This window comes from Arthrobacter sp. NPDC058288 (assembly GCF_042880995.1).
Classification (GTDB): Bacteria; Actinomycetota; Actinomycetes; order Actinomycetales; family Micrococcaceae; genus Arthrobacter.
In genome coordinates, this window is record NZ_JBHVYH010000002.1 from 395408 (window position 1) to 477044 (window position 81637).

The following is an 81637-nucleotide window of genomic DNA, read 5'->3' on the forward strand; positions in this document are numbered from 1 at the left end:
CGCCCCGCCCGCGACGGTTGAACGTGTGCACCGGGCGGCCCAGCGACGCACTGAGTTTCTGGGCAAAGCGCGTGTAGTCCGCGGCGGTGACCATTGAAGCCTGAACGACGACGACGCCGGAGCCCGCCGAGGCCAGCTCGGCTCCCGTGGTGTAGAGCTCCAGCGTTCCGCCGTCGGGTGTTTTGATGTTCTCGCGCGTCATGTTCCGAGCCTACCCGGGGCGGCAGGAACAGCACAGCAGCAGGGGCCGCCGCGAACGTGCGTCAGCCCTTGTAATACGCCGAGATGTCCTCAACCAGTTCCTTGACCGCCGCGGGAATGGAGGCGTGGACGCACTTGGGTGAAACCTGGAGGGCGCTCCCGGGCACGGCACGGTGCAGCAGTTCCGCCGTCACCTTGTAGTACCGGGGACTCTTGGCGCCCACCATGAACCTGGTGTTCGACGGGAGGACGGAGAAATCCCGGGCGTGGTCGGCTTCGTCAAACACCGCCTTGAGTTCGCCCACGCCGCTGGGCATGAGCTCCTTGAAGAGCCGGTTCACCTTGGTCCGCGACACCAGCGCCATCAGCCCGGCGAGGACGGGTTCCGGAATCCTGGCCATCGCCGTGCCGGGCTGCATGCCTTTCTTGAGCTTGGCGAGGGCATGGGGGACGTTTCCGTCATTGACTGAGCGTTCGAAACTGTCCAGCCAGGACGTATCCACACTGCCGTCGATGTTTACTGCAGCGTCATAGACCGCAAGCTTGTCCGGCTGGTGTGCGGTGCCGACGAACTCCTGCACCGCGTTGAGCGCCACGGAACCGCCCAGGCTGTGCCCGAAAAGGTTGCGGGCGCCGGTGGCATCCATGATGGTCCTGACATCGGCGATCTCGGTGGACATGGAGTAGTCCGCCGGCTGCGGCGTGGACTCGCCGCGGCCGCGCCGGTCGTAGACGTCCACTGCCCAGCCCTCGCCGAGGCCCTTGGACAGTGCCTCGGAAAACGGCCTGTAGATCAGGGCCGTGAGGAAGGCCCCGCCGATCACCACAACCCGGCGCTGACCGGGGGCATCCACGGTTCCGTAGCTGTACAAAGCCAGCCGGCCGCCGTCGCCCGTGGCGATGGCCTGCTGCTTCACTGTTGCCTCAGGTTCGCGGGTTCCCTTCACGGGCCCATCCTAAACGGTTGGCCAGGGGATTACCGGCAGTCCGGATGCGCTGGAACCTCAGGCTGGCGTCGTCGGCCAGGAAGCGCGCGGTGGTCAGGGCCAGGCGGTGCCCGGGCCGCAGCGGCCCTTCGTGCAGTTGTCCGGGGACGAGCGCGAAGTCGATCGACGGGACTGCCGCGGCGAGCTGGCGGCCGGTCTCGGCGAAGTACGCCGGGCTCCAGCCGCCGCTGAGCATCAGGGTGGGTGTGGCGACGCCGGCGAAGTCGGCAAGTTCGGCATCGGCGTCCAGCACGGCCCGCATTTCAGCGACCGCGGTGGGCAGCAGCTGCCGCATTTCGGCGCCAAGGCGGGTCCGGGCGGACAGGATGCTGAGCATCCGCAGCGCGCCGAGCGGAAGTTTGGAAACCGGGCCGGCGGTCTCCAGGCCCTGGACCAGGTGCGCCCATGCGTGGTCCAGCTGTCCCGCAGCCATGGAGTGTTCGAGTTCCGGCCGCCACCGCCGGCTCAGGCTGCCGGACAGGGAAACCGCGGCGTCATAGGTCACGAGCCGACGGAGGGACTCGGTCCGGGCCGCCTGCAGGGCCACGAAACCTCCGAAGCTGTGGGCCACCACATCCGTGGAGCCGGTTGCCCGCATGACGTCACGGAGGTCGCTGATTTCCGTAGCCACCGAATAGTCTTCGCGCTGGCCGGAGGAACCGCCGCGGCCACGGCGGTTATAGGTATGCACCGGCCGCCCCAGCAGGCGCGCAATCTTCATCGCAAACGGCCGGTACAGTGCATCGGTCACCAGCGTCCCGTGAATAACGACGACGCCGGGTTGCCCGCCGCTGTTCCCTGCGGGCAGTATCTGTCCGGCAGCGGGACCGAAAGAGTGCAGCTCAAGGTGGCCGTCGCCGTCGTCCGTGCCAATCGTCCGAGTTTCCACAGCCCCGAGTCTATTCCCCTCCCCGCAGCGTCCTTCCGCTAGGAGTTTTTGTCCAGATAATGGGGGATAAGTGTCACTTTGGAGCCATTATCTGGACAAAAACTCCCGGGTGGGCCGGATCATGGGCGGCCGGAAAACATGCCGGAGAACTCCCGGTAAACTTAGGGATTGTGACTTCCCAAAACACCCCCTCCCCGACCAATGCCGCCGAACCGGCGGACGCCAGCGAGCAGATGCGCATCCGCATGGAGAAGCGCGCCAAGCTGATTGAACGCGGCGTCGAGGCCTATCCGGTGGGTGTTGAACGCACGCATTCCCTGAGCGAGATCCGGGAGAAGTACGCGCACCTCGAGGCCGACGAGACCACCGGGGACGTTGTGGGCGTCACCGGCCGCATCGTGTTCATCCGGAACACCGGCAAGCTCTGCTTCGCCACGCTCCAGGAAGGCGGCACGGACGGCAAGGGCACCCGCCTGCAGGCTATGCTGAGCCTGGCCAACGTGGGCGAAGAGTCCCTGGCCGAATGGAAGTCCCTGGTGGACCTGGGCGACCACGTGTACATCAAGGGTGAGGTCATCTCCTCCCGCCGCGGCGAACTGTCCGTGATGGCCGATTCCTGGGCCATGGCGTCGAAGGCCCTGCGCCCGCTGCCGGTGCTGCACGCCGGCCTGAACGAGGAAACCCGCGTCCGCCAGCGCTACGTGGACCTGATGGTCCGCGATGAAGCCCGCGAGATGGTCTACACCCGTGCCGCGATCACCCGTTCGATCCGGGAAAGCCTGCACCGACGCAACTACGTCGAGGTGGAAACCCCGATGCTCCAGCTGGTCCACGGCGGTGCCCTGGCGCGCCCGTTCGAGACCCACATGAACGCTTTCGACCAGAAGATGACCCTGCGCATCGCCACCGAGCTGTACCTCAAGCGCGCTGTGGTGGGCGGCATCGACCGCGTGTACGACATGGGCCGGGTGTTCCGCAACGAAGGCGTGGACTCCACCCACAGCCCGGAATTCACCACGTTGGAATGCTACGAGGCCTGGGCCGACCAGTTCGTCATGGCGGACCGCATCAAGGAGATCATCCTCGACGCCGCCGACGCCGCCGGCGTGGGCCGCACCATCCAGACCGAAGCCGGGGAGATCAACCTCGACGGCGAATGGACCTGGCTGGCCGTCTACCCCGGACTTTCCGACGCCGTGGGCCAGGAGATCACGCCGGACACCACCGTGGAGGAACTGCGGGCCGTGGCGGCCAAGCACGACGTCAAGGTGGATCCGAAGTGGGATGCCGAAAAGCTGGCCGTTGAGCTCTTCGGCGAAATCGTGGAGCCCACGCTGCTGAACCCCACTTTCGTGTACGACTACCCGCCCTCCGCGCAGCCGCTGGCCCGCCAGCACCGTGACGACGACCGCCTGATCGAGGCCTGGGACCTGATCATCGGCGGCATGGAGCGCGGCACGGCTTTCTCCGAGCTGATCGACCCCGTAATCCAGCGGGAACGCCTCACCGAACAGTCAATGCATGCAGCTGCCGGAGACGTCGAGGCCATGCAGCTGGATGAAGATTTCCTCCGGGCGCTGGAGTACGGCGCCCCGCCCATGGGCGGCATCGGCCTGGGCATTGACCGCCTGGTGATGCTGTTCACCGGGGCCGGCATCCGCGAGACCATCCTCTTCCCGCTCCTGAAGCCCGAAGGACACTGACCATGGAGTACGTCGCAGTCCTCCTGCCGTCCCTGGTGGTCGGTTTGCTGTTCTGGTTCGCCATGAAGTCGATCTTCAATGCCGACAAATCGGAGCGCCAGGCTGAAGCACGCGCCCAGGCTGAGGCTGATGCCGGGGCGGCCGAATCCAGGCCCGGATCGAATGGCGCGCCAAATACCGGAACGAATGCTTCCAACGGCAACGGAACAAACTAATACTCCCTGCATATTCCTGCCCACCATTCACAGGAACCTTTTGCCGCTTTGACGCGTTGCCATAAACCGAGGGATACTTTTTACAGATACATCCTGCTTTTCTGCATACCCGTCCTTTCCACAAGAGAGAATTTATATGGCACAGAAAGTAAAAATCATCCTTGTCGATGATCTGGATGGGGGAACCGCGGACGAAACTGTCCGATTTGGCCTTGACGGCGTCAGTTACGAAATTGACCTGTCGGCTGCCAATGCTGCGGAACTCCGCTCCTCAGTGGAGCGGTTTGTTTCAAGCGCACGTAAGACGTCCACCGGCCGCGCCACCCGCACCAAGGTCTCAGGCGGCCGTAATCAGGACTCTGCACAGATTCGTCAGTGGGCCAGGGAGAATGGCTATGCGGTTAACAGCCGCGGCCGCATCCAGGCCGAAATTCAGGAAGCCTACCAGAAGGCAAATTCCTAGCACTGCCGCAGTTTTGCGTGGAAAAGCAATGCCCCTGCCAATCGGCGGGGGCATTGCCATTTGAATACGCCGCCCTGCAGCGTCGGGCGGCCGGGGTAAAGCGGCGGCGGTTATTCCGCCGTTATTGCGGCGGGAAACCACCCGCGGACAAGTTCCGGGCCGGTGCAGCGCAATTGGTGACCGTCCGGCGGGCAGGATTCCTGGCCCGTAACAAAGCCAATACGCACCGGGCGCGTGTGGTCCGGCACCCCCTCCGGCAGGCGCCGGCAACCCTTGAAGCCCCGCCCGGGTTTCCCCTGTGGCGAACACGCTCCACAAGTCCGGGTCTGCCACGTAGCATCAAAGTACGTCGTAGCTAGGAGTGTGGCGAAATGTTTGAGCGATTTACGGACCGTGCCCGTCGCGTAGTTGTGCTTGCCCAAGAAGAGGCACGCATGCTGAACCACAATTACATCGGTACCGAACACATCCTCTTGGGTCTGATCCATGAGGGTGAGGGCGTTGCCGCCAAAGCTCTGGAGTCCTTGAGCATTTCGCTCGACGGCGTACGCGAGCAGGTGCAGGAGATCATCGGCCAGGGCCAGCAGGCCCCGTCCGGCCATATCCCCTTCACTCCGCGCGCCAAGAAGGTGCTGGAGCTCTCGCTCCGCGAAGCCCTGCAGCTGGGCCACAATTACATCGGCACGGAGCACATCCTGCTGGGGCTCATCCGCGAGGGTGAAGGCGTGGCCGCCCAGGTGCTCGTGAAGCTCGGTGCGGACCTCAACCGCGTCCGCCAGCAGGTGATCCAGCTGCTCTCGGGTTACCAGGGCAAGGAGACCACCGGCGCAGGCGTCGGTGCCGGCCAGCCGGAAGGTACTCCTGCCGGTTCCGTGGTCCTGGACCAGTTCGGCCGCAACCTGACCCAGGCTGCGCGCGAGAACAAGCTGGACCCGGTCATTGGACGCGAACAGGAAATGGAACGCGTCATGCAGGTCCTTTCCCGCCGCACCAAGAACAACCCCGTGCTGATCGGCGAACCCGGCGTCGGCAAGACGGCCGTCGTCGAAGGACTCGCCCAGGCGATCGTTCGCGGGGACGTCCCGGAGACCATTAAGGACAAGCAGCTATACACGCTGGACCTTGGGTCCCTGGTGGCAGGCTCCCGCTACCGCGGTGACTTCGAAGAGCGACTGAAGAAGGTCCTCAAGGAGATCCGCACCCGCGGAGACATCATCCTGTTCATCGACGAAATCCACACCCTGGTGGGTGCGGGTGCCGCCGAAGGTGCCATCGATGCGGCGTCCATCCTGAAGCCCATGCTGGCCCGCGGTGAGCTCCAGACCATCGGTGCCACCACGCTGGACGAATACCGCAAGCACATCGAGAAGGACGCAGCCCTTGAGCGCCGCTTCCAGCCGATCCAGGTCAAGGAACCTTCGGTTGCGCACGCGATCGAGATCCTCAAGGGCCTGCGCGACCGCTACGAGGCGCACCACCGCGTGACCATCACCGACGGCGCCCTCGCCTCGGCGGCGAACCTGTCCGAACGCTACATCTCGGACCGCTTCCTTCCGGACAAGGCGATTGACCTCATCGATGAAGCCGGCGCACGCCTGCGTATCCGCCGCATGACCGCTCCGCCGGAGCTGAAGGCCATGGACGAGCGCATCGCCGAGCTCAAGATGGAGAAGGAATCCGCAATTGACGCGCAGGACTTCGAAGGCGCCGCCTCGCTGCGCGACAAGGAGCAGAAGCTCATTGCCGAGCGGGCAGAGAAGGAACGCCACTGGAAGACCGGAGGAATGGACGACATCTCCGAGGTGGATGAAGATCTCATCGCCGAGGTGCTGGCAAACTCCACCGGCATTCCGGTCTTCAAGCTGACCGAGGAAGAGTCCTCGCGCCTGCTGAAGATGGAAGACGAACTGCACAAGCGCGTCGTTGGCCAGAACGAGGCCATCAAGGCCCTGTCCCAGGCCATCCGCCGTACCCGTGCAGGCCTCAAGGACCCGAAGCGTCCGGGCGGCTCGTTCATCTTCGCCGGCCCCACGGGTGTCGGCAAGACCGAGCTCGCCAAGGCCCTCGCGGAGTTCCTGTTCGGTGAAGAGGATGCCCTCATCACGCTGGACATGTCCGAGTACTCCGAGAAGCACACGGTGTCGCGCCTCTTCGGTGCACCTCCGGGCTACGTCGGCTACGAAGAAGGCGGGCAGCTGACCGAAAAGGTCCGCCGCCGTCCGTTCTCCGTGGTGCTGTTCGACGAAGTGGAGAAGGCCCACGCGGACCTCTTCAACTCGCTGCTGCAGATCCTGGAAGACGGCCGCCTGACCGACTCCCAGGGCCGCGTGGTGGACTTCAAGAACACCGTGATCATCATGACCACCAACCTCGGTACGCGGGACATCTCCAAGAGCGTTGCCACCGGCTTCCAGTCCGGCACGGACACGCAGACCGGCTACAACCGGATGCGCGCCCGGGTCACCGAGGAGCTCAAGCAGCACTTCCGTCCCGAGTTCCTGAACCGTGTTGACGACGTTGTGGTGTTCCCGCAGCTGACCCAGGACGAGATCATCGAGATCGTGGACCTGTTCGTGAGCCGCTTGGAGAAGCGCCTCAAGGACAAGGACATGGGCATCGAGCTCACCAAGGCGGCCAAGGTCCTCCTGGCCACCCGCGGCTACGACCCCGCCATGGGTGCCCGGCCGCTGCGCCGTACCATCCAGCGTGAGATCGAGGACCAGCTGTCCGAGAAGATCCTCTTCGGAGAGATCCACTCGGGCGACATCGTGGTGGTGGACGTGGACGGCGAAGGCGACGACGCCAAGTTCACCTTCGAAGGAAACGCCAAGCCGCGAATCCCCGAAATCGCCCCGAGCGTCTAGAGCATTATCGCTAAGGCCCGTCTGCTCCGAATGGAGTGGGCGGGCCTTTGCGTTGCCCTGGCGCCCGTCCCCGGAGCGCCCCGGCGGTCCGCGCACGTCCTGTGCTTCGCCGCCGTCCGCCGTGGGGGGGTGGGTGGGTTCTGAGAGCATTGTTTCACTAGTAGTGAACGTGCTGTGATCCGGCCCACAGTCGGTGTTGAATCTCTTCATGGCTTCTGAGGACTCAGCGATCCTGAGCGAACAACCGGCGACCCCTTTCCACGATATTGACCACTACCTCGCCATACCCCGGGTGAGCGGGCTGGCGCTGAGTCCGGACGGGCAGCGCCTGGTGACCACTGTCTCCACGCTGAACGGCAAGGGCACTGAATATGTCACTGCCCTGTGGGAACTGGACCCGGCGGGAGGGAAGCATGCCCGCCGGATCACCCGCAGTGCCAAGGGAGAGGCCGGCGCCGCCTTCGCCGCCACGGGGGATCTCTACTTCACGTCGGCCCGCCCCGATCCCGATAGCCCTGATGACGACCCCGTCAGCGCCCTCTGGCAACTGCCGGCGGACAGCGGTGAAGCCCGGGTGGTCCTGTCGCGCGCCGGCGGGATCAGCCAGGTGCTCACTGCGGGGGATTCGGACGCCACCTTCGTCACGGCGTCCGTGTTGGCGGGTTCCGCCGACGAGGAAGCGGACGAGGCGCGCCGGAAGAGCCGCAAGGACAACAAGGTGTCCGCGATTCTTCACAGCGGCTACCCGGTGCGGTACTGGGATGCGGACCTGGGGCCGGACCAGCCGCGTATCTTCGCCGTTGAGCCCGGGGAGGACAAGGATCCCGGCAAGCCGGCGACGGTTGACGCGACGGCACCCCTGAAGCTCCGGAACCTCACTCCGGAGGCGGCAGGCATGCTGCGCAACGCGGATTCGGTGGTCAGCCCCGACGGCAGGACGATCTACACCAGCTTCGACAAGCCCCTGGCCAAGGCGGACTCACGTTCCGTTCTGGTGGCAATCGACGTGGCCACCGCAACACACAAGGTCCTGCTGGACCGCGAAGGCATGAGCTACTTTGCAGGGCCGGTGAGCCCCGACAACCGTACCCTCGTGGTGCTGAGCGAGTCAGACACCACTCCCCGACAGGCACCGCAGGTCAAGCTCCATCTGCTGGACGTCCGTGCGCCGGGGGAACCGGAAGCAAACCTGCGGCCGCTGGCCCATGGGTGGGACCGCTGGGCCATCAAAGCTGCGTGGTTGCCGGACGGCTCTGCCCTCCTGGTAACGGCCGACGACGACGGCGCCTGCCCGGTCTTCCGGATCACTCCCGCCGGGGCCGGGGCCGGGGCGGGGGCAGGCAACGAGGAAGTCACCCGGGTGACCCGCGACGCGGCGGCCTATTCCGACGTCGTCGTATCACCGGACGGGTCGAGCGCCTACGCACTGCGGAGCTCGTACGAATTTCCGCCCGAGGCGGTACGGATTGACCTCGCCAGCGGTCAGGTCACCAGGCTCCAGGCTCCCGCCGAGCGCCCGCGCATCCGGGGATCGCTGGAGCGCGTAGAGGCCGCTGCCTCCGATGGGGCCCGGATTCCGGCCTACCTTGCCCTGCCCGAGGGCGCCTCCGCGCAGAACCCGGCGCCGCTGCTGCTCTGGATCCACGGCGGACCCCTGGGTTCGTGGAACGCATGGACGTGGCGCTGGAACCCGTGGCTGTTGGTGGCCAAAGGCTACGCCGTCCTCTTGCCGGATCCCGCACTGTCCACCGGCTACGGCCAGTCCTTCGTGCAGCGGGGCTGGGGCGAATGGGGCAAGGCGCCCTTTACGGACCTCATGAAGATCACGGACGCCGTGGTGGAACGTCCGGACATTGATGAGGCGCGTACGGCTGCCATGGGCGGCTCCTTCGGCGGATACATGGCCAACTGGGTGGCGGGGCAGACCGACCGTTTCAGCGCGATCGTCACCCATGCCAGCCTGTGGGCCCTGGACCAGTTCGGTCCCACCACCGACGCGTCGCAGTACTGGCTGAAGGAAATGACGGCCGAGATGGCGCTCGCGAATTCGCCCCATCTGTACGTCGAGAAGATCAGCACCCCCATGCTGGTAATCCACGGCGACAAGGACTACCGCGTGCCCATCAGCGAGGGGCTGCGGCTCTGGTACGAACTGCTGTCCAAATCGCAGCTGGCAGCCGACGACAACGGCCGGACGCCGCACCGTTTCCTCTACTACCCGGACGAGAACCACTGGATCCTGCAGCCGCAGCATGCCAAGGTCTGGTACGGGGTCGTAGGGCACTTCCTGGCGAGGAACGTGCTGGACCAGGACGCGCCTTTGCCCGCTGAACTGGGGCTCTAGCCGGCTCCGGCTCGTAAGATGGGGCTGTGACTGAGACCTTCCGCATCCGCCCTGCCCGCACTAGCGATGTAGCTGCCATCAAGCGCCTTGTGGCTCCGCTGGCGGACAAGAGGATCCTCATGGCCAAGGAGACGGTGGCGTATTACGAAAGCCTGCAGGAGTTCAGGATCGCGGAGTCGGCCGACGGCGAGGTGATCGGCTGCGGTGCCCTGCACGTCATGTGGGAGGACCTGGCCGAGGTACGAACCCTGGCGGCCTCCGATGCCTGGCGTGGCAAGGGTGTGGGACACGTCCTCGTGGAAAGCCTCCTGGAGGAAGCGAAAGCGCTGGGTGTCTCGCGCGTTTTCTGCCTGACCTTCGAAGTGGACTTCTTCAAGAAGCACGGCTTCGATGTGATGGCGGACCAGACGGCGGTGGACCCTGTGGTCTATTCCGAGTTGCTGCGCTCGCATGACGAAGGTGTGGCTGAGTTCCTGGACCTCGCGCGCGTCAAACCCAACACCCTGGGCAATACGCGCATGATCAGGTTCCTTTAGGCCTTCTCCCGTCTTGCGGATTATGTCTGACTTCTAGCCCTTCCCATATATCGAATCGATGTATAAAATTAATCACGGTTGCTTGGTAGTACCCGAATCCCGAAACCACTTCAAAGGACAGAAATGCGCGAATACGCCATTTTTCCGGATTTTTCGGCGTTCCAAATGGATCTTCCTGCGGATCCGGCCCGGAATGATCCTCCGGGCCGGCGCCGTGAGGCATCGGTATTCCATATCGGCGCCGCCGCGTGGCCGGATCTTCTCCCGGGCTCCTGGGGAAGCCGCTGAGCCCGGCAGGGGATCCAAGAACGGGAAAGGAAAGGGACAGTCAATTGGGGGCTGTCCCTTTCGTTTTGCCCTTTTAGACCGGGCATTCGCCGGACGGTTCGACAGGGCGCTACCGTTGCCCCGGCCGCGGTAGTAGGGTCAAGACAAAGCCGCCAGGTCACTCGAGGGAGCACTCCAATGAAGAAGCTGATCAACGATCCCCGCGCTGTCGTAGACGAATCCGTGGAAGGCTTCGGCCTTGCGCATGCGGACATCGTGACCGTGAGCGCCGAGCCCAAATTCATTACCCGCAAGGACGCCCCCGTGGCCGGGAAGGTGGGCTTGGTCAGCGGCGGCGGCAGCGGCCATGAACCGCTTCACGGCGGGTTCGTCGGGCTGGGAATGCTCGACGCCGCGGTGCCGGGTGCGGTCTTCACCTCGCCCACGCCCGATCAGATCATTCCCGCGACGCTGGCCGTAAACTCGGGTGCCGGCGTCGTCCACATCGTCAAGAACTACACCGGCGACGTCCTGAATTTCGAGACGGCCGCCGAAATGGCGGAAGCCGAAGGCGTGCAGGTCCGGACCGTCCTGGTCAACGATGACGTCGCCGTGGAAGACTCCCTCTACACGGCAGGGCGGCGCGGCGTGGGCGGAACCGTCCTGGTGGAGAAGATCGCCGGTGCGGCCGCCGAACGCGGGGATGACCTGGATGCTGTCGCCGCCATCGGGGACCGCGTCAACCAAAACGTCCGCAGCATGGGCGTCGCGCTGTCCGCCTGCACCGTCCCGCACGCAGGGGTGCCCAGCTTTGACCTGGAAGAGAATGAAATCGAAATCGGCATCGGGATCCACGGGGAGCCCGGGCGGCACCGGATCCCGATGGAAAACGCCGACGGCATTACCGACCGCCTCCTGGAACCCATCCTGTCTGATCTGGGTATTGCTTCGGGCGACAAGGTGCTCCTGTTCGTGAACGGAATGGGCGGGACGCCGCAAAGCGAGCTCTACATCGTGTACCGCCGAGCAGCGCAGGTGCTCGCGGAGAAAGGCGTCACGGTGGAGCGCTCGCTGGTGGGCAACTACATCACCTCGCTGGAAATGCAGGGCTGCTCCATCACCGTGCTTCGGCTCGACGAGGAACTGACCGGCCTCTGGGACGCCCCGGTCCACACCGCAGCGCTGCGCTGGGGCATCTGACCGTGGGGCTGGACGTTGACTGGGCCGTGAGGTGGCTGACCCTTTCCGCGCAGGCGATGGCAGACCACCGGGTGGAACTGATTGAGCTGGACCGTGCCATCGGGGATTCCGATCACGGCGAAAACATGGACCGCGGCTTCAAGGCCGTGATGGAGAAACTCGCCGAAGCGCCGCCAGCCACCCCGGGAGCTGCCCTGAAGCTCACCGCCATGGCACTGATGTCCAAAGTGGGCGGAGCGGCGGGGCCCCTCTACGGCACGGCCTTCCTGCGTGCCTCCACTTCGCTGGGTGACACGGCGGACATCGATCCCGCGGCGCTCGCCGCTGCCATCCAGGCCGCCCGCGACGGCGTTGTGGCCAGGGGCAAGGCTGAATCCGGCGACAAGACTATGGTGGATGCCTGGACGCCCGCCGTCGACGCCGCAGCAGCGCAGGCCGCTGCGGGGGACGGGGACGTCCTCAAGGTCCTCTTGGCAGCCGCGGAAGCCGCCGAGGCGGGTGCCGTCGCCACCGATCCGCTCATCGCCCGCAAAGGGCGCGCCAGCTACCTGGGCGAACGCAGCGCCGGCCACCGCGATCCCGGCGCAGTTTCCACCGCACTCATCCTGCGCGCCGCGGCCGGGGCGGCCGAATGACGGTCAGCCTCGTGGTGGTGTCCCATAGCGAAAAGATCGCCGACGGCGCTGCGGAGCTTGCCGCGCAGATGGCACCCGACGTCGTGATCCTCCCGGCGGGCGGTACCGACGACGGCCGGATCGGCACCAGCCTCGAAAAGGTCATGGCCGCCCTGGACCAGGCGGCCGGCGAAGACGGCATCGTGGTGCTCACGGATCTCGGATCCGCCGTGATGACGGCCGAATCTGCGGTCGAGTTCCTGCCGGATTCGGACACTGTCCTGCTGGCCGATGCTCCCCTGGTCGAGGGACTGGTGGCGGCAGCCGTTGCGGCACAGTCGGGAGCGGACGCCACCGGAGTGAAGCAGGCTGCCGAAGCTGTCCGCCGCGCGCCGGCGCCTGAGGCGCCTGCCGAGGCGGAGACGCTGGGCCCGCCCGAAGCCACGGGAGATTTCGAGCTGGTCAACCAGGCCGGCATGCATGCCCGGCCGGCAGCGAAGATCGCCGGGGGACTTGCGGGCCTGGATGCGGAAGTGACGGTCAACGGCATGGACGGCGCTTCCATGACCGGCCTGATGACCCTGGGCGCAGGCAAGGGATCCGTCCTCCACGTCGAAGCCTGGGGTCCGGACGCGGCCAGGGCCGTGAAGTACGTCGGTGGCCTGGTGGAAGCGGGGTTCGGGGAGCCCTGAGGACACCGGCGGCGGGAGGCCCGGTCGCGCCGGTAAGCCCGCCGTCAGCCGGCCTGCCGGAGGCCGTCGGCGTCCAGCAGCACGGTGGCTGTGATGAACTTCCCGCAGCGTTCTCCATACGGGTACTCCGCCCTGGGAATGAAGCTCAGGGTCCGCTCAGGCAACGGCATGCCCGCCGTTGAGCTGCCGGTGGCTGTGGCGTCAATGCGCGATTCGGTCAGCACATCCATCATCAGCATGCCCGTGAGGGTGCCGTCAGGCGAGGACGTTGCGGAACACGTGCCGTCCGGTCCGGCCGAGGGCTCGCAGCCCTGGTCCACGGCGGTGCTGCCTGGCATCAGTTCGAGGTCGGCTTCCCGGCATGTGCCGTCCTGGCAGGCCTTCAGGTGGATGGCCTTGACCGTGGGCACATAGCTGGCCGCCACCGTCAGCGCCACCACCGGCGCCTGCGCGATTGCCGGGCACGGCATTGCCTCGGGCAGGCAAGCGGACGGGATCAGCGACGTCGTGACAGCTACGAAAAATACGCCCAGGCTGCGCATGCTTCAGCGTAGATCTGTCCGGCCTGCTCCGCCAGAGGCTGCCGGGCGGATGGGCGGCAACGCCGGACGCTAGCTGACCGGAAAGAGGCCGATGAACAGGAAAGAGGCCACGGCGAAGGCGGCGAAGAAGGCGATCATGCAGCCCATGCCGGCCTTCTCCTTGGACGCCTGGTGGATGGACTGGTTCGGATCCGCCGGGTTGTAGGCCACCTCCACGGTTGAACCGGGCGCAGGCTCGGTGCGGAACGGGACGTCCGATTCCCCGAAGTACAGCGTTCCGCGCGGGTCGGCGAAGCGGTAGGTGGGGCGGTAGAGGCGGTGGCGCGACCCGGAGGAGCCCACGGCGCTGGACCATCCGGCATTGCTGCCGGTCACGGTCGCCTGCACCCTTGGCCACTGTTCGGCGAGCTTCTCCAGGCGCTTGCCTTTACGCACCGCCACGGTGATCGACACGGCTGCCGCGACGACGAACAAGGCCCAGACGATGTACAGCACGGTTTTCACGGTTCTCCCTTTCGCGTCAGCAAGCAGTATGCCACTGCATGCCTCGCTTCACCTTCCGGACGGCCTTCAGGCGGGCAGCTGCAGGCCGGCCGGATGCAGCTCCGCCAGCCCGTCGCTGACGAGCCCCGCGAGGGCGCGTTCCAGCTGCTCGGGTGCGGAATTGAGCCGGTGCAGCGCTGCCAGCGGGACGCCGATGCCCTCGGCTTCGAAGCGAAGGTCCGCGGCGGGCTGATGGAACATTTCCGGAGCCACCGGCGCGTCCGCCAGCCGGAGGACGGCCATCACGGCTCCCCGGACCTGCCGGTCGGTGCCGTGCCAGGACTGGCCTTTCGGGGTGTACGTCGGCGGCGGCTCACCCGCCGCCAGCCACGCGCACGCTCCGCGCACCGGGCACTCACCGCACTTCGGCGCCCTCGCGGTGCAGACCAGCGCGCCCAGCTCCATGACCGCCGCGTTCCAGCGGACTGAGAGTCCGACGTCGGCCGGCAGCAGCTCGGCGGCCAAACGCATTTCCGCCGCTGTCAGCGACTGCGAGGGCAGCGCAGTGCCGGAAAAAAGCCGCGCGTGGACGCGGCGGATGTTGGTGTCCACTACGGTTTCGCGGCGGCCGAAGGCGAAGGCGGCGACGGCGGCGGCCGTGTAGCTGCCCACCCCGGGGAGAGTCAGCAGCTCGTCGTACGTTCCCGGCACCTCACCGTCGTGCTTCTCCACAATGGCCGCGGCTGCCGCATGCAGGCGCAGGGCCCGCCGCGGATAGCCCAGCCTGCCCCAGTGCCGGACAGCCTCGCCGGAGGGCTCTGCGGCCAGGTGCGCCGGCGAGGGCCAGCGGCGGAGCCAGTCTTCCCAGACAGGGAGCACCCGGACAACGGGCGTCTGCTGGAGCATGATCTCGCTCACCAGGACACCCCAGGGGGAGCACTCGGACTCGCGCCACGGCAGGTCCCTGGCGGTGGCTCCGAACCAGGCATCGAGGGCTTCGTGGAGGGCGGCAAGCGGCGGAAGTGCCGGGCGACTCGCCGGGGGCGGGGCAGTGGGTACGGCTAAGGCTTTGATGCAAATACTGTAGTGGATACTGGCCGGCCGTCCGCCTCCCGGCGTGGTGGTGCCCCATTGCGCCCGGGGTTCTCTAGCCTAGAAGGATGGTCAGGCAAGGCACTTCAGGAAAGAACGGTTCGAAACCGAAGGGCACACCCGGCCGGCAGGCGGGACGGCCCCCGCTGAAGGCCGTCTACCGCCGTCGCAGGCTGTTCGTTGGCCTTGTGCTGCTTCTCGTTGCCTCGGTGGCGCTGGGGGGCTTCGCAGCCGTATCCGGGGCCATGCGATCCTCCGAGCAGGCCTCTTCCACTGACCGGAACGGATCGGACGGGCAGGCCGCCGCGAAGGCTGAAGCCACGCCTTCCGCGTCCGCCACGCCCAGCACTCCGGCGACGCCCACGTGTGACCAGACCCTGGTCACAATCGCTGCTTCCACCGATAAGGCTGCCTATGCAGCGGGTGAAACCCCCCTGCTCAGCTTGAAAGTCACCAATGGCGGGAAAGTGGCCTGCGAGGTGAACCTGGGCACGTCCCAGATGGAATACACCGTCACCAGCGGCTCTGACCGCATCTTCTCCTCGGTTGACTGCCAGGTAGACAGCGGGGACCTCGTGAAGACCATCGCTCCGGGCCAGAGCGAGACGGCCAACTTCCCGTGGCAGCGCAACCGCAGCGTTCCCGGCTGCGGCGCTGTGTCCGCGAAGCCCGGCGCAGGCGGGGCGTACTACATGTTCGTCGCACGGCTGGGCACCAAATCCAGCTCCAAGGCTGTCTTCCAGCTGCTCTAACACCCACTCTCGAGTCTGCAGCGGCGCACGTGGCCCTGGCGCGGCATTCCTCACGAAGCGGAGAATGCAATTTTTTGTCATCAAATAGGACAAGGGACGTCCCATCTCCGATAGACTGAAGTCAGTCCTGCTTCCGCGGCAGGTCGGACTCCGAGGAGGCAGCCGTGACAATGGCCCCGCAAGAAGTGTCATCCGCCCGCTTCAGCGCTCAGCTGCGCTCCCACGCCCTGCAGACGCGGATCATGGAGCTCATCCTGGAGCAGGGGCTCGATGTAGGCGATGCGCTCCCGACTGAAGGTGAACTGTCCGCGATCCTGGGTGTGGGTCGCAACACGATCAGGGAGTCGCTGAAAGTGCTGCAGGCGCTCGGCGTCATCGAGATCCGCCACGGTTTTGGCACGTTCGTGGCTCCCAATAACTTCCACGCCTTGGCGGACGGACTTGCCTTCCGGGGGAAGCTCTCCCTGCGGCACCGGGGCGATGAGGCGATGGAACTCGTCGACGTGCGTCAAGCCCTGGAATCCGGCCTGATCGGATCGGCCATGGACCTGATGACCACGGCACAGCGGGACGATCTACGCGGCGCCCTGGCTGCCATGGAGGAGGCGGCGGCGAAGGGTGAACCGCTCGCCAGCCACGATGCCGAGTTCCACCGCCGGCTGTTCGCGCCGCTCCGCAACGAACTCCTGATGAATCTGATGGACGTCTTCTGGAAGGTCTACCGCCAGATCCACCGGGAGCTCGGTCCTGGACCCGTTGACCTGGTCAAGCAGGTGCGGGACCACGCGGACATCTACGACGCCGTGGCGGCGGGCGACAAGGCGCTCGCCTCCGAACGCCTCCAGCGCCACTTCGACGGTATCCGCGGAAAACTCAGGACAGTCGCAGCCCGTTAGTGCCGCCATCGGTACCCCGACCACCATCAGGCCTGCCCCGCAGGCCTCACCAGTAAGGAAAAGAGCCCGCCAGCATGGAATTCTTCACAGTTCAGGACGCCGCGGCCGCCGGCGCAGTCGGCGCGGGTTTCCTGGCCGCCGTGATCCGGAGCAATCCTGAGGCCGTGCTGGGAGTGGCCACGGGCGGATCGCCATTGCCGGTCTACCGGTCCCTGGCCGGATACGGGCTGGAGATGTCACGGATCCGGTGCTTCGCCCTGGATGAGTACGTCGGCCTGCCGGCGGGCCACCCGGAAAGCTACGCCGAAGTTGTCCGCCGCGAAGTCACCGGACGGCTCGGGCTGGACCCGGCCAACGTTTTCGTCCCGGACGGCAGCGCAGAGGATCCCGAACTGGCGGCCAGCGAATACGAAGCGGCTATCGCGGCCTGCGGCGGGATCGACATCCAGTTGCTGGGCATCGGCCACAACGGCCATCTGGCCTTCAACGAACCCGGATCCGCGCTCGACTCCCGCACCCGGGTAGAAGTCCTTGCAGATCGAACGCGGCAGGCGAATGCGCGCTACTTCGACTCGCCCCGGGACGTGCCGGAGCGGTGCATCACGCAGGGCCTCGGCACCATCCTTGAGGCCCGGCAACTCCTGCTGGTGGTGCACGGGGCGGACAAAGCGGACATCCTGCATCGGGCCCTGACCGGGCCGGTATCTGCGGACTGTCCGGCTTCCGTCCTGCAGCGCCATCCCCACGTGACGGTGATTGCGGATGAGGGTGCGGCTGCCCTGATGGGAGGCGTAACGACGCCCGTGACCGCAGCTCCGTTACCTGTGGGGGCCGGTGCAGTCGGAACCGGCGCTGTTGGAACCCGCGCTGCCGGCTAGGGGCAGGCTGCGGCCGGACCGAGCAGTGTCCCGGACCGTAGCACCGTGAGCAGACTGAACTCCGCGTCCACGGCCAGCAGGTCGGCACGCATGCCCGGCCGGACGCTCCCCACTTCATGGCCCATTCCCAGGATCCCGGCCGGTACGCAGCTCGCGGAGGCGGCGGCGTCGGCAGCCGATACCCCGGCGGCGACGGTCCGGCGCACCACATCAAGCATGGTCGCCGTGCCGCCGGCAAGCGCTCCATTGCTTTGCAGGGTGGCGACGGAGTCCCGGACCGAAACGGACGCCGGGCCCAGGGCGTAGTCCCCGTCCGGGAGGCCGGTTGCGGCCATCGAGTCGGTGACCAGCACAACGTTTTCCGCTCCCACAAGTTCGAACACCATGCGCACTGTCTCAGGCGACAGGTGGACGCCGTCGGCGATGAGTTCGACGGCGGCGGTTCCGGCGCGCGCCAGGCGCAGGCAGGCCGACGCCGGTCCCGGATTCCGGTGGTGGAGCGGCGGCATGCCGTTGAAGAGATGTGTCACGGTGGGCCGCGTGCCGGCCCAGGAGCCGGGAGCGGCCGCCAGGGATTCCGCAGCGTGTTCGAGGGAGGATGCCGCGGTGCTTGGGTCCGCATCGGTGTGGCCAAGTGACGGTGTGACGCCATGCTGCGCTAGCAGGCTAACCAGGTCCTTGGCACCGGGCAGTTCCGGGGCGTAGGTCATGCTTTTCAGCGAACCGCCGGCTACCTCCAGCATTTCGGCCGTCAGGGCCAGGTCGGGGTGCCGAAGCCAGTCGGGATTCTGCGCACCGCACCGGGCCGTGGACAGGAACGGACCCTCGGCATGGATGCCGGCGATAAGGCCCTCGCCGGCAAGCACGCGAAGGGACCTGATCGCTTTGAGCAGGTCGTCACGGGAGGCTGTCACGAGACTGGCCAGAAGAGTGGTGGTGCCGTTGCGGTGCAGGAAGTCCACTGCCGTGCGGCAAGCCTCCTCGTCACCGCCCGGGAAGTCTCCGCCAGCCGCCCCGTGGCAGTGCAGGTCCACCAGTCCCGGGAGAATGAAGCCCCCGGCGGGCAACTCCAGCTCCACTGCCCCGGGGTAGTCCGCGGCGTCGAAGGAGCTGCGGGGTCCGGCAAACCCAATCCGGTCACCGACGACGGCCACCACGTGATCCGGCAGGGCGTTCCCGTCGGAGAGCACCGTGCCAGCCATGACATAGCTCAGGCTTTCGGTGGGCTGCCGGGAAGTTGAGGGGAACAGGTCTGCCGGAGTCAAGTGTGCCGCTTTCGGTGCAGGGGAGGATCAGGAACGCAGGGCGTCGGAGAACCATCCGGTGATGGTGGCCGGATGGGTGATGGCTGTCCCGACGACGACGGCGAACGCGCCGGCGTCGAGCGCCTGGCGGGCCTGGGCCGGCGTGTGGATCCGGCCTTCCGCAATCAGCGGCCTGCCGAGCCCGGCGGCGGCGATCTGCTCCAGCAGGGCAACGTCCGGGCCAGCCGTCTTGGGGCGTTCGCCCGTGTAACCGGCCAGGGTGGTGCCCACCAGGTCGGCCCCTGCATCCGCGGCCGCCAGGGCGTCGTCCAGCGAACCGCAGTCGGCCATCACCAGGGCATGGGATTCGGCACGGATACCGGCGATCGTCTGCGCGAGGGAGAGCCCGTCCGGGCGCTCGCGGCGGGTGCCGTCCAGGGCCACCACATGCGCACCGGCGTTGGCCACGGCCAGCGCGTGCCGGAGCGTAGGGGTGATGAACACTCCGTCGTGGCCGTCCTTCCAGAGCCCGATGACGGGAACCTCGACGGCGGCGCGGGTGAACTGGACATCCGCCAGGCCCTGGACGCGGACTGCGGCAGCGCCGCCTGCAACGGCTGATGCCGCAATCTGGCCGGTGGTGCGGGGATCCCGCATGGGCTCCCCCGGGTAGGCCTGGCAGGAGACGACAAGCTGTGAACGAAGAGCGGCAAGGCCCTGTGGCGTGAGGATCAAAGTGTCTCCAGGAGGTCTTCAACGGAGCCGGACGGGGTGAGGAGGAGGCTGGCGGCGCCGATCACCGCTGCAGTGTTGCCCAGGGCGGCCGGGCGCACCGGCAGCCCTGCAAGCGGGGCCAGTAGTTCAGCCCGGAGGGCGGCTTCCATCGGCTTCCACCAGGGTTCGCCGGCGTCGGCCAGGCCGCCGGAAACTACCACGAGTTCAGGATCCAGGACATTGGCAAGGCCGCCCACCGCCTGCCCGGCAGCGACGGCGGCGTCCCTGACCGCTGTGGTGGCGGCAGCATCGCCGTCGTGCGCCAAAGCGAAAACCGCACGGGTGTCCGGGACGTCGGGGGACCCGCCGAGGCGTACATAGGCCTCGCGGATCGCTGGCCCGGACGCGATCGCCTCGACATGGCCGGCCCTTCCGCAGACGCACGGCAGGGCGCGGCCGCGGCTGTACGCGAAAGGGGACGCAAGGTGGCCCACATGGCCGGCCACGTAGCGGTGACCCAGGACCGGACTGCCGGCCAGGACGAAGCTGCCGCCGACCCCTGTGCCGAAGGCCACCAGCAACGAACTGGCGGTTTCGGCTGCCGCCCCGGTCCAGGACTCGCCAAGCGCGTGCGCGTGGACATCGTTAACAGCACGAACCGACTCCGGGGTGAGGCGAAGCCGGCTGGCGAGCCCCGCCGCCAGCTCAGTCCCGGCCCAGCCCAGGATGGCATCCGTTGCGGACACCACCACACCGCGCCCGGCATCAATCACACCGGCCGAACCAACGCCCACTCCGGCCACGTCGAGGCCCTGTGCGCGGGCCTGCGACATCAACCCGGAGACCAGCGCCGCCGTAGCATCCAGGATCGCCTCGCCGCCGTCGCGGCTTAGCGTCGGAATGGTCTCCGAAAACAGCACCTCTCCAGCCGCCGAAACGACCCCGGCAGCAGTCTTGGTGCCACCCAGGTCAACGCCGATTGCGTACATCTTTCTCTTCCTAACAGGGGATCTCGACAGGCTCGATCACGGTTTAGCTCCGCTGACGCGCCCCGGCCATGACTAACTAGACCAGGCCGTTGCGCTCGAGAACGGTGCGGATCGTGGCGGCTTCGTCGTCGTTCAGGGACAGCATGGGCTGGCTCATGGTGTTGGATTCAATGACGCCCATGAGCTGCAGGGCGGTCTTGAAGGCGCCCAGGCCTGCGGCTCCGCCGGAGACCCGGCCGTTGGGGGCGTAGACGATTTCGAAGACGTCGGCCAGGCGGTCCTGTTCGCGGGCGGCGCCGGCCCAGTCGCCGGCCTGGGCGGCGTCGAAGAGGCGTCGGTAGCCGGCGGGGTCAACGTTGCCGAGGCCCGGGACAACGCCCTGGGCGCCGCCGAGGAGGGCGCCGTCAACTACGACTTCGTGGCCGGTGAAGATGTCGAAGTCCGGGATGTCCTTGGCCGCAAGGAGCAGTTGGCGGAACGAGACGTCGTCGCCGGAGGAGTCCTTGACGCCGGCGATCACGCCGTCGCGGCCCAGGCGGATCAGAAGGTCCGTCGGCAGCTTGAAGTGGGTGCGGACCGGGACGTCGTAGGCGAAGACCGGCTTGTCGACGGCTGCGTGGATGCTGCGGAAGTGCGTTTCGGTTTCCGCGGCGTTGCCGATGGCGTAGTACATGGACGTGACCACGATCGCGTCGGCGCCGAGGTCGATGACCTTCCGGGCTTCTTCGATCACGCGGTTGGTGGTCTGCTCGTTGGCGCCCACGATCAGCGGCACCGCGCCGGCGTTGGCCTCTGCGATGGTGGAGACTACGAGTTCACGCTCCGCGTTGGTCATGTAGGGGACTTCGCCGGAGGAACCGAGGACGAAAAGGCCGGACACGCCGCCGTCGATCAGGTGCTTGGTGACGTTCTTCAGCGACGAGGTGTCGATGCTGCCGTCGGTGTGGCGAGGGGTGATGACCGGGGGGATAACGCCCTGGAACTGACTGGACACAGAATTCTCCGTTGTTTGGAACTGATAAAGGGAAAAGCTAGATGTGGAGCAGGCTTGGCGCCGCGCCCAGGAGCTTCTTGGTGTAATCGTTGCTCGGATTGTCGAAGACCTGTGCGGCTGTGCCTTGTTCGACGATCTTGCCGAAGTACATGACGCAGATGCGGTCCGAGACGTAGCGGACGGTCTGGATGTCGTGCGAGATGAATACCATGCCGAGGTTCAGGCGGGTCTTCAGGTCGGACAGCAGGTTCAGCACCTGTGCGCGGACGGAGACGTCGAGGGCTGATGTCGGCTCGTCCGCCACGATGATGTCCGGATCCAGTGCCAGGGCGCGGGCGATCGCCACACGCTGGCGCTGGCCGCCGGACACCTGGGACGGCGTGACTTCTGCGGCTGACTGCGGCAGTCCTACCAGCGCCAGGAGTTCCTTGACCGTGGCAGCGCGGGTGGCCGCGGTGCCTATGCCGTGGATCTGCAGGGGGTCGGTCAGGATGTCCTGGATGGTCATGCGCGGGTTCAAGGCGGTTGCCGGGTCCTGGAAGACCACGGAAACGGAGCGGCCGAATTCCTTGCGCATGGCTGCGTTGCGCTTGATGGCGGGCTTGCCGTGGAAGAGGACCTGGCCCGACGTCGGCTGCTGGAGCCCCACGAGTACCGAAGCCAGCGTTGATTTGCCGCAGCCGGACTCACCCACGATGCCGACGGTTTCGCCCCGGCTGATGGTGAAGTCCACGCCGTCGACTGCCTTGACGATGTTCGGGCGGAACAGCCCGCCGGTCCGCGCATGGTGGTAGACCTTCAGGTCCTTGAGTTCGATGACCGGCTTGCCGGTTGATTCACTCATTTCGCGTCCTCCTTCAGGTGGCTCGCCCAGTAGTGGTCAGCGTCGTCGCCCTGGGCGGATCGAACGGCTGTGCGCACCAATCGCTGGTTGGGGTCGGCGTCGGCACGCAGTGAGCGCGCCGCGAAGCGGTCGCCCGGGGCAAAGTCGCGCGGGGACGGCACGGTGCCGGGGATCTGGTGCAGGCGGACGGCGTCGGCCTCAATGGACAGGACGGCGCCGAGCAACCCCCGGGTGTACTCGTGCTTCGGGTTTTGCAGGAGCTCGGAGGCCTGGGCGGATTCCACCACCTGGCCGGCGTACATGACCGTGATGCGGTGCGCCAGGGATGCCACCAGGGCGAGGTCGTGACTGACGAAAACCATGGCGAAGCCGAGCTGTTCGCGCAGTTCGTTGAGCAGGTCCACAACCTGCTTCTGGACGGTGACGTCCAGGGCAGTGGTGGGCTCGTCGGCAACAACGATCTTCGGTGAACGGGAGAGTGCCATGGCGATCAGCACGCGCTGGCGCTGGCCGCCGGAGAGCTCGTGCGGGTAGCTGGCCAGCGTGCGGACGGGATCCAGCTTGACCATCTCGAGCAACTCAGTGGGGGTCTTGCGTCCCCCTCGGCGGGTCAGCTGCTCCATCTGGTCCTTGATTTTCATGGACGGATTCAGGGAGCTGAGGGCGTCCTGGTAGACCATGGCGATCTGTTCGCCGCGCAGGCCCTCATAGGCCTTGGGACTGCCGTGCCTGGTATCGGCGTCGAGGAGTTCCTTGCCGTCGAACGTGATGGATCCGGTGATCTGCGCCGTCTTGGGCAGGAGCCCCATGACGGCCAGCGAGGTGATCGACTTGCCGCAGCCCGACTCACCAACGAGGCCCATGGTTTCTCCTTCGCGAACCGTGAAGGAGACGTTGTCCACGATCGCCGTGTCGCCGAAGCGGCCCGGGAAACGGATGGACAGGTTCTTGACCTCCAGGACGTTGCGGGAGCCGGCCGGGACCTGGGGGAGGCGGTCGGTGCGTTTGGCTTCGATGGCTGCCAGCAGTTCCAGTTCCCTGTCCAGCAGGACGTGCGGGCTGGCGGCGGCTACCTTCACATCAGTCAGCAGGGCTGACTTGTTGTAGTGCTCCTCGGTGAGGGCGTCACGGGTAGCCGCGCGAACGCCGTCGAGCTCGTGTTCTTCCACCACGGACGGCTGGGCGACGGACGTGGCAACCTCAGCGCCTACAGCGGCGCCGGCAAGCGATGAAGCAGTTCCGTCGTCGTCCTTCACCACGGGAGCCCTGCGCAGCTTCGGGTTCACCATCGCGTCGGTGAGGCCTTCGGCCAGGATGTTCAGGGCCAGGACGGTCAGCAGGATGGTGAGGCCGGCGAAGGTGGTGGCCCACCAGCCGCCGGAGAGGACCAGGTTGCGGCCGTAGGAGATCACGTTGCCCCAGGACGGAGCGGGATCCTGCACGCCGGCACCGAGGAAGGACAGCGAGGCCTCGAGGATGATGGCATCCGCCACCATGACCGTGGCGAACACGAGGACGGGGGCTGCGGTGTTCCGGACGATGTGCTTGAGCAGGATGTAGAACCGGCCTGCGCCGATCACCCGCTCGGCGCGGACGTAATCTTCGCCGTACTGCGACAGCACGTTGGCACGCACCACGCGGGCCAGCTGCGGGGTATAGATGACCGCAATCGCCACGATGATGGTGGGTACCGAGTTGCCGAAGGCTGCCAGCAGGACCGCGGCCAGGGCGATACCGGGGAACGCCATGAGGATGTCCATCAGGCGCATGATCAGTTCATTGACAGCTTTGCTGGACGTGGCGGCCAGGGATCCCAGCAGAGCGCCCGCCGCTACCGCCAGGGCCACGGCGCCGAGGCCGATCAGCAGCGAGGACTGCGAGCCGTACAGCAGGCGGGAGAAGATGTCCCGGCCCAGCCGGTCGGTGCCGAAGAGGTGTTCACCGCCTGGTGCGGTGGCGGGGATGAAGGTTTCGAGCGGGTCGTGCGGGGCGAGCACCGGAGCCAGGATGGCGGCGGCGATGATGGCCACCAGGAACACGAGCGCAAAGCGGGAGCTCCACGGCAGGGCCTTGAAGCGGATCCCGGGGGCACTGAGCCGTTCAGCGAGTTTGCTTCGCATGGGTCAGACCGTCCTGATTCGGGGGTTGATGAGCAGGTAGAGAAGGTCGACGGCAATGTTCACCAGGACAAAGGTGACCGAGATGGTCAGCACTACGCCCTGCACCAGGTTGACGTCGAGGTTGGTGATGCCGTTGAGGATCAGCTGGCCCATGCCGGGGAGGGCGAAGATCATTTCAATCACGACGGCGCCGCCCAGCAGGTAGCCGATCCTGAGTCCCAGCACGGTCACCGGGGTGACCAGGGCGTTCCGCAGCACGTTCCGGGACACCACTTCGCGGTACGGGACGCCGTTGCCGATCGCCGTGCGGACATAGTCCCGGTCCAGCTCCTCCACCATGGAGGTGCGGACCACGCGGATGAGGGACGCCGAGACCGGAATGCCGAGGGCCAGGGCCGGCAGGGCCATCGAGTTGAGCCAGCCGCCAAAGCCGGATTCCGGCGTCGCGATGCCGCCCGAGGGGAACATCGGGCTGGAGCCGAGGGCGAACCACTGGATCAGCAGGATGCCAAGCCAGAACGACGGCGTGGCGACCGCCGCGATTGAGAACACCCGCACCAGCTGGTCCTGCCACTTATCCCGGTAAAGAGCCCCGACGATCCCGAAGGCCAACGACAGCACGACGGCGATGAGCACGCCAAACAGCGTCAACTGAAGGGTCAGTGGGAAGGCCGAACCGATCATGGTGGCCACCGACTTCGCCGGGGGAGTGGTGACTCCCAGGTCAAAGCGGAGCAGCTTGGCGAGGAAGCCCAGGTACTGCAGGAACAACGGGTCGTTCAGGCCGTTGTCCTGCCGGTACTGTTCCTTGGCTTCCTCGCTGGCGCCCTCACCGAGGGCGCTGCTGGCCTGGTCGCCGGGTGCGGCCTGCAGGACCAGGAACACCAGCAAGGTGATGCCCAGAATCATCAGGGGCAGTGCTGCGAGCCTTCGGCCGAGCAGACGCAATATCGTGACCAATGTATTCTCCGGTTGATCTGGGGTGGCTTTGGCCTAGGCCGTGCGGCCGACGCCGACGAACGAGACGCCGGTGGTGGGCAACGGCTTGAAGCCGCTGAGTTTGTTGGAATCCCACGCGCTGGGGAGCTGGCGGTGGAAGATCGGGTACAGCGGCACTTCCTCGGAAACCAGGTCGACGATTTCGCCGGTCAGCTTCTTGGCCTCGTCCCCGGCGGACTGGCCGGCTTTGGCCATCAGATCCACAAGCTGCGCGCGTTCCGGCGTGGCGGCCCAGTTGGCGCGGCCCTTCATCCAGGTGTCCCCGGCGTAGAACCAGCTCAGCAGCAGGTCGGCGTCGTTTCCGAAGACCGAGGGGTCGCCCGGAGCCGCAACCACGCTGTAGTCGCCCTTGCCCACCCGGTCTGCGTACAAGGCGCCGGACTGCAGGTTCTTGAGTGTGACCTTCACCCCGGGGATCTTGTTCCAGGACTCGAGCATCAGCGGGGCGACATCCTTGACCCAGGCGGTGTCAGTGGTCAGCAGTTCGAACTCCAGGCTGGTGACGCCGGCTTCCTTGAGCAGGTCCGCGGCTTTGGTGGCGTCGTAGGAGTAGACGTTCTTCGCTTTGACGTAGTCCGGGTGTCCTTCCTGGAAGTAGGAACTGGCTGCCTTGGCGTTGCCGAACAGGGCCTTCTTGATGATGGAGTCCTTGTCCAGGCCATAGTGCAGGGCCTGGCGGACGCGCTTGTCGCTGAACGGGCCCTTGGTGCAGTTGAACATCAGGAACAGCATGCCGAAGGACTGGACGGATTCCACGCTGGCCTTGGCCTTGAGGCCGTCCACGTCCAGGTAGGGGACGTCTTCGATTGCCTGCACGCGGCCGGACTGCATGGCGGTGACGCGCGCTGCGGCGTCGGAGAGCAGCAGCCAGGTCATGCCCTTTGCCAGGGCGGGCATGGGGCCGTTGTAGTCAGGGTTGGCTTCGAAGACGATCTTGTCGTCCTTGACTGCCGAGATGAGTTTGTACGGGCCGGTGCCCACCGGCTTGGCGTCGAACGCCTTGAGCTGTTCCGAGCCCAGCGGGAAGTTGGCCAGGGCCTTGGGGACAACCTTGACCACGGAGATCCGCGGGCCGAAGCCGGGGAAGGCGTACTTGAGGGTGAACTCGACCGTGGCCGCATCAACGGCCTTGACTTCCTTGATGAAGGGGATGAATTGCGAGAACAGGGACTTGTTTGCCGGATCCATCACGCGGGTGAACGAGAAGACGACGTCGTCTGCCGTGACCGGGGTGCCGTCGTGGAACTTGGCGCCCTGGCGAAGGGACACCCGGTAGGTGGTGGGGCTGACCATCTTCGGGTCCTCGGCGGCGAGTGCGTTATACGGCTCGCGGGTGGCCGGGTGCAGTTCCACGAGGCCTTCGTAGACGTGCAGGTTGGCGGCAAGGGGCGTGGCGCCTGAGGAGGACAACGGATCGAACCCGGTGGACAGGGCGTAGGAGATGCCGGCCTCGATGATGAGGTCCTTGTTGACCGGTGCCGTGTTTCCGGAGGCACCTGCCGTGGTGGCTGCAGGCCCGCCGCAGGCAGCCAGGGAGCTGGCAAAAGCAGCCGCGACGCCCGCTGCCCCGGTCAATTTCAGGAAACTCCGGCGGCTGGCGGAATTGACCAGCTGACGGTTCTTGATCGTCTTATCCATGAGGTGCCTCACCGTTCAGATTAGTTATCGGATGTAGGACGTCCGATGCTCGTAAGAAAAACTGTAAGGGTGGTCACATGCTCCCGTCAAGTGTGAGCCGGGTCGCTTTGGCGCGCGGTTCCGGGCATTTACTCTGGAGATATGACATCCCACCTCTTTTCTTCAGTCGCCGGTATTCCGTTGGCGCGCCCCGACACTGAGCACGTACTGGCGGAACGTGGAAGGGGCGGCTACCGGCAGTACAGGACTCCAGCGATGGCTGTGACGGCCCGCGGCACCCTGCTCGCCGCCTACGACGGACGACCCAACCTTGATGATCTTCCCAGCCCGATAGATCTTCTGCTACGGCGCAGTGGTGACAGCGGGCGCTCCTGGCAGGCCCAGCAAGTGGTGCGCACCGGCGTCGGGCTGGAGGGCTACGGGGATCCAAGCCTGCTGGTGGACGCCGAAACGGGCCGGATCTTCATGTTCCACGCGGCAGGCACCCGGGCGGGCTTCTTCGAAGCCGCCGAAGGGGCCGGCCCCGACGGCAATGTCCAGCACTGCGACGTCAGCTATTCCGACGACGACGGGCTGACCTGGCGGCACCGCTGCCTCACGGCCCAGCTCAAGCTCGGTACCGGCCGGGGCCGCGGGATTTCCGGCATCTTCGCCGCGGCCGGGCAGGGCATCCAAATCCATGCGGGCCCGTTCGCCGGGAGACTCGTCCAGCAGTACGTGGTCCTGGTGCAGGGGACCATTTTGGCGGCGTCCGCCTACAGTGACGACCACGGCGAAACCTGGACGCTGGGGGAGTTCATCGGCCACTCGTCGTCCGGCGGCAAGGCAGCCGCGCCGACAGGCGGCGGGACGGCGCCCAATGAAAACAAGGTTGTCTGCCTCAGCGACGGCAGGCTCCTGCTGCACAGCCGTGCCACTCCCCGCCGGCTATCAGCGATCTCCGGCGACGGCGGGCACAGCTGGAGTCCGCTGACCGCCATTGCGGACCTCCCCGATCCCGGCGACAACGGCTCCGTGGCCCGTTTTGACGGGCTGCCGCTCCCCCCAGGCCACGCCACCGCAGAAACGGACGCGTGGTTGCTGGCAACCAACAACCACGACACCGCGTTGCGCCGCAACACCGTGCTCAGCCTCTCCCGGGACAATGGAGCAAGTTGGCCGGCGAAGCTCGCCATTTGCCCGGGCAGCTCGGCGTATTCAACGGCGGCCAGGCTGCCTGACGGGAACATCGGGGTCCTCTACGAGCGCCAGGCTACCGGGAAGTTGTGTTCTGCTCCATTCCGGTAACCCAGCTCACGGATGCCGCAGCGCCCCGTCAGGGCACCCGCCCTGCCACCCGTGAGGACTCCGGTGCGCCTGCCGGACCGGCCTCCGGCCAGGCGGCGTCCGGGATGGTGTTCGACATGGAACTGCGCTCCATCACGCCCGGCCGTCCCGAGGTCTGGCAAAACGCCGGCGAATTCCATGTGATGGCCGCCGAAGCGGGCGAGTGGGACGTCCACACGTGGAAGGAGATAGGCCAGGGGTACTCGCCGGAGTCAGCCCAGGTGATCGGAACGCGCGAGGCGCAGGACCTGAACTACGGGCCGGTCACTGCCGGCTACAAGGCGGGGGACATCCTTGCCTTCACCGGGCGGGCGCGCAACAGTGGCCGGGAGGTGCTGGCCGGCGTGCGGCTGACGGGTCCGGGGGCGGAAGAGTTCGGCCCGGCAGATCTGCAGCCCGGCGAGGAATCGCTCTACTTCACCCCTGTCTGCACCGTGACGGCGCAGGACGTGGAGCGCGGTTCGCTGGAGGTCAGGTACGGGGTGGAGTGGACGGCGGGGGGCGTGAATTGGCGGCTTGAGCGCCGCTTCACGTTCAACATGGCCGAGGGCAGCGTGCACGTCGGTCCGGTGTAAGCCGCGAGCTGGCGGGTGGCGGCGTCTAGAGGAACCGGTCCAGCAGGCTCGCCTCGGCCATCCGGCTCAGCCCTTCCCGAACCGTGCGGGCGCGCTGGTCGCCGATGCCGTCCACGGTCATGAGGTCATCGATCGTGGCCGCCATCAGGTACTGGAGGCCGCCGAAGTGGTCAACCAGCCTGTCCGCCACGGCCTTGGGTACCGCCTTCAGGCCGGACAGGAGACGGTAACCGCGCGGCTGCACCACCGCGTCGAGCGTCTCCACGCCGCCCGCGAAGCCGATAATGCCGGCAATCCTGCTCAGGTCGATCAGCTCGGTGGGGCCCAGGCCCAGCAGGGCACTTACGGCGCCCTCGATGTCCTCCGGGGACGCGTTGGGGCCGGCGTAATCGCGGATGATCACATCGCTGCCGGGTCCCCGGCCCACCGTGAGTTCATCCAGCTGCAGCGAAAGCAGCCGTCCGTCCTCGCCCAGCTCAAGGACGTACTGGGAGATTTCCTCGGAGATCCGACGCACCATTTCCTGGCGCTGCAGCGTCACGGCGACGTCCCGGACTGTCACCATGGCTTCGATTTCCAGTGCGGAAAGGGAGCTGGTGACCTGGTCCAGGCGGGAGCGGTAGCGTTCCAGGGTGGCCAGCGCCTGGTTGGCGCGGGCGAGGACCTTCTCGGAGCCTTCCAGGACGTGCCGCAGGCCGTTCACGTAGAGGGCGATGATCTGCATGGACTGGCTGACTGAGATCACCGGGACGCCGGTCTGGATGGCGACGCGCTCGGCCGTCCGGTGCCTGGTGCCGGATTCCTGGGTTTCGATGCTTGAATCCGGAACCAGCTGCACAGCGGCCCGGAGGATGTTGCCGGCGTCCTTGTCGCAAATGATGGCGCCGTCCATTTTGGCGAGTTCGCGAAGCCTGGTGGGGGAGAAGTCGATCCCGATATCGAATCCGCCGGAACAGATGGACTCAATGGTGCGGTCCGAGCCCAGAACGATCAATGCGCCGGTGCGCCCGCGGAGGATGCGTTCCAGGCCATCGCGCAGAGCGGTGCCTGGAGCCACTCTGCCCAGAGTCGCCTTAAGCGAATCTTCAGGGCTCCGAGCCATAGGTTTTCCCTTCAAAGGTGCAAGCCGCTGCCTGCAAGTATGCCGGTTTTACGATTCCGCCGGCAGGATCAAAAGTACTCATTTCCCCACTGGCTCCATACTAGGGGCAAAGAAGCGCATTAACCGCACGGACAAGCCTCAAAGTGGCCCGTTTGGACTGGTGCTGCCGGTGCTCCGGAAGACCCTTGGCGGCGGCGGCGGGAGACGGCAGTTGGGGCGCCCACCGGCGGCTCCTGCCGCCCTGCGATAAACTGGAAACCTTGGCTGCACAGTTCACGCCTGCCGGCCCCCGCGTTAAAATCGCGTTCACCCCACGTTCGCATCCATTACCAGCCCCCATGTCGCAGCGAAAGTAGCACCGTGTCTCAAGAAGTCCTTAGCCCCGCCCGAGTCCAGGAGATTCACAAGCAGGCGGCCCGGCGTCGGACTTTCGCGGTCATTTCCCACCCTGACGCCGGCAAGTCCACGCTTACCGAAGCGCTGGCCCTGCACGCGAAGGTGATCGGTACCGCCGGCGCATCCAGCGGCAAGGCCAACCGCAAGGAAACGGTCTCGGACTGGATGCAGATGGAAAAGGACCGCGGCATTTCCATTAGTTCCGCGGCCCTGCAGTTCGCCTACCGTGACACCGTGATCAACCTGCTGGACACCCCCGGCCACGCAGACTTCTCCGAGGACACCTATCGCGTCCTGGCCGCCGTCGACTGCGCTGTCATGCTGGTTGACGCAGCCAAAGGCCTGGAAACCCAGACCATGAAGCTCTTCGAGGTCTGCAAGCAGCGCAACCTGCCCATCATCACGGTGATCAACAAGTGGGACCGCCCCGGCCTGGATGCGCTGGCCCTCATGGACGAAATCACCGAGCGCACCGGACTCCAGCCCATGCCGCTGACCTGGGCCGTGGGCATCTCGGGCGACTTCCGCGGCGTGTGGGACCTCCGCAACGACCGCTTCGCCCGGTTCCAGCGCAACAATGCCGGCGCCAACATCGCGCTCACCGAGTACTTCACCCCCGAAGAGGCCGCCGTCAACCAGGGCGACGACTGGTCCAACGCCGTGGACGAAGCCGGACTGGTCATCGAATCCAACCTGGAGTTCGACGTCGACGCCTTCCACGCAGGCAAGGCAACCCCCATTCTGTTCAGCTCCGCCGCGCTCAACTTCGGTGTCAAGGAAATCCTCGACGCCCTGGTGGACTTCGCCCCGCCGGCGGCGCCGCGGCCCGACGTCGCCGGCGAACCCCGTGCAGTGGATGCCCCGTTCGCGGGCTTCGTCTTCAAGGTCCAGGCCGGCATGAACAAGGCCCACCGCGACCACGTCGCCTTCATCCGCGTATGCTCCGGCGTGTTCGAGCGCGGCATGGTGGTCACCCAGACCCGCACCGGGAAGTCCTTCGCCACCAAGTACGCCCAGCAGGTATTCGGTCGTGAGCGTGAGGTCATTGACGAAGCGTTCCCCGGCGACGTCGTGGGCCTGGTCAACGCCTCATCCCTCCGGGTGGGCGACAGCCTGTTCCTGGACGAACCTGTGGAGTTCCCGGCGATCCCGCTGTTCGCGCCGGAGCACTTCCAGGTGGCACGCTCCAAGGACCCCAGCCGCTTCAAGCAGTTCCGCCGCGGCATCGAGCAGCTCGAGCACGAGGGCGTCATCCAGGTGCTCCGCTCCGACATCCGCGGCGACCAGGCGCCGGTGCTCGCCGCCGTCGGCCCCATGCAGTTCGAGGTAGTGGAGGACCGCATGGCGCACGACTTCAGCGCGCCGATGCGCCTGGAGCGGCTCCCGTACTCGATGGCAAGGATTTCGACGGCGGACGCCATGCCCGCGCTGGCCAACGTCCCGGGCGCCGAGGTGCTGCTGCGCTCCGACGGCGAATACCTGGCCCTGTTCAACGACATTTGGGCGCTGCGCCGGATCGAGAAGAACCACCCGGACCTGACCCTGGTGCCGATCGGTACACACAATCCCGCCAAATAGCGGGCCCTCCGTCAGTTCCGCGACTGTCGCCGGGATATCATAAGCATACTTATCAAATAAACAGCTGAGAGGCCGATCATGGCTGCAAGCATGGAACCCGGCTACCTCCTCAGCGGCCGATACCGGATTGAGGCCCTGATTGGCCGCGGGAGCCAGTCCGGCGTCTACCGGGCCTTCGATGAACTCCTGCAGCGCGAAGTCGCGGTCAAACTCTTCCGCGACGACCCCGGGAACCTGGACCACGTGCGCCGCCAGGGCGAGGAAGTCCGCATCCTGGCAGGAATGAGCCACCACGCGCTGGTCACCTTGCTGGATGCGGGAGCGGACCTCAGCGATCCCCGGCACCGCCGCACGTACCTGGTCATGGAACTGGTGCGCGGCCCGGACCTGCGCGCACGCGCGGCCCAGGGCCCCATCAACGCCGCGCATCTGGCGCTGATCGGCCACGACCTTGCGGACGGACTCGCGTACATCCACCACCACGGCATCGTCCACCGCGACGTCAAGCCCGCCAACATACTCCTGGTGGACTACAACAACGATGACCGCCGGCCACGCGCCAAGCTGAGCGATTTCGGCGTGGCCATGATCCTCGGGGACGGGCAGCGCACCGGCCCCGGGGAAAGCTCCGGCACCCCGCAGTACCTCAGCCCGGAACAGGCCGCCAGCGAGCGGGTGGGGCCGCCCAGCGATGTGTACTCCCTGGGGCTGGTCCTGCTCGAGGGACTGACCGGCAGTCCGGTGTACCCCGGCGCGCCGATCGCCTCAGCCATGGCGCGGCTCCTGCGGGATCCGCACATCCCCGATGTCGTGGCACCCAAATGGGCTGCGCTGCTCAGTTCCATGCTGTCCCGTGAGCCTTCGGCCCGGCCAAGTGCCCGGGACGTTTCCCTAGCCCTCCGGCAGGAAGTCATCAGCGCCGCCGGGCGCCACCGGAGCATCAGTCCGGCTCCGTCCACGGTGCCGGCGGAAGCATCGCCGTCGTACGATTCCGCCGCGAACGAAGAGGCGCGGATGCGCGCCGTCGAACGCTACCGGATCCTGGACACGCCCCCGGACGGCACGTTCGACCGGATCGTAGGCCTCGCGGCGCGGATGTTCTCCGTGCCCGTGGCCATCGTCAGCGTGGTGGACCACGACCGGATCTGGTTCAAAGCCCATCACGGGACCGAGGTGGGCGAGATCGGGCGGGACCCCGGGCTATGTGCTTCCGCCATTCTGCAGGACGAGGTCTGGGTGGTCCCGGACGCCGTCACGGACCCGCGCACCCTGGCGAACCCGCTCGTCGCGGGCGAGTTCGGACTGCAGTTCTATGCCGGAGTGCCGCTGCGCACCCCCGACGGCTACAACCTCGGGACGATCTGCATCCTGGACCGCCAGCCGCGGGAGTTCACTGCCGAGGATTCCCGCGCCCTGGAGGACCTGGCCGCCATCGTGATGAACGACCTCGAGCTGCGGCTGCAAAGCCGCAGCGCAATGGCGGCCGGCAGATGAGCGGCCGCCTAGCGCCGCCCCGCATGCAGGGCCAGTTCCAGCTCGAACCGGGCCCGCGGGTCTTCCAGCGCATCGCCGAAGAGTTCCCGCAGCTGGGCCGCCCGGTAACCCACTGTCTGCGGATGGATGCCGAGCTCGGCCGCCACCGGAGCCCGCTGGCCCCAGTGCCGCAGCCAGGAGAGGAGGGTCTCCGCCAGCCTTTCGCGCTGCGCCGGACGCAGGCCCTCCAGCGGCGCAAGCCTCCGCTCCGCCAGCTCCGCGATGGCCGAGGGCTCGGAGCCGAGCACGATCTGGGCCAGGTGGTCATCCGCCCAGATGGGCGGATCCTCGGGGTCTTCCCGCGGCGGCAGCACCGAGGCCGCCAGCACGGCAAGCCGCAGCGAATCGGGCACCTTCTCCCAGCTGCCGGCCGGCCCGACGGACGCGGACCTGCCCTTCAGCGCCTTCTCCAGCGCCGCCCGGGCGGCCTCGGACTTCCGGGCCGGGACAAGCGCCACAGCATCCGTTTCGCGCTCCACCACCAGTGTTCCCGGCCCCAGCTGCAACCGCAGCCCTGCGGACCGGTCCAGCGGGAGCGTGACCACCACGAGCCTTGCAGGCAGCGACCAGTCGGCCATGGATGCCGCCTGCCGCAGGGCCGCCTCGTCCGCCTGGCCCATCAGCAGCAGTTCCAGCAGTTCGGTCCTGCGCCGGTCCACGGCCCCGGCCCGCTCGGATTGTTCAAAGGCGTAGGCCTCGGCGCTCACGGCGGACAGCTCGTCGATGTACGCCAGGATCGATTCGCCCAGGTCCACCACGACGCTTTGCCCCAGGTCCTTCTCCATCGAGATGCGCGACATCTCCCGGAACGTCACGCGGGCACCCATGCGGTAGGCGCTCAGCAGTGCATCCATGCTCCGGCCCTGGCGGAATTCGCCGCTGCCAAGCCCCGCCACCAGCTGCCGGCTTTCCTCCGACAGTGCGGGGAGCCTGGTGCCGGGCAGCTGCAGGAACCGCTCCAGTGCCGCAGCCACCCCGCGCCGCAGACCGCGCCCGAAGCGGCCCTCAATAGGCCTGGCATAGGCAGGAACCAGTTGCGGGACGGCGTCGATGATGGCCTCCACAATGCCGGGCATCTTGGGGCGCAGCAGGTCGCTGACTTCCCGGGGCAGGGCGAGCCACGGCGGCTCGTACGCGGGGGCGGCGGGACTCTTCGAGGCCGGAGGGTTCATGAGAGACTTCCATAAGTTGTTTCGGGGGAACAGTTTAGAACGTTCGATCGTATGCCTTGGGAGAAGAAATATGCCTCGATCCAACATAAGGTTAATAACATGATCCGGCTCCGTAAGCTGGCGCGCGCCGCATCTGTACTGACCACCCCGCTAGCTCCAGAAGACATTCTGTCGCTCTTCAATCCTGTGTTCTCCGCCCGCCAGTTGCGCGGCGTGGTCACCAGGGTGGTCGCCGAGACGGCCGATTCCGCCACCATTTTCTTCCGTCCAGGCCGCGGCTGGAAGGCCCATCAGGCCGGCCAGTGGGCCCGCATCGGCGTCGAACTCGACGGCGTGCGGCACTGGCGTTCCTATTCCCTGAGCGCTCCCGCCGGCCAGGATCCCGCTATCACGGTGACCGACGTCGGCGCCGTTTCCGGTGTTTTGGTGCGCAACACCCGTCCGGGCGACGTCCTGTTCCTGGCACCGCCGCAGGGTGACTTTGTCCTCCCCGAGCACCCCCGGCCGCTGCTGATGCTTACCGCCGGCAGCGGCATCACCCCCGTGATGTCCATGGTGCGAACGCTGGTGCCGCACCGCCCGGATTCCGACGTCGTGCTGGTCCATTCAGCCCGGACCCCTGAGGACAGCATCTTCCGGGAAGAACTGTCCGAGCTTGCCGATCAGTTCCCCAATTTCAAGGTCATCCACTGGTTTACCGGCGAACGCGGCCGGGTGGACTTCTCCTCTGCCGCCGTGCTGGACGAACTCTGCCCCGACTGGCGCCACCGCGCGGCCTACGCGTGCGGCCCCGAAGGCTTCCTGGACGACGCCGAGGCGCTGTGGTCAGCCGAAGCTGCCGCCGCGGCGGCTGAAGCTTCCGACACTGGCGGAGGGTCCCACCAGCCGGAGGGACCGTTTGCGGCCGACCCGATCAACCTCATCATCGAACGCTTTACCACCAGCCTGGCGGCGGGTGCGGGGCACGACGGCGGACTGGTCACCTTTGAGGCCTCCGACCGCGAGGTTGAGGCGGACGGGAGCACTCCGCTGCTGGACGTCGGCGAAGACGCCGGCGTGCTGATGCCCAGCGGCTGCCGGATGGGCATCTGCCACAGCTGCCTCATCCCCCTGCGGGCCGGGCATGTCCGCGACCTCCGCACCGGCGAAGTCCACGGCGAGCCGGGCCAACTAATCCAGACGTGTGTATCGGCAGCCGCCGGACCCGTTAACCTCGAGATCTGAGGAGCACCACCGCATGGCAATAGTTACCAACCACGAACCCGAGACCACGGAAGACGCCGTTGTGCCGTCTGCAAAGACGCGGCGCGGTGCGCTGGCCACTTCCGGCAGCCCGTTGATCCGTCCGCCGGCCGCAGCGCACCTCTCAGACGAGCAGGTGGCCGAGCTGGGCCGCGAACTTGATGCCATCAAGGACGACATTCTGGCCAAGCGCGGCGCCTCAGACGCCGCGTACATCCGCCGCATGATCAAGATCCAGCGCGGACTGGAAATTTCCGGCCGTGCGACTCTCCTGGTGAGCCGGAACAAGGGCGCCTGGATTGCCGGCACCACCCTGCTGAGCCTTGCCAAGATCCTGGAAAACATGGAGATCGGGCACAACGTGCTGCACGGCCAGTGGGACTGGATGCGGGACCCGGACATCCACTCCACCACCTGGGAATGGGACTTTGTCACCCCGGCACGCGCGTGGCAGCACACGCACAATGACCTGCACCACCGCTGGACCAACGTGGTGGGCAAGGACAACGACGTCGGGTACAACCTCCTGCGCATGGACCCCCAGCAGGAGTGGAAGCCGTTCAACCTCGGCAACCCGCTCTACAACGCCATCCTGGCCCCGGTCTTCGAATGGGGTATTGCGATCTACGACCTTGAGCTCCAGGACTTCAAGGAAGGCAACAAGTCCAAGGAAGCGCTGGTCAAGGACCTCAAGGCCCTCGGGGTCAAGGCGCTCAAGCAGTTCACCAAGGATTACGCCGCGACCCCGGCCGTCGCCATGCTGACCGGCTCCGGCAAGCAGGCGCTCTACGGCACGCTGACCGCCAATGCGGTACGCAACGTCTGGGCCCACGCGGTGATCTTCTGCGGTCACTTCCCCGAGGGGACGGACACCTTCACCGAGGAAATGGTGGAGGGCGAGACCCGCGGGGACTGGTACGTGCGGCAGATGATCGGCTCCGCCAACATCTCCGGTTCCAAGTTCATGCACCTCATGACCGGCAACCTGTCACACCAGATCGAGCACCACCTCTTCCCGGACATTCCGTCCAACCGCTACGCCGAGGTGGCGCCGAAGGTGCAGGAGATCTGCAAGCGCTATGGCCTGCCGTACACCACCGGCCCGATCTGGAAGCAGGTCGGCTCCACGTGGGCCAAGGTGTTCAAGCTGGCACTGCCGCCCAAGAAGGCCTAACCACCGACGTCCGGTTTGAATGAAGGGCGCCTGCCATGTGCGGCAGGCGCCCTTCTTCATGTCCGCGGCTTTTCCGCCGCACCGATGATGTGGGCGATCCGCGGATTGCCGGGGAGGGCTGAAAACCCGAAGCGCTCCATGTTCTGGAGCGTGAGGCCGGCGGCCGCTATCCTGCCGGCGGTGTCCCGGTTCGGATGGCATCCCCCGGCCATGCGGCTCCACAGCGGGGTAAGCAGGTCCTCGGCAGCAGCCAGCACACGGTGTGCGGAGCGGACATGCTCGTAGAACAGCAGCAGGCCGCCTGGCCGGAGAACCCGAAGCGTCTCTGCCAGGACGGCGGATTGGTCGGCCACGCTGCACAGGACGAGGCAGGAGACCACCACGTCCACGGATTCATCAGCCACGGGCAGCGATTCCGCTGTACCGTCGTGGACCGTGACGGGAACCGGCGCCCGGCTTGCCTCCGCCAGGGCCAGGGCCCGGAGCGTCGGATCCGGTTCGAGCGCCAGCACACTGGTCACGGCTGCAGGGTAGAAGGGGAAGGTGGCACCGTAGCCCGCCCCGATTTCGACGACGGTGCCGTGCGCTGCCTCGACGAGCCGCCGCCGGTGCTCCGCTGCCCCGCGCGCGTCCATGCGCGGACCCACGCGGGCGAAATATTCCCCGAAGGACGCATTCCTCCGGTTGGTTTCCGGCATCCGGACCTCCTTGGGCCGGCGCATCTGCGCCGGCTTCCCACTAACGGACTTCGATGACGCCCATCATTCCGAGGTCCTCATGGTCAAGGATATGGCAGTGGTAGACGGACCGGCCGGTGAAATCCTTGAAAGCCACCCGGACCTTCACCCGGCCTTGCGCGGGAACATTGACCACGTCCCGCCACTCCGGCCGGTCCACCGCGCGGCCGCCCTCCTCAATGACCTGCATCGGCCAGACGTGCAGGTGGAAAGGGTGGTCCATGGGGCTGGGATTGGTCAGGGTCCATTCCTCCACGCTTCCTGCCGCCACCGCGGTGTCCGTCCTCGCCGCACTGAACTCCCTGCCGTTGATGGTGAAGCCCATCATGGCGCCGCCCATGCCCATGCCTGCACCGGAGGAGAGCGTGAGCTGCCGTCGCGCCGCCATCACGGCCGTGCGCAGGTCGTCCGGGTCCCTGCCTGCCGGCAGCGGCGGCAGGGGCGACGGGGGAGGTGCGGCGCTTCCGGCCACGCGCAACGTCGCCAGTGCCGCGCCCGCCGCAGCCGGCCGGTCCGAAGGCCTGGGGCCGGGTCCTTGGCCCATCATGCCGGCCATGCTGCCCCGGTCGTAATACGCGGCTCGGAGGACGGAGTTTCCTGCGGCCGTGGTGACCAGCACGTCTGCCCGATTGCCGGGTGCCAGGAAGAGTTCCTCCGCGTTTTCCGGTGTCCGGAACCGGCCCGAGTCCATCCCCAGCAGCTGGAGCTGCTGGCCGTCGAGCCGTAGCGACAGATAGCGGGCCACGCAGGCGTTGATGATGCGCCAGCGCTCGCGCCTGCCCGGCATCGCGCTGAATTCGGGGCTGCTCTGGCCATTGACCAGGAGCAGTTCGCCCTCCCTACCCAGCATCCGTTCCATCTGCGACACCCGGACGACGTTCCCGCCGCCGTCCAGCGTGGTGTCGGATATGACCAGGATTCGTTCGGTGCTGACCGGAAGGGGTTCCGGATCCTCGACGATGATCGCCCCAAAGAGGCCGGCGAAAACCTGGTCGGCCACCATGCCGTGGTGGTGCGGGTGGTACCAGTACACTCCCGGAGGGTGGTTCGGCGGGAGCCTGTACTCATAGTCGTGGGCGGCACCCGGATTGACCACCACAAAAACGTTGTCCCCGGAACCCTCGGGGGAGACGTGCAGTCCGTGGACATGCAGGTTGGTTGGCTGCTCCAGGCTGTTGACCAGCCGGACGCCCAGGACATCGCCCTGCCTTAGGCGGAGCGTTGGCCCGGGGGTCCCGCCGTTGTAGCCCAGGGTTCGGGCCTGCTGCCCGGCCAGCTCAATAGGGGCGGCGGCAGCTTCGAGCCGCACCTCCAGCCGGCCGCCGGTGCTGCGCAACTCGGAAGGCTGGGAAAGTTCTGCTCCCGTTACCGGGGCAGTCCGGGGCGATGACCGGGACGCCAGCGACCACCACAGCCCCGCTCCGCCGGCCGCCGTGGCAGCCGCTCCGAGTCCGCCCAGGAGCAGCGCGCCGCGCCGGCTCATCGGGCGTGTCCCGGGGCGGTAAACCACAGGCTCGCGGCGTGCTTCCGGGCCGGGTTGCCGGTCCGGTTGCCGCCCGGCAGAGTGTTGGGGACCCGGCTGCGGACCCGGGGGAGGCGTGCTGGCGGGAGGCACTAGTGCTCCTCGCCGAGTATCCTGACCTGCTCGCGGTACTGCTCAGCGGTCAGTTCCCCTTTCGCGAACCGTTCGTCCAGGATTTGCCGGGCCCTGCTGCGCCCCTGCCCGGGACCGCCGGCCCCGGGCCACGGACCTCCCGCTCCCGGTTGCCCCGGCGGATTGAATCCGCTTCCCGTGAACCCGCCGCGGCCGCCACCGGAGAACAGCCGCACGGCGACCAGCACCAGCAGGGCTATGCCCACCAGCATCAGCAATCCCCACAGCCACATCCAGCCCATATCCGGACCGTAACCCCACATCATGGCAGCTCCCTTCGTGGCTTGCACTTTCTATGCCAAGAGTGCGCCCGGTTCGGGGGCTCCACTAGGGCCCTAAGTCGCTTGTGCAGTCCTCTCTTCAGCGGGAGCCTGTAACCATAGCCGCGCCCCCTGCCGGGGGCCACCTACGCCGAGGAGCAGGCCATGCCGCCAGCCGCGTACCCGTCCCGCTTCGCGGGGAAGACGGTCATTGTGACGGGAGCAGGCTCCGGGATCGGACTGGCCACTGCCACCCGCCTGGCACATGAAGGCGCCAGGGTCATCGCCACGGACGTTGTGGAGCAGCGGCTGGCGGACCTTGCCGCGGGTTTGCCGGATTTCGACGTCGTGACGGTTTCCGGAGACGTAGCCGAACCGGAGACCACCGCCGCGATTGTGGCTGCGGCCAACGGCCGGGTGGACTGCCTGGCGAACGTCGCAGGGATCATGGACGCCTTCCTGCCGCCTGCCGAGGTGGACGACGCCACCTGGGACAGGGTGTTCAGCGTGAACCTGACCGGCCCCATGCGCCTCACCCGTGCGGTCCTGCCGCTGATGCTGGCGGCCGGGACGGGCACCATCGTGAATGTGGCGTCCGAGGCGTCACTCCGGGCGTCCGCTTCCGGTGCCGCCTACACGTCGTCCAAGCATGCGCTGGTGGGCTTCACCAAGAGCGTGGCGTTCTTCTACGGACCCCAGGGGATCCGGGCGAACGCCGTGGCACCGGGGGCCGTTGCCACCAACATCGAAGCTCCCTGGAAGTCGGACTTCGCGGCCGGCCGGATCGGACCCATCCTCCAGGCCACCGTGGGTTCGGTGGCCCAGCCTGACCAGCTCGCAGCTGCCATCACCTGGCTGCTCAGCGAGGATTCAGCCAACGTGAACGGCGCGATCCTGCCCAGCGACGGAGGCTGGTCCACCATCTGACAATCAGCTGATGAGCAGGCTCAGGGCTTCGGCCAGGTGCCCCACTTCGCGGACCGAGAAACCGGCCGGAACTGGTCCCGGGCCGTTGGGGCTTGCCGGGACCACGGCGTGGGTGAAGCCCAGCCGGTGGGCCTCCTGGATGCGTTGGTTGATGCCCGGAACGGGACGGACTTCCCCGGCCAGTCCCACTTCGCCGAAGGCAATCAGCCGGATGGGAAGCGGCTTTTTGGCCTTGGCCGAGGCCACGGCCAGAGCCACGGCAAGGTCGGTTGCCGGCTCGCTGAGCTTCACGCCGCCCACCGTCGCCACGTAGGAATCATCCTTGTGCAGCAGGCAGCCGGCCCGCTGCTGGAGCACTGCAAGCAGCATGGCCACCCGGGAGCTGTCCAGGCCGCTGGTGGCACGGCGGGGCTGCGAACTGGCGCTTTCGGCCAGGAGCGACTGCACCTCTGCCAGCAGCGGCCGCCGGCCTTCCAGGGTTACTGTGATGCACGTGCCGGACACGGGCTCTTTGGTCCGGGAGACGAACAGGCCGCTGGGATCGGCAAGGCCCACGATGCCGTCCTCATTGAGGTCGAAGCAGCCGACGTCGTCAGTGGGCCCGTACCGGTTTTTCACGGCCCGCAGCAGCCGGAGCCGCGAGTGGCGCTCGCCCTCGAACTGGCAGACCACGTCCACCAGGTGCTCCAGGAGGCGGGGTCCGGCGATGGAGCCGTCCTTGGTCACGTGCCCTACCAGGAGCGTGGTCATGTTGCGGCGCTTGGCCGCGGCAATCAAGGACGCGGCCACCTCACGCACCTGGGATACGCCGCCGGCGCTGCCTTCGACGTCGGCACTGCTGAGCGTCTGGACGGAGTCCACCACCAGCAGCCGCGGTTCCAGCTTCTCCACCTGCCCGAGGGCCTGCCCGAGGTCCGTTTCAGCCGAAAGGTACAGGGACTCCGCAACGGCATCGATCCGGTCCGCCCGCAGCTTGACCTGGGCAGCTGATTCCTCACCCGTGATGTAGAGGACGTCCTGCGCCGTGCGGGCGAACTTGGCGGCAACATCCAGGAGCAGCGTGGACTTGCCGACGCCGGGTTCTCCGGCCAGGAGGATGACCGCACCCGGAACGAGCCCGCCGCCCAGCACGCGGTCCAGTTCATCCACCCCGGTGGGGAGGAACGCCGCGGTGGTGGCATCGACGTCGGCGATCCGGCGGGCGGGCTCCAATACGGTGGTGGCCGCCGTCGTGCGCGCAACGGCGGCGCCGGTTTCCTCAACGGTGCCCCACGCCTGGCACTCGCCGCAGCGTCCCACCCACTTGACGGTGGTCCAGCCGCACTCGGCGCATTTGTAAGCCGGGGCTTTGGACGCCCGGGAAGTCTTTGTTGCCATTGCTCCACACTATCCGGGGGCAGCGACACTACTTGTGATCGAGCGCGCCCTGGTTGCTTTCGACGAGCTCCACCACCCGGCCCGCGCTAAAGCGGCGGGAGGATGTCCCGGGCCTCTTTGGAATCCATTCCGCTGGCTTCGAGCAGGTCCACCATCAGCGGACGGAACAGCATGACCACCGTTTCGCCCTCGAGGCGCTGGACTTCCAGGAGCCTCGGGTGCAGGCGCAGTGCGATCCCGCTCAGGTCCTGACGGGCCGTCCGGAGGTGGGCCCGCCGCGCGCCGTCGTGTGTTTCTGCAAGGCCCAAAGACAGTTCGTCGATGGCGGCTGCGGTCTCCTGCAGCACTTCGGCGATGTTGTCGGTGGCTTCGTCGGACAAGGCGGCATGGTTGATGGCGCTGGTCAGGCGGCGGGCAAAAACGCGGCTGTTCCGGAGCGCAAGGTCGATGAAGTCCAGCGACTGCTCGAGCCGGTCCAGCTCATCGCGGTGCCTGCGGTACGCCGGTGCGAGCGTGGCCACCTCGCCGGAAGCGCGCAGGGAATGGCGCATCGCGTCCACCAGGGGCTGGCAGTTCCGGCCGCGGATCAGGGCATGCCATGCCTGGGTGGAGTCGCTTCCAAGTAGGGCCTGGGCGCATTCGCGCAGCACCTCGGCCAGTTCGTGCAGCAGCTTCTGCACGTCCTTGCGCGGTTCCCGCCGGGGATCCTTGGGGACGAGGATGGTGACCAGCAGCGCGAACAGCCCGCCCACTATCGCATCAATGCTGCGGGTGAACGGGCCGCCGGCAGGCGCCGGCAGCAGCACCACCAGGAGCGACTGCAGCCCCAGCTGCGTGGTGAAGATGTTGCCGCTGTCCAGGAAACGCGCCAGCAGTATGGAGGTGAGGAGCACGACGGCGGCCACCCAGATGTCGCCGCCCAGCCAGTGCAGGAGCAGGTCGCCCACCGCAATGCCGATGGTGCACCCCAGGCCCACCTCCACCACCCGGCGCAGCCGGGGCTCCCGCGAGAAGCCCAGCGCGATCAGCGACGACGTCGCCGCGAACAGGGGACCCGAATGCCCCAATACGTATTCGGCGAAGGCATACGCACCCACTGCGCACCCGGTCATCTGGACAGCGGGGATCAGCGAGTTGCGGCTCCGGACCAGGCCGGTGCGGATGCGGCCGCGCAGGAAACGCCCGCTTGCTGAAAGTCCTGCTGGGATGGCCATGCGTTCCAGTCTATTCACTGGCGTTGCACTACGGCCCGTGATGTGATGTGCGCAATGGTGACGCTGCACATGTAAGCCGATGTCCCGCCGTCGTTAACCCTCCGTTCACCTTGGTCCCCACATCCCGTTACCTGAGGCCCATACCTTCAATAAAGGTACAAAAAGTACGCAACTTCTTATGTTCGGACGTCTCCGGTCCGCTACGCATCAGAAATCCCTGGAAGGGGTACATCTAGTGAAGGCACTCCGCTTCGGCCGCCACGCGGCTATCGCTGTCATCGCAGCCGGCGCACTCGCGCTCACCGCCTGTGGCTCAGACAACGCCACGAACACTGCACAGTCCGGTGCACCCTCCGCCACGGGAGCCAAGGTCACCGGCACCCTCACCGGCATCGGTTCCTCCGCCCAGGGCGCGGCCATGGACGTATGGAAGACCAACTTCGCGTCCGCCAACCAGGGCGCCTCCGTGCAGTACTCCCCGGATGGATCCGGCGCTGGACGCAAGGCCATCATTGACGGTTCGGCCCAGTTCGCCGGTTCCGACGCCTACCTCAAGGACGAGGAGCTCGCCAGCTCCAAGGAAAAGTGCGGCCCCGAGGGCGCCATCAACATTCCGGTCTACATCTCCCCGATCGCCATCGCCTTCAACATTCCGGATGTCAAGGAACTGAAGCTGGACGCCGCCACCGTGGCCAAGATCTTCCGCGGCGAAATCGCCAACTGGAACGATCCCGCCATCGCCGCAATGAACCCGGATGCCAAGCTGCCGGACCTCAAGGTCACGCCGGTCAACCGCTCCGATGACTCCGGCACCACCAGCAACTTCACCGATTACCTGGCCGCCGCAGCTCCGGAGGTCTGGACCGACAAGGCTGCCGGCGTCTGGCCCGCATCCCTGAAGGGCGAGAACGCCAAGGGCACCTCCGGTGTGGTCAAGACCGTCACCGACACCCCGGGTGCCGTAACCTACGCCGATGACTCGGCCGTCAGCGGCAAGCTTGGCATCGCCCAGGTCAAGGTCGGCGATACCTTCACCAAGATCTCCGCCGAGGCTGCTGCCAAGGCTGTGGACGCCGGCAAGCCGGTGGCAGGCCGTTCCGCCAACGACCTGTCCATCAAGCTGGACCGCAAGACCACCATCGAAGGCGCCTACCCGGTTGTCCTGGTCTCCTTCCACGTGGTGTGCTCCACCTACGCCACCCAGGAAACCGTTGACCTGGTGAAGGCCTTCGAAAACTACGTGGTCTCCGATGCCGGCCAGCAGGCGGCAGCTGACGCTGCGAAGTCCGCTCCCCTCTCCAAGGACCTCCAGGAGAAGGCTGCCAAGGCCATCGAATCCATCAAGGTCAAGTCCTAGGGGATTCACTGCACAGCAAGGCATAGTGGAAACACGAGCCTGAGCCAGGTTCCCTGTCCCGTGCGGGTCGGTCACTGACCGCCGCGCGGGGCAGGGAACCTAGGTGTTTGTCCGAAGTACAGCCAGTTTCACCGCTGCTTGCCGGTTCAGCCCGGACCAGGCAGTCGGTTCTATTCGAACCCAGAGGATCGTTTGTGACCACCACCTCCCTGACACAGTCCCGGGGCGCAGGACGCGCCGGAGACAAGGTCTTTTCCGGAGCCGCCCTGGCCGCAGGATGCCTCATCCTCGCCGTGCTCTTCGGCGTGGCCCTCTTCCTGGTAGTGCAGGCGATCCCTGCCCTGGTGGCTTCACCGGACAAGATCCAAGGCGGCGAAGGCTTCTTCGCCTACATCTGGCCCATCGTCATCGGCACCGTGATCGCAGCCGTCATTGCCCTGGTCATTGCCACCCCGGTGGCCATCGGAGTTGCGCTCTTCATCTCGCACTTCGCCCCGCGGGGCCTCGCCTCCGGCCTGGGCTACGTGATCGACCTCCTGGCCGCCATCCCGTCGGTGGTCTACGGCGCCTGGGGCGCCGCGTTCCTGGCCAGGGAAATCTCCCCGGCCTATGACTGGCTGGCCAACAACATGGGCTGGCTGCCCATTTTCCAGGGCCCTGCGTCCGCCACCGGCAAGACCATCCTCACCGCCGGCATCGTGCTGGCCGTAATGGTCCTTCCCATCATCACCTCCCTGAGCCGCGAGATCTTCCTGCAGACCCCCAAGCTGCACGAGGAAGCCGCCCTGGCCCTGGGTGCCACCCGCTGGGAAATGATCAAGATGGCGGTTCTTCCGTTCGGCCGCCCCGGAATCGTCAGCGCCGTGATGCTGGGCCTGGGCAGGGCACTCGGCGAGACCATGGCCGTGGCACTGGTGCTGTCCTCCGGCGCCCTTACCGCCAGCCTGATCCAGTCGGGCAACCAGACCATCGCCGCCGAAATCGCCTTGAACTTCCCCGAGGCCAGCGGCCTCAAGGTGAGCACGCTGATCGCGGCAGGCCTGGTCCTGTTCGTCATTACGCTGGGCGTCAACATGATTGCCCGCTGGATCATCAGCCGGCACAAAGAATTCTCGGGAGCCAACTAAATGACCTCCACCCTCACCCCTGTCCGCAAGCGCTCCGCACTCACCAAGGGGCAGCTGCCCAAATTCGCGCCGTACGTCGTCCTGGCAATTGCGCTGGTGGTCGGCGCTGCCATCCTGGCCGTGATCGGCTTCAACGCGTTCGGCTGGGGCATCGTCTCCGCCATCCTGTTCACTGCCGGCCTGGTGGGCTGGAGCGCAGCCGTCGAAGGGGGACGCAAGGCCAAGGACAAACTGGCCACGTGCCTGGTGGTCGGCTCCTTCCTGGTGGCCCTGCTGCCGCTGATCTCGGTGATCTGGACCGTCCTGGTCAACGGGCTCCCCGGCCTCCTGGATCCGGGCTTCCTCACCACCTCCATGAACGGCGTCACCGGCGCCTTCGACAACAAGAGCGTGGAGGAGGGTGCTCCTGTTGTGGGCGGCATCTACCACGCCCTTCTGGGCACCATCCAGATCACCCTGCTGGCCACGGTCATCTCCGTTCCGGTGGGGCTGCTGACCGCGATCTACCTCGTGGAGTACGGCGAGGACCGCCCGCTGGCCCGGGCCATCACGTTCTTCGTGGACGTCATGACGGGCATCCCGTCGATCGTCGCGGGCCTCTTCGCCGCCGCGTTCTTCTTCGCCGTCGTGGGGCCCGGCACCAAAACGGGAGCCGTTGCCGCCGTCGCGCTTTCCGTCCTGATGATCCCGGTGGTGGTGCGCTCCAGCGAGGAAATGCTCAAGATCGTCCCCAACGAACTCCGTGAAGCCGCCTACGCACTGGGCGTCCGCAAGTGGCGCACGATCCTCAAGGTGGTCATTCCGACGGCGATCTCCGGCATCGCGTCCGGCGTCACCCTGGCGATTGCCCGAGTGATCGGCGAAACCGCCCCGATCCTGGTCACCGCCGGCTTCGCCACCTCCATCAACAACAACGTGTTCGGCGGCTGGATGGCCTCGCTGCCTACCTTCATCTACACGCAGATCCTGAACCCCACCTCGCCGTCCAACCCGGATCCGTCCTCGCAGCGGGCATGGGGTGCCGCGCTGGTGCTCATCATCCTGGTCATGCTGCTTAACCTCGGCGCACGGCTCATTGCCAGGATCTTCGCACCCAAGACCGGCCGCTAGTTCCGCCGGTAAAATTCAATTCGTATCCAGCAAGTGAAGGAATACCATGTCTAAGCGCATCGACGTCAAGGATTTGAACGTCTACTACGGCAAGTTCCTGGCCGTTGAGGACGTCAACATCAACATCGAAGCCAAGTCCGTCACGGCATTCATCGGCCCGTCCGGCTGCGGCAAGTCCACGTTCCTGCGGACGCTGAACCGCATGCACGAAGTGATTCCGGGCGCCCGGGTTGAAGGCGAAGTGCTGCTGGACGGGGACAACCTCTACGGCCCCGGCGTGGACCCGGTGACTGTCCGTTCGCAGATCGGCATGGTGTTCCAGCGGCCCAACCCGTTCCCCACCATGTCCATCCGGGACAACGTCCTGGCCGGGGTGAAGCTGAACAACCAGAAGATCTCCAAGGGCGAGGCCGATGCCCTGGTGGAGCGCTCCCTACAGGGCGCCAACCTGTGGAACGAAGTGAAGGACCGCCTGGCCAAGCCCGGATCCGGACTCTCCGGCGGCCAGCAGCAGCGCCTGTGCATTGCCCGCGCCATCGCCGTGGAGCCGCAGGTCATCCTGATGGACGAGCCCTGCTCCGCACTGGACCCCATTTCCACCCTGGCCATTGAGGACCTCATCAACGACCTCAAGGACCAGTACACGGTGGTTATCGTCACGCACAACATGCAGCAGGCCGCGCGCGTCTCGGACCGGACCGCGTTCTTCAACATCGCGGGAACCGGCAAGCCGGGCAAGCTCATTGAAGTGGGAGACACCCACACCATCTTCAGCAACCCCACCCAGAAGGCCACCGAAGACTACGTCTCCGGCCGCTTCGGATAAAGCCTGTCGAAACCTAAAGCTCCGTCAGGGGTGAGAGGGAAAGCTCCAGCACGAAGGCGGCAGCTGCCGTCAGCACGGGTGTGAGGACCCAGAACGCCAGGATCCGGAGCACCAGCCTGCGGTTGGTCACCGGGAAACCCTGGTTACTCCCGGCACCCAGCACGGCCGCCGTCACCGTGTGCGTGGTGGAAATGGGCCACTGCAGTCCGATGGCCCCGAGCAGCAGGATCACGGAGCTGTAGAGCTGGGCCACGAAGCCCCGGAGCGGATCGATCCGGGTGAGCTTGTAGCCGATGGTGTAGGAAATGCGCCAGCCTCCGGCCAGTGTTCCGGCCGCCAGCATCGCCGCGGTGAGCAGCGGCACCCAGCCGGGGATGCCGGCGCCGTCGGACAGCCCCGCGGCGAAGAGCGCCAGGAGCAGCACCGCCCCGGTCCGTTGTCCGTCCTGGAGGCCGTGGCCGAAGGCCACCGCTCCGGCAGCAATGGCCTGGGCGCGGCGCGACCGGCTGTTGACTACGCTGGGCGGCGTGTAGCGGGCCGCCCACGTGGCCGGCCACACCAACAGGTATGCGCCCACAAACGCGATAACGGGGGACAACAGGAGGGGCAGCACCACCTGGAACAAGAGAGAGTTGTTCACCCCGTCCACGGCATTGCCGCCCACCAGCACGCTGGCCAGGCCTGCGCCGGCCAGCCCGCCCACCAGGGCGTGCGTGGACGAGGAGGGAATGCCGCGCCACCAGGTGTAAATGCCCCAGGCTACGGCGCTGAGCAGGCCGGCAATGAGGATGGTCAGGCCGTTTTCCCCCGGCGGCAGCGAGATCCAGGTTCTGCTCACCTGCAGCGCCAGGAGCCCGCTCAGCCCGGCGCCGACGAAGTTGAAGAGGGCGGCAAGCAGGACGGCCACAGTCGGGGTCAGGGCCCTGGTGCGCACGGCCAGGGCCACGGACGTTGACGCGTCCCTGAAACCGTTCAGGAAGGCGAATGCGGCGGCAAACACCACCACCACCACGAAGAAGAACAAGGTCACGTCAGGATTCCTTGACGATGATGCTGCCTACCTGGGTGGCGATCCGCCGCATGTCCTTGGTGACTTCCACCAGCTGGTTGGCAATATCCCGGTTCCGGGCGTATTGGGCCCATTTCATGTCCTTGATCATGTCCGCAACCCACACCCGGTGGGTCCGTTCCGCCCGCTTGGCCAGGCGGAGGATCTCAATCCAGTAGTCCTCGAGGTCGTCCAGGTTGTTCAGCTGCCGCATGGCGTCCACGGTGAGCTCGGCCTGCCGGCTGATGATCTCTAGCTGGTCTGCGGCGCGCTTGGGGAGGCGTTCGAGCTTGTACAGGGCCACCAGTTCCGCCGCGGCGTCCAGCTTCTCCATGGCCTCGTTGAGGTAGCGGGAGAGGGCGTACATGTCCTCGCGGGGGAGCGGATTCACGAAGCTGGTGCGCATGTGGGTCAACAGTGCGAAGTGCAGCTCCGCGGATTTGGCCTCGTGATCATGCATGTCTTCTACCAGGCGGTTGTGCTCGGTGGCCGGTACGCCGAGGATTTCGGCGAGCGTCGCGGTGGCAAGGACGATCTGGCGGGCCATCTGCGAGAGCAGGTGCAGCCCTGCGGGCTCCTGCGGAAAGAGGCGGAGCTTCACCTTCGGGTTCCGGCGAAGGCAGGGAGCGGCAGGGAATGTGGCCCTCGGGCCATGTGACTTGACGTTGACCCGCACATGGGGATTACTTTACCGGCAGATCCACGCGGGCATAAAAGTGGTGCCGAACCGGATACGCCTCTCGGCGGTAGGCCGCTCTAGGCGGCTAAATGTTGAAGCCCGGGGGTTTCGCGGTTCGGCACCGGTTTCAGTTTTCTACTTTGGCTGAACCAAGTCAACATTGACAGCCGGGCTCCTCCGTGCGTAACAGTGGCGGACTTGTTGAGCAGGCCCAGGCGAAGATGCCGCGCGGTGCGCCTCAGTCCAGTTCGCCCAGCCGCCAGGCGTTTGCAGCGTGCTCCAGGTCCTCGGCGGTCTTCACCAGGAGGTGGGAATTGCGGGTCAGCTTGCTGGCGTGGCTCTCGTTGCTGTGCTCGGCGCCGTCGGCCAGGGTGGCCTGGCCCAGGGCGACCACCCTGCAGAACGCGGCGGAGCGTTCCAGCGCGACGTCGAACTCGCCGTCGAACGCTCCGGAAAGGATGGCGTCCGCCATCGTCTTCATTTCGTCCGCTCCCGGCGGTTCGGCAGCGCCGGCCACCACGTTGGAAACCTGTGCCGTGTCCTTGCCGGCCTTGAAGTACACGGAGATCCGTTCGGGGTCCTGGATGGTGGCGGCCCGCAGCGCGTAGAGCCGCCAGAGTGCTCCGGGCAGCGACCTGGCCGGGCTTTCCGCCCACATTTCGGCGATGGCTTCCAGGCCCTGCTCGTCCGCAAGCTTGACGAGGCGTTTGGTTACCTTGGGATCGTCGCTGTCGCGGCCATGGCGCACCAGCGCCTGGGCGGCAAGGTGCGCAGCCTCGGAGACCCGGGCAGGGTCTGCGCCGCCCGCGAAGGGCTCAAAGTCGACGGGCGCAAAAGGCTTGGGCTTGTGGTGCCGGTTTGCACCGCCGTAGGGCTTGGATCCAGCTTGCTCGCTCATGCCCCCACGCTACTCCTGTGCTGTTCTGTTATCGAGCTTGCCTCCGGTCTGCTTAAGGAGTATTGGGGCACGCCCGGGCGTCACTGTTGATGTTTGGGGTGCCGCCGTTAACGAACGACGGCGCCGCGCGCCGTTGTGTCAAAGCTGCCCCTGGCGTGGGGTACAGTATTTAACGTCCAGAAATGGACTGGGCTGATAGTTCGTTGAGGTGCGCATCCGCGCATATTTACGGCCGTCAGCTGGGGCCTTTAGCTCAGTTGGTAGAGCATCGGACTTTTAATCCGTGGGTCGTGGGTTCGATCCCCACAGGGCCCACTCTTTTAGCGAAGAGTGGAAAACCTTCGGCTTCCTGGCGACAGGAGGCCGAAGGTTTTTTTGTTGCCCCGGGGCTGGCCGCCCCTTATTTGTATCGACCATTGTCGATATGCTGGCCGGGTGAAGTTTCTAGAGAACGCACCCCGCTTCCTGTTTTTCACCGGCAAGGGCGGTGTGGGCAAGACTTCCGTGGCGTGTGCAACAGCGCTCACCCTGGCCAGGGCAGGCCGGAAGGTCTTGCTGGTCAGCACCGACCCCGCGTCCAATGTCGGACAGGTCTTCGGTGTGACCGTTGGGAACACCGTGACTGCCATCCAGGATGTGCCGGGTCTCTTTGCGCTGGAGATCGACCCTGAGCAAGCGGTGGAAGCCTACCGGGAACGAATCATCGCCCCCGTCCGCGGACTGCTGCCGGAAAGTGAACTGGCCGGCATCGCGGAGAGCCTCTCAGGTTCGTGCACCACGGAAATCGCCTCCTTCGACGAATTCACCAACCTGCTCGCCGGCGAGGGCTCCTTCGGGGATTATGACCACATCGTCTTCGACACCGCCCCGACGGGCCACACGATCCGACTGTTGCAGCTGCCCGGTTCGTGGACCGATTTCCTGGCAACCGGCAAGGGGGACCCGTCGTGCCTGGGCCCGCTGTCGGGGCTCGAGAAGCACAAGCGTGTGTACGCCGAGGCAGTCCAGGTCCTCACCGACCCGGCGAGGACGCGGCTTGTGCTGGTCAGCCGTGCGCAGGCGTCGTCGCTGGTCGAGATCGAGCGGACCTTTCTGGAGCTCAATCAGATCGGAATCGGCAGCGGTTATGTCGTGATCAACGGCGTCCTGCCGGAAGCGGCCGGCGAGGAGGAATTGGCGCATGCCCTGCGGGCACGGGAGGCCGCGGCCATCGAGGCCATTCCCCGGGCAGTCGCCGGTCTTCCCCGCGATGTCCTGGACCTGAAGCCGGGCAATATGGTCGGCATTCCGGCGCTGGAGACGCTGTTTGCGGCAACTTCCGGAGCCGGCGTGACGGGTTCCGGCGCCGGTGACGCAGCGCTGGTCCCGGAGGTCGAGGACGCCCCACTTGCTGCGCTGGTGGACGAAATAGAGCCGGACGGCCACGGCCTCGTGATGTGCATGGGCAAGGGCGGTGTGGGGAAGACCACGGTGGCGGCCGCCATCGCGGTGGCCCTGGCCAGGCGGGGTCATGCGGTCCACCTCACCACCACCGATCCCGCAGCCCACCTCACCGAAACACTCCATGGCTCCATCCCGGGCCTAAAGGTCTCCCGCATCGATCCGGAAGCGGCCATCCAGGAATATCGAGGCCATGTGATGGAGACCAAGGGCCGGAGCCTGGACGATGACGGGCGCGCGGCCCTCGCTGAGGACCTGATGTCTCCGTGCACGGACGAGGTGGCTGTGTTCCGGCAGTTCTCCAGGGTGGTGCAGGAATCCCGCCGGAACTTCGTGGTGATAGATACGGCGCCGACCGGCCACACGCTGCTGCTCTTGGACGCTACCGGTTCGTACCACCGGGAGGTCGCCCGCCAGGTCGGCGAGACCATGGGATTCGTGACGCCCCTCATGCGGCTGCAGGACCCGGCGCAGACGAAGGTTGTGCTCGTAACATTGGCCGAAACGACACCTGTGCTGGAGGCCGAGGGGCTGCAGGACGACCTGGAAAGGGCAGGGATTCGCCCGTGGGCCTGGGTGATCAACAACTCCATCGCCGCCGCGCACCCGCAGACGCCGTTCCTGCGGGCCCGCGCCGCGAACGAGATCGAACAGATCACGAAGGTGCACACCCTCACGGACCGCGTGGCGCTCATTCCGTTGCTTCCCGAAGAGCCCATCGGCGAGGAGAAGTTGTCTGCCTTGACCGCCCTAAGCTCCCTGCCTGCCTGAGGTGGGGCCCACCGGCTTCCACGGACTACTTTTCAGCCGCCGGACTCTGGCTCACAGGGACGCCAGGAGGCCGGCCGTCTGCTCCATGGCGCCGGGAACGAGGGAGTAGTAGGCCCACGTGCCGCGCTTCTCCCGGTGCAGCAGGCCGGCGTCGACCAGGATCTTAAGGTGATGGGACACAGTGGGCTGCCCCAGGTCCAGTGGCTCAGTGAGATCGCAGACGCAGGCCTCCCCGGACCCGCCACTCTTGACGATGGAAAGCAGCCGCAATCTATTGGGATCGGACAGGGCCTTGAACACGAGGGCCTTGCGCCGGGCATCCTCAGCGCTGAGGACAGGCTGACCGGACGGCGCGCAGCAGGCATCGTCGAGGGCCGACTCAACAGTTTGCGGAGAATTCATGCGTCTATTATGCACACAGATTGACATTCATCGATATAGTTGGGAATACTTCGATATCGACAGACATCAATCTTTCGTAGAGCAGCACAAACGCAGCACAGGAGTCCCGTGAGAACCCAGACCATCCCGTCGCCCACTCGTGGAGGCGAGGCCGTCGTCGTTGGCAAACTCTCCACCCTGGACCGGTTCCTGCCGGTATGGATTATCGCCGCCATGGTCCTGGGCCTGCTCCTGGGCAGCTTCATTCCGGGCCTCAACACCGCACTTGAAGCAGTCAAGATCGGTGAAGTTTCGCTGCCGATCGCCATCGGGCTGCTGGTGATGATGTACCCGGTGCTGGCGAAAGTGCGCTATGACCAGGCCCGCCGGGTCGTCGCGGACCGCAAACTCATGATCACTTCGCTGGTTCTCAACTGGGTCCTCGCCCCGGCGTTCATGTTTGCCCTGGCCTGGATCTTCATCCCGGACCTGCCGGAATACCGGACCGGCCTGATCATCGTGGGCCTGGCCCGTTGCATCGCCATGGTGATGATCTGGAACGACCTCGCCTGCGGCGATCGGGAGGCGGCCGCGGTGCTGGTAGCCATCAATTCGGTGTTCCAGGTCATCGCATTCGGTGCGCTGGGCTGGTTCTACCTGCAGCTGCTGCCGGGCTGGCTGGGCCTGCCCACCACGAGCGCGGACTTCTCCTTCTGGGCCATCACCGCGTCGGTGCTGATCTTCCTTGGAATCCCCCTGCTGGCCGGCTTCCTTACCCGCACGATCGGCGAAAAGGCGAAGGGCCGGGAGTGGTACGAAGGAACGCTCCTGCCGAAGCTCGGACCGTGGGCGCTGTATGGCCTTCTGTTCACCATCACGCTGCTCTTCGCCCTGCAGGGCGGGACCATCACTTCCCGCCCGCTCGACGTCGTCCGGATCGCCGTGCCCCTGCTGGTCTACTTCATGGCGGTCTTCGGCGCCGGCATGCTGATCGGAAAGTGGCTGGACCTGGGCTACGCCAAAACCACCACCCTGGCGTTCACCGCGGCGGGCAACAACTTCGAGCTGGCCATCGCGGTGGCGATCGGAACTTTCGGGGTGACCTCCGGGCAGGCGCTGGCCGGCGTCGTCGGCCCCTTGATTGAGGTCCCCGTCCTTGTTGCACTGGTTTATGCAGCCCTCTGGGCCCGCAAGCGCTACTTCACGCGCGGCCCCCTTTCCGTCTAACCCCACACACTCCAGGAGAACCCATGAGCACCGAAGCCGCCAAGAAGCCCTCCGTCCTGTTCGTCTGCGTCCACAACGCAGGCCGCTCCCAGATGGCCGCCGCGTTCCTCACCACCCTGTCCAAGGGCGCCATCGAGGTCCGCTCCGCCGGTTCCCAGCCTGCTGACAAGGTCAACCCGGCCGCCGTCGAGGCCATGGCAGAACTCGGCATCGACATGTCCGCCGAGATTCCCAAGGTCCTCACCACGGAGGCCGTGAAGGAATCGGACGTGGTGATCACCATGGGCTGCGGCGACACCTGCCCGATCTTCCCCGGCAAGCGCTATGAAGACTGGGAACTCGAAGATCCCGCCGGACAGGGCGTGGCTGCCGTCCGCCCCATCCGGGACGACATCAAGGCCCGCATCGAGGACCTCATCGCCTCCCTTACTCCCGCCGCCAAGTAACCGCCCGAACCTAGGAGACCTTCCGTGAACACCGAAGTGAGCACCCAACAGCTGATCATCATCGGATCCGGCCCGGCCGGCTACACAGCGGCCATCTACGCCGCCCGCGCAGGCCTGAAGCCCCTGGTCCTGGCCGGCTCGGTAACCGCCGGCGGCGCCCTGATGAACACCACCGAAGTGGAGAACTTCCCGGGTTTCCCCGCGGGCATCCAGGGCCCCGAACTGATGGACGGGCTCCAGGAGCAGGCGCAGCGGTTCGGCGCGCAGGTAGTGTTCGACGACGTCACCGAAGTGACGCTGGCCGGACACCTCAAGCGCGTGGTCACCGGCGCCGGAGCAATCCACGAGGCTCCCGCCGTCATCCTGGCGACCGGCTCTGCCTACAAGGAGCTCGGCCTGCCCGAGGAGAAGAAGCTCAGCGGCCACGGTGTCTCCTGGTGCGCCACCTGCGACGGCTTCTTCTTCCGTGACCAGGACATCATTGTCGTTGGCGGCGGCGACTCCGCCATGGAGGAAGCCACCTTCCTCACCCGCTTCGCGCGGACCGTCACCGTGGTGGTCCGCAAGGGCGAGCTCCGCGCCTCCCGCATCATGGCGCAGCGCGCCAAGGACAACCCGAAGATCAGTTTCGCCTGGAACTCCGCCGTCACCGCCATCCACGGTGATCCGAAAGTCACCGGTGTCACACTGACCGACACGCGGAACGGAGAAACCCGCGAACATGCCGCAACGGGCATATTCGTGGCGATCGGACACGTCCCGCGCACCGAACTTGTCGAAGGCCAGGTTGACCTGGACGCCGAGGGCTACATCAAGGTTGACTCGCCCACCACCGTCACCAACCTGACCGGGGTGTTCGCCTGCGGGGACGCCGTGGACCACCGCTACCGCCAGGCGATCACCGCCGCTGGCACCGGGTGCGCCGCCGCCCTCGACGCCGAACGCTATCTGGCCGCCCTGGATGACGCGGACAGCATCGCCACCGCCCTGGTCGAAGAACCAACCCACGCCTGAATTAGCCCCTGCGGATGAACCAGAGGACACCATGGCAGTAGCCACACCCCTTCCCGTAGCTGTTATCGGAGCCGGGCCCATCGGCCTCGCCGCGGCAGCACACCTGATCGAGCGCGGCCTGGAGCCGCTGATCCTCGAGGCCGGCGCGACCCCTGCCGCCGCCATCGAGCAGTGGCGCCACATCCGGCTCTTCTCACCGTGGCAGTACAACACCGACGCTGCAGCCGTCCGCCTGCTCAACGGAACCGGCTGGGAATCACCGGAGCCGACGGCGCTGCCCACCGGCGGCGAACTCATCGACCAGTACCTCACCCCGCTGGCTTCCCTGCCCGCGATCGCGTCCCGCCTGCACACCGGCGCCCGCGTTGTGGCCGTGACCCGGCAGGGCATGGATAAAACCCACAGCCGCAACCGGAACATCACACCCTTCGTGGTCCGGGTGGAACACGCCGACGGGGAAGTCCGCGACTACCAGGCATCCGGTGTCATCGATGCCTCCGGCACCTGGTCCACCCGCAACCCGCTCGGCACCTCCGGCCTGCCGGCCCCCGGCGAGGCTGAGGCGGCTGCCCGCATCTCGTCTCCGCTGCCGGACGTCCTGGGCCGCGACCGCGAAACGTTCGAGGGCCGCACAGCCGTCGTCATCGGCGCCGGCCACTCCGCCGCCAACACCCTGCTCAACCTCTCCGAACTCGCGGCCCAGGCGTCCGGCACGAAAATCGCGTGGGCCATCCGCGGCTCCTCCGCCTCCAAGGTCTACGGCGGCGGCGACGCTGACGGCCTCGCCGCCCGCGGCCGGCTCGGCAGCCGGCTCCGAAGCCTCGTCGAGTCCGGCGCCGTGGAACTTCACACGGGGTTCGGGATCGCATCCCTCGCAGCAGCCGGCGCCGTCACCCTGACCTCCACGGACGGCCGCACCCTCGAGGGCGACGTCGTGGTGCCCGCTACCGGCTTCCGCCCCGATCTGGGCATGCTCCGGGAACTCCGGCTGGAACTCGACCCCGGTGTGGAAGCCCCGCGTGAGCTCGGCCCGCTGATCGACCCCGAATTTCATTCCTGCGGCACGGTGGAACCCCACGGCGCCAGGATGCTGGCCCACCCGGAGCAGGACTTCTACATCGTCGGCATGAAGTCCTACGGCCGTGCCCCGACCTTCCTGCTCGCCACCGGCTACGAGCAGGTACGCTCCGTCGCCGCGGCTTTGGCAGGGGACCGGAAGGCGGCAGACACCGTCCAGCTCGAGCTGCCCGAAACCGGCGTGTGCTCCTCCGATATCGGCACCAGCTGCGACATCCCCGTGGCCCGGCCCGCAGGTTTTGTGGCCGAAACCTCCGGCGGCTGCTGCGGAACGCCCGAGCCGGTCCTCATCGGATTCCCCACGGGCCTGGCCCACGGCCGCTCCGGCGCGAACTGACCGGTTCCCCTGCTTTCACCAACCAACCACACCGGAGTGCCGGCATGACGGGCCACCCTGAACGCCGCTGGGCGGTCTCGTCGGCGCCGTCCGCGGCACGCGCTACTTAGCCGTGAGCGTCCACGACCGCTTGGAGAGGCCGAACCAGAAGCCGTCGATAGCCGTTTTGGCGGCGAGATCGCCGGACTCATAGGCGGCACCGAGGGCTACGTAGAGGGGTGCCCAGTGTTCGCTGCGGGGATGCGCCTCCCGGGCGGCCGGGGCCTTGTGCAGGAAGTCCAGGATGGAGTCGACGTCGCCGGCCGCCATGGTTTCCTCTGCCCAGTGGTCGAATTCGCTCGACACGGAGGGCGGCGTGGTGTCCGGACCCCCGGCGGGATTGAACCAGCGCAGGTTGTGCGTGGTGAAGCCTGAGCCAACAATGAGCGTGCCGCGGTCACGCAGCGGCGCCAGCGTCTTGCCCAGGTTGAACAGGCCCTGCGGGTCCAGGGTGGGCATGGACATCTGGAGGACCGGGATGTCGGCTTCCGGGTACATCTCCACCAGCGGCACGTAGGCGCCGTGGTCAAGCCCGCGTTCTTCGTCGCGTTCCACGTGGTGCCCGTGGGTGGAAACAAGCTTCTCTACTTCATTGGCGAGGTCCGCCGCCTGTGGTGCGTCGTAGCTGACGTCGTAGTACTTCTGCGGAAATCCCCAGAAGTCGTAGACGAGTCCGGGGTTCCGCGTGGTGGCGCTGAGGGTCACCGGCGCGTTTTCCCAGTGGGCGGACACCATCAGGATGTCCTTGGGCTTGCCGAAGGCACCGGACCAGGCGCTGAGCTCGCTGGTCCAGCGAGCGTCGTCGGCAAGGGGAGGAGCGCCGTGGCTCAGGAAGAGTACGGGCGGGCGGTCAAGTGTCTGCGTCATGAATCCATTCTAGGAGTTTTTACTTGAATCTTCAACTATTAGTTCGGGTGCGTTCGTAGATGCCCTGCAGGCTCGCGCACAATAGCTTCATGGCCTACAGCAGCGAGCGGCGCCTTCCGCGACTTGAAGATGTAGCGGAACGTGCCGGCGTCTCGCACCAAACGGTATCCCGCGTCATCAACAACCACCCCAACGTGAGCAAGGCAACCAGGGAGCGCGTTGAGGCGGCCATTGCCGAACTGGGATACCGGCGCAACACCGCGGCGCGCAGCCTCGTGACGCGGCGTTCGCACACCATCGGCGTCCTGGCCAGCGAGTTGTCCCAGTACGGCCCAGCCAACACGCTGCTCGGCGTGGAGCAGGCTGCCCGCGATGCCGGCTACTTCGTGAGCATCGCGGCCATCCGCGAGGTCAGCGCGGAATCGATCGCCGATGCCGCACGCCATTTTATGGACCAGGGTGTGGACGGCATCGTGGCCCTGGTTCCGCACGCCGGAACCCTGCAGGCCTTGGAGCAGCTGAACCTGGACGTACCCGTTGTGGTGGTGGGTTCCAGCGGTGAAGGCCGGTTCAGTGGCGCCATGGTGGACCAGAAGATGGGTGCGCGGCTCGCCGTCGCGCATTTGATCGACCAGGGCCACCAGCGAATCGGACACATATCCGGGCCGCAGGACTGGATCGACGGCTCGGAGCGGACCGAAGGCTGGCGAGAGGCGCTGGCGCAGGCGGGACTGGCTGACGACCTCCTCGTCGAGGGGGACTGGAGCGCGGGCAGTGGCTATGGCATCGGCCAGAAGCTTGCCGTCGAGCGAACCGCCACCGCGGTATTCGTGGGCAATGACCAGATGGCACTGGGGGTCCTGCGCGCCTTCAGTGAAGCGGGCGTGCGGGTACCCCGGGACGTCTCCGTGGTGGGGTTCGACGACCAGCCGGAAGCCGGCTATTTCACCCCGCCGCTCACCACTGTCCGCCAGGATTTCGAGGAGCTTGGCCGCCGCTGCATGGACATGATGCTGGCGCTGCTGGAAGACGGCGCGGCGTCGGGCACAACCGTTGTGGAACCCACGATGGTGGTGCGTGCAAGCACGGCCCCGCCGGTCGCTAATCCCGGCTAACAGCCCTTCCCGACGGCAGGCCGGGCGCTGTGTCCCGGCCTGCCGCAAAACCTCGGAAGAAATTTCCATGCATCTGCATCCAGATTCGATGCTGCGCCGGTAGTTAGGGGTGTAAGCACAATTGCCCGCCAGCCGGGCCGATGAAGGAGAAGGACATGCGCAGAAGCGTTTTCACAGCCGGCGCCGGAGCAGCGGCAATCGCGGCAGCACTCGCCCTGGCGGGCCCGGCCCAGGCGGCCGAAGGGGATGCCCAGCTTGCAGTGCTGCACGGCGTTCCCGGGCTCACCGTGGATGTCTGGGTCAATGGCGACCGAACCCTTGACGATTTCGCTCCCGGGACCCTCGCCGGGCCACTCTCGCTGCCGGCGGGTGCCTACGAACTCGCCATCACGGCCGCGGATGCCGCGGATGCGTCAGCTCCTGTCATCGGTCCGGTCACCGTGACGCTCGCCGCGAGCGGGAACTACACCGCCGTAGCCAACCTCGACGCCGCAGGCAAGCCGACCGCAAACTTCTTCACCAACGATGTCTCGCAGATCGCGACAGGCAAGGGCAAGCTGACCGTCCGGCATGCCGCCGCGGCGCCCGCGGTAGATGTCCTGGCCGGCGGTGCGGCCGTCGTGTCCAACCTGGCCAACCCCGCCGAACAGACTCTCAGCCTGGACCCCGCAACCATTTCCGCGGCAGTAGCGGCGACCGGCACCACCGCGCCGGTGATCGGCCCTGCTGATGTCACCGTCTCCGAAGGCACGCACACAATTGTCTACGCCTGGGGCAGCCTGGCGGAGAACAATCTCCAACTGGCCGTGCAGACCATCGAGGGCCTGCATTCCGCCCCGGGTGCGGTGCCGGGAGCCCGTGACGGCTCGTCCGGAGCCTCAGCGGCTGGACCGGCCGTGGTCACGGTCGGATTCGGCGCCGCAGCCGTGGCGCTCCTCCTCGGAGGCGTGGGTGTGGCCCGCGCCGTGGCCGCCCGCCGGCGGAGGTAGCCAGGGAAGGCGCGGCATGACGCCAGGCACGACGACGGCGGCGGAGCCCCGCCGTCGTCCCTCCTTTCGGCTCAAGGCTGCGGCTGTGACCGCCGCGGCGCTGCTCCTCACGGCGTGCGCTCCTTCCGCGCCAGTCCCGCAATCCTCGCCGGCAAAGACGGGCGAAAGTGCTTTGCCGGCGGCGGCTTCGCCCCCTCCTGCCGCAGCGCCGGAAGCCACGCAGAACCCTGCCCAGAAGCGGAACCCTGCTCAGAATCAGGACTCCATTCAGCAGCGGCCGGCCACCCTGCCGGCAGTTGCCGCCGCGGTGCCGGTTCCGATTTCACTCTCTGTGGCCGGAACGTCCATCAATATGACAGTGGTGCCGGTGGGGGTCTCGCCAGACCGGGCCATGGAGATACCCGAAGCCTTCGACCGGGCCGGGTGGTACAGGTTCGGTCCTGCTCCCGGAGCGGCTGCCGGAACAGCCGTGATTGCCGGGCACGTGGACACAACCTCGGAACAGGCCCCCTTTTCGCAGTTGAAGACGCTGCAGGCCGGAACTGCAGTCCTGGTGGGGCGCCAGGGCGCGCCCGCGCTGAATTACCGGGTGGTCAGCGTGGAACTGATGGCCAAAGACAGCTTTGATGGAGCAACCCTGTTCCGTCGTTCCGGTCCGCACGAACTCAAAGTGGTCACCTGCGGCGGCAGGTGGCTGCAGGAACGAATGGACTACAGCGACAACGTGATCGTCACCGCGGTCCTTGAGTGAGCGGTGCTCCGGCCCCCGGTTCCGCGCTGGCTGGGACCAATGCCCTTACTTCTGTTGACTTTCAGGTTGTTAGCGCTAACAATTAAGGCAACCGCAGAGCGGCGGAGACTATTGGAGGAATTGATGGACGTCACAGCAGACGGTTCAGACAGCTACGTGATCGGCGTCGACTACGGCACGCTGTCCGGGCGGGCCGTGGTGGTCCGGGTCCGGGACGGCAAGGAACTGGGCACCGGTGTGTTCGACTACCCCCACGCTGTGGTTACCGGCTCCCTTCCGGCGGACCTGGCGGGCGACGGCGCCGTGCGGCTTCCCGGTGAATGGGCCCTGCAGGTGCCCAATGATTACCGTGACGTGCTACGCCGTGCGGTGCCCGCTGCCATTGCCGACGCCGGGATCGACCCCGCCGACGTGGTGGGCATCGCCACCGACTTCACGGCCTGCACCATGGTCCCGGTCAAGGCCGACGGCACACCGCTGAACGAACTTCCCGGTTTCGCCAACCGGCCGCACGCCTACGTCAAGCTGTGGCGCCACCATGCCGCCCAGCCGCAGGCGGACCGGATCAACGCCCTGGCCGCCGGGCGCGGTGAAGCCTGGCTGCCGCGCTACGGCGGGCTCATCTCCTCCGAGTGGGAGTTCGCCAAGGGCCTGCAGCTGCTGGAGGAAGACCCCGAAGCCTATGCCGCCATGGACCACTGGGTGGAAGCGGCCGACTGGATCGTCTGGCAGCTCTGCGGCAATTACGTCCGCAACGCCTGCACCGCCGGCTACAAGGGCATTTACCAGGACGGGCATTATCCGTCGGAGGATTTCCTGGCCGCCCTGAATCCGGATTTCAAAGACTTTGTCAGTTCCAAGCTGGAGCACGCCATCGGCCGGCTGGGGGACGCTGCCGGCTATCTGACGGCCGAGGCCGCGGCCTGGACCGGGCTGCCAGAGGGCATTGCAGTGGCAGTGGGCAACGTGGACGCCCACGTCACGGCACCGGCGGCGAAGGCCGTGGAGCCCGGGCAGCTGGTGGCCATCATGGGCACCTCCACCTGCCACGTGATGAACGGTGCCGAGCTGCGGGAAGTCCCGGGCATGTGCGGCGTGGTGGACGGCGGAATAGTCGACGGGCTGTGGGGCTACGAAGCGGGCCAGAGCGGGGTGGGGGACATCTTCGGCTGGTTCACCGCGAACGGGGTCCCGCCCGAATACCACCAGGCTGCCGCCGAGCAGGGGATGGGAATCCACGATTACCTCACGGACCTGGCCTCCCGCCAGGCCATCGGCGAACACGGGCTGATAGCCCTGGACTGGCATTCCGGCAACCGCTCCGTGCTGGTTGACCATGAACTGTCCGGCGTGGTGGTGGGCCAGACCCTCGCCACCCGCCCCGAAGACAGCTACCGGGCCTTGTTGGAAGCCACGGCCTTCGGCACACGCACCATCGTGGACGCCTTCCGCGACTCGGGAGTGCCTGTCAAAGAGTTCATCGTGGCCGGCGGCCTGCTGAAGAACAAGCTGCTCATGCAGATCTATGCGGACGTTACGGGCCTGCCGCTGTCCACCATCGGCTCCGCCCAGGGGCCCGCACTGGGATCGGCCATCCACGCCGCCGCGGCGGCGGGTGCATACCCGGACATCCGCGCCGCTGCCGCCGCCATGGGCTCAGAGCCCGGCGGTATCTATATTCCGATTCCGGAAAATGTTGCCGCCTACGAGGAACTCTTCCGGGAGTACCGCACGCTGCACGACTACTTCGGCCGCGGCACGAACAGTGTGATGCACCGGCTCAAGGCCATCCAGCGCGCGGCCAGGCCGTCGTTGGCGGCCCCCGCTGACGGGACCGCCGCCGATGCGACATCCGGTGAACCGGCCGCAGCGGAGGTGTCCGCATGAGCGACCTCCTGGATACCATTGCGCAGGTCCGCCGCGAGGTGTGCGAACTGCACGCCGAACTCACCCGCTACGAACTGGTGGTGTGGACGGCAGGCAACGTCTCCGCCCGCGTTCCCGGCCATAACTTAATGGTCATCAAGCCGTCCGGAGTCGCCTATGCGGACCTCACTCCCGCAAGCATGGTTGTCACCGACCTTTACGGCACCCCGGCGGACGGGGAGTGGGGCAATCCGCCGTTCTCGCCGTCGTCGGACACGGCTGCGCATGCATACGTCTACCGGCATATGCCGGACGTGGGCGGGGTGGTGCACACGCACTCCACCTACGCCACGGCGTGGGCGGCCCGTGGCGAAGCTATCCCGTGCGTGCTGACCATGATGAGCGACGAGTTCGGCGGTAGCATCCCGGTGGGCCCGTTCGCGCTGATCGGCGACGACTCGATCGGCCAGGGGATTGTGAAAACCTTGCGGAACTCCACATCCCCGGCCGTCCTGATGCAGAACCACGGGCCCTTCACCATCGGCAAGGACGCCAGAGCCGCGGTGAAGGCCGCCGTGATGTGCGAGGAAGTGGCGCGCACGGTCCACATCTCCCGTCAGCTGGGCGAACCGCTGCCCATCGACCAGGGCAGCATCGAATCCCTCTACGCCCGATACCAGAACGTCTACGGCCAGTAGCGCCGCAGCCCGCCCGTTTCTTCAGGAGAACCCCTATGAGCAACGCCAACAACACGTCCGCCAACAGAACTTCGCTCAGCCAGTACGAGGTCTGGTTCCTCACCGGCAGCCAGCACTTGTACGGCGAGGACGTCCTCAAGCAGGTGGCGGCGCAGTCGCAGGAGATCGCCGCCGCGCTGAACGAATCCTCCGATGTCCCGGTCAAGGTGGTCTGGAAGCCGGTCCTCACCGATTCGGAGGCGATCCGCCGCACCGCGCTGGAAGCCAACTCCAACGACTCCGTGATCGGCGTGACCGCCTGGATGCACACATTCAGCCCGGCCAAGATGTGGATCCAGGGCCTTGACCTGCTGCGGAAGCCGCTCCTGCACCTGCACACCCAGGCCAACGTTGAGCTGCCCTGGGCGGACATCGACTTCGACTTCATGAACCTCAACCAGGCCGCCCACGGGGACCGCGAGTTCGGCTACATCCAGTCCCGCCTGGGCATTCCCCGCAAGACCGTGGTGGGCCACGTGTCCAACCCGGAAGTGACCCGGCAGGTGGGTGTCTGGCAGCGTGCTTCGGCCGGCTGGGCTGCCGTCCGCACCCTTAAACTGACCCGCTTCGGCGACAACATGCGCAACGTGGCCGTCACCGAAGGTGACAAGACCGAAGCCGAGCTGCGCTTCGGCGTCTCCGTGAACACGTGGTCCGTGAACGAGCTCGCCGACGCCGTGCACGGCGCCGCGGAGTCCGACGTCGACGCGCTGGTCGCTGAGTATGGGCGCCTTTACGACGTGGTCCCGGAACTGAAGGCCGGGGGAGCGCGGCACGAATCGCTGCGCTACAGCGCGCGGATCGAGCTGGGCCTGCGCAGTTTCCTCGAGGCCAACGGCTCCGCCGCGTTCACCACCTCCTTTGAGGACCTGGGCGAACTGCGCCAGCTGCCCGGCATGGCCGTGCAGCGGCTGATGGCGGACGGCTACGGCTTCGGCGCCGAGGGCGACTGGAAGACAGCCATCCTGGTCCGCGCCGCAAAGGTGATGGGCGCGGGCCTGCCCGGCGGCGCTTCGCTCATGGAGGACTACACCTACCACCTGACTCCCGGCTCGGAGAAGATCCTGGGCGCGCACATGCTGGAGGTCTGCCCGTCGCTGACAGCGACGAAACCGCGCGTCGAGATCCACCCGCTGGGCATCGGCGGCAAGGAGGACCCCGTCCGGATGGTCTTCGACACCGACGCCGGGCCCGGGGTCGTGGTGGCGCTCTCCGACATGCGCGACCGCTTCCGCCTAGTGGCGAACGCCGTCGACGTCGTGGACCTGGACGAGCCCTTGCCTAACCTGCCGGTGGCACGGGCGCTCTGGTCCCCGAAGCCCGACTTCGCCACCTCCGCCGCGGCCTGGCTCACTGCCGGCGCGGCGCACCACACGGTGCTGTCCACCGCCGTGGGCATGGACGTGTTCGAGGACTTCGCGGAGATTGCGAAGACCGAGCTCCTCACCATCGACGAAGGCACCACCATCAGGCAGTTCAAGAAGGAACTGAACTGGAACGCTGCCTACTACAAGCTGGCTGGCGGCCTCTAAGGCCTCCAGCCCTGCCCCTTCCGCTGCCCGTTCAGCCCTCCGAGGCGGGGCGGGCAGAGAGGGTGACTTTGGCTTCCTTGGATTCCCCGCCCCGCCGGTAACCGACGTTCACGGTCTGGTCCGGGTTCTTGCCGCGTAGTTCGGCGAGCAGGTCCTCGGGTGAAGCCAGTTCCTTGCCGTCCAGGGAGACGAGCACGTCCCCGGGCCGGATGCCTGCACGGTCCGCAGGTCCGCCGTTGACCACCGAGAGCACCAGGGCGCCGCGGGTATTTTCGAGTCCCAGTTGGTCTGCGATCTGCGAAGTGATCCCGCCCGGGCGGAGTCCGATGAACGCGTGGTCCGCGGTGCCGTCTTCGCGCAGCTGTTCGGCCACCCTTACGGCGGTAGCTGCCGGAATTGCGAATCCCAAAGCCACCGCCCCGGACTGCGGCGGAATATACGCTTCGCTGATGCCGATCACCTCGCTCCGGGAATTGACGACGGCGCCGCCGGAGTTCCCCGGGCTGATGGCTGCATCGGTCTGGATCAGGTCCACCAGCGACTGGCTGCTGGCGGCCGAGCCCGGGATCTCTCGGTGCAGGCCGGAGATGATCCCCGCCGTCGCCGTGTTTTCGAAACCCAGCGGCGAGCCGATCACGATTGCCAGTTCCCCCACCCGGGGCAGCTCGGACTGGAACTTCGCTGCGGGAAGCCCGGTACGCTTCGCCTCCACGAGGGCCAAGTCCGTAATGGCATCCGTGGCCTTGACGGTGCCGGCAACCCGCTGGCCGTCGGCAAAGGCGATCTCCACGTCGGTGTTGCCCCGCACCACATGCTCGTTGGTGAGGATCAGTCCCTCTGCCGCGAAGACTACGCCGCTGCCCAGTCCGCCCTTGGTGAGCACTGTGACGACGGATGGCTGGACGTTCTCCACGATGGACGGGATGTCCGCGGCATCCTGCTGGGTGCCCGGCCGGGTGGCAAGGGCTGTCCCGGAGGAGCTCGGAACGGTGGTTCCAGCAGTTGTGGAAGAGGCAGGGGCCGGGCGCTGGTCTGCCCCCGTGCATCCGGTAATGCCGGAGCCAAGGAGTGCCAGCACAGTCAGGGGCACGACCGCCCGGACGACCGCCCGGACGGCGGTCCCGGCCCTCGATGAGATCATCGGACTCCCTTTCCTTGGTCTGGCTTTCAGAGGCCTGCTCCCGCAGGTCCGGGCCCTTAAAAAGTAGCCCGCCGGTCCGTCAGGGCCATAGGTCCGGAAGTCCCCTCTTGACGTCCCGATGATGAACGCTAACAATTAACTTCTATAACGTTGTAGAACCTAAGAAAACGAGGATGTTTACGTGGACAGTACCGAGCACGCCGCAGGCAAGATAACTGCCAGGATCACCCTGGACCCGGCCTTCACCGTTGGCCCGGTCCGGCGCCGCACTTTCGGCGCCTTTGTGGAGCACCTTGGCCGCTGCGTCTACACCGGGATCTTCGAGCCGGGCCACCCGAAAGCCGACGACGACGGCTTCCGGGCCGACGTCCTGGAACTGACCCGCGAGCTGGGCGTGTCCACGGTGCGCTATCCGGGCGGCAACTTCGTCTCCGGCTACCGCTGGGAGGACGGCGTGGGCCCGGTGGAGCAGCGGCCGGCGCGGCTGGACCTGGCCTGGCACTCCACCGACCCCAACCATGTGGGCGTGGATGAGTTCGCCAAGTGGTCCGCCAAGGCCGGCGTCGAGCCGATGATGGCCGTGAACCTGGGCACCCGCGGGACCCAGGAAGCCCTGGACCTGCTCGAATACTGCAACATCGACGGCGGCACCGCCTTCTCCGACCAGCGCCGGGCCAACGGGGCCGAAAACGGCTACGGCATCAAAATGTGGTGCCTGGGCAACGAGATGGACGGCTTCTGGCAGATCGGCCACAAGAACGCCACCGAATACGGCCGGCTCGCCGCCGACACCGCCCGCGCCATGCGGATGGTGGAGCCCGACCTGGAGCTGGTGGCCTGTGGCAGCTCCGCTCCGAGCATGCCCACGTTCGGCGAGTGGGAGCGCGTGGTCCTCACCGAAACCTACGAGCTCGTGGATCTGATCTCGGCCCACCAGTATTTCGAGGACTTCGGCAACCTGCAGGAGCACCTGTCGTCGGGTCACCGGATGGAGGAGTTCATCAAGGACATCGTGGCGCACATCGACCATGTGAAGTCGGTCAAGAAGTCCAGCAAACAGGTCAACATCTCCTTCGACGAGTGGAACGTCTGGCACATGAGCCGCGACGAATCGAAATCGCCCACCGGCAAGGACTGGCCGGTGGCCCCCGTGCTGCTTGAGGACCGCTACACCGTGGCGGATGCCGTGGTTGTCGGTGACCTTCTCATCACCCTGCTCCGCAACACCGACCGCGTCCACTCCGCCAGCCTGGCGCAGCTGGTCAACGTCATCGCCCCGATCATGACCGAACCCGGCGGCCGCGCCTGGAAGCAGACCACCTTCCACCCGTTCGCCCTGACGTCGGAGCACGCCAAAGGCACGGTGCTGCAGCTCGCCGTCGAGTCCCCGCTGCTCAGTGGCGGCAAGACCGCGGATTTCGCAGCCCTGTCCGCCGTGGCCACCTTCGACGCCGACTCCGGGGAGGCGGTGGTGTTTGCCGTGAACCGCTCGGCCACGGACGCGCTCGCGCTGGACGCCGCCGTCGCCGGGCTCGGGAACGTCAAGGTTGTTGAAGCCGTCACCTACGCCAACAAGGACCCCTACTGGCAGGCGACGGCGGACGACTCCACCTCGGTGCTGCCCGGCGAAAACGTCAGTGTAAAGCTCGACGGCGGCCGGCTCACCGCCGAGCTCCCCGCCGTCTCCTGGAGCATGATCCGCCTGGCCGTCGGCGGGGCGGGCAGCTAGTCGTCCAACAGCGCCGGGGCAAGGTGAACGGGGGCGTCCAGGTCGCGTGTGCAGACCAGGGCGTCCCCTTCCACGTGCAGCCGCGCCGCGTGGATGCTGGTGTCCTGCCCCGCCTGGCCGCGGCACTCGTCCACCTCGTCCTTGAGCCAGAGCCGCGGACGGACGTTCGCCACCACCGCAAATCTGGCGGGGAGCGGGTCTGGACTGTGACCCGGGCCGATTCTATAACGTTGTATAGGGTGTGGACAGGGCAAAATCAACGCCGGTCTGCAACGATGTAGCTGAACGTGTTGCCGGGAGGGGAATCACCTGTGGCTGTGACCATGAATGACGTTGCGCGCGCAGCCGGCGTCTCGCTGAAGACCGTGTCCAATGTGCTCAACGACTACGAGTTCATCCGGCCGGCCACCAAGCAGAAAGTGCTGGATGCCATCGCGGAACTGGGCTACGAAGCCAACCTGACGGCGCGCAGCCTGCGCTCCGGGAAGACCCGCATGCTGGGGCTGGTGCTGTCCGACCTCTCCATCCCGTATTACGCGGAACTCGCGTCCCGGCTGATGACCGTGGCGGCCGGCCGCGGATACCGCGTCCTGGTGGAGCAGTCCGGCGCCGCCGCCGCGCACGAGCTGAGCGCGCTCCAGGGCCCGTTCCGCCAGCTCACGGACGGGCTGCTGTTCACCCCGCTGACCCTTGATGCCGGGACCATCGCCGAGCACCGGGGCGCCAAGCCGGTGGTCATGTTGGGAGAGCACATCGCGGATCCCCGGTTCGACCTGGTGACCATGAAGAACGCCGAAGCCGCGGCGGCAATCACCGGCCATCTCTTGGCGGGGGGCCGGCGCCGCATCGCCGTCCTGGGTGCTGCGGCAGGAGACACGACGGACAGTCCGGGCCTGCGCCTGAACGGCTACCGGCAGGCATTGGAAGCTGCGGGAGTGGAATTCGATCCCGCCCTGGTGGTGCAGTGCGACTGGCGCCGCGACGCCGGTGCCTCCGCCGTCGGCGGCCTGCTCAACAGCGGCATCCGGTTTGACGCTGTCTTTGGGCTGAATGACACAATGGCCCTGGGTGCCCTGCACGAGCTCCTGATCCGCGGAATCAACGTGCCGGACGACGTTGCGGTGGCCGGCTTCGACGACATCGACGAGGCCCGTTTCGCGTCGCCGTCCCTCACTACGGTGTCGCCCGGCATGGCGGAAATCGCCGAGCGGTCCGTCACGTTGCTGATCGACAGGATCGAAGGCGCGGAGCCGGCCGCCGAAGGCGTCCGGATCGAGGCCGGTTTCGAGCTGAAGGTCCGGGACTCGGCACCTTGAGCCCTGGGCTGCGCCGGGCCTGCGCGTAACCTAAGGCTAATTAGCGCACGTTTGAGTTGCTTAATTATCGACCTTGGGTGATCCTCGTATGAGGCAAGCCTAACCTTGGCTCCGATAATTGAGGCTCTACGTTCATGACAGCAAACTATTTGATCGGCCTGCGCGAAGGCCTTGAGGCGACACTCATCGTCGTGCTCCTGATGGCATATCTCCTCAAGACCGGGCGGCGGCACCTGCTGCCCAGGCTTTGGGCGGGCGTCGCCGTCGCCGTCGCCGTCTCCGCAGGGTTCGGTGCGCTGCTGACCTTCGGTCCGCGCGGGCTCACGTTCGAGGCGCAGGAAGCGATCGGCGGCAGTCTCTCCGTGGTGGCCGTTGCCCTGGTGACCTGGATGGTCTTCTGGATGGCCCGCACCGCCCGTACCCTCGGCACCGGGCTCCGCTCGCAGGTGGACAGGGCTGCGGATGGCGCCGGCTGGGGGCTGGCCATTGTCGCCGCGTTGGCCGTGGGCCGCGAAGGCCTTGAAACTGCGCTCTTCCTGTGGGCGGCTGCCCAGGCCACCGGAGAGTCGGCAACACCGCTCCTTGGTGCGCTGCTGGGGCTGGCCACAGCCGTCCTGCTCGGATTCCTGCTCCACCGCGGAGTCCTCAGGATCAACCTCGGAGCCTTCTTCACCTGGAGCGGCGCCGCGCTCGTTGTCATCGCCGGGGGTGTGCTGGCCTACGCCGTCCACGACTTCCAGGAGGCCGGGATCCTCCCCGGGCTCCACAGCCTGGCCTTCGACGTCTCCGCGGCCGTCCCGCCGTCGTCCTGGTACGGAACCGTACTGAAAGGCACCCTGAATTTCTCACCAGCCACCACATGGCTGGAAGCAGCGGCATGGCTGCTGTATGTCCCGGCCGTGCTGTTCTTTTACCTTCGTTCCAACCGCCGCGACCGCGCAGCATCGCAGCCGGATACAGCCGCCCGGGCTGCCGTCGCGGCCTCCTGACCCCCCACTCCCGCACCCAAAGGAACACCTCCATGCCCAGCCCCAGCCTGCCCGAAATTGACCGCTCAGCAGCCGCACGCACGCCCGGCCGCCGGCACAGCGCGGCCGCCCGCCTGGCAGCGGCAGCCGCCGTCGCAGTTCTGCCGCTGACACTGGCCGCCTGCACGGACAACGCAGCGCCGGCTTCCCCGGCCGGGGCGGCGGGTCCCATCCAGGTCACCAGCACCGGCGATGCCTGCAAGGTGTCCACGGCGTCCGCGAAAAGCGGCAACCTCACGTTTGCCGTCCAGAACGACGGCGAGCAGGTCACCGAGTTTTACCTGCTGGCGGAGGACGGACTGCGGATCCTGGGCGAGGTGGAGAACATCGGGCCGGGACTTTCCCGGAACCTGGTGGTCACCGTCCCTGCCGGGAAGTACACCACGGCGTGCAAGCCCGGCATGGTGGGTGACGGCCTCCGGGCCGGCTTCGAGGTGACCGATTCAGGCAGCAAGCCCGCGGTGGACAGCGACCTCAAGGCGCTCAGCGACCACGGCACGGCCCAGTACGTGGCCTACGTCAAGGACCAGACCGAACAGCTCCTGGCCGGTACCAAGAAGTTCGCCGCGGCCTACGCGGCCGGCGATACGGCCACCGCAAAGAATCTCTACGCCGCAACGCGCATGCACTGGGAACGCATCGAGCCGGTAGCCGAGTCCTTCGGCGACCTCGATCCCAAGCTGGACGCCCGCGAAGCGGATCTGGCGGAAGGCGAGGAATGGACGGGCTGGCACCGCGCCGAAAAGGACCTGTTCCCGCCGGCCGGTTTCCAGCCGCTGAGCGCAGCCGACCGCGAAAAGCTCGCGGCCCGGCTGGTGGCTGACACGGAAGAACTGGCCACGCGCACCCGGACCGTGGAGCTCACCGCGGACAAGCTGGGCAACGGGGCCAAGGAGCTGCTGGACGAAGTGGCCACCGGCAAGGTCACGGGTGAAGAGGAAATCTGGTCCCACACCGACCTGTGGGACTTCCAGGCCAACGTGGACGGCGCACGGATCGCTTTCGAAAACCTCAAGCCGGTGCTGGAACAGAAGAACCCGGAGCTTGCCAAGAGCCTCGACACCAAATTCGCCGCGTTGCAGGCGGAACTGAAGACCCATGCCAAGGGCGACGGCTTTGCCTACTACAACGAGCTGAGCCCCGAGCAGGTGCAGCGCCTCGCCGCCCTGGTGGATTCCCTGGGCGAACCGCTGTCCAACCTCACCGCGGCAGTCGTACTGTGAGCGGCTGCCCTTTCGGCGGCGGCCAGGGCGCAGTACAGGGGGACACGTCCCCGGGCGACCGCGCCCCCAACGGTGCCGCAGACACCAAAGCCGCAGCCGGGCAGGGGGTTTCACGGCGGGGCCTGCTCTCGTTCGCCGGCGTCGGGGGCGCCGGGGCACTTGCCGGCCTCGCCGCCGGGCTGTGGGGGCGTGACGCCGTTTTCGCGGCCGAGCCTGCCGTGGAACCGGCCGGCGACACTGTCCCGTTCCACGGGGAACGCCAGGCCGGAATTACGACGGCGGCGCAGGACCGCCTGCACATGGCCGCCTTCGATGTCATCACCGAGGACCGCGACGAGCTGATCCGGCTCCTCAAAGACTGGACCTCGGCCGCGGAGGCCATGACGCAAGGCCGCGAAACCGGTGAAACCGGCGCGGCCGGCGGCTCCTATGACGCCCCGCCGCAGGACACGGGCGAGGCCATGGGCCTCAGTGCCGGCAAGCTCACCGTGACCTTCGGCTTCGGTGCCAGCCTTTTCGAAAAGGACGGGAAGGCGCGGTTCGGGCTCGAAGGCCGGCGGCCTGACGCCCTCATCGACCTGCCGCATTTCCCGGGCGACGACCTGCAGGCGGGACGCAGCGGCGGAGACATCATTGTGCAGGCCTGTGCCGATGATCCCCAGGTTGCCGTCCACGCCATCCGCAACTTGGCCCGGCTGGGATTCGGAAAGGTCCGCGTCCGCTGGTCCCAGCTGGGCTTCGGACGCACGGCCTCAACATCCCGGGCGCAGCAGACGCCCCGCAACCTGTTCGGTTTCAAGGACGGCACTAACAACCTCAAGGTCGAAGACACCGAGCTCCTGCAGAACCACGTCTGGGCGGAGGGTGGCAGCCGTCCCGGCGAAGCCTGGATGGAGGGCGGAAGCTACCTGGTGGCCCGCCGCATCCGCATGCACATCGAGATCTGGGACCGGACGTCCCTGGGCGAGCAGGAGGCCCTGATCGGACGGACCAAGGCCGAGGGCGCCCCACTGTCCGGCGGCAAGGAATTCACCGCGCCGGACTTCAGCATCAAGGGCAAGGACGGCAAGCCCCTGATGGGCATGGATTCACACGTCCGGCTGGCCCACGCCGACCAGAACGGCGGCGTCCGGATGCTGCGCCGCGGGTACAACTACACCGACGGGTCCGACGGGCTGGGCCACCTGGACGCCGGCTTGTTCTTCATTGCCTTCGTCAAGGACCCGCGCACCCACTACATGCCCATGCAGATGGCGATGGCCAAGCAGGACACCCTGGCCGTGGAGTACCTCAAGCACACCGGCTCCGCCCTGGCCGCGGTGCCGCCGGGCACCGGGCCCGGCGGCTTCATCGGAGAGGGCCTCTTCAGCTGACTCCGGCGGCGCCTACAGCTGAAGCGGAGCGCTGCTGCGCGGCGAGGTAGGCGAACAGCTGACGCAGCCCGAAGCGCCACCGCGGCAGCTCTTCGGCGGCACCCACCGTGTTGACCAGGGCCCCCAGGTGGCGGCTGCGGATGGTGACCACGTCCCCGGTCTTGTGGGTGAAGCCCTGACCGGGGACGTCCCGGTCCTGCGTGGGCGCGAACAGTGTGCCGGTAAACAGTGCGAAACCGTCCGGGTACTGGTGGTGCCTGCCGAAGGTCGCGGCCACCAGCTCCTCGAACGGCCGGCTGATCCGGGCCACCGTGTTCCGGCCTTCCAGCCGGTACCCGTCCGTGCCCTCCACCCGGAGCAGGATCTCTTCCTGCCGCAGGGTCTCCAGCGTGAACCCGCCGTCGAACAGCCGGATCAGCGGCCCCAGGGCGCTGGAGGCGTTGTTGTCCTTGGCCTTGCCCAACAGCAGGGCACTCCGCCCTTCAACATCGCGGAGGTTCACATCGTTGCCGAGTGTCGCGCCAACAACCTTGCCTGTAGACGTGGCAATCAGCACGAGCTCCGGCTCGGGGTTGTTCCAGGAGGAGAACGATGGAATTCCGACGCCGGCACCCAGGCCCACGGAGGACAGCACGGGCGCTTTGGTGAAGACCTCGGGGTCGGGGCCGATACCCACCTCGAGGTACTGCGACCACAGTCCTTCGGCGATGAGCACCCGCTTGGCTTCGGCGGCCGCGGGGGAGCCCGGCCGCACGTCGCCGATGCTGCCACCGAGTGCCCTGCCCACGAGGTCCCGCATTTCGGTGGCCCGGCCGGCATCCCCGCCGCAGCGCTCCTCGATGACGCGCTCGATCATGCTGTCCACGAACGTCACCCCGCAGGCCTTGATGACCTGGAGGTCAACGGGCGCCAGCAGGTGCGGACGCGTTGTGTCCTGCGCCAGGGAGGCACTGACGACGTCCGCCGTCTTCCACCGCGCCTCAGTCATGGTTGCACGCACCTCCGCCGCGGGCTCCGGGCGTTCCAGCAGCTCCGACACCGTGCCGGCGAGATGCTGCAGGTCGAACACATCCCCGCCCCGCACCCCCACGACCCGCGGACCGGAGCTTTCCACATCCCAAAGACGGCCGATGAGGAGCGCGTCCTCCGCGTCCTCCGGAAGGACAGCTGCGACCTGCGCCGGGAGCGCCGTCACAGCCGGCCCTCCGGCCGTGCGGACGGCCGCTGCCAGGCGCCGTCGACCCTTTGCGGGACGCTCCACGGGTTCGCATCCTGCAGCGGCTCCGGCAGCCGCGCCTCCGGAAAGGACTGGAAGGCCACCGGCCGCAGGAACCGCCGGATGGCGGCCGTCCCCACGGAGGTGGTGCCCGACGTCGTGGCCGGGTACGGGCCGCCGTGGTGCTGGGCGTAACTGACGGTCACCCCCGTTGGCCAGCCGTTCCAGAGCAGGCGCCCGCTGATGTCCGCGAGCCTGCCGGCAAGCTCGGCGACGTCGTCCTCGGGTTCCGCCTGCAGGGTGGTGGTCAGCTGGCCTTCCAGGAGTCCGGCCAGGGCGGCGAGTTCGGAGTCGTCGCTGTACTCCACCACCAGGCTGGCCGGCCCGAACATCTCCTGGCGGAGGATGCCGGGGTCCCGGCGGACGGCATTGGCCGTGGTCAGCAGGACGGTGGGTGCCGGCGCCTTGGCGAAGTCGCCGTCCAGCAGCACCTGCACGCCCGCCGTGTCCCGCAGCCCGGCAACTGCCTGCCGGAACCCTTCGTGCAGCCGTTCACTGAGCAGCTGCGCCGGGGTGAAGTCCGCGAGGGCGTCCCGGAGGCCATCCCGCACCTCGTCAGTGTGCCCGGCGGGGATGAAGAGCACGCCCGGCTTGGTGCAGAACTGCCCCATGCCCAGCGTGAAGGAGCCGGCGTAGCCGGCCAGGATCTCCTCGCGGCGTGCGGACCAGGCGTTGCCGGTGACGAAAACGGCATTGATTCCGCCCAGTTCCCCGAAGAAGGGGATGGGTTCCGGCCGCGCGGCCGCACGGTCGAACAATGCCCGGCCGCCCGCCGTCGAACCCGTGAAACCGATGGCCTGCACCAGCGGGTGGTCAACCAGCGCCTCCGCGGCCTGGCGTCCGGTGACCAGGGAGAAGAGGCCCGACGGCGCCCCGGCGGACTCCAGCGCGGCCGTCACCGTTTCGGCGGTGCGCACCGCGAGTTCACGGTGGCCGTCGTGCGCCTTGTGGACGACGGCGCAGCCGGCCGCCAGGGCGGACGCGGAATCGCCGCCCATGACGCTGAAGGCGAAGGGGAAGTTGGACGCCCCGAACACCCCGACCACGCCGAGCGGGACGTTGTAGCGGCGGAGGTCGGGCCGCGGTCCCATGCCCCAGGCGGCGTCTTCGTGGTCGATCGTCGCGTCGAAGTGCTCGCCGCGGCGGATCTCGTCGGCGAAGAGCCTGAGCTGGAAGACAGTGCGCTTCAGCTCGCCCTGGAGCCGGGGTTCGGCGAGGTGGGTTTCGGTGACCGCGATCCCGACGAGGGCCGTGGCGTCGCCTTCCAGGCCGGCGGCTACCGCTTCAAGCCAGGACGCCCGTGTTCCGGGACCTGCCAGGCGGGCCTTTTCGAAGGCTGCGTGGGCGGCCTCGACGGATGCGTTCAGCTGGCCGGCGGTGGTGTTCATCGGCCGGCTCCGGCAGGTGCAAGGCTCGCGCCGGTAACGGCGGCACTGTTGCCCACTTCGAGCCACCCTGCGCCGGAGGGGAATTCCCAGCGCGTCCGGGAAGCGCTGAGCATTTCGGCGCCGGTGCCCGGGCGTTCCGGGGCGGCATAGCGTCCGCCAACGATCCGGACCGGTTCGGCGAAGTGTTCGTGGAGGTGGTCCACGTATTCGATCATGCGGCCGTCCTGGCTTCCCGTGATGGCGGCGTAGTCGAAGAAGGAGAAGTGCTGGACCAGCTCGCACAGGCCCACGCCGCCGGCATGCGGGCAGACCGGGACGCCGAACTTGGCGGCGAGCAGCAGGTTGGCGATGTTCTCGTTGACCCCGCCCACCCGGGTGGAGTCGAGCTGGAGAACGTCGATAGCCCCCGCCTGCAGCAGCTGCTTGAACACAATGCGGCTGGCTACGGCCTCGCCGGTGGCGACGCGGACCGGGGCTACTCCCTTCCGGATGTCCGCATGGCCCAGGATGTCGTCGGTGCTGGTGGGCTCTTCGATCCAGTACGGGTTGAACTCGGCCAGCTGGTTCACCCATTCAATCGCCTCGGACACTTCCCAGCGCTGGTTGGCGTCGATGGCGATGGGCAGGTTGCCCACGGCCTGCCGGGCGAGGGCCATGCGGCGGCGGTCGTCGTTGATGTCTCCGCCCACCTTGAGCTTGATCATGGAGAAGCCGTCAGCTGCCGCTTCCTTGCTGAGCCGGACCAGTTTCTCGTCGCTGTAGCCAAGCCACCCCGGTGAGGTGGTGTAGGCGGGGTAGCCGTCAGCTTTGAGGGAGGCGATCCGTGCTGCCTTGCCGTCCTGGCCTGCGCGGAGGATATCCAGTGCCTGCTGCGGGTTCAGGGCGTCGCGGATGTGGGTGAAGTCCACGACGTCCACGACCTCTTCCGGGGACATTTCGCTCAGGAGCAGCCAGAGGGGCTTGTTCTCGCGACGGGCGCGGATGTCCCAGAGGGCGCTGATCAGCGCGCCGGCCGCCATCTGGGTGACGCCCTTTTCCGGGCCAAGCCAGCGGAGCTGCGAGTCGTGGATGAGGCGCTTGGATGCGTTGCCGAGGTCGTAGATCAGTTCATTGATATCCCGCCCTTTGAGGAGGGCTGCGTAGGAGTTGATGGCCGCCGTCAGGATCTCGTTGCCGCGGCCGCAGCTGAACACAAACCCGTGGCCCTCATCGCCCGCATCGGTGCGGATGACGACGTAGGCGGCGGAGTAGTCGGGGTCAACGTTGACCGCGTCGGAACCATCGAGCTCCAGCGACGTGGGAAAGCGGACGTCCTGGGTGGTGATGGAAGTGATGGAAGGCATGGATCTCTTCTCTCGGATTGAACTGGAGGGTGTGCATGATTTCCTATATGAATTTTTACAATCATATAGGAAGTGTGATCCAGATCAAGTGCCAAGGGCAAAAAAGAGCCCCGGCCGGGTGGCCGGGGCTTGGGGAGCTAGTCCACGATGTGCCGCCTGGGCGGGCCGCCGTCCTCGAGCGGTGCGAGGTCTGCGTGGCCTTCGAAAGCCTGGGCGAAGCGGGCAAAGGAGTTCCGGATGTGTTCCGCCATGGCGGCTTCGGCCTGTTCGGGCCGGCAGGCCTTGATGGCCTCGCGGACCGCCGAATGTTCCGCGACGGTAATGGCACCGTCCACGTCGGCCGGGTAGAGGCGGAAGGTGTGCAGGTGGCAGTGCGTCTGTGCAAAAGCGTGGCGGACAACCGTGTTGCCCGCGGCGGCCAGGATCGTGTCGTGGAAGCGGGTGTCGTGGGCCACCAGCTCCTGCCGCAGGTCACCCGCGGACGTCATGGCGCCGCGGAATGCCGTAATTTCCTTTTCGAGCGCGGCCGAGGGATTGGCCAGCCGGTCAACGGCTGCCGAACGCGCCGCCCAGGGCTCCACCAGCAGGCGGAACTCAAAAAGGGAGCGCAGCTCGGCCAGGTCCAGCAGCGGCGTGGTGCTGTAGCCCCGGCCGGGGTTGTAGACCACGAGGTTGTCACCTTCGAGCCGCTGCAGCACTTCGCGCACCGGCGTCTGTGATACGCCCAGGTTCCGCGACACGGCGTCGATGTTGATCCGGGTTCCGGGTGCGATTTCGCCTTCGAGGATTGAGGCGCGCATGGACGAATACACGTCGCTGACGGCTGCTTTGCCGCGGGAGACATCGGAAGACTGACGTGGGGGCACGCGCTGACCTCTTAGTGCTGGTTGGGGTGTTGTTCGGGTGGGAGTCGCTGGGGGAATCATATTCCACCGGACCTTCAGTCGCCCCGGAGGGGACTGCTGCGGGCGATTTTCGAGGGGGGCTTGATCTGGATCACGTTTTCTATATGATTAACCAGATTCCTATATGATTTGGCATCGATATCTTCGGTGTCTTCCCCCGGTGCCACAGGCGCCCGAAGCCATGTTCACGTCGAAGGAGACCACATGACTGCGCTCGGAAGTAAAGTTGCCAGTACGTCTTCCCCCAAAAATCCCCGCATCATGACCCGGAAGCGCTGGGTCATTATCTGGCTCGCCTTCATCGGGCTGAGCATCAACTACCTGGACCGCTCCAGCCTCAGTGTGGCCTTGCCCTTTATGGGCAAGGACTTTGAACTGACCGCCACGCAGCAGGGCCTTATCTTTGCGGCCTTCTTCTGGGCCTACGACTTCTGCCAGCTGGCTGCCGGATGGTATGTGGACAAGGTCGGGCCGCGCAGGTCGTTCTCGCTGGCGGCGGTCTGGTGGTCCATCTTCACCATGGTGACCGCCGCGGCGACAAACTTCTGGTCCCTGTTCGCAGCCCGCTTCCTCCTGGGCGTCGGCGAAAGCCCTGCGCCCAGCACAGCAGCCAAGGTGGTGGCCACCTGGTTCCCGGTCCGTGAACGGGCCTTTGCCACCAGCATTTGGGACTCGGGTTCCCGGGTGGGGGCCGTGATCGCGCTGCCCATCGTTACCCTGATCGTGGCGCTGACTTCCTGGCATGCGGTGTTCATCATCATCGGCGTCGCCGGCCTGATCTGGGCCGCCGTCTGGTGGAAGGTCTACCGCAGCCCCCAGGAGCACCCCGGCGCCAACGCCGCCGAAGTGGCCTATATCGAAGAAGGCGGAGCCCGCGGCGAAGGCAGCGATGACGCCAACGCCGCCAAGCTGCCCTGGCGCTCACTCTTCAAGTACCGCACCATCCTCAGCATGATGTTCGGTTTCTTCTGCCTGAACAGCGCAATCTACTTCTTCATCACGTTCTTCCCGAGCTACCTCGTCAAGGAGCGCGGGTTCGACCTGCTCAAGCTGGGCTTCTTCGGCGCCATTCCGGGTATCTGCGCGGTGCTGTGCGGCTGGCTGGGCGGATATCTGGCCGACCGCGCCGTCCGTGCCGGCGCATCCGTCACCAAGGTGCGGAAGACCGCCATCGCCGGCGGGCTCGCAGGCGGCTCGGTGATCATGTTTGCCGCCCTCGTCCCGGAGGCCTGGATGGCCCTGGCGCTGCTCTCCGTCGCATACTCAAGCCTCACCGTCGCAGCGACCGGAATCTGGTCCCTGCCCGCGGACGTTGCCCCGAGCTCGAAGCACGTCGGATCCATCGGCGGACTGCAGAACTTCGCCTCCAACCTCGCCGGGATCTTCACTCCCATCCTGATCGGCGTGCTGGTGGACCAGACCGGTTCCTTCGTGGCACCGCTGGCGGTCATCGGAGCCGTCTCGCTTGTGGGCGCCGCCAACTATTTGTTCGTCATGGGCAAGATTGAACCCTTGAAGGTCAAAGAGCCCGCAGCGGTGGCGTAACCGCCGGCAGGTCAACCGCGTGGCGGCGGCAACCCGAGGGGTTGCCGCCGCCCTCCTGCATTCGGCCAGAGACCTTTCCCGATGCAGACCACCTACACGTGGACAGGTTCCGGCTGCGGTGCCAGGGCGCTCAGGACACCCGCGGCCGGTCAGGTCGCTGAGTTGGCGAGCTCGGCTTCCAGGCGTTCAACGTCCGCCCGGTGGCACAATTCGGTGGCAGGTGTCATGACCGTGGCACTTCCGGCGGCCACTGCGGCCCGGAAAGCGTCTTCAAGCGGGCGCCCTTGGGCGAGCCGGAGCACAAAAGCGCCGAGGAAACTGTCCCCGGCCCCCACCGTGCTGACCACCGTCACATCCGGCACAGTGAGCCGGATGAGGCCGGACTTCGACGCGAGCAAGGCACCGGACCCGCCGAGCGTCAGGGCGACGTGTTCCGCCGCCCCGTCAGCAACGAGGGCGGATGCGGCGTCCACCTGACTCTGCTCACTGTCCAAGGTGGCGCCGAAATGTGCCCCCAGTTCGCGCAGGCTCGGCTTGACCATGAACACTCCCGCGGCCAGCGCCTCGGTGAGTGCCGGGCCGGACGCGTCAACGACGCAGTGGGCACCGGACTGCCGAGCCACGCGGGCAACCCGCGCATAGAAATCGTCCGGGACTCCCGGCGGAAGGCTGCCGCTGGCCACCACGTAACCGCCCGCCGGCATGGAGGCGGCAACAAGGTCCAGGCATGACTGCCACTCCGGTTCCCTGAGTTCCGGGCCCTGCAGCACGAACCGGAACTGTTTGCCGGTGGATGTCTCATCAACGGTGAAGTCCTGACGGGTGCTCCCCTGGATGGGGACAGCCAGCGTCGGGATCCGCTCCGCTTCGATCAGCCGGCGGTAGGCTTCCCCCGTGGGCCCCCCTGCCGTGTACACCGCCAGGGTTTGTCCGCCCAGGCGCTGGATTACCCTCGCCACGTTGATGCCGCCGCCGCCCGGGTCGAGGCGGCTCGCGCCGCACCTGAGCTTATGGCCGCTGCTGACTTGTTCGGTTGAGGTGCTGATGTCCAAGGCCGGATTCACCGTCAGGGTGAGAATCGGCTTACTGCCCAACTGCTGCGAGGCGTCCATGGCCCCAGCATAGGAGACGCAGGGACCTGAAAGGCTGACGGCAGCCCGTCCTACTGCCACACTGTTGCTGATGCAGGCATTCTTCGACGGACTCCTCAACGCCAGCCCGGTACTGGTGGCCTGTGTTGTGTTCGCGCTCGTTTTCGCCGAGGATGCCCTCTTTATCGGGTTCGTCATCCCCGGCGAAACCGCCGCGGTGGTGGGAGGTGTGATCGCCGGCAAGGGCAGCGTCCCGCTCCCGGCGATGATTGCCGTAGTGGTCTCCGCCGCGATCCTTGGTGACACGGTGGGCTACGAAATCGGCAAGCACCTGGGCCCCCGGCTGATGTCACTAAGGATCTTTGACCGGAAGCGCCCCCAGTTGGAGAAGGCCCAGGATTTCCTGCAGCGGCGCGGCGGCCCGGCCATCTTCCTTGGGCGGTTTACCGCTTTCTTCCGCGCGGTCATGCCGGCACTGGCCGGGCTCAGCGGCATGCCCTACCGGCGCTTCGCGCTGTGGAACATCACCGGTGGCGTGCTGTGGGGCAGCCTGTTCGTGACCCTTGGATACCTTGCCGGGAACCTATACGACGAGGTGGCGCACACCGCCGGAAGTGCCGCCGCCATCGTCGTTGCCGCAGTGGCAGCCGGTGTGCTGGTCACGTGGCGGATCCGCCGGCACCGGCAGGCGACGGATACAGGCAGCAGCGCGCGTCCACAACGGTGATCCGAGGCTGTGACTACTCACCCGGGGCAACCGGTGGGCAGCAGAGGCAAGGGTGATCCTACGCCGCGGTGAAGAGGGCCCATTCAGGGAAGGGGTCCGCCGGTAATGGTGGCCCGGTCTCTCCGGGATCGACGGCATCGGTGGCTCGGTCTACCCCGGCGCGTGCGTCCGGCGAGTCGGGCGGTTCCCATTGCGGTTCCCATTGCGGTTCCCACTGCGGTTCCCACTCCGGTTCCCGTTCGGGTGCCCATTGCGGTTCCCACCCGGTGGCGTCGCCCGCGACCGCCGGGTAGTCGCTTCCGTGGTCGGGGTGGTCCGGCCAGTCGGGCGGTTCCCAGTCCTGTTGTTCGCCGGGGTAGGAGCGTCCCGCGGGTGAGATCCAGCCCGGTGCCCGGTAGCGGGTGGCGTTTACGGGTCTCCAGGCTGTGGTGTGTTTGAGCCGGTGGTGTTTCCGGCAGGGCTGGCCGAGGTTGCTGATGCCGGTGCCGCCAC

74 protein-coding genes, 1 tRNA gene and 1 pseudogene (1 of these 76 only partly in view) are annotated in these 81637 nt (G+C 66.8%); 42 read left to right on the forward strand and 34 right to left on the reverse strand.

From position 1 onward, the window contains the following. From ACFVWT_RS10620 to ACFVWT_RS10630, 3 genes are all read right to left on the reverse strand, one after another. A protein-coding gene (locus ACFVWT_RS10620; protein WP_390247771.1) for an alpha/beta fold hydrolase crosses the window boundary here: on the reverse strand, nt 1-202 show its 5' portion. Its footprint begins 635 nt before the window's first position; the window shows 202 of its 837 coding nt (coding positions 1-202); its start codon is at nt 200-202; the stop codon falls past the left edge of the window. A 61-nt stretch (nt 203-263) separates the two neighbouring features. Then, the gene (locus tag ACFVWT_RS10625) at nt 264-1118 is read right to left on the reverse strand and encodes an alpha/beta fold hydrolase (protein WP_390247848.1); all 855 of its coding nucleotides are present in this window, start codon (nt 1116-1118) and stop codon (nt 264-266) included. 7 nt (nt 1119-1125) lie between these two features. Continuing rightward, nucleotides 1126-2076, reverse strand: a complete 951-nt coding sequence (locus ACFVWT_RS10630) for an alpha/beta fold hydrolase (protein WP_390247772.1) — start codon at nt 2074-2076, stop codon at nt 1126-1128. A 170-nt stretch (nt 2077-2246) separates the two neighbouring features. On the opposite strand from ACFVWT_RS10630, the gene lysS reads away from it, so the two are divergent. The 9 genes from lysS (at nt 2247) to dhaM (ending at nt 12974) form a co-directional block, all read left to right on the forward strand. Continuing rightward, nucleotides 2247-3779 carry a lysine--tRNA ligase gene (gene lysS, locus ACFVWT_RS10635; RefSeq protein WP_390247773.1) on the forward strand — a complete coding sequence of 511 codons (1533 nt, stop codon included), beginning with the start codon at nt 2247-2249 and terminating at the stop codon, nt 3777-3779. Between the two features lie 2 nt (nt 3780-3781). Continuing rightward, entirely contained in the window at nt 3782-3994 is a 213-nt protein-coding gene (locus ACFVWT_RS10640; RefSeq protein ID WP_390247774.1) for a hypothetical protein, read from the forward strand. A gap of 136 nt (nt 3995-4130) precedes the next feature. Next, nucleotides 4131-4457, forward strand: a complete 327-nt coding sequence (locus tag ACFVWT_RS10645; RefSeq protein ID WP_011690038.1) for an Lsr2 family protein — start codon at nt 4131-4133, stop codon at nt 4455-4457. A gap of 371 nt (nt 4458-4828) precedes the next feature. Continuing rightward, entirely contained in the window at nt 4829-7321 is a 2493-nt protein-coding gene (locus tag ACFVWT_RS10650) for an ATP-dependent Clp protease ATP-binding subunit (RefSeq protein WP_390247775.1), read from the forward strand. A gap of 208 nt (nt 7322-7529) precedes the next feature. Continuing rightward, nucleotides 7530-9665 (forward strand): prolyl oligopeptidase family serine peptidase, encoded by a 2136-nt coding sequence (locus ACFVWT_RS10655; RefSeq protein ID WP_390247776.1) that lies wholly within the window; start codon nt 7530-7532, stop codon nt 9663-9665. A gap of 26 nt (nt 9666-9691) precedes the next feature. Then, nucleotides 9692-10201 carry an amino-acid N-acetyltransferase gene (locus ACFVWT_RS10660; RefSeq protein ID WP_390247777.1) on the forward strand — a complete coding sequence of 170 codons (510 nt, stop codon included), beginning with the start codon at nt 9692-9694 and terminating at the stop codon, nt 10199-10201. Between the two features lie 465 nt (nt 10202-10666). Continuing rightward, entirely contained in the window at nt 10667-11668 is a 1002-nt protein-coding gene (gene dhaK, locus ACFVWT_RS10665; RefSeq protein ID WP_390247778.1) for a dihydroxyacetone kinase subunit DhaK, read from the forward strand. A 2-nt stretch (nt 11669-11670) separates the two neighbouring features. Further along, on the forward strand, nt 11671-12303 hold the full coding sequence (gene dhaL, locus ACFVWT_RS10670) for a dihydroxyacetone kinase subunit DhaL (protein ID WP_390247779.1): 633 nt from the start codon (nt 11671-11673) through the stop codon (nt 12301-12303). Further along, nucleotides 12300-12974, forward strand: coding sequence for a dihydroxyacetone kinase phosphoryl donor subunit DhaM (gene dhaM, locus ACFVWT_RS10675; protein ID WP_390247780.1), 675 nt, complete (start codon nt 12300-12302; stop codon nt 12972-12974). Before dhaL ends, dhaM begins: the two co-directional genes overlap by 4 nt. Nucleotides 12975-13018: 44 nt before the next feature. On the opposite strand, the gene ACFVWT_RS10680 is transcribed toward dhaM, so the two are convergent. The 3 genes from ACFVWT_RS10680 to ACFVWT_RS10690 form a co-directional block, all read right to left on the reverse strand. Then, nucleotides 13019-13516: a hypothetical protein gene (locus tag ACFVWT_RS10680; protein ID WP_390247781.1), complete on the reverse strand. Its 498-nt coding sequence runs from the start codon at nt 13514-13516 to the stop codon at nt 13019-13021. Nucleotides 13517-13585: 69 nt separating this feature from the next. Next, nucleotides 13586-14020 carry a DUF3592 domain-containing protein gene (locus ACFVWT_RS10685; RefSeq protein ID WP_390247782.1) on the reverse strand — a complete coding sequence of 145 codons (435 nt, stop codon included), beginning with the start codon at nt 14018-14020 and terminating at the stop codon, nt 13586-13588. A 66-nt stretch (nt 14021-14086) separates the two neighbouring features. Beyond that, a complete protein-coding gene (locus ACFVWT_RS10690; RefSeq protein ID WP_390247849.1) occupies nt 14087-14905 on the reverse strand; it encodes an A/G-specific adenine glycosylase in 819 nt (272 codons plus the stop codon). Between the two features lie 254 nt (nt 14906-15159). Between ACFVWT_RS10690 and ACFVWT_RS10695 the strand changes: the two genes are divergently transcribed. From ACFVWT_RS10695 to ACFVWT_RS10705, 3 genes are all read left to right on the forward strand, one after another. Next, a complete protein-coding gene (locus tag ACFVWT_RS10695; RefSeq protein ID WP_390247783.1) occupies nt 15160-15843 on the forward strand; it encodes a hypothetical protein in 684 nt (227 codons plus the stop codon). Between the two features lie 170 nt (nt 15844-16013). Continuing rightward, nucleotides 16014-16739: a FadR/GntR family transcriptional regulator gene (locus ACFVWT_RS10700; protein ID WP_390247784.1), complete on the forward strand. Its 726-nt coding sequence runs from the start codon at nt 16014-16016 to the stop codon at nt 16737-16739. 74 nt (nt 16740-16813) lie between these two features. Next, nucleotides 16814-17617, forward strand: a complete 804-nt coding sequence (locus tag ACFVWT_RS10705; RefSeq protein ID WP_390247785.1) for a glucosamine-6-phosphate deaminase — start codon at nt 16814-16816, stop codon at nt 17615-17617. Here the strand turns inward: ACFVWT_RS10705 and ACFVWT_RS10710 are convergent. The 8 genes from ACFVWT_RS10710 to ACFVWT_RS10745 all read right to left on the reverse strand — a co-directional run bounded on the left by ACFVWT_RS10710 (nt 17614) and on the right by ACFVWT_RS10745 (nt 27159). Beyond that, nucleotides 17614-18882 carry an N-acetylglucosamine-6-phosphate deacetylase gene (locus tag ACFVWT_RS10710; RefSeq protein WP_390247786.1) on the reverse strand — a complete coding sequence of 423 codons (1269 nt, stop codon included), beginning with the start codon at nt 18880-18882 and terminating at the stop codon, nt 17614-17616. The two genes, ACFVWT_RS10705 and ACFVWT_RS10710, sit on opposite strands and share 4 nt — an antisense overlap. 27 nt (nt 18883-18909) lie before the next feature. Next, nucleotides 18910-19596 (reverse strand): N-acetylmannosamine-6-phosphate 2-epimerase, encoded by a 687-nt coding sequence (locus ACFVWT_RS10715; protein WP_390247787.1) that lies wholly within the window; start codon nt 19594-19596, stop codon nt 18910-18912. After that, the gene (locus tag ACFVWT_RS10720; protein WP_390247788.1) at nt 19593-20564 is read right to left on the reverse strand and encodes an ROK family protein; all 972 of its coding nucleotides are present in this window, start codon (nt 20562-20564) and stop codon (nt 19593-19595) included. Before ACFVWT_RS10720 ends, ACFVWT_RS10715 begins: the two co-directional genes overlap by 4 nt. A 76-nt stretch (nt 20565-20640) precedes the next feature. Next, entirely contained in the window at nt 20641-21558 is a 918-nt protein-coding gene (locus ACFVWT_RS10725) for a dihydrodipicolinate synthase family protein (RefSeq protein ID WP_390247789.1), read from the reverse strand. Nucleotides 21559-21595: 37 nt separating this feature from the next. Further along, a complete protein-coding gene (locus ACFVWT_RS10730) occupies nt 21596-22402 on the reverse strand; it encodes an ATP-binding cassette domain-containing protein (RefSeq protein ID WP_390247790.1) in 807 nt (268 codons plus the stop codon). After that, entirely contained in the window at nt 22399-24522 is a 2124-nt protein-coding gene (locus ACFVWT_RS10735; protein ID WP_390247791.1) for a dipeptide/oligopeptide/nickel ABC transporter permease/ATP-binding protein, read from the reverse strand. Before ACFVWT_RS10735 ends, ACFVWT_RS10730 begins: the two co-directional genes overlap by 4 nt. A gap of 3 nt (nt 24523-24525) precedes the next feature. Continuing rightward, a complete protein-coding gene (locus tag ACFVWT_RS10740) occupies nt 24526-25482 on the reverse strand; it encodes an ABC transporter permease (RefSeq protein WP_280872496.1) in 957 nt (318 codons plus the stop codon). Between the two features lie 33 nt (nt 25483-25515). Beyond that, on the reverse strand, nt 25516-27159 hold the full coding sequence (locus tag ACFVWT_RS10745) for an ABC transporter substrate-binding protein (RefSeq protein WP_390247792.1): 1644 nt from the start codon (nt 27157-27159) through the stop codon (nt 25516-25518). Between the two features lie 141 nt (nt 27160-27300). Between ACFVWT_RS10745 and ACFVWT_RS10750 the strand changes: the two genes are divergently transcribed. Together ACFVWT_RS10750 and ACFVWT_RS10755 are read left to right on the forward strand one after the other, a co-directional pair. After that, the gene (locus ACFVWT_RS10750) at nt 27301-28446 is read left to right on the forward strand and encodes an exo-alpha-sialidase (RefSeq protein ID WP_390247793.1); all 1146 of its coding nucleotides are present in this window, start codon (nt 27301-27303) and stop codon (nt 28444-28446) included. After that, a complete protein-coding gene (locus ACFVWT_RS10755; RefSeq protein WP_390247794.1) occupies nt 28425-29060 on the forward strand; it encodes a hypothetical protein in 636 nt (211 codons plus the stop codon). The genes ACFVWT_RS10750 and ACFVWT_RS10755 overlap by 22 nt, the downstream gene beginning before the upstream one ends. Nucleotides 29061-29085: 25 nt before the next feature. On the opposite strand, the gene disA is transcribed toward ACFVWT_RS10755, so the two are convergent. Next, on the reverse strand, nt 29086-30162 hold the full coding sequence (gene disA / locus ACFVWT_RS10760; protein ID WP_209741643.1) for a DNA integrity scanning diadenylate cyclase DisA: 1077 nt from the start codon (nt 30160-30162) through the stop codon (nt 29086-29088). A 360-nt stretch (nt 30163-30522) separates the two neighbouring features. Here disA and ACFVWT_RS10765 point away from each other — a divergent pair, with 360 nt between their 5' ends. Together ACFVWT_RS10765 and ACFVWT_RS10770 are read left to right on the forward strand one after the other, a co-directional pair. Beyond that, nucleotides 30523-32136, forward strand: a complete 1614-nt coding sequence (locus ACFVWT_RS10765; RefSeq protein WP_390247795.1) for a peptide chain release factor 3 — start codon at nt 30523-30525, stop codon at nt 32134-32136. A gap of 78 nt (nt 32137-32214) precedes the next feature. Then, the gene (locus tag ACFVWT_RS10770) at nt 32215-33630 is read left to right on the forward strand and encodes a GAF domain-containing serine/threonine-protein kinase (RefSeq protein ID WP_390247796.1); all 1416 of its coding nucleotides are present in this window, start codon (nt 32215-32217) and stop codon (nt 33628-33630) included. Between the two features lie 8 nt (nt 33631-33638). Here ACFVWT_RS10770 and ACFVWT_RS10775 read toward each other — a convergent pair whose 3' ends face one another. Further along, nucleotides 33639-34841, reverse strand: coding sequence for a PucR family transcriptional regulator (locus ACFVWT_RS10775; protein ID WP_390247797.1), 1203 nt, complete (start codon nt 34839-34841; stop codon nt 33639-33641). A 99-nt stretch (nt 34842-34940) separates the two neighbouring features. On the opposite strand from ACFVWT_RS10775, the gene ACFVWT_RS10780 reads away from it, so the two are divergent. Beyond that, nucleotides 34941-36065, forward strand: coding sequence for a ferredoxin reductase (locus ACFVWT_RS10780; RefSeq protein ID WP_390247798.1), 1125 nt, complete (start codon nt 34941-34943; stop codon nt 36063-36065). A 13-nt stretch (nt 36066-36078) separates the two neighbouring features. After that, complete coding sequence (locus tag ACFVWT_RS10785) at nt 36079-37257, forward strand: fatty acid desaturase family protein (RefSeq protein ID WP_390247799.1); 1179 nt, start codon at nt 36079-36081, stop codon at nt 37255-37257. A gap of 56 nt (nt 37258-37313) precedes the next feature. On the opposite strand, the gene ACFVWT_RS10790 is transcribed toward ACFVWT_RS10785, so the two are convergent. The 3 genes from ACFVWT_RS10790 to ACFVWT_RS10800 form a co-directional block, all read right to left on the reverse strand. Next, the gene (locus tag ACFVWT_RS10790; RefSeq protein WP_390247800.1) at nt 37314-37955 is read right to left on the reverse strand and encodes a class I SAM-dependent methyltransferase; all 642 of its coding nucleotides are present in this window, start codon (nt 37953-37955) and stop codon (nt 37314-37316) included. Between the two features lie 40 nt (nt 37956-37995). Then, a complete protein-coding gene (locus tag ACFVWT_RS10795; protein WP_390247801.1) occupies nt 37996-39477 on the reverse strand; it encodes a multicopper oxidase family protein in 1482 nt (493 codons plus the stop codon). 131 nt (nt 39478-39608) lie between these two features. Continuing rightward, a complete protein-coding gene (locus ACFVWT_RS10800) occupies nt 39609-39914 on the reverse strand; it encodes an SHOCT domain-containing protein (protein ID WP_390247802.1) in 306 nt (101 codons plus the stop codon). A gap of 159 nt (nt 39915-40073) precedes the next feature. Here ACFVWT_RS10800 and ACFVWT_RS10805 point away from each other — a divergent pair, with 159 nt between their 5' ends. After that, complete coding sequence (locus tag ACFVWT_RS10805) at nt 40074-40835, forward strand: SDR family NAD(P)-dependent oxidoreductase (RefSeq protein ID WP_390247803.1); 762 nt, start codon at nt 40074-40076, stop codon at nt 40833-40835. 3 nt (nt 40836-40838) lie between these two features. Here ACFVWT_RS10805 and radA read toward each other — a convergent pair whose 3' ends face one another. Together radA and ACFVWT_RS10815 are read right to left on the reverse strand one after the other, a co-directional pair. Then, complete coding sequence (gene radA, locus ACFVWT_RS10810) at nt 40839-42212, reverse strand: DNA repair protein RadA (protein WP_209752491.1); 1374 nt, start codon at nt 42210-42212, stop codon at nt 40839-40841. Between the two features lie 86 nt (nt 42213-42298). Further along, nucleotides 42299-43426 (reverse strand): aromatic acid exporter family protein, encoded by a 1128-nt coding sequence (locus tag ACFVWT_RS10815; RefSeq protein WP_390247804.1) that lies wholly within the window; start codon nt 43424-43426, stop codon nt 42299-42301. Between the two features lie 235 nt (nt 43427-43661). On the opposite strand from ACFVWT_RS10815, the gene pstS reads away from it, so the two are divergent. The 4 genes from pstS (at nt 43662) to pstB (ending at nt 47846) form a co-directional block, all read left to right on the forward strand. Then, entirely contained in the window at nt 43662-44783 is a 1122-nt protein-coding gene (pstS, locus tag ACFVWT_RS10820) for a phosphate ABC transporter substrate-binding protein PstS (RefSeq protein WP_390247805.1), read from the forward strand. Between the two features lie 194 nt (nt 44784-44977). After that, a complete protein-coding gene (gene pstC, locus ACFVWT_RS10825) occupies nt 44978-45910 on the forward strand; it encodes a phosphate ABC transporter permease subunit PstC (protein ID WP_043476868.1) in 933 nt (310 codons plus the stop codon). Then, entirely contained in the window at nt 45911-47020 is a 1110-nt protein-coding gene (gene pstA / locus ACFVWT_RS10830; protein ID WP_390247806.1) for a phosphate ABC transporter permease PstA, read from the forward strand. It abuts the gene before it with no gap. 46 nt (nt 47021-47066) lie between these two features. Next, nucleotides 47067-47846: a phosphate ABC transporter ATP-binding protein PstB gene (pstB, locus tag ACFVWT_RS10835; protein WP_011690076.1), complete on the forward strand. Its 780-nt coding sequence runs from the start codon at nt 47067-47069 to the stop codon at nt 47844-47846. Between the two features lie 13 nt (nt 47847-47859). Here pstB and ACFVWT_RS10840 read toward each other — a convergent pair whose 3' ends face one another. The 3 genes from ACFVWT_RS10840 to ACFVWT_RS10850 form a co-directional block, all read right to left on the reverse strand. Further along, entirely contained in the window at nt 47860-48876 is a 1017-nt protein-coding gene (locus ACFVWT_RS10840; protein ID WP_390247807.1) for an anion permease, read from the reverse strand. Nucleotide 48877: 1 nt separating this feature from the next. Continuing rightward, nucleotides 48878-49495, reverse strand: a complete 618-nt coding sequence (locus ACFVWT_RS10845) for a DUF47 domain-containing protein (protein WP_209741627.1) — start codon at nt 49493-49495, stop codon at nt 48878-48880. A gap of 316 nt (nt 49496-49811) precedes the next feature. Further along, nucleotides 49812-50471, reverse strand: a complete 660-nt coding sequence (locus ACFVWT_RS10850; RefSeq protein WP_390247808.1) for a hypothetical protein — start codon at nt 50469-50471, stop codon at nt 49812-49814. Between the two features lie 242 nt (nt 50472-50713). On the opposite strand from ACFVWT_RS10850, the gene ACFVWT_RS10855 reads away from it, so the two are divergent. Both ACFVWT_RS10855 and arsA read left to right on the forward strand, forming a co-directional pair. Then, a tRNA-Lys gene (locus ACFVWT_RS10855) sits at nt 50714-50786 on the forward strand. Between the two features lie 120 nt (nt 50787-50906). Continuing rightward, entirely contained in the window at nt 50907-52682 is a 1776-nt protein-coding gene (arsA, locus tag ACFVWT_RS10860) for an arsenical pump-driving ATPase (RefSeq protein ID WP_390247809.1), read from the forward strand. A 51-nt stretch (nt 52683-52733) separates the two neighbouring features. Here the strand turns inward: arsA and ACFVWT_RS10865 are convergent, their stop codons facing one another. Beyond that, nucleotides 52734-53084, reverse strand: coding sequence for an ArsR/SmtB family transcription factor (locus ACFVWT_RS10865; RefSeq protein WP_390247810.1), 351 nt, complete (start codon nt 53082-53084; stop codon nt 52734-52736). Nucleotides 53085-53192: 108 nt separating this feature from the next. Here ACFVWT_RS10865 and arsB point away from each other — a divergent pair, with 108 nt between their 5' ends. Genes arsB through ACFVWT_RS10885 form a run of 4 tightly spaced genes read left to right on the forward strand, consistent with a single transcriptional unit; the run spans nt 53193 to nt 57164 of the window. Beyond that, the gene (gene arsB, locus ACFVWT_RS10870; RefSeq protein ID WP_390247811.1) at nt 53193-54290 is read left to right on the forward strand and encodes an ACR3 family arsenite efflux transporter; all 1098 of its coding nucleotides are present in this window, start codon (nt 53193-53195) and stop codon (nt 54288-54290) included. A 23-nt stretch (nt 54291-54313) separates the two neighbouring features. Then, nucleotides 54314-54736 carry an arsenate reductase ArsC gene (locus ACFVWT_RS10875; protein ID WP_043476883.1) on the forward strand — a complete coding sequence of 141 codons (423 nt, stop codon included), beginning with the start codon at nt 54314-54316 and terminating at the stop codon, nt 54734-54736. A 36-nt stretch (nt 54737-54772) separates the two neighbouring features. Next, on the forward strand, nt 54773-55750 hold the full coding sequence (gene trxB / locus ACFVWT_RS10880) for a thioredoxin-disulfide reductase (RefSeq protein ID WP_390247850.1): 978 nt from the start codon (nt 54773-54775) through the stop codon (nt 55748-55750). A 31-nt stretch (nt 55751-55781) separates the two neighbouring features. Continuing rightward, complete coding sequence (locus ACFVWT_RS10885) at nt 55782-57164, forward strand: NAD(P)-binding domain-containing protein (protein ID WP_390247812.1); 1383 nt, start codon at nt 55782-55784, stop codon at nt 57162-57164. 102 nt (nt 57165-57266) lie between these two features. Here ACFVWT_RS10885 and ACFVWT_RS10890 read toward each other — a convergent pair whose 3' ends face one another. Then, nucleotides 57267-58070 (reverse strand): dioxygenase, encoded by an 804-nt coding sequence (locus ACFVWT_RS10890; protein WP_390247813.1) that lies wholly within the window; start codon nt 58068-58070, stop codon nt 57267-57269. 89 nt (nt 58071-58159) lie between these two features. Here ACFVWT_RS10890 and ACFVWT_RS10895 point away from each other — a divergent pair, with 89 nt between their 5' ends. From ACFVWT_RS10895 to araA, 6 genes are all read left to right on the forward strand, one after another. After that, the gene (locus ACFVWT_RS10895) at nt 58160-59185 is read left to right on the forward strand and encodes a LacI family DNA-binding transcriptional regulator (protein WP_390247814.1); all 1026 of its coding nucleotides are present in this window, start codon (nt 58160-58162) and stop codon (nt 59183-59185) included. Between the two features lie 155 nt (nt 59186-59340). Then, nucleotides 59341-60174 (forward strand): DUF4397 domain-containing protein, encoded by an 834-nt coding sequence (locus ACFVWT_RS10900; RefSeq protein WP_390247815.1) that lies wholly within the window; start codon nt 59341-59343, stop codon nt 60172-60174. Nucleotides 60175-60190: 16 nt separating this feature from the next. After that, a complete protein-coding gene (locus tag ACFVWT_RS10905) occupies nt 60191-60925 on the forward strand; it encodes a class F sortase (RefSeq protein ID WP_390247816.1) in 735 nt (244 codons plus the stop codon). 123 nt (nt 60926-61048) lie between these two features. Beyond that, nucleotides 61049-62812 (forward strand): ribulokinase, encoded by a 1764-nt coding sequence (gene araB, locus ACFVWT_RS10910; RefSeq protein ID WP_390247817.1) that lies wholly within the window; start codon nt 61049-61051, stop codon nt 62810-62812. After that, nucleotides 62809-63489: an L-ribulose-5-phosphate 4-epimerase gene (locus ACFVWT_RS10915; protein ID WP_390247818.1), complete on the forward strand. Its 681-nt coding sequence runs from the start codon at nt 62809-62811 to the stop codon at nt 63487-63489. Before araB ends, ACFVWT_RS10915 begins: the two co-directional genes overlap by 4 nt. 35 nt (nt 63490-63524) lie before the next feature. Then, nucleotides 63525-65060: an L-arabinose isomerase gene (gene araA, locus ACFVWT_RS10920; RefSeq protein ID WP_390247819.1), complete on the forward strand. Its 1536-nt coding sequence runs from the start codon at nt 63525-63527 to the stop codon at nt 65058-65060. A gap of 31 nt (nt 65061-65091) precedes the next feature. On the opposite strand, the gene ACFVWT_RS10925 is transcribed toward araA, so the two are convergent. After that, the gene (locus ACFVWT_RS10925) at nt 65092-66201 is read right to left on the reverse strand and encodes a S1C family serine protease (protein WP_390247820.1); all 1110 of its coding nucleotides are present in this window, start codon (nt 66199-66201) and stop codon (nt 65092-65094) included. 181 nt (nt 66202-66382) lie between these two features. Here ACFVWT_RS10925 and ACFVWT_RS10930 point away from each other — a divergent pair, with 181 nt between their 5' ends. After that, complete coding sequence (locus tag ACFVWT_RS10930) at nt 66383-67930, forward strand: alpha-N-arabinofuranosidase (protein WP_390247821.1); 1548 nt, start codon at nt 66383-66385, stop codon at nt 67928-67930. Here the strand turns inward: ACFVWT_RS10930 and ACFVWT_RS10935 are convergent. Beyond that, complete coding sequence (locus tag ACFVWT_RS10935) at nt 67927-68103, reverse strand: hypothetical protein (protein WP_390247822.1); 177 nt, start codon at nt 68101-68103, stop codon at nt 67927-67929. The genes ACFVWT_RS10930 and ACFVWT_RS10935 overlap by 4 nt on opposite strands. Before the next feature lie 138 nt (nt 68104-68241). Here ACFVWT_RS10935 and ACFVWT_RS10940 point away from each other — a divergent pair, with 138 nt between their 5' ends. The 4 genes from ACFVWT_RS10940 to efeB all read left to right on the forward strand — a co-directional run bounded on the left by ACFVWT_RS10940 (nt 68242) and on the right by efeB (nt 72870). Then, entirely contained in the window at nt 68242-69246 is a 1005-nt protein-coding gene (locus ACFVWT_RS10940) for a LacI family DNA-binding transcriptional regulator (RefSeq protein WP_390247823.1), read from the forward strand. Between the two features lie 134 nt (nt 69247-69380). Continuing rightward, nucleotides 69381-70235, forward strand: coding sequence for an iron uptake transporter permease EfeU (efeU, locus tag ACFVWT_RS10945; protein ID WP_390247824.1), 855 nt, complete (start codon nt 69381-69383; stop codon nt 70233-70235). Between the two features lie 32 nt (nt 70236-70267). Then, nucleotides 70268-71497: an iron uptake system protein EfeO gene (gene efeO / locus ACFVWT_RS10950; RefSeq protein ID WP_390247825.1), complete on the forward strand. Its 1230-nt coding sequence runs from the start codon at nt 70268-70270 to the stop codon at nt 71495-71497. After that, a complete protein-coding gene (efeB, locus tag ACFVWT_RS10955; protein ID WP_390247826.1) occupies nt 71494-72870 on the forward strand; it encodes an iron uptake transporter deferrochelatase/peroxidase subunit in 1377 nt (458 codons plus the stop codon). The genes efeO and efeB overlap by 4 nt, the downstream gene beginning before the upstream one ends. On the opposite strand, the gene ACFVWT_RS10960 is transcribed toward efeB, so the two are convergent. The 4 genes from ACFVWT_RS10960 to ACFVWT_RS10975 all read right to left on the reverse strand — a co-directional run bounded on the left by ACFVWT_RS10960 (nt 72863) and on the right by ACFVWT_RS10975 (nt 77743). After that, nucleotides 72863-74065 (reverse strand): fumarylacetoacetate hydrolase family protein, encoded by a 1203-nt coding sequence (locus ACFVWT_RS10960; protein ID WP_390247851.1) that lies wholly within the window; start codon nt 74063-74065, stop codon nt 72863-72865. The genes efeB and ACFVWT_RS10960 overlap by 8 nt on opposite strands. Beyond that, complete coding sequence (locus tag ACFVWT_RS10965; protein ID WP_390247827.1) at nt 74062-75534, reverse strand: aldehyde dehydrogenase (NADP(+)); 1473 nt, start codon at nt 75532-75534, stop codon at nt 74062-74064. The genes ACFVWT_RS10960 and ACFVWT_RS10965 overlap by 4 nt, the downstream gene beginning before the upstream one ends. Further along, the gene (locus tag ACFVWT_RS10970) at nt 75531-76877 is read right to left on the reverse strand and encodes an L-fuconate dehydratase (RefSeq protein ID WP_390247828.1); all 1347 of its coding nucleotides are present in this window, start codon (nt 76875-76877) and stop codon (nt 75531-75533) included. Before ACFVWT_RS10970 ends, ACFVWT_RS10965 begins: the two co-directional genes overlap by 4 nt. A gap of 137 nt (nt 76878-77014) precedes the next feature. Beyond that, a complete protein-coding gene (locus ACFVWT_RS10975) occupies nt 77015-77743 on the reverse strand; it encodes a GntR family transcriptional regulator (RefSeq protein WP_390247829.1) in 729 nt (242 codons plus the stop codon). Between the two features lie 243 nt (nt 77744-77986). On the opposite strand from ACFVWT_RS10975, the gene ACFVWT_RS10980 reads away from it, so the two are divergent. Continuing rightward, the gene (locus ACFVWT_RS10980) at nt 77987-79327 is read left to right on the forward strand and encodes an MFS transporter (RefSeq protein ID WP_390247830.1); all 1341 of its coding nucleotides are present in this window, start codon (nt 77987-77989) and stop codon (nt 79325-79327) included. A 149-nt stretch (nt 79328-79476) separates the two neighbouring features. Here the strand turns inward: ACFVWT_RS10980 and ACFVWT_RS10985 are convergent, their stop codons facing one another. Continuing rightward, nucleotides 79477-80439 carry a 1-phosphofructokinase family hexose kinase gene (locus ACFVWT_RS10985; protein WP_390247831.1) on the reverse strand — a complete coding sequence of 321 codons (963 nt, stop codon included), beginning with the start codon at nt 80437-80439 and terminating at the stop codon, nt 79477-79479. 70 nt (nt 80440-80509) lie between these two features. Here ACFVWT_RS10985 and ACFVWT_RS10990 point away from each other — a divergent pair, with 70 nt between their 5' ends. Then, nucleotides 80510-81145, forward strand: a complete 636-nt coding sequence (locus tag ACFVWT_RS10990; protein ID WP_390247832.1) for a DedA family protein — start codon at nt 80510-80512, stop codon at nt 81143-81145. A 58-nt stretch (nt 81146-81203) separates the two neighbouring features. Here ACFVWT_RS10990 and ACFVWT_RS10995 read toward each other — a convergent pair. Continuing rightward, a pseudogene (locus ACFVWT_RS10995) lies at nt 81204-81637 on the reverse strand (endonuclease); the annotation flags it as partial.

Excerpts from the sequence above, each read along its gene's own strand:
- ACFVWT_RS10735 (WP_390247791.1), bottom strand. The coding sequence starts at position 24,522 with ATGCGAAGCAAACTCGCTGAACGGCTCAGTGCCCCCGGGATCCGCTTC.
- ACFVWT_RS10815 (WP_390247804.1), bottom strand. The coding sequence starts at position 43,426 with ATGGCCATCCCAGCAGGACTTTCAGCAAGCGGGCGTTTCCTGCGCGGC.
- disA (WP_209741643.1), bottom strand. The coding sequence starts at position 30,162 with ATGGCTCGGAGCCCTGAAGATTCGCTTAAGGCGACTCTGGGCAGAGTG.
- ACFVWT_RS10925 (WP_390247820.1), bottom strand. The coding sequence starts at position 66,201 with ATGATCTCATCGAGGGCCGGGACCGCCGTCCGGGCGGTCGTCCGGGCG.
- ACFVWT_RS10980 (WP_390247830.1), top strand. The coding sequence starts at position 77,987 with ATGACTGCGCTCGGAAGTAAAGTTGCCAGTACGTCTTCCCCCAAAAAT.
- pstB (WP_011690076.1), top strand. The coding sequence starts at position 47,067 with ATGTCTAAGCGCATCGACGTCAAGGATTTGAACGTCTACTACGGCAAG.
- ACFVWT_RS10805 (WP_390247803.1), top strand. The coding sequence starts at position 40,074 with ATGCCGCCAGCCGCGTACCCGTCCCGCTTCGCGGGGAAGACGGTCATT.
- ACFVWT_RS10885 (WP_390247812.1), top strand. The coding sequence starts at position 55,782 with ATGGCAGTAGCCACACCCCTTCCCGTAGCTGTTATCGGAGCCGGGCCC.
- ACFVWT_RS10985 (WP_390247831.1), bottom strand. The coding sequence starts at position 80,439 with ATGGACGCCTCGCAGCAGTTGGGCAGTAAGCCGATTCTCACCCTGACG.
- ACFVWT_RS10790 (WP_390247800.1), bottom strand. The coding sequence starts at position 37,955 with ATGCCGGAAACCAACCGGAGGAATGCGTCCTTCGGGGAATATTTCGCC.
- ACFVWT_RS10865 (WP_390247810.1), bottom strand. The coding sequence starts at position 53,084 with ATGAATTCTCCGCAAACTGTTGAGTCGGCCCTCGACGATGCCTGCTGC.
- pstA (WP_390247806.1), top strand. The coding sequence starts at position 45,911 with ATGACCTCCACCCTCACCCCTGTCCGCAAGCGCTCCGCACTCACCAAG.
- araA (WP_390247819.1), top strand. The coding sequence starts at position 63,525 with ATGAGCAACGCCAACAACACGTCCGCCAACAGAACTTCGCTCAGCCAG.
- efeO (WP_390247825.1), top strand. The coding sequence starts at position 70,268 with ATGCCCAGCCCCAGCCTGCCCGAAATTGACCGCTCAGCAGCCGCACGC.
- ACFVWT_RS10720 (WP_390247788.1), bottom strand. The coding sequence starts at position 20,564 with ATGTACGCAATCGGCGTTGACCTGGGTGGCACCAAGACTGCTGCCGGG.
- ACFVWT_RS10650 (WP_390247775.1), top strand. The coding sequence starts at position 4,829 with ATGTTTGAGCGATTTACGGACCGTGCCCGTCGCGTAGTTGTGCTTGCC.
- ACFVWT_RS10770 (WP_390247796.1), top strand. The coding sequence starts at position 32,215 with ATGGCTGCAAGCATGGAACCCGGCTACCTCCTCAGCGGCCGATACCGG.
- radA (WP_209752491.1), bottom strand. The coding sequence starts at position 42,212 with ATGGCAACAAAGACTTCCCGGGCGTCCAAAGCCCCGGCTTACAAATGC.
- ACFVWT_RS10965 (WP_390247827.1), bottom strand. The coding sequence starts at position 75,534 with ATGAACACCACCGCCGGCCAGCTGAACGCATCCGTCGAGGCCGCCCAC.
- ACFVWT_RS10750 (WP_390247793.1), top strand. The coding sequence starts at position 27,301 with ATGACATCCCACCTCTTTTCTTCAGTCGCCGGTATTCCGTTGGCGCGC.
- ACFVWT_RS10695 (WP_390247783.1), top strand. The coding sequence starts at position 15,160 with ATGGTCAGGCAAGGCACTTCAGGAAAGAACGGTTCGAAACCGAAGGGC.
- dhaM (WP_390247780.1), top strand. The coding sequence starts at position 12,300 with ATGACGGTCAGCCTCGTGGTGGTGTCCCATAGCGAAAAGATCGCCGAC.
- ACFVWT_RS10700 (WP_390247784.1), top strand. The coding sequence starts at position 16,014 with ATGGCCCCGCAAGAAGTGTCATCCGCCCGCTTCAGCGCTCAGCTGCGC.
- ACFVWT_RS10655 (WP_390247776.1), top strand. The coding sequence starts at position 7,530 with ATGGCTTCTGAGGACTCAGCGATCCTGAGCGAACAACCGGCGACCCCT.
- ACFVWT_RS10705 (WP_390247785.1), top strand. The coding sequence starts at position 16,814 with ATGGAATTCTTCACAGTTCAGGACGCCGCGGCCGCCGGCGCAGTCGGC.
- ACFVWT_RS10640 (WP_390247774.1), top strand. The coding sequence starts at position 3,782 with ATGGAGTACGTCGCAGTCCTCCTGCCGTCCCTGGTGGTCGGTTTGCTG.
- ACFVWT_RS10800 (WP_390247802.1), bottom strand. The coding sequence starts at position 39,914 with ATGATGTGGGGTTACGGTCCGGATATGGGCTGGATGTGGCTGTGGGGA.
- ACFVWT_RS10875 (WP_043476883.1), top strand. The coding sequence starts at position 54,314 with ATGAGCACCGAAGCCGCCAAGAAGCCCTCCGTCCTGTTCGTCTGCGTC.
- ACFVWT_RS10895 (WP_390247814.1), top strand. The coding sequence starts at position 58,160 with ATGGCCTACAGCAGCGAGCGGCGCCTTCCGCGACTTGAAGATGTAGCG.
- ACFVWT_RS10915 (WP_390247818.1), top strand. The coding sequence starts at position 62,809 with ATGAGCGACCTCCTGGATACCATTGCGCAGGTCCGCCGCGAGGTGTGC.
- dhaK (WP_390247778.1), top strand. The coding sequence starts at position 10,667 with ATGAAGAAGCTGATCAACGATCCCCGCGCTGTCGTAGACGAATCCGTG.
- ACFVWT_RS10645 (WP_011690038.1), top strand. The coding sequence starts at position 4,131 with ATGGCACAGAAAGTAAAAATCATCCTTGTCGATGATCTGGATGGGGGA.
- ACFVWT_RS10690 (WP_390247849.1), bottom strand. The coding sequence starts at position 14,905 with ATGCTCCAGCAGACGCCCGTTGTCCGGGTGCTCCCTGTCTGGGAAGAC.
- ACFVWT_RS10780 (WP_390247798.1), top strand. The coding sequence starts at position 34,941 with ATGATCCGGCTCCGTAAGCTGGCGCGCGCCGCATCTGTACTGACCACC.
- ACFVWT_RS10680 (WP_390247781.1), bottom strand. The coding sequence starts at position 13,516 with ATGCGCAGCCTGGGCGTATTTTTCGTAGCTGTCACGACGTCGCTGATC.
- ACFVWT_RS10745 (WP_390247792.1), bottom strand. The coding sequence starts at position 27,159 with ATGGATAAGACGATCAAGAACCGTCAGCTGGTCAATTCCGCCAGCCGC.
- ACFVWT_RS10785 (WP_390247799.1), top strand. The coding sequence starts at position 36,079 with ATGGCAATAGTTACCAACCACGAACCCGAGACCACGGAAGACGCCGTT.
- ACFVWT_RS10990 (WP_390247832.1), top strand. The coding sequence starts at position 80,510 with ATGCAGGCATTCTTCGACGGACTCCTCAACGCCAGCCCGGTACTGGTG.
- ACFVWT_RS10795 (WP_390247801.1), bottom strand. The coding sequence starts at position 39,477 with ATGAGCCGGCGCGGCGCGCTGCTCCTGGGCGGACTCGGAGCGGCTGCC.
- ACFVWT_RS10905 (WP_390247816.1), top strand. The coding sequence starts at position 60,191 with ATGACGCCAGGCACGACGACGGCGGCGGAGCCCCGCCGTCGTCCCTCC.
- ACFVWT_RS10775 (WP_390247797.1), bottom strand. The coding sequence starts at position 34,841 with ATGAACCCTCCGGCCTCGAAGAGTCCCGCCGCCCCCGCGTACGAGCCG.
- ACFVWT_RS10850 (WP_390247808.1), bottom strand. The coding sequence starts at position 50,471 with ATGAGCGAGCAAGCTGGATCCAAGCCCTACGGCGGTGCAAACCGGCAC.
- ACFVWT_RS10890 (WP_390247813.1), bottom strand. The coding sequence starts at position 58,070 with ATGACGCAGACACTTGACCGCCCGCCCGTACTCTTCCTGAGCCACGGC.
- ACFVWT_RS10730 (WP_390247790.1), bottom strand. The coding sequence starts at position 22,402 with ATGAGTGAATCAACCGGCAAGCCGGTCATCGAACTCAAGGACCTGAAG.
- araB (WP_390247817.1), top strand. The coding sequence starts at position 61,049 with ATGGACGTCACAGCAGACGGTTCAGACAGCTACGTGATCGGCGTCGAC.
- efeU (WP_390247824.1), top strand. The coding sequence starts at position 69,381 with ATGACAGCAAACTATTTGATCGGCCTGCGCGAAGGCCTTGAGGCGACA.
- ACFVWT_RS10900 (WP_390247815.1), top strand. The coding sequence starts at position 59,341 with ATGCGCAGAAGCGTTTTCACAGCCGGCGCCGGAGCAGCGGCAATCGCG.
- ACFVWT_RS10970 (WP_390247828.1), bottom strand. The coding sequence starts at position 76,877 with ATGCCTTCCATCACTTCCATCACCACCCAGGACGTCCGCTTTCCCACG.